Annotated in this window: 102 protein-coding genes, 1 tRNA gene and 3 pseudogenes (1 of these 106 running past the window's edge); 41 read left to right on the top strand and 65 right to left on the bottom strand. The window is 58.7% G+C overall.

All coding sequences use genetic code 11. The features are described from left to right. Both QP990_RS05570 and gatB read right to left on the bottom strand, forming a co-directional pair. Positions 1–262 carry the 5' end (the start) of an NAD(P)-dependent alcohol dehydrogenase gene (locus QP990_RS05570; RefSeq protein WP_284798674.1) on the bottom strand. It extends 791 nt beyond the left edge of the window, so only the first 262 of its 1,053 coding nucleotides appear in the window; its start codon is at positions 260–262; its stop codon lies off the left edge, out of view. A 136-nt stretch (positions 263–398) separates the two neighbouring features. Continuing rightward, positions 399–1,904, bottom strand: coding sequence for an Asp-tRNA(Asn)/Glu-tRNA(Gln) amidotransferase subunit GatB (gene gatB, locus QP990_RS05565; protein ID WP_234288100.1), 1,506 nt, complete (start codon positions 1,902–1,904; stop codon positions 399–401). A gap of 57 nt (positions 1,905–1,961) precedes the next feature. Here gatB and QP990_RS05560 point away from each other — a divergent pair, with 57 nt between their 5' ends. Continuing rightward, positions 1,962–2,747: a DUF4261 domain-containing protein gene (locus tag QP990_RS05560; protein ID WP_239208887.1), complete on the top strand. Its 786-nt coding sequence runs from the start codon at positions 1,962–1,964 to the stop codon at positions 2,745–2,747. On the opposite strand, the gene QP990_RS05555 is transcribed toward QP990_RS05560, so the two are convergent. The 3 genes from QP990_RS05555 to QP990_RS05545 form a co-directional block, all read right to left on the bottom strand. After that, positions 2,744–3,727: a bile acid:sodium symporter family protein gene (locus QP990_RS05555; RefSeq protein ID WP_396127277.1), complete on the bottom strand. Its 984-nt coding sequence runs from the start codon at positions 3,725–3,727 to the stop codon at positions 2,744–2,746. The two genes, QP990_RS05560 and QP990_RS05555, sit on opposite strands and share 4 nt — an antisense overlap. 79 nt (positions 3,728–3,806) lie before the next feature. Beyond that, positions 3,807–4,838, bottom strand: a complete 1,032-nt coding sequence (locus QP990_RS05550) for an ATP-dependent 6-phosphofructokinase (RefSeq protein WP_023021719.1) — start codon at positions 4,836–4,838, stop codon at positions 3,807–3,809. A 24-nt stretch (positions 4,839–4,862) separates the two neighbouring features. Beyond that, positions 4,863–6,239: an MFS transporter gene (locus tag QP990_RS05545; protein ID WP_239208883.1), complete on the bottom strand. Its 1,377-nt coding sequence runs from the start codon at positions 6,237–6,239 to the stop codon at positions 4,863–4,865. 47 nt (positions 6,240–6,286) lie between these two features. On the opposite strand from QP990_RS05545, the gene QP990_RS05540 reads away from it, so the two are divergent. Next, positions 6,287–6,610 (top strand): hypothetical protein, encoded by a 324-nt coding sequence (locus QP990_RS05540; protein WP_005323344.1) that lies wholly within the window; start codon positions 6,287–6,289, stop codon positions 6,608–6,610. Between the two features lie 76 nt (positions 6,611–6,686). Here the strand turns inward: QP990_RS05540 and QP990_RS05535 are convergent, their stop codons facing one another. The 3 genes from QP990_RS05535 to gatC form a co-directional block, all read right to left on the bottom strand. Further along, a complete protein-coding gene (locus QP990_RS05535) occupies positions 6,687–7,181 on the bottom strand; it encodes an META domain-containing protein (RefSeq protein ID WP_239208881.1) in 495 nt (164 codons plus the stop codon). Between the two features lie 87 nt (positions 7,182–7,268). Continuing rightward, complete coding sequence (gene gatA / locus QP990_RS05530; protein WP_239208879.1) at positions 7,269–8,756, bottom strand: Asp-tRNA(Asn)/Glu-tRNA(Gln) amidotransferase subunit GatA; 1,488 nt, start codon at positions 8,754–8,756, stop codon at positions 7,269–7,271. Continuing rightward, positions 8,757–9,053: an Asp-tRNA(Asn)/Glu-tRNA(Gln) amidotransferase subunit GatC gene (gatC, locus tag QP990_RS05525; RefSeq protein ID WP_034656449.1), complete on the bottom strand. Its 297-nt coding sequence runs from the start codon at positions 9,051–9,053 to the stop codon at positions 8,757–8,759. A 204-nt stretch (positions 9,054–9,257) separates the two neighbouring features. On the opposite strand from gatC, the gene QP990_RS05520 reads away from it, so the two are divergent. Further along, a complete protein-coding gene (locus tag QP990_RS05520; RefSeq protein ID WP_239208877.1) occupies positions 9,258–9,917 on the top strand; it encodes an amino acid-binding ACT domain protein in 660 nt (219 codons plus the stop codon). Between the two features lie 10 nt (positions 9,918–9,927). Here the strand turns inward: QP990_RS05520 and ligA are convergent, their stop codons facing one another. Then, positions 9,928–11,997 (bottom strand): NAD-dependent DNA ligase LigA, encoded by a 2,070-nt coding sequence (ligA, locus tag QP990_RS05515; protein WP_275434463.1) that lies wholly within the window; start codon positions 11,995–11,997, stop codon positions 9,928–9,930. Between the two features lie 45 nt (positions 11,998–12,042). On the opposite strand from ligA, the gene QP990_RS05510 reads away from it, so the two are divergent. Next, on the top strand, positions 12,043–12,714 hold the full coding sequence (locus QP990_RS05510) for a 3'-5' exonuclease (RefSeq protein ID WP_200287671.1): 672 nt from the start codon (positions 12,043–12,045) through the stop codon (positions 12,712–12,714). Positions 12,715–12,792: 78 nt separating this feature from the next. Continuing rightward, positions 12,793–13,908: an ATP-binding protein gene (locus QP990_RS05505; protein ID WP_284798667.1), complete on the top strand. Its 1,116-nt coding sequence runs from the start codon at positions 12,793–12,795 to the stop codon at positions 13,906–13,908. Here the strand turns inward: QP990_RS05505 and QP990_RS05500 are convergent. Both QP990_RS05500 and mnmA read right to left on the bottom strand, forming a co-directional pair. Continuing rightward, positions 13,905–14,798 (bottom strand): methionine synthase, encoded by an 894-nt coding sequence (locus QP990_RS05500; protein WP_396127274.1) that lies wholly within the window; start codon positions 14,796–14,798, stop codon positions 13,905–13,907. The two genes, QP990_RS05505 and QP990_RS05500, sit on opposite strands and share 4 nt — an antisense overlap. 24 nt (positions 14,799–14,822) lie before the next feature. Further along, the gene (mnmA, locus tag QP990_RS05495; RefSeq protein WP_023021730.1) at positions 14,823–15,908 is read right to left on the bottom strand and encodes a tRNA 2-thiouridine(34) synthase MnmA; all 1,086 of its coding nucleotides are present in this window, start codon (positions 15,906–15,908) and stop codon (positions 14,823–14,825) included. A 94-nt stretch (positions 15,909–16,002) separates the two neighbouring features. On the opposite strand from mnmA, the gene QP990_RS05490 reads away from it, so the two are divergent. After that, on the top strand, positions 16,003–16,839 hold the full coding sequence (locus QP990_RS05490) for a spermidine synthase (RefSeq protein WP_239205686.1): 837 nt from the start codon (positions 16,003–16,005) through the stop codon (positions 16,837–16,839). On the opposite strand, the gene QP990_RS05485 is transcribed toward QP990_RS05490, so the two are convergent. Then, entirely contained in the window at positions 16,820–17,980 is a 1,161-nt protein-coding gene (locus tag QP990_RS05485; RefSeq protein ID WP_023021732.1) for a glycoside hydrolase family 25 protein, read from the bottom strand. The two genes, QP990_RS05490 and QP990_RS05485, sit on opposite strands and share 20 nt — an antisense overlap. Positions 17,981–18,409: 429 nt before the next feature. On the opposite strand from QP990_RS05485, the gene QP990_RS05480 reads away from it, so the two are divergent. Further along, entirely contained in the window at positions 18,410–19,357 is a 948-nt protein-coding gene (locus QP990_RS05480; RefSeq protein ID WP_234288103.1) for an HNH endonuclease signature motif containing protein, read from the top strand. Here QP990_RS05480 and QP990_RS05475 read toward each other — a convergent pair. Genes QP990_RS05475 through QP990_RS05450 form a run of 6 tightly spaced genes read right to left on the bottom strand, consistent with a single transcriptional unit; the run spans position 19,354 to position 25,001 of the window. Then, the gene (locus QP990_RS05475; RefSeq protein ID WP_200287680.1) at positions 19,354–20,469 is read right to left on the bottom strand and encodes a cysteine desulfurase family protein; all 1,116 of its coding nucleotides are present in this window, start codon (positions 20,467–20,469) and stop codon (positions 19,354–19,356) included. The two genes, QP990_RS05480 and QP990_RS05475, sit on opposite strands and share 4 nt — an antisense overlap. Then, positions 20,469–21,410, bottom strand: a complete 942-nt coding sequence (locus QP990_RS05470; RefSeq protein WP_239208308.1) for an electron transfer flavoprotein subunit alpha/FixB family protein — start codon at positions 21,408–21,410, stop codon at positions 20,469–20,471. The genes QP990_RS05475 and QP990_RS05470 overlap by 1 nt, the downstream gene beginning before the upstream one ends. An 8-nt stretch (positions 21,411–21,418) precedes the next feature. After that, positions 21,419–22,201, bottom strand: a complete 783-nt coding sequence (locus tag QP990_RS05465; protein WP_023021736.1) for an electron transfer flavoprotein subunit beta/FixA family protein — start codon at positions 22,199–22,201, stop codon at positions 21,419–21,421. 24 nt (positions 22,202–22,225) lie between these two features. Continuing rightward, positions 22,226–23,359 (bottom strand): THUMP-like domain-containing protein, encoded by a 1,134-nt coding sequence (locus QP990_RS05460; RefSeq protein WP_284798661.1) that lies wholly within the window; start codon positions 23,357–23,359, stop codon positions 22,226–22,228. Beyond that, entirely contained in the window at positions 23,356–24,183 is an 828-nt protein-coding gene (locus QP990_RS05455) for an NUDIX domain-containing protein (RefSeq protein ID WP_049361369.1), read from the bottom strand. Before QP990_RS05455 ends, QP990_RS05460 begins: the two co-directional genes overlap by 4 nt. Continuing rightward, positions 24,180–25,001 (bottom strand): ABC transporter ATP-binding protein, encoded by an 822-nt coding sequence (locus tag QP990_RS05450; protein ID WP_049361370.1) that lies wholly within the window; start codon positions 24,999–25,001, stop codon positions 24,180–24,182. Before QP990_RS05450 ends, QP990_RS05455 begins: the two co-directional genes overlap by 4 nt. 58 nt (positions 25,002–25,059) lie before the next feature. Here QP990_RS05450 and QP990_RS05445 point away from each other — a divergent pair, with 58 nt between their 5' ends. Next, positions 25,060–27,069 carry a maltotransferase domain-containing protein gene (locus tag QP990_RS05445; protein WP_284798658.1) on the top strand — a complete coding sequence of 670 codons (2,010 nt, stop codon included), beginning with the start codon at positions 25,060–25,062 and terminating at the stop codon, positions 27,067–27,069. Between the two features lie 44 nt (positions 27,070–27,113). After that, positions 27,114–29,231, top strand: a complete 2,118-nt coding sequence (gene glgB, locus QP990_RS05440; protein ID WP_239205702.1) for a 1,4-alpha-glucan branching protein GlgB — start codon at positions 27,114–27,116, stop codon at positions 29,229–29,231. A gap of 5 nt (positions 29,232–29,236) precedes the next feature. On the opposite strand, the gene QP990_RS05435 is transcribed toward glgB, so the two are convergent. From QP990_RS05435 to rho, 20 genes are all read right to left on the bottom strand, one after another. Then, on the bottom strand, positions 29,237–29,629 hold the full coding sequence (locus QP990_RS05435) for a low molecular weight phosphatase family protein (protein ID WP_259824359.1): 393 nt from the start codon (positions 29,627–29,629) through the stop codon (positions 29,237–29,239). 20 nt (positions 29,630–29,649) lie between these two features. Beyond that, complete coding sequence (locus tag QP990_RS05430; protein ID WP_239208306.1) at positions 29,650–30,576, bottom strand: tetratricopeptide repeat protein; 927 nt, start codon at positions 30,574–30,576, stop codon at positions 29,650–29,652. Beyond that, the gene (locus QP990_RS05425; protein ID WP_034656448.1) at positions 30,577–30,885 is read right to left on the bottom strand and encodes a thiamine-binding protein; all 309 of its coding nucleotides are present in this window, start codon (positions 30,883–30,885) and stop codon (positions 30,577–30,579) included. It lies immediately after the preceding gene. A gap of 10 nt (positions 30,886–30,895) precedes the next feature. Then, a complete protein-coding gene (locus tag QP990_RS05420; RefSeq protein ID WP_080971253.1) occupies positions 30,896–31,180 on the bottom strand; it encodes a hypothetical protein in 285 nt (94 codons plus the stop codon). Continuing rightward, positions 31,180–31,872 (bottom strand): endonuclease NucS, encoded by a 693-nt coding sequence (nucS, locus tag QP990_RS05415; RefSeq protein ID WP_023021745.1) that lies wholly within the window; start codon positions 31,870–31,872, stop codon positions 31,180–31,182. Before nucS ends, QP990_RS05420 begins: the two co-directional genes overlap by 1 nt. Positions 31,873–31,895: 23 nt before the next feature. Beyond that, the gene (locus QP990_RS05410; protein ID WP_023021746.1) at positions 31,896–32,372 is read right to left on the bottom strand and encodes a DUF2550 domain-containing protein; all 477 of its coding nucleotides are present in this window, start codon (positions 32,370–32,372) and stop codon (positions 31,896–31,898) included. A gap of 181 nt (positions 32,373–32,553) precedes the next feature. Continuing rightward, positions 32,554–32,922, bottom strand: a complete 369-nt coding sequence (locus QP990_RS05405) for a F0F1 ATP synthase subunit epsilon (RefSeq protein WP_086588747.1) — start codon at positions 32,920–32,922, stop codon at positions 32,554–32,556. Positions 32,923–32,932: 10 nt separating this feature from the next. Continuing rightward, positions 32,933–34,378: a F0F1 ATP synthase subunit beta gene (gene atpD / locus QP990_RS05400; protein WP_049361377.1), complete on the bottom strand. Its 1,446-nt coding sequence runs from the start codon at positions 34,376–34,378 to the stop codon at positions 32,933–32,935. Positions 34,379–34,381: 3 nt separating this feature from the next. After that, entirely contained in the window at positions 34,382–35,371 is a 990-nt protein-coding gene (locus tag QP990_RS05395) for a F0F1 ATP synthase subunit gamma (protein WP_023021749.1), read from the bottom strand. A 50-nt stretch (positions 35,372–35,421) separates the two neighbouring features. After that, positions 35,422–37,062 carry a F0F1 ATP synthase subunit alpha gene (gene atpA / locus QP990_RS05390; protein WP_023021750.1) on the bottom strand — a complete coding sequence of 547 codons (1,641 nt, stop codon included), beginning with the start codon at positions 37,060–37,062 and terminating at the stop codon, positions 35,422–35,424. Between the two features lie 60 nt (positions 37,063–37,122). Further along, on the bottom strand, positions 37,123–37,938 hold the full coding sequence (locus tag QP990_RS05385) for a F0F1 ATP synthase subunit delta (protein WP_239205708.1): 816 nt from the start codon (positions 37,936–37,938) through the stop codon (positions 37,123–37,125). Between the two features lie 6 nt (positions 37,939–37,944). Continuing rightward, positions 37,945–38,514 carry a F0F1 ATP synthase subunit B gene (locus tag QP990_RS05380; protein WP_023021752.1) on the bottom strand — a complete coding sequence of 190 codons (570 nt, stop codon included), beginning with the start codon at positions 38,512–38,514 and terminating at the stop codon, positions 37,945–37,947. A 42-nt stretch (positions 38,515–38,556) separates the two neighbouring features. Further along, positions 38,557–38,796: an ATP synthase F0 subunit C gene (locus tag QP990_RS05375; RefSeq protein ID WP_023021753.1), complete on the bottom strand. Its 240-nt coding sequence runs from the start codon at positions 38,794–38,796 to the stop codon at positions 38,557–38,559. Positions 38,797–38,898: 102 nt separating this feature from the next. Then, entirely contained in the window at positions 38,899–39,699 is an 801-nt protein-coding gene (atpB, locus tag QP990_RS05370) for a F0F1 ATP synthase subunit A (protein WP_284798649.1), read from the bottom strand. A 455-nt stretch (positions 39,700–40,154) separates the two neighbouring features. Beyond that, positions 40,155–40,580: a hypothetical protein gene (locus QP990_RS05365; RefSeq protein ID WP_284798648.1), complete on the bottom strand. Its 426-nt coding sequence runs from the start codon at positions 40,578–40,580 to the stop codon at positions 40,155–40,157. 16 nt (positions 40,581–40,596) lie between these two features. Further along, on the bottom strand, positions 40,597–41,772 hold the full coding sequence (locus tag QP990_RS05360; protein ID WP_086588743.1) for a glycosyltransferase family 4 protein: 1,176 nt from the start codon (positions 41,770–41,772) through the stop codon (positions 40,597–40,599). Positions 41,773–41,784: 12 nt separating this feature from the next. Next, on the bottom strand, positions 41,785–42,453 hold the full coding sequence (locus QP990_RS05355) for an L-threonylcarbamoyladenylate synthase (RefSeq protein WP_284798646.1): 669 nt from the start codon (positions 42,451–42,453) through the stop codon (positions 41,785–41,787). 31 nt (positions 42,454–42,484) lie between these two features. Then, positions 42,485–43,321, bottom strand: a complete 837-nt coding sequence (gene prmC / locus QP990_RS05350; protein WP_284798644.1) for a peptide chain release factor N(5)-glutamine methyltransferase — start codon at positions 43,319–43,321, stop codon at positions 42,485–42,487. Positions 43,322–43,327: 6 nt separating this feature from the next. Beyond that, positions 43,328–44,404 carry a peptide chain release factor 1 gene (gene prfA / locus QP990_RS05345; RefSeq protein WP_023021759.1) on the bottom strand — a complete coding sequence of 359 codons (1,077 nt, stop codon included), beginning with the start codon at positions 44,402–44,404 and terminating at the stop codon, positions 43,328–43,330. Next, positions 44,397–46,244 (bottom strand): transcription termination factor Rho, encoded by a 1,848-nt coding sequence (rho, locus tag QP990_RS05340; RefSeq protein ID WP_023021760.1) that lies wholly within the window; start codon positions 46,242–46,244, stop codon positions 44,397–44,399. The genes prfA and rho overlap by 8 nt, the downstream gene beginning before the upstream one ends. Before the next feature lie 351 nt (positions 46,245–46,595). Between rho and QP990_RS05335 the strand changes: the two genes are divergently transcribed. From QP990_RS05335 to QP990_RS05315, 5 genes are all read left to right on the top strand, one after another. Continuing rightward, positions 46,596–48,377 carry a long-chain fatty-acid--CoA ligase gene (locus QP990_RS05335; RefSeq protein ID WP_023021761.1) on the top strand — a complete coding sequence of 594 codons (1,782 nt, stop codon included), beginning with the start codon at positions 46,596–46,598 and terminating at the stop codon, positions 48,375–48,377. A gap of 66 nt (positions 48,378–48,443) precedes the next feature. Next, on the top strand, positions 48,444–49,556 hold the full coding sequence (gene moaA, locus QP990_RS05330; RefSeq protein WP_284798642.1) for a GTP 3',8-cyclase MoaA: 1,113 nt from the start codon (positions 48,444–48,446) through the stop codon (positions 49,554–49,556). Between the two features lie 10 nt (positions 49,557–49,566). Further along, positions 49,567–50,766 carry a molybdopterin molybdotransferase MoeA gene (locus QP990_RS05325; protein ID WP_284798640.1) on the top strand — a complete coding sequence of 400 codons (1,200 nt, stop codon included), beginning with the start codon at positions 49,567–49,569 and terminating at the stop codon, positions 50,764–50,766. 9 nt (positions 50,767–50,775) lie between these two features. Then, on the top strand, positions 50,776–51,255 hold the full coding sequence (gene moaC / locus QP990_RS05320; protein ID WP_248098924.1) for a cyclic pyranopterin monophosphate synthase MoaC: 480 nt from the start codon (positions 50,776–50,778) through the stop codon (positions 51,253–51,255). After that, positions 51,255–51,836 (top strand): molybdenum cofactor guanylyltransferase, encoded by a 582-nt coding sequence (locus QP990_RS05315; protein ID WP_284798638.1) that lies wholly within the window; start codon positions 51,255–51,257, stop codon positions 51,834–51,836. Before moaC ends, QP990_RS05315 begins: the two co-directional genes overlap by 1 nt. A 146-nt stretch (positions 51,837–51,982) precedes the next feature. Here the strand turns inward: QP990_RS05315 and QP990_RS05310 are convergent, their stop codons facing one another. From QP990_RS05310 to QP990_RS05300, 3 genes are read right to left on the bottom strand one after another with little or no spacing between them, the layout of a single operon-like run. Continuing rightward, on the bottom strand, positions 51,983–53,350 hold the full coding sequence (locus tag QP990_RS05310) for a multicopper oxidase domain-containing protein (protein ID WP_284798637.1): 1,368 nt from the start codon (positions 53,348–53,350) through the stop codon (positions 51,983–51,985). After that, a complete protein-coding gene (locus QP990_RS05305; protein WP_259824367.1) occupies positions 53,351–54,529 on the bottom strand; it encodes a beta-carotene 15,15'-monooxygenase in 1,179 nt (392 codons plus the stop codon). It abuts the gene before it with no gap. 48 nt (positions 54,530–54,577) lie between these two features. Then, complete coding sequence (locus QP990_RS05300) at positions 54,578–55,594, bottom strand: hypothetical protein (protein ID WP_284798634.1); 1,017 nt, start codon at positions 55,592–55,594, stop codon at positions 54,578–54,580. A gap of 66 nt (positions 55,595–55,660) precedes the next feature. Here QP990_RS05300 and QP990_RS05295 point away from each other — a divergent pair, with 66 nt between their 5' ends. The 6 genes and pseudogenes from QP990_RS05295 (at position 55,661) to QP990_RS05280 (ending at position 59,295) form a co-directional block, all read left to right on the top strand. Further along, positions 55,661–55,921, top strand: coding sequence for a DUF2249 domain-containing protein (locus QP990_RS05295; RefSeq protein WP_284798633.1), 261 nt, complete (start codon positions 55,661–55,663; stop codon positions 55,919–55,921). Between the two features lie 75 nt (positions 55,922–55,996). Then, positions 55,997–56,761 (top strand): molybdate ABC transporter substrate-binding protein, encoded by a 765-nt coding sequence (gene modA, locus QP990_RS05290; RefSeq protein WP_023021770.1) that lies wholly within the window; start codon positions 55,997–55,999, stop codon positions 56,759–56,761. 3 nt (positions 56,762–56,764) lie between these two features. Next, positions 56,765–57,520, top strand: a pseudogene (locus tag QP990_RS12335) (ABC transporter permease); the annotation flags it as partial. Positions 57,521–57,595: 75 nt separating this feature from the next. After that, a pseudogene (locus tag QP990_RS12330) lies at positions 57,596–58,012 on the top strand (ATP-binding cassette domain-containing protein); the annotation flags it as partial. A 129-nt stretch (positions 58,013–58,141) separates the two neighbouring features. Continuing rightward, on the top strand, positions 58,142–58,597 hold the full coding sequence (locus QP990_RS12325) for a TOBE domain-containing protein (RefSeq protein ID WP_396127276.1): 456 nt from the start codon (positions 58,142–58,144) through the stop codon (positions 58,595–58,597). Positions 58,598–58,635: 38 nt separating this feature from the next. After that, entirely contained in the window at positions 58,636–59,295 is a 660-nt protein-coding gene (locus tag QP990_RS05280) for a metalloregulator ArsR/SmtB family transcription factor (protein WP_284798629.1), read from the top strand. Here QP990_RS05280 and thrB read toward each other — a convergent pair. From thrB to argS, 4 genes are all read right to left on the bottom strand, one after another. Further along, entirely contained in the window at positions 59,282–60,211 is a 930-nt protein-coding gene (gene thrB, locus QP990_RS05275) for a homoserine kinase (protein WP_284798627.1), read from the bottom strand. The genes QP990_RS05280 and thrB overlap by 14 nt on opposite strands. Positions 60,212–60,235: 24 nt before the next feature. Then, on the bottom strand, positions 60,236–61,579 hold the full coding sequence (locus QP990_RS05270; RefSeq protein WP_284798625.1) for a homoserine dehydrogenase: 1,344 nt from the start codon (positions 61,577–61,579) through the stop codon (positions 60,236–60,238). A 173-nt stretch (positions 61,580–61,752) separates the two neighbouring features. Beyond that, on the bottom strand, positions 61,753–63,090 hold the full coding sequence (lysA, locus tag QP990_RS05265; protein WP_284798623.1) for a diaminopimelate decarboxylase: 1,338 nt from the start codon (positions 63,088–63,090) through the stop codon (positions 61,753–61,755). Continuing rightward, positions 63,091–64,743 carry an arginine--tRNA ligase gene (gene argS / locus QP990_RS05260; protein ID WP_284798622.1) on the bottom strand — a complete coding sequence of 551 codons (1,653 nt, stop codon included), beginning with the start codon at positions 64,741–64,743 and terminating at the stop codon, positions 63,091–63,093. A 210-nt stretch (positions 64,744–64,953) separates the two neighbouring features. Here argS and QP990_RS05255 point away from each other — a divergent pair, with 210 nt between their 5' ends. The 5 genes from QP990_RS05255 to QP990_RS05235 all read left to right on the top strand — a co-directional run bounded on the left by QP990_RS05255 (position 64,954) and on the right by QP990_RS05235 (position 69,698). Then, positions 64,954–65,739: a (Fe-S)-binding protein gene (locus tag QP990_RS05255; RefSeq protein WP_049361528.1), complete on the top strand. Its 786-nt coding sequence runs from the start codon at positions 64,954–64,956 to the stop codon at positions 65,737–65,739. Further along, positions 65,739–67,244 carry a lactate utilization protein B gene (locus QP990_RS05250; protein WP_049361405.1) on the top strand — a complete coding sequence of 502 codons (1,506 nt, stop codon included), beginning with the start codon at positions 65,739–65,741 and terminating at the stop codon, positions 67,242–67,244. The genes QP990_RS05255 and QP990_RS05250 overlap by 1 nt, the downstream gene beginning before the upstream one ends. After that, a complete protein-coding gene (locus QP990_RS05245) occupies positions 67,241–67,861 on the top strand; it encodes an LUD domain-containing protein (protein ID WP_284798620.1) in 621 nt (206 codons plus the stop codon). The genes QP990_RS05250 and QP990_RS05245 overlap by 4 nt, the downstream gene beginning before the upstream one ends. Positions 67,862–67,984: 123 nt before the next feature. After that, positions 67,985–69,571, top strand: coding sequence for an alpha/beta hydrolase (locus QP990_RS05240; RefSeq protein ID WP_284798618.1), 1,587 nt, complete (start codon positions 67,985–67,987; stop codon positions 69,569–69,571). A gap of 53 nt (positions 69,572–69,624) precedes the next feature. Then, positions 69,625–69,698 (top strand) — tRNA-Arg (locus QP990_RS05235). Between the two features lie 64 nt (positions 69,699–69,762). Here the strand turns inward: QP990_RS05235 and QP990_RS05230 are convergent. Then, positions 69,763–70,560, bottom strand: coding sequence for a MerR family transcriptional regulator (locus QP990_RS05230; protein WP_284798617.1), 798 nt, complete (start codon positions 70,558–70,560; stop codon positions 69,763–69,765). 97 nt (positions 70,561–70,657) lie between these two features. On the opposite strand from QP990_RS05230, the gene QP990_RS05225 reads away from it, so the two are divergent. From QP990_RS05225 to QP990_RS05215, 3 genes are read left to right on the top strand one after another with little or no spacing between them, the layout of a single operon-like run. Then, complete coding sequence (locus QP990_RS05225; RefSeq protein WP_284798616.1) at positions 70,658–71,164, top strand: hypothetical protein; 507 nt, start codon at positions 70,658–70,660, stop codon at positions 71,162–71,164. Between the two features lie 2 nt (positions 71,165–71,166). Next, a complete protein-coding gene (locus tag QP990_RS05220) occupies positions 71,167–72,066 on the top strand; it encodes an ABC transporter ATP-binding protein (protein ID WP_284798614.1) in 900 nt (299 codons plus the stop codon). 3 nt (positions 72,067–72,069) lie between these two features. After that, positions 72,070–73,236 (top strand): ABC transporter permease, encoded by a 1,167-nt coding sequence (locus QP990_RS05215; protein ID WP_284798612.1) that lies wholly within the window; start codon positions 72,070–72,072, stop codon positions 73,234–73,236. A 55-nt stretch (positions 73,237–73,291) separates the two neighbouring features. Here the strand turns inward: QP990_RS05215 and QP990_RS05210 are convergent, their stop codons facing one another. The 7 genes from QP990_RS05210 to QP990_RS05180 all read right to left on the bottom strand — a co-directional run bounded on the left by QP990_RS05210 (position 73,292) and on the right by QP990_RS05180 (position 81,983). Continuing rightward, a complete protein-coding gene (locus QP990_RS05210; protein WP_023021787.1) occupies positions 73,292–73,495 on the bottom strand; it encodes a hypothetical protein in 204 nt (67 codons plus the stop codon). 108 nt (positions 73,496–73,603) lie between these two features. Further along, a complete protein-coding gene (locus tag QP990_RS05205; RefSeq protein ID WP_284798609.1) occupies positions 73,604–73,903 on the bottom strand; it encodes a molecular chaperone GrpE in 300 nt (99 codons plus the stop codon). Positions 73,904–73,908: 5 nt separating this feature from the next. After that, a complete protein-coding gene (locus QP990_RS05200) occupies positions 73,909–74,415 on the bottom strand; it encodes a MarR family winged helix-turn-helix transcriptional regulator (RefSeq protein ID WP_284798607.1) in 507 nt (168 codons plus the stop codon). 4 nt (positions 74,416–74,419) lie between these two features. Further along, entirely contained in the window at positions 74,420–77,005 is a 2,586-nt protein-coding gene (locus tag QP990_RS05195; RefSeq protein WP_284798606.1) for an AAA family ATPase, read from the bottom strand. Beyond that, the gene (locus QP990_RS05190) at positions 77,005–78,123 is read right to left on the bottom strand and encodes an exonuclease SbcCD subunit D (protein ID WP_023027841.1); all 1,119 of its coding nucleotides are present in this window, start codon (positions 78,121–78,123) and stop codon (positions 77,005–77,007) included. The genes QP990_RS05195 and QP990_RS05190 overlap by 1 nt, the downstream gene beginning before the upstream one ends. Further along, positions 78,123–78,944: an SWIM zinc finger family protein gene (locus tag QP990_RS05185; protein WP_023021792.1), complete on the bottom strand. Its 822-nt coding sequence runs from the start codon at positions 78,942–78,944 to the stop codon at positions 78,123–78,125. The genes QP990_RS05190 and QP990_RS05185 overlap by 1 nt, the downstream gene beginning before the upstream one ends. A gap of 3 nt (positions 78,945–78,947) precedes the next feature. Then, positions 78,948–81,983, bottom strand: a complete 3,036-nt coding sequence (locus QP990_RS05180; protein WP_200287725.1) for a DEAD/DEAH box helicase — start codon at positions 81,981–81,983, stop codon at positions 78,948–78,950. Positions 81,984–82,150: 167 nt separating this feature from the next. On the opposite strand from QP990_RS05180, the gene putP reads away from it, so the two are divergent. The 3 genes from putP to QP990_RS05165 are packed head-to-tail and all read left to right on the top strand — an operon-like array spanning position 82,151 to position 84,826. Further along, positions 82,151–83,716, top strand: coding sequence for a sodium/proline symporter PutP (gene putP / locus QP990_RS05175; RefSeq protein ID WP_023021794.1), 1,566 nt, complete (start codon positions 82,151–82,153; stop codon positions 83,714–83,716). 37 nt (positions 83,717–83,753) lie between these two features. Next, on the top strand, positions 83,754–84,332 hold the full coding sequence (locus tag QP990_RS05170; RefSeq protein WP_023021795.1) for an HNH endonuclease family protein: 579 nt from the start codon (positions 83,754–83,756) through the stop codon (positions 84,330–84,332). A gap of 44 nt (positions 84,333–84,376) precedes the next feature. Continuing rightward, the gene (locus QP990_RS05165; RefSeq protein ID WP_023021796.1) at positions 84,377–84,826 is read left to right on the top strand and encodes a hypothetical protein; all 450 of its coding nucleotides are present in this window, start codon (positions 84,377–84,379) and stop codon (positions 84,824–84,826) included. A 20-nt stretch (positions 84,827–84,846) separates the two neighbouring features. On the opposite strand, the gene QP990_RS05160 is transcribed toward QP990_RS05165, so the two are convergent. Continuing rightward, the gene (locus QP990_RS05160; protein WP_284798603.1) at positions 84,847–85,662 is read right to left on the bottom strand and encodes an HNH endonuclease signature motif containing protein; all 816 of its coding nucleotides are present in this window, start codon (positions 85,660–85,662) and stop codon (positions 84,847–84,849) included. 552 nt (positions 85,663–86,214) lie between these two features. After that, positions 86,215–88,074 (bottom strand): DEAD/DEAH box helicase, encoded by a 1,860-nt coding sequence (locus tag QP990_RS05155; protein ID WP_200287727.1) that lies wholly within the window; start codon positions 88,072–88,074, stop codon positions 86,215–86,217. Between the two features lie 373 nt (positions 88,075–88,447). Between QP990_RS05155 and QP990_RS05150 the strand changes: the two genes are divergently transcribed. Then, entirely contained in the window at positions 88,448–89,062 is a 615-nt protein-coding gene (locus QP990_RS05150) for a hypothetical protein (protein ID WP_200287728.1), read from the top strand. On the opposite strand, the gene hutI is transcribed toward QP990_RS05150, so the two are convergent. Both hutI and QP990_RS05140 read right to left on the bottom strand, forming a co-directional pair. Then, positions 89,059–90,228 (bottom strand): imidazolonepropionase, encoded by a 1,170-nt coding sequence (gene hutI, locus QP990_RS05145; RefSeq protein WP_023021800.1) that lies wholly within the window; start codon positions 90,226–90,228, stop codon positions 89,059–89,061. The genes QP990_RS05150 and hutI overlap by 4 nt on opposite strands. After that, complete coding sequence (locus tag QP990_RS05140) at positions 90,229–91,905, bottom strand: urocanate hydratase (protein ID WP_086588060.1); 1,677 nt, start codon at positions 91,903–91,905, stop codon at positions 90,229–90,231. 188 nt (positions 91,906–92,093) lie between these two features. Between QP990_RS05140 and QP990_RS05135 the strand changes: the two genes are divergently transcribed. Further along, positions 92,094–92,879 (top strand): SGNH/GDSL hydrolase family protein, encoded by a 786-nt coding sequence (locus tag QP990_RS05135; RefSeq protein WP_284798597.1) that lies wholly within the window; start codon positions 92,094–92,096, stop codon positions 92,877–92,879. Here the strand turns inward: QP990_RS05135 and QP990_RS05130 are convergent. The 3 genes from QP990_RS05130 to QP990_RS05120 form a co-directional block, all read right to left on the bottom strand. Further along, positions 92,862–93,452 (bottom strand): flavin reductase family protein, encoded by a 591-nt coding sequence (locus QP990_RS05130; protein ID WP_284798595.1) that lies wholly within the window; start codon positions 93,450–93,452, stop codon positions 92,862–92,864. The two genes, QP990_RS05135 and QP990_RS05130, sit on opposite strands and share 18 nt — an antisense overlap. A gap of 73 nt (positions 93,453–93,525) precedes the next feature. Continuing rightward, a complete protein-coding gene (gene hutH / locus QP990_RS05125; protein WP_284798593.1) occupies positions 93,526–95,079 on the bottom strand; it encodes a histidine ammonia-lyase in 1,554 nt (517 codons plus the stop codon). Between the two features lie 78 nt (positions 95,080–95,157). Beyond that, positions 95,158–95,865: an IclR family transcriptional regulator gene (locus QP990_RS05120; protein WP_284798708.1), complete on the bottom strand. Its 708-nt coding sequence runs from the start codon at positions 95,863–95,865 to the stop codon at positions 95,158–95,160. Between the two features lie 186 nt (positions 95,866–96,051). On the opposite strand from QP990_RS05120, the gene QP990_RS05115 reads away from it, so the two are divergent. Further along, the gene (locus QP990_RS05115) at positions 96,052–97,437 is read left to right on the top strand and encodes an amino acid permease (protein ID WP_284798591.1); all 1,386 of its coding nucleotides are present in this window, start codon (positions 96,052–96,054) and stop codon (positions 97,435–97,437) included. A gap of 11 nt (positions 97,438–97,448) precedes the next feature. Further along, on the top strand, positions 97,449–98,381 hold the full coding sequence (gene hutG, locus QP990_RS05110) for a formimidoylglutamase (RefSeq protein WP_248098968.1): 933 nt from the start codon (positions 97,449–97,451) through the stop codon (positions 98,379–98,381). A gap of 8 nt (positions 98,382–98,389) precedes the next feature. Here the strand turns inward: hutG and QP990_RS05105 are convergent, their stop codons facing one another. Then, positions 98,390–99,736 (bottom strand): YjiH family protein, encoded by a 1,347-nt coding sequence (locus QP990_RS05105; RefSeq protein WP_284798590.1) that lies wholly within the window; start codon positions 99,734–99,736, stop codon positions 98,390–98,392. Between the two features lie 133 nt (positions 99,737–99,869). Here QP990_RS05105 and QP990_RS05100 point away from each other — a divergent pair, with 133 nt between their 5' ends. The 3 genes and pseudogenes from QP990_RS05100 to QP990_RS05090 all read left to right on the top strand — a co-directional run bounded on the left by QP990_RS05100 (position 99,870) and on the right by QP990_RS05090 (position 104,920). Next, positions 99,870–100,265: a (deoxy)nucleoside triphosphate pyrophosphohydrolase gene (locus tag QP990_RS05100; protein WP_248098971.1), complete on the top strand. Its 396-nt coding sequence runs from the start codon at positions 99,870–99,872 to the stop codon at positions 100,263–100,265. Positions 100,266–100,412: 147 nt separating this feature from the next. Next, positions 100,413–103,534 (top strand): annotated as a pseudogene (locus QP990_RS05095) (DUF3427 domain-containing protein). Between the two features lie 93 nt (positions 103,535–103,627). After that, positions 103,628–104,920, top strand: a complete 1,293-nt coding sequence (locus tag QP990_RS05090; protein ID WP_284798586.1) for an Nramp family divalent metal transporter — start codon at positions 103,628–103,630, stop codon at positions 104,918–104,920. A 15-nt stretch (positions 104,921–104,935) separates the two neighbouring features. On the opposite strand, the gene QP990_RS05085 is transcribed toward QP990_RS05090, so the two are convergent. Continuing rightward, the gene (locus QP990_RS05085; protein WP_284798585.1) at positions 104,936–106,177 is read right to left on the bottom strand and encodes an MFS transporter; all 1,242 of its coding nucleotides are present in this window, start codon (positions 106,175–106,177) and stop codon (positions 104,936–104,938) included. A gap of 106 nt (positions 106,178–106,283) precedes the next feature. Here QP990_RS05085 and QP990_RS05080 point away from each other — a divergent pair, with 106 nt between their 5' ends. Continuing rightward, complete coding sequence (locus tag QP990_RS05080; protein WP_275434376.1) at positions 106,284–106,808, top strand: hypothetical protein; 525 nt, start codon at positions 106,284–106,286, stop codon at positions 106,806–106,808. Here the strand turns inward: QP990_RS05080 and QP990_RS05075 are convergent. The 3 genes from QP990_RS05075 to QP990_RS05065 form a co-directional block, all read right to left on the bottom strand. Further along, a complete protein-coding gene (locus QP990_RS05075) occupies positions 106,805–107,647 on the bottom strand; it encodes a hypothetical protein (RefSeq protein WP_284798582.1) in 843 nt (280 codons plus the stop codon). The two genes, QP990_RS05080 and QP990_RS05075, sit on opposite strands and share 4 nt — an antisense overlap. A 204-nt stretch (positions 107,648–107,851) precedes the next feature. Further along, complete coding sequence (locus QP990_RS05070) at positions 107,852–108,700, bottom strand: DNA primase (RefSeq protein ID WP_284798581.1); 849 nt, start codon at positions 108,698–108,700, stop codon at positions 107,852–107,854. An 81-nt stretch (positions 108,701–108,781) separates the two neighbouring features. Next, the gene (locus QP990_RS05065) at positions 108,782–110,485 is read right to left on the bottom strand and encodes a carboxylesterase/lipase family protein (RefSeq protein ID WP_284798579.1); all 1,704 of its coding nucleotides are present in this window, start codon (positions 110,483–110,485) and stop codon (positions 108,782–108,784) included. A gap of 116 nt (positions 110,486–110,601) precedes the next feature. Here QP990_RS05065 and QP990_RS05060 point away from each other — a divergent pair, with 116 nt between their 5' ends. Both QP990_RS05060 and QP990_RS05055 read left to right on the top strand, forming a co-directional pair. Next, positions 110,602–111,330, top strand: a complete 729-nt coding sequence (locus QP990_RS05060) for a hypothetical protein (RefSeq protein ID WP_023021824.1) — start codon at positions 110,602–110,604, stop codon at positions 111,328–111,330. Between the two features lie 165 nt (positions 111,331–111,495). Continuing rightward, positions 111,496–115,233 (top strand): multifunctional oxoglutarate decarboxylase/oxoglutarate dehydrogenase thiamine pyrophosphate-binding subunit/dihydrolipoyllysine-residue succinyltransferase subunit, encoded by a 3,738-nt coding sequence (locus QP990_RS05055; protein ID WP_284798577.1) that lies wholly within the window; start codon positions 111,496–111,498, stop codon positions 115,231–115,233. Positions 115,234–115,343 lie beyond the last annotated feature (110 nt).

The raw sequence follows: 115,343 nt of genomic DNA, 5'->3' as shown, positions 1-115,343 counted from the left end.
CGCCAACGCGGTCGCCGACCTTGAATTTAGTGACCTTATCGCCCACGGCTTCTACAACACCGGCGATCTCATGGCCCACCGTCAGTGGGAAGTGGGCTTCGCCCCACTCGTTTTGAATGGTGTGGATATCGGAGTGGCAAATGCCCGCAGCTTTGATATCAATGACCACGTCATCCTCGCGCGGATCGCGGCGCTCGATTTCTACGACCTTAAAGGGAGCTTCAGGACTTTCCTTTTGCAATACTTTGCTCTTAATTGACATGCCCACAACCCTACGCCCACCCCTACTGACCTCGCCTAACGAAAATAATCACCAATTTTGACAGGAAATGAGGGCACAAAAGCCAGCCACGCGTCCTGTTCGAGGAAGTGCGAGCGCGGCTGGCTTAACGTGGTGCTTAGTTAAGCTTTTCTGCGATGAGCTTATTGACCTGACCAGGATCGGCCTTACCCTGGGTGGCCTTCATGACCGCACCCACAATGGCACCGGTTACCTTCTTATTGCCGGCACGGTACTTCTCCACGATGTCCGGGTTAGCTGCCAGCGCATCATCCACGGCCTTTTCAATGGCTCCATCGTCGCGCACGACCTCCAAGCCGCGCTTTTCGACGACCTCATCGACGTCGCCTTCGCCCGCCAACACGCCATCTACCGCCTTACGCGCCAGCTTGGTAGTCAGCTTCCCTTCATTGACGAGCGCGATAACGCGCGCCACCTGCTGCGGGGTAATGGACAAACCTGCAAGGTCGGTTTCCTTCTCGTTGGCCTTGCCTGCTAGATAGGAAACCCACCAAGAGCGCGCCTCGTCCGGCTTCGCGCCGGCCTCAACGGTATCCACGATGAGGTCGAGTGCGCCGGCGTTGACCAAGTCGCGCATCTCTTCATCCTTGATGCCCCACTCTTCCTGAATGCGCGCACGGCGAACCCATGGCAGCTCCGGAAGGGTCTGGCGCAGTTCTTCTACCCACTCGCGTGGGGCGATGACCGGTGGAAGATCCGGGTCATTGAAGTAACGGTAATCCTCCGCGGTCTCCTTCGGACGCCCCTTGGAGGTAGTGCCGTCGGTCTCTTGGTAGTGGCGGGTTTCCTGATCGATGGTGCCGCCATCTTCAAGTACCTGTGCCTGGCGCTGCATCTCGAAGCGAACCGCCTGTTCCACAGAACGCAGGGAGTTGATGTTCTTGGTCTCGGTACGGGTGCCGAATTCTTCCTGCCCCACTGGGCGCAGAGACAGGTTGGAGTCCACACGCATCGAGCCCTGATCCATACGGGCATCGGAAACGCCTAGGGCTGCCACAAGCTCACGCAGAGCGGAAACATAGGCCTTAGCCACCTCCGGTGCACGCTCGCCGGCGCCGACGATCGGCTTGGTGACAATTTCAATGAGAGGAATGCCCGCACGGTTGCAATCCACCAAGGAAGCCGTAGCACCGTGAATACGGCCGTCCACGCCGCCCAAGTGGGTCAGCTTGCCGGTGTCTTCCTCCATGTGCGCGCGCTCAATTTCCACCCGCCACTCGGTGCCGTCCTCCAGAACTACGTCCAAGTAGCCGTCGTAGGCAATCGGCTCGTCATACTGGGAAATCTGGTAGTTCTTTGGCTGGTCCGGGTAAAAATAATTCTTGCGGGCAAAGCGAGAGGACTCGGCAATGGAGCAATTAAGCGCCAAGCCAATCTTGATGGCGCCCTCCACGCCCTTGGAATTTACTACCGGCAGCGCACCGGGCAGACCCAGTGAGACCGGGTCAACGTTGGAGTTAGGCGCTGCGTTGAAGTTCGTAGGAGAGGTAGAAAACATCTTGGTTTCCGTATCCAGCTCTACGTGGACTTCCATGCCCATTACCGGCTCGAACTTTTCTAGGACCTCATCAAAGTCCATCAGGTCATACATCGCAGCAGTCATGCGTGCCATCTTAATACGTCCATGCACCCGCGCGCTCACGCCCCTAAGCTGAATATTATGACTACACCACATAGCGTTGATGCTCAGCTTATCGATGCCCCTTTGATCAACATCGCAGTCTTTCGCACTGCCCCCACGCCCGAGGAGGTAAGCGAGCGTTTGACCACCACTTTTGCCGATCGCTTGGGAGACATCACTCCGGGCAAGAATCCCGGTAGCCTCATGGCCGAGCTCGATGATTCATTCTTATTGCACTACCAAGCCATCGATACCCCTCCCACCCGCGATAGTTATGGTCTCCACCCCATTTTGAGCGCGGACGCACGCGGTCTCGATTCTGCCACCGCACAAATCCTCGTCTCCGTACTTCCCCGGGATGCAGAAGACAACCGTGCCAAGCAGTTTCGTGAGGCTCGCCGCGAGCACCTAGAGCTGCTCTCTAAAGCCACCGCTGTGGTAGCCGAACACCCAGAATGCCTCATCGTCCACAACCCCAGAGGCAACGTATCTATCGCTCCGAATACGTTCCTCGAGGCCGTTCGGGACAACCTTGCCCCGATGCACATTGCGCCAGTGTGGCTCACCCAAAAGGGAAACAAGATTCTGGGTTATACCGTGGGGCTAGTCCAAGCAGGTCACCCCGAAGTCCAGGCGGCCACCGAATCGATGGATCCCACCGATCTCTATTACAAGCTGGCTAATATCGCAGACCACGTTCTCCAAGGCGCCACCGTCAAGGACGGCGACACCTTAAGCTTCGAAGAAGGTCAGCCGCCCCTGACCGCACAGGAAGAACCCTGGTTTGTAGACGAGTCTCTTCCAGCGGTCACGATTGGTTTCTAGCTAGTTCTCTCCTTCCTACGGGAATCCACATAGCGGCAGATGGCAGCCAACACCGCACCGGAAAGGTTGTGCCACACGGAAAAGACGGCTCCTGGCAGAGCAGCCAATGGGTTCATATACGTCGATGCCAAGGAGGTGGCCAAGCCGGAGTTTTGCATGCCCACCTCGACGGCCATCGTGCGCCGAGCAGCGACTGGCTGCTTGGTTATCAATCCGGCTAGGTAGCCCAGACCGTAGCCACACCCGTTGTGGATAATCACGGCGGCAAAGACCAGCGCACCGGCGCTGGCGATGGTGTCGTGCGCTCCGCCCACCACGATGCACACGATGGCGGAAATCGCCGCAACCGAAATCCAAGGCAATGCCGAGTTAATCCTTGCCACCACCCGCGGCGCCAGCATGCCTATGAGGATGCCGGCGACGACAGGAATGAGCACCACCTTCACAATGGACCATGCCATAGACGAAGCGGAAACCGGCATATACTCCCCTGCCAGCCACAAGGTCAGCAACGGGGTAAACACCGGTGCCAATAGGGTGGAAATCGAGGTCATGGTCACCGACAGGGCTACATCGCCACGCGCTAAATAGGACACCACATTAGAGCTCGTTCCACCGGGAGCGCAGCCTACAAGAATGACCCCGGCCGCTACCGCTTCTGGGAGGTCCATGATTGCTACCACCGCCAATGCCACCATCGGCATGATGACAAACTGCGCAACTACTCCGATGAGCACGGGAAGCGGCCGGCGGGCCACCAAGGCAAAGTCCACCGGCTTGAGGGTAAGGCCCATACCAAACATGACAATGCCCAGCAGCGGGGTGACCTGCGGGGCAAAGGATGCCGCGGTATTCGGTGCAAAGTATCCAATCACGCCGCCGATAATCACGAGCACCGGAAAGCCTAGCGCTGCGATAAATGCTTGGCGGTCTTGAGCTGCGGAGGGCACAGTAGCCGCCGCCATCCGATTATCTGTCATGCTATCGATACTCATAGACAAAAGAGTACGCTCCCACCCAGTGGGAGCGCTATCCTAATATTCGAAATGTGCGTGGTCTCTACCCAAAGAGCGCTTGTGCATTGCGGTAACGCGATTCCGGCACTGTCTTAAGGGTTCCCACGGCCTCCTCCAACGGAACTAGATCAATATCCTCGCCATGGAGAGCTACACACATACCTGACTTGCCTTCATGGGTAGCACGGGCTGCGTGCACGCCGTATCGAGTTGCCAGAACGCGGTCATAGGCAGTCGGTGTACCGCCGCGCTGGATGTGTCCCAGCACCGTCGTTCGCACGTCATATCCAGTGCGCGCCTTGATCTCATCGCCAATAACCTGGCCAATACCGTTGAAAGTCTGGTGTCCGAATTGATCCACGCCGCCGGCTTCGAAGTCCATCGTCCCCTCCTTGGGGAGGGCGCCTTCTGCAACGCAAATAATGCCGTATTTTTCACCCATTTGGAAGCGGCGCTCCATCGCCTTGGTGATTTCTGCGATATCGAAGGGCTCCTCGGGCACCACCGTGTAATGCGCGCCACCAGCCATGCCCGCGTGCAAGGCAATCCACCCCACATGGCGGCCCATTACCTCCACAATCAGAATACGGTTATGAGATTCCGCGGTGGTATGTAAGCGGTCAATAGCATCGGTAGCTACAGATACTGCGGTATCAAAACCAAAGGTGTAGTCGGTGGCATTGACGTCGTTGTCAATGGTCTTTGGAACACCTACTACCGGCACCCCATTATCGGATAGCCACTTTGCCCCCTTGAGGGTGCCCTCGCCTCCGATGGCAATGAGGGCATCCACTTCGGCATCGGCCATATTGGATTTAATCTGATCAAGACCCGCCTTAAACTTATCCGGATGCAGGCGGCCAGTGCCTAGGATGGTGCCACCGCGCAACAAAATGCGGTCGATTTCTGCATCATCATAGAGGTCGCGGCGGCGGTCCTCCATCAGGCCCACCCAACCGTCTTCATAACCTACGACGGTATCTCCAAATTCATTGGATGCGGTACGCACAACCGCACGAATTACAGCATTGAGGCCGGGGCAATCGCCACCGGACGTTAAAACACCTAGACGCATACCTACCAATCTAGCGCGCTATTTTTAGCCCTGCAGAGTGTCCCGAAAGCAGAGAGCAGAAACCAAGCCCACCACCAGCGCAACCACGATGACAAGGAGCGAATTAATAAGTGCCACTGCTGGGTCACCTGTTTGCATAACGGCAGACACTAAGGCGACGCCCACTACGGAACCCACTTGGCGGGAGGTGTTATACACGCCAGAAGCAGCACCCATGAGGACCGGCGGCACATCGCGCAGGGTGGTCGCTGCGTTGGACCCCCAGATGAAAGACTGCCCCACACCAAGGCCTGCAAGGGGCAGCCCGAGCACCCACGGCAGGGCGTCTACATGCATCACCCACCATGCCGCAAGCAGCGAAAGAATAAGGATGGAAAATCCCACCACCCCAAGAATTCGAGGATTCACATAATCCGCCATAATTCCCGCGAGCGGAGATATCAGTAGAGAAACCAGAGCCATTGGCGCCACGATAATGCCAGCCTCGCCTGCTGGAATGCCCTGCATGGTCTGCAGCCACAACATGATGGGTAGCATCACTGCAGCCGCCATAAACCCCATGGCAATAATGCCCACCGAGCCGGCAAGGTAATTGCGGTCGCGAAAGAGCGTCAGCGGCACCAGCGGGCTCGCCCCGCGGGCATCGGCGGTAGCCTGCAATCGAATAAAACCTGCGCTAGCGATTGCTCCGGCGAGCAGAATAAGCCAAATGGTCCAGCCCCACCCCAGTACTGGTCCCTGTTGGATGCCAAAGACAATCGCCGCCAACGCGATCAGAGAAACAACGGCCGATGGCGCATCGATAGACTGCGCGGTAGTAGGCAACTCGGGCACCCACCACAGCGCCAGCACGATGGCCAGCACCACGAAAGGAATGTGTACCCAAAAGGCGGCCTGCCAACCGAAGTTTCCCACTAAGAAGCCTCCGGCGAGTGGACCGACAAGTGCTGCAATCGAGCCGATTACACCCCACACGCCCAACGCACGTCCACGGCGCTCGCGTGCGAAGATTCGGTTGATGACGGACATACTTTGCGGCATCTGGAGAGATGCCCCAACGCCTTGCACGGCACGCGCGGCAATGAGTACTTCTACTTGGGGAGCTATGGCACAAACCATCGCACCGACCCCGAAGATAGCCACGCCCAGACAAAACATCCGGCGTTGGCTCAAAACGTCGCCCAGACGGCCGGCGAAGAGCAACGGCACCACTGCAGCCAATAAATAGGACGCGGATACCCACATGGCCTGGTTTACACCCGCGTCTAGATCACGTTGCAGGTTCGGCAGCGCGACCGCCACCATGGATTGGTCCAGAAGAGACACAAAGAATCCCAGGGACAGTGCAAACATGGCGCGCCATGCTTGGCGCTCAGGCGGCAAGTGCGTCTCCACAGTCATAGCCATAAAGTCTAGCGGGGCCAGAAGTATCGGCCTAGACTGGCCGCATGTCCATGATTGATATCAAAAAGCCCCAAGACGTATCTACCGCCACTACTGTCACCCTCGGTCTTATCGGCGGGTGGGTGACCGCCCGCGAGACCGGAATCCGCCCGCTCGGCGGCGTTATCCTCGCCGCCGCTGGCGTGTGGGCAGGCCGCTCTTGGGCAAAGAAAACCACTCCGGCTACCACTGCTGGCCTGTGTGCACTCTACGTGGGCGCATTCGGCGCCTCCCACCCGTTGGCGAAGAAGATTGGCGCCTGGCCAGCCGTCCTTAGCGTGACCGCGGCCTCGGCGGGCGCAGCCTATGCGCTTTCCGACGCCAAGTAATCCCCCCACACACACAAAATGCGCACCATGCCCGAAGACATGGTGCGCATCTTTAGTTTTAGTGTGCTGCGAGTTTTTACTTGGCAACACTAAACTCGGCCGCAGCTTCCTCGCTGCCCAAGGCGACGGTGCCGCCAGGGAGGTTAAAGAAGGAAGGCTTGGACTCAAGGAGGCCGAGCAGGGCGTCGGAAAGCTGCTGCGTATGCTCATCGCACGCCGCGCGGGTGGAGTTAAACTCGCCGACGCTGATGGTGCCATCCGCAGCCACCTTGTAGGTGGTGGTGTAAGTATTGCAGCCATCATTCATCACCAAGGAGTGGTCCTTGGCAAATTCGACGCTAAACTTTCCTTCTTCCTTAATGGAGTGGAGAGTTCCAGTGATGGTCTGCCCCTCGATGTGAGGCTCCAGCTTCTCCGCGCCCTTCGGCAGCGGGGCAATAAGCCCAGAGTTGGTCGGCGCGGTCATGCTGAACCCCGGATCGATGGAGGGCACCTGCGCGGCATTGGCAACGCCCACGCCCATGAGTGCAGCGGCGGACAGCGAAAAAATTGCGGTCTTCTTGAAATGCATACCCGATAATTTTACCCCCGCCGAATACAAATTCAACGGGGGCAGATAAACCTTTATGGAATTGCCAGGGACCCCACAGGAAGTCGCTTATTTATTGCGGCCAGCTTCATAGGCAGCGCCGACCTTGTACAGGCGGTCATCTTGGAAGGCTGGCGCCATGATCTGCAGACCGGTGGGCAAATTGGTATCGCTTGCCATACCGGATGGCACAGACATGCCGCACAGGCCAGCCAGGTTCAGCGGCAGAGTGCACAGGTCAAAGTTGTACATTGCCATCGGATCCTCGGCCTTCTCCCCCAGCTTAAACGCGGTAGTCGGGGTGGTCGGGGAAACAATTACGTCAACCTGCTCGAAGGCGCGAGCAAAGTCCTGGGCAATGAGCGTACGCACGCGCTGCGCCTGCAGATAGTAGGCATCGTAGTAGCCCACGGACAGTGCATAAGTACCCAGCATGATGCGGCGCTTGACCTCTGGGCCAAAGCCTTCTGCACGAGACTGGGACATGACCTGCTCGGCAGAGTGGGAGCCGTCATCTCCCGCACGCAGGCCGTAGCGCATGCCATCGAAACGCGCCAGGTTAGAGGACACCTCGCACGGCATGATCAGGTAGTACGCTGCCAGGGCGTCGTCAAAGTGCGGGCAATCTACCTCGACAATCTCCGCACCCTGCTCGCGCAACTGCTCAACGGCGGCATGGTAGTTCTCCATCACGCCTTCCTGCCAGCCATCGCGCTCAAATTGCTTAATCAGGCCGACCTTGACTCCAGAGAGGTCCCCCGTAGCACCCTCGCGTGCAGCGGCGACAACCGGCGCTACCGGCTTATCAACGGAAGTAGCATCGAAAGCATCGTGGCCAGCGATGACCTCGTGCAGGAGCGCGGTATCGAGGACAGTGCGGCCGCACGGGCCCGCTTGGTCGAGGGACGAGGCAGCAGCGATAAGACCGTAGCGGGACACGGTGCCGTAGGTCGGCTTTACGCCAACGGTGTTGGTCAGTGCAGCTGGCTGGCGGATGGAACCACCGGTATCGGTACCGATGCCAAGCGGCGCCTGACCGGATGCAAGCGCAGCAGCGGTACCACCGCCGGAGCCGCCTGGGGTGCGCTCCGTGTCATAAGGGTTATGCGCTGGGCCAAAAGCAGAGTTCTCATTGGAAGAACCCATAGCAAACTCATCCAGGTTGGTCTTGCCCAGGATGGGGATTCCAGCCTCGCGCAGGCGCTTGGTCACGGTGGCGTCATAGGGAGAAACGTAGCCCTCCAGCATCTTGGAAGCGGCGGTTGTCGGCGCATCGGTGGTAACCAGCAGGTCCTTAAGCGCCAGCGGCACGCCGGCCAGACCAGAAGCAGGCTCTTCGCCGGCATCGAGTGCCTTATCCACGGCGTCGGCAGCCGCGAGGGCTTCTTCCGCACCCACATGCAGGAAGGAGTTGAGCTCCTCGTTGGTCTCTGCAATGCGGTCTAGGAATGCCTGGGTTACCTCGCGGGAAGTAATTTCACGGGCGTGAATCTTCTCCGCCAGCTCGGCAGCAGTCAGGGAGGTCAGGCCCTCCGCGGGAACGGTCAGGTTAGACATTTATTCTCCTCCCAGGATCTGTGGCACAACGAAGCGCTCTTCTTCTACGGCCGGTGCTTGGTCCAAGGCCTGTTCTGCAGTAAGGGTGCGCACAATAACGTCCTCGCGCATCGGGGCGTCCACGGAGTGCGGGTGGCTCATCGGCTCCACGCCCTCGGTATCAACGTTTCCCACCGCGGAAACCGAATCAACAATTTCATCAATCTGCGTTGCGAACTGGGCTAGCTCTTCCTCACTGAGGGCCAGGCGGGAAAGCTTGGCGAGGTGGGCTACCTCATCACGCGAAATCTCAGACACGCGAACTCCATCCTTTTTCTGCATAATTGACACGCGGGTGAAAAATATTCACCGTCAGCATGTACTATGTGAATTGCTAACGACCCATGGTACTGCACCGACCACGACGGTTGCCGCGTCACCCCAAATTTGCGTTGCTTGAAGCCCGCATTGTGACGCACGTATCATGTCTGGGACTACAAACTACCGAAAGCGTGCAAGACCATGTCCTTTTTGATCCGCGTACTGCTCCCCGATGCTCCTGGCAGCTTGGGCCAGCTTGCCGACGCCTTTGGACTCGTCGATGGCAATATCCAATCGGTCGATATCGTAGAAAACTTTCCCGATGGAACAGTCATGGATGACATTGTCATTGAGTTGCCGCAAGGCACCATGGCCGATGTCCTCATTACCGCCGCCTCCTCTGTCGAGGGCGTGGAGGTCGACTCCATCCGCCCATTCAGCGGCCGCGTAGACCGCCGCGGGCAAATCGAGCTCCTTGCACGAGTTGCCCATGCCACGAATGTCACTGCCGCTATGGAAGAGGTAGTAGCCGCGATCCCAAGGGCTCTAACCTCCACGTGGTGCATCGTCATCGACAATAACGAGCCCATCCACCGCGTAGCTTCTTCCAATGCCGCCCCCGAAGATGACGGCACCGTTCCTCACGATATCGAGGTGGAAAGCGCCCGCGTGCTCAGCCCCGAGCGTGATGAATGGATCCCGGAAAGTTGGTCCCTTCTCGATTCCGCCCTAGCCGCCGCCCCGCTCGGCGATACCGGCCTAGTTATAGCCATGGGCCGCACCGGCGGCCCTGACTACCTAGCTTCCGAGGTGGAGCACCTAGGTCACATCGGCACTATCTTGGGCAGCTTCCTCAAGTAGCCGGACCGATTTAGGCTTCACCTGTTTCTAGTAGCTGCTGGAATTCCGCTTCATTGAGAATCGGGATTTCCAGCTCACGGGCTTTATCCTCCTTCGAACCGGCGTTTTCGCCAGCCACGAGATAGGAGGTCTTCTTCGAGACCGAACCGGTAGCCTTTCCGCCACGAGAAACAATAGCTTCTTTCGCGGAATCACGGGTGAAGTTCTCCAAGCTGCCGGTCACCACGATGGTCAGACCCTCTAGAGTCTGCTCCTTGTGGTCTTCCACCGCTACCTCCATAGCCACCCCTGCGGCAGCCCATTTGTCCACGATAGTGCGGTGCCAGTCCACTTCGAACCAATCATGGAAAGATTGTGCGATGGTCATACCCACGCCATCGACTTCTGCCAGCTCCTCCGTTTTGGCTGCGCGTAGCTTTTCCATGGCTCCATAGCGGGAGGCCAGCGCCCGAGCGGCAATTGGCCCCACGTGACGAATAGACAGCGCGACCAGGACGCGCCAGAAGTCACGGCCTTTGACCTCATCCAGATTCTTTAACAAGTTCTGTCCGGCCGTATTGACCTTGACATTTCCTTCTTTTTTGGTGCGCTTGTCCTTTGTATCCTTCTTCGCCGTGTAGACGTCCGAGGCCAGGAGCTTTTCCTCGGTGAGCTCGAAAAGCTCTGATTCGTCGACGAGAATACCATTTTCAATTAAGTCCATTGCCCCCTTCTCGCCCAGGGCCTCAATGTCCAGTGCCTTGCGCGAGGCCAAATACTCCAAGCGCGCGGAAAGCTGTGCTGGGCACGATTGGGTATTGGGGCACCGCCAATCCGCGTCGCCGTCTTTTTGTGGGGCCAACTTCGTGCCGCATGCCGGGCAGTTCTCCGGGAATGCCCACTCATACTCGCTACCATCGCGCTGCTCGCGCACTGGTCCGAGCACCTCCGGGATAATCTCGCCCGCCTTGCGAATGATGACGGTATCCCCGATAAGCACACCCTTGCGCTTTACCTCGGACTGATTATGCAAGGTAGCCATGGACACTGTGGAACCGGAGACAAAGACCGGCTCCATAATGGCAAACGGGGTCACTCGCCCGGTACGCCCAACACCCACCTCAATGCCCTTAAGCTTTGTAGTCACCTCTTCCGGTGGATACTTATAGGCAATGGCCCAGCGCGGGGCGCGGGAAGTCGCACCCAGTGCGCGCTGCGAGCCCAAATCATCTACCTTGACGACGAGTCCATCCATCTCAAAGATGGCATCGTGGCGGTGTTCTGCCCAATGTGCCACCTCGTCCTGGACCTGCTCAGCCGAGTAAACCTGCTTGGTATATGGGGAAACGGGCAGCCCCCAAGCCGCAATTGCCTTATAAGCATCATGTTGGGAAGTGGGTGAAAATCCCTCGCGCGCGCCTAGCCCGTGACACACCATTTTCAGGCGGCGCTTTTTCACCTCGGCGCGATCCTTCATGCGCAGTCCACCTGCCGCGGCATTGCGCGGATTAGCAAACTTTTCCTTGCCATCGGCCGCGCGCTCCTCATTGATCTCTTCAAAATCCTCGGGGCGCATATAGACTTCGCCGCGAATCTCGATCAGCTCTGGGACCGGGTATTCATCTGTCCCCTTGAGCTCATGCGGAATGTCTTCAATCACGCGTGCATTAGCAGTGATGTCTTCGCCCACTGTGCCATCGCCACGGGTCGCGGCGGTAGTCAGGCGCCCATTGCGATAGACCAAATCGATAGACAAGCCATCAATCTTGAGCTCAGTCAGATAAGTCTTTGCTGGGGTTCTATCGAGCCAATCCTGCATCTCGCCAGCGCTAAAGACATTGTCCAAGCTCATCATGCGCTCAAGGTGTTCAATATCCTCACCGGCGCTCGGTGCAGCACCCACCTGCTGGGTAGGTGAATCAGGCACGGCAAGCTCAGGATGTTCTTCTTCGAGTGCAAGAAGGCGTTGGAAGAGGGCATCAAAGTCGGCGTCGGGAATAGCCGGCTCACCGTTGTAGTACAGGTTGCGGTGGCGGCGCACTTCCTGCGCAAGGTCATTCCATTCACGGTGCAGATCAACTGGATTAGTCACGCTGCTCAAGTGTAGCTATCCCTCGTGTCGGGGCTAGCTACTAAGGTATTGATCATGACTTTCGACGCCTCCCGCATGCTCGCCTTCGACCTTGAGACCACCTCGGCCAATCCCAAAGAAGCCCGCATCGTCACCTCTGCCTTAGTCCGCATTGATGGCCGCGATGTACAAAAGGTGGAGCACCTCGCCGATCCCGGAATCGAGATCCCGGAGGAAGCGACCAACGTGCATGGCATCACTACCGAAAAAGCCCGCGCCGAGGGCCGACCGCACGAAGAGGTTCTGAAAGATACGGTCGCGGCCATCAAGGCCGCCTGGGAGGATGGTCTAACGCTCATTGTCTACAACGCTGCTTTTGATCTCACCGTGCTGCGGAGCCTCACCGGCGATTTCACGGTCACTGGCCCGGTCTATGACCCCTATGTAATCGACCGCGTCAGCGATAAATGGCGCAAGGGCAAGCGCACCCTTGGCGCAGTGTGCGAGCACTACGGCGTCGAGTTGGGCAACGCCCACGAAGCTACTGCCGACGCCCTCGCAGCCGCCCGCGTCGCTTGGAAACAGGTACGCCAGCACTACCCCAACTTGGCGCAGATGGATGAAAACGAGCTCATGGAATTCCAGGCGGTCAAGTGGTACGAGGATCGGACTGCATTTAAGAAATACCTAGAGGGCAAGGGCCGCGATGCCTCGGATGTCTCGACTGCATGGCCCCTCATCGGATAAAGTCTCCCAAATCTCCTAGATCTCCAAGTACGGCTAAAAGTCTCCCAAATCTCCGACAACAAGGGTTACACTAGCGTTATGGAAAATCCGTTCCGCCCTACATTCGGCGCTCCTCCCCTGTTCTGGGTCGGGCGCGGTATCGTGCTCGATAGCTTCCGAACTGCGCTCGATGGCTCGGCAGGCAATGCTTCCCGCTCCATGGTGCTCAGCGGTGCAAGGGGCATCGGCAAGACTGTTCTCATCAACGAGTTGGAGGACATCGCCGAGGCCCGAGGGTGGGTAACGCTACGCGCCTCAGGGCGCTCCACCATGGTCGAGGAACTGGTCAATACCACCATCCCCAGGCTGCTTGAACAACTCTCGCCGAGCGACAAGAAGAAGGTCAGCCGCATCGGCGGCGTGGGATCAATCGGCTTCGACCATCAAAAGGAAGATCGCTTCACCCCCACGCTGAATACTCGCCTGCGTGAGCTTTCCACAGAGCTAAAAGGCACCGGAATCCGGCTTACCATCGACGAGGTGCAAGACGCCGATGTCGATGAACTCACCACCATCGCCGTGGCCTACCAAGACCTGGTGCGCGATGAAATTGATATCGCTTTGGTAGCCGCCGGCCTTCCCCAAGGGGTCAACCACCTATTGGATTTGCCCGGGGTGACGTTTCTGCGCCGGGCCCAGAAGTTCGTCTTAGGACCGCTGTCTCCGGCCAATTCGCAGCAGGCTCTAGAGCACACAGCGTCTGGCTCGGGGTTAGAGTTTAGCCCCGAGGCGACTAGGGACGCCGCAGCGCTTACGCGCGGCTACCCGTACCTCGTGCAATTGGTTGGCTCGCTGGCATGGGAGCGCAGTCGCCAGAACCAAGAAAGTGGCATTTCTCAGGAGACGATTGCCTCGATAGCTCCAGATGCGATTTCAATTATGGGCGCGCAGGTACACCAGCCTGCGACGTTGACCTTGCCACCGGCACAGCGGGAGTTTTTGGAAGCAATGGCCGCAGTGGAGCTAGACGGCGTGGCCACCATCGCCGACATAGCAGGACACATGGACCGCACTGTACGATCCTTGTCCGCCACTCGCCAGCGGCTTATCGACGCCGACCTGATCGAACCCACCGCACACGGCAAACTGCGCTACGTCATCCCTTATATGGGCGAATACTTCACCGCCACGGATAGCCGCGGGCGTGTCGATTAAAGATCGCCGGCGTCCCGGACGAGGATGTCGGCGGTCTCAGTGACAGAACGAAGCGAACTAGCCGAAGCCGCACTGGGAAAAACATCGAAGTGGTCGACCAATAGCTCGCGCGGCATACCTATGCGATCAAGGTGGGAAGCTAGGGCGATTGCTTCCTCCCTCGCATCTTTGCCGAGAATGCCCAAGCCGATGCGGTAGCCCGCACTGAGGTGCTCGCCCAATCCGTCATAGTGCTGTGGGGTGGAAAGCTGCTGGCGAAAGCGCGAATCAACCAAAAAAGTCTTCGCTGCGCGCGCCACCGACCAAATAGGCGCAGCATGCACATAGTCGACCTCAAACGCTAAAAGGCTTTCTAGGACGACTTCCTCTGGGACCGCTGGTATCGAGTCAAAATCAGTAGTCCCGGGAATCCGGCCAGCAATGATATCTGCCAGTAGCGGTTCATCGAGTTGTACGTGCACCTCGCCGTGGAAACGGCTTGCCACATCGTGGGCATGGGTGTGGAGGCCGTGTAAGAGGGCATCGGAAAGCTCTGCGAAAGCGCTAGAGTCAGTGAACACGCGGTGGCCATCGGAGAGCTCGATGCTCGCCGCCAAAGACCAGGGCCCCAAGGCTTGCACCTTAATGTGGGAAACCGTCTCGCCCCAGACCCCCTGAACCTCATCGAGGTCGCGTTCTAAGCGATCCCAGGTCCGCCGCGTCAAAAGCTGCGGACGCGCAGTCATGCGCCACGACCGCGGACCACGATCGATATTGATGGCTTCGAGCATGCTGGCCGTACGCCCAACCGCATCGGAGCCGAGTCCCCTATCAGGAAGCTGCGGGATAGCGGGAAGGTCAGTCTCACTGATTATGATGTCCGCCGCCTCCGCTACGGAAGTGCCGGGCATGGGGCCAAGTGCAAAGCCGGCCATCTAGGCCGTCCCGCAAATGGTGCCGGACCCGATAACGATATCGCCAAGCTCGTCTGGCGACGGCAAATACAGCACCGCCGCCTGGCCACGAGCCACGCCGGAAAGCGGTTCCTTAAGCTCAAGGCGCATCTCATCCGCATCGCGGTCGACGTGCGCGACACAAGGCACCACGGAACCATGCGCACGCACCTGAACCTCGCACTCGAAGTCCCCATCCATGGCTGGGTGAAGGTACTTCAGGCGGTCAGCTTGAATTGAGGTCACGGCCAAGTCCTCGCGGGCACCGACGGTCACCGTGCCCGTAGAAGCATCGATGTCGGTGACGTAGCGGGGACGGCCGTCGGCAGCCGGCGCCTTGATGTCTAGGCCCTTTCGCTGACCGATGGTGTAGTTCCATGCACCATCGTGCTCTTTAAGCTCCGTGCCCTCCTGATCCACGATCAGGCCAGGGCGAAGCCCGATGCGAGCGCCCAAAAATGCCTGAGTGTTGCCGTCGGGAATGAAGCAAATATCATAGGAATCCGGCTTCTTCGCGGTGGAAAAGCCATGCGCCGCGGCCTCTTCACGGATCTGCGGCTTAGGAGTATCGCCAATGGGGAAAAAGCAGTGCTCCAGCTCTTCGGCCGAGATGACGCCCAAGACATAAGACTGGTCCTTATTCTCATCCAAAGAACGGCGCATGTAGCCGTTTTCGTCAATGGTGGCATAGTGACCCGTCGCCACAGCATCGAAGCCGAGCGCCATGCCCTTTTGTAGCAGTGCCCGGAACTTAATCTTCTCGTTGCAGCGCAAGCAAGGATTAGGTGTCTCGCCGCGAGCATAGGAATCCACGAAGTCCGTGATGACTTCTTCTCTAAATTCCTCCGAAAAATCCCACACATAGAAGGGGATGCCCAACTTATCGCAGATGCGGCGAGCATCGGCTGAATCCTCCAGCGAGCAGCAACCGCGCGCTTTCTCTCTGGTTTGCTGCGCGTCCTTGTGCAGGGCGAGGTGAACGCCAATCACCTCATGGCCAGCTTCTACCGCCCGGGCGGCGGCAACAGATGAGTCCACGCCGCCGGACATGGCAACCAATACTCGCATCTCGCTCCCCAATTCACCTTGACTACAGGCCCGAAAGTCTACTCCCTAGCCCCAACGCGGTTTAAATCGAATCCATTCCCTAAGCTTGTGTCACATGGGAAGAAAGCGAGCCTCCACCGAACAAGGAATCACCGGCACCTACGAAATCTCGACCGGAACAGCCGAGGTTGTGGCGGATGAGTTCCGCGATGGAGCCTATATCCTCAACGTTAACGGCGTGCCGAGTAGCCACATCGTGCTGGGCGAGCCAGAAGAATTGGAGTTCGAATACATGCGCTGGATTGCAGCGGCCGTCGAACACCTCAATACTCGGCCAGCGAATAAGCTGCGTGTCACCCACCTAGGTGGCGCAGGCTGCTCCCTTCCACGCTATTTTGCCAGCAAGCTCCCGGGTAGCCGCCACACGGTGGTCGAACTCGACGCCAAACTGGGGGAATTGGTGCGTACGCTTTTCGACGTCCCCCGTTCCCCTACCGTGAAGATCCGCGCCGGCGAAGCACGCAAAGAAACCGAGGGGTTCCTGCCCGCCAGCCGTGACATCATCATCCGTGATGTATTTGCTGGCGATAAGACTCCGGCTAGCCTCACCACCGTGGAGTTCTTCCAGGCTGCAAAGCAGGCACTAGAGCCAGGTGGACTCTATATTGCCAATTGCGGAGACCATTCTGATCTGCAGCTAGCAAAAAGCGAACTGGCCGGACTAAGCAAGGTTTTTGACCACCTCGCGGTCATCGCGGACCCACCAATGCTTAAAGGCCGGCGCTACGGAAACATCATCCTTATAGCCTCGGATACAGAAATGCCAGCCGAGGGCTCCATTGAAGCCGCTCAGCTGGCTAAGGCACTCCTTGGCGGGGCGGTGCCTGCCCACTACAAGGACGAGGCGTGGACCCGCGCGTTTTTCGCTGGTGCTACTGCAGCACGCGATTAAGTAGCGTGGCTACTTGGCCCGCATCGAAATCGGGAACATCAGCGCCAGCCTTCTTGGCCGCGTTCTTAGCCTCCGAAACTTCGGACTCGGAGACATTGCCAGACTTAACGTTGTTCACGTGACCGGCATTGTCCAACAGGATTGCTAGGTCACTGACAGAGAAGTTCCCCTTTGCCATATCACCCAGATCTTCTACTGGGAGGGCATCCTTGTCCTGCAAGGTCTTCACGAAGCCTGCTAGGCCTTGCGCTGCTTGGGGGTCAAGGCCGGACTTTTCGGCGGCGTCGACAAGCTGTGGTATCGCAATCAGTCCTGCTGCGAGGGCTAGGATAGCGCCGATAAGCGGCGTGCTGTCCGAGCTTAGGTCAACGCCATCGCCCACCACGAGCTGTTCGAGCGCGCCGCCGACATCCACATAATTTCCATCGCTAAAGGACTGCAGCTGCTGCTTGGAACCATTAAAAAGGTTCATATCAACGTCGGTAGGAATTCCTGCCACTTTGCCGGAGCCAGAACGCTGCCAGAAGGATAGCTTCTTCCAGCCACCCACGGCCTCGGGCGCCTGATCCTGATAGGCCGCAAGCCACAACGGCATATCCGAGAACTTCTGGGAGTTATTCATCTGCCCCATCCAGAAGTACTTGTAGGTGTAGATCATGGGAGTGCGGCCGGTAAGGCGCTTGAGCTCACTGGTAAATTCTTCGATCCACTGCTCCAACTGGGCCGCGGATTTACCTTCATCCACCTCGATATCGAGTGCGGGAGGCAATGTCTGATCTGGCGCCAGCGCAATCTGCGCGGCAAAGTTCGCCGCTTGCGTTTTGGCGTCAGTCGATGGACGAGCGTAGTGATATGCGCCTGTCTTAAGGCCGGCAGCGTGGGCGGCCTGAACATCTTCGACGTAGTGCGGATTTACCCAATCCCCACCCTCAGTTGCTTTTACAAATGCAAAAGACTGACCGTCAGTACGTACCTTAGACCAATCGATGGGCGTGCCGCCCGGGTGCTGGTGTGCCGCAACGTCCACGCCCTTAGGGGCGCCAAAGCTCACCGCCTGGGCAACAGCGGTACCACTAATAGCTAGTGCAGCCACGGTAACTACCGCAGTAATACTCTTTCGGAGTGCCTTCTTTGAAGTCATGCGCGTGAGTCTAACAATGGTTTCACTCTATCAGCATCTTTAACACGCACCACTTGAGATAATTTTCTTTTCTTCTATTTCTGTCACCGTAGGCAATTTCACCATTTAGAACATATTTTTGCCCCCTCTTGTGGCGGGCGCACCCACAGCGTAAGATAGACACCGTGAAGATTAGTTCAGCAGTTCTAATATTCGGGGGAAATAATTTTGGAAGCCTATTACATAGTCAATGATCCTAAAGATCCATTAGCAGTTAAAGCTACCGAAATCAGAAAGCAAGATTACCTTTTCTGGAAAGATGCCAAACCAGACTTAGAAGACGATTTCGACATTTCTTGCCATACCCTTGCCACCCGTACGGGATTGAGTGAGCGGCGCACGCGCGATATAACCATGGCGCTCTACCGGCTGGCTGAGTTACCTCTAACAATGACCCTGCAGGAAACCTACTACTTCCTGGATTTCTCTCGCCTCATTACTATCGACGCCGTACTTAGCAAGCTCGGTGATGTCCCTGCGGAAACCCTCGAGAGGATAGACCAAGAACTATCTCGTTATTTGACCCCCTCGAAGCCGGGACAGGTACTGCCCTCCAACACGAATTTACGGCGAAAACTCAATGGCCTCATTGCTATTGAAAACCCATCCACCGAAGAAAATAAAGAGGCTCCCACGAAGAATAACTCCTATTTCACCTACTCCAGCTTCGGTGGCAAAGCCGGGCTAGCAGTTGAATTTGACGAAACTACCCTTATAGCTATCGACGAACACATCAGCAAAGCCGCCGAGGAACATGGCCTTTCCAAGGCAGAAGCACTGGCCAAATTGATTCTGGGTGAAATTGAGTCTCGGACTAAGGTAGTTCTGCATATGTATCGCGCCCATGATCAGGAGTCTGCACCCGCGTTTATCCGGGGATTCGGATGGGTAAGCCCAGAGACCGCGGATAACCTGCGCCCCGCTCAGACGCGAGACATGGACTTAGCCAAAGAAATGGAAAGCGAAAGCTACGTTACTCCCCCGCTCATAGGCGCCTATGTGGAAGGCCGCGATGGGGTGTGCCGCTGGCCGGGGTGCTACCGCCCTGCGGAAAGCTGCCAGAAAGACCACCGCATTGACCATGCTCGGGGAGGGAAAACTGCAGGGAGCAATTTGGCTTCACTATGCCAGCACCACCATAACGTCAAGACTGACGGCGGTGCTTTTTATATCATGGATCCGCACACTGGGGACATTGTGTGGCTGTTTGATGATGGGCGCTGGGAATATGACGAGCCCCAAGGACCGCTAGCACCCAAGAACAAGAACTGGGCGCTAACGGTGGGCCAAGCTATCGCCGCCCGACGGGCAGCGGCGAAGGAAAGGAATGAAAGCTAGACGGATCGGGCTCGGGAGATTACCTCGGGAAGATGAGCCAACACGTAATCGACATCTTCTTCCGAAGTAAGCCGGCCTAGCGTAAAGCGCAAGGAACCGATTCCTTCAGCCTCGCTTACTCCCATCGCTTCCAGAACGTGAGACATGCGGTTTACACCTGCGCTACAGGCGCTGCCGGTTGAGGCCTCAATCTGCAGGGAATCTAGCAGCATGATGAGGCTATCGCCATCTGCACCAGGGAAAGAGACGTGCAAGTGAGAAGGCAAACACGGTTCAGTGGAATTGATGACTGCATTGTCAATGGTGGCGAGAATTCCATCGCGGAGCTTATTGCGAAGCGCGGAAATCCGCTCACCTTGAGTAGAAATTTCCGCGACGGATTCCTCCAAAGCCGCAGCTAGACCGGAAGCACCAGCGACGTCGACAGTTCCAGGACGAATTCCGCGCTCCTGCCCACCGCCATAGGCAATGGGTTGGGGTGAGGGACTCCGCTTGGCTAGAAGTAGGCCAATGCCGCGGGGACCGCCGAACTTGTGGGCGCTAGCTGCAAGGCTGGTGATCCCTAGGTGGGAAAAGTCGATGGGAACCTTTCCTACCGCTTGCACGGCATCAACGTGTACCGGTGTACCCACTGCGCTGGCTCGGGCGGCAATATCTTCGATGGGTTGAATGGCGCCGGTTTCGTTATTGGCCCACATGCAGGTAGCGACGTCGGCAAGCGTGTCTAGAGCCGACAGGTCTGCTATGTGTCCGGAGCGATCGACAGGAAGAATCTCGACGGCAGCACCCGAATTGTGCAGCTTAGCCACGGTATCGCGCACGGCGGGATGCTCAATATCGGTGGAAACTATGCGGTTTGTTTTACCGGCCGCATAAAGTCCCTGAATGGCGATATTGTCTGCCTCTGTGCCAGAAGAAGTGAAAATCACCTCGATTGGCTCGCAGCCGAGGAGTGAAGCAACCTTCTCGCGGGCATCATCGAGCACAGACCGAGCCTTGCGGCCGGAACCATACTGCGCGCCGGAGTTCAGGGAGCCAGCCGCAGCTACCCACGCGTCAATCGCGCTCTGGCGCATCGGCTGGGTAGCAGCGTAGTCAAAATAATGCGGCATTATTTGCGTGCCTTCAGTTCCTCGGTCAAGGCCGGGGCGATTTCATGGAGGTCACCCACAACGCCAAGGTCAGCGATCTGGAAAAATGGCTCATCCTGGTCCTGGTTGACCACCACAATAGTGCCAGAGGTCTGCATGCCGGAGGTGTGTTGGATAGCGCCGGAGATGCCCAAACCGATATAGAGTTCAGGCGAAACGGTAACGCCAGTCTGGCCGATCTGATAGGCAGCGTCATAGAAGCCTTCGTCTACCGCATCGCGGGTAGCGCCGACTGCGGCGCCGAGGGCGTCGGCAAGCGGCTCGATAACATCACCAAATTCATCACCCACGCCCCGGCCGCCAGCGACGACCACCTTGGCTTCGGTAATTTCCGGACGTGCAGATTTCTGGGCAGGGGTAAAGGAAGTTACCTTGACATCTTTGCCAGTAGCGGCCGGCAACGGCATCGGGGCTGGTTGCGCTTCCACCTGCTGTGGTGCGGCCTCTACCGCGCCTGGGCGCAGCGTATAGATCGGGCACTGGCCGGTAGCGGTAGAGGTAGTCTCATAGGAGCCACCAAAAATGGTCATCTGGGCGGAACCATCAGCGGCGATGCCGCTGACATTGACCAGTGCGCCGGAAGCGAGGCGGGCAGCTAGGCGGCCGGCAATCTCGTTATTGGCGGGAGTTGCGGCCAGCACGATAGGTGCGGGGTTCGCGGCGCCGAGAGCATGCAAGGCATCGACTTCTGGAATCAGGAGGCGCTGGTCATAGTCTTCGGCCGTTGCTTGGACCACCTGCGCGGCGCCAAGGGCGGCAAGGTCAGCATCGAACTTATCTGCCTGCTTGCCGACGACCACTGCAGACACCGTACCCAATTCGCGCGCGGCCGTAATCAGTTCTCCGGTAACGGGAAGGACTTTTTCCGCATCGTGCTCAACTAATACGTAAACGTGAGACATATCGACTCCTAAATCAAGTTCTTTGCGGCTAGGAAGTCAGCGATCTTCTTCGCTGCGTCTTGCGGGTTGGGCTCAGAAATAACCTCGCCAGCGGTGCGCGGTGGGCGCTTTTCGGCGGCCGAAACGGAGGTAGTGGGCGCAATTGCCTCAATTCCCAAATCAGCTAAGGAGAAAGTAGTGATTTCCGCCTTCTTAGCAGCCATCAATCCCTTGAAGTTAGGGAAGCGCGGCTTGTCGCTCTTATCGTTCACAGAAACAATTGCAGGCAGCGGCGCTTCTAGTTCCCAGGTGCCACGCGCATCATCTCGCGTGCCACGCAGCGTGCCGCCCGCCAGCTCTACCTTGTGCAGCCCGGTAAGGGCAGGCAGCTGGCGGTATTCGGCGAGCAATCCAGTAAGTAGGCCGGTCGAGGCATCGGAGGCCTCGGTGCCAGCGGTGATCAATTGGACGTCGTCAAGCTTGTTCAGCGCAGCGTTAAGAGTCCATGCGGTCGACAGCGCATCCGCTCCCGCCAGCGAATCATCGGAGACAAGCACCGCGTCATCGGCACCCATAGCCAGTGCCTTGCGCAATGCTTCGTCTGCCTGGGCCGGCCCCATGGTCAGCGCTACTACCTTATAACCCGCATCCGGGTTGTCGTCGCGCAGGCGCAGGGCTTGTTCCACGGAATACTCATTAACCTCATCAATGACGTTATCCACGGAGGTGCGATCCAGGGTGTGGTCATCTTCCAAAGACTTGGTAGACCACGTATCCGGCACGTGTTTGACCAGAGCCACGATAGTTGGCATTGGGCACTCACCTTTCCGATATATTTATGTTGCGTAATTATCCTCGGACGATGATACTCGGGGTTTGCACAGCAAGGCGATTCCTTGTGCGCCAATTCGCGTAATGATTACCGCAAAAGGCTTCTTCCCCTTGAGCTTCATCTTCTTCCGCAGCTGGTCAGGGTCCACTTCTACCCCGCGCACGAGGATTTCCAAGCTCCCCGCGTCATAGGATTTAAGTACGGATTTTAATCTCTTTAGGGGTACTTTTTCTATGAATGGAAATCCCGAGGCTCCCTGCGGAATCCTCTCCCCTGTCAGGTACGCGATGCGCTCATCGATTTGGTGCAGCCCTTCCCGTGCCGCGTAATGCCGCACCAAGCCGGAGCGCACAATGGCACCGTCCGGGTCAATGAGGTAGCTACCAATGTCTCCGGCCTCGGGCAGGTTTGTTTCTTGATCATCGAGGACGTCTAGCTTGTGTCCACGAATCATTACTGCCCTTCGGCCGGTTCCTAGGCCTGGGGTATAAAGGCAGGCTTCTTTTACTCCGCCGTCGACGCTTGCGACGGTAACAAGGCCGTTCCATTCGCTGAAATCAAGGCCGGGTGCACACTTAATGGCCAATTCCTTGTCTCGATGCTTGTCGACGACCTCTGGAAGCGGTGGCACGAGATCCTCCGGCCGGGTGATTCTTCTACCTCCGGCGCGACGGGCGGGATCTGCAAGGAGGACATCGGCAGTCGTTGTAGTGGTGAGCGCATCAGCGCGAAAGATCTTGGTCGAAGAAAGATTGTGCCTCGCCATTCTCACGCGCGACTCGTCCAAGTCTGAGCCAAAGTAGTCGAGCGGAGAATTTAGACCTTCCGTACCGATGGAGCAGGTGATGTCGTGGACGCTGCCCACCCCCTGCTCTGCAAGAAATGCCGCCCGGTATGCCGCAACCTCGACGGGGGTTGCTTGTTGGGCTGAGTCGGCGTCCATCAGCCAATCACTGGGAAGCTTGCCCGAACTACGTGCGGTCACCAGCTCCATGACTGCGCGGCCATAGTCGCCGAACTTCTCTTTCAAGACTTCGGTGTCTTTAAGCCGAGAAGCCTTGGTCAAGGTGAGATCGAGGTGAGCAATTTCCTCGTGGTGCTCAATCAAGAAGCTGACTTCTGCGGGGGTATAACTCATATGCGGTCTAAAGGGGTGGTGGAAAAGAATTCGCGGTAACGAGGGTCCTCGCGCGGATCCCCGATAACAGGGCGCAGGTCAGAAAAGGACGCATCATCGAGGACTTCTTGAACCGAGGAGTATCTGCTCAGCCTCTGCATCTGCGCCCAAGTAGGAATGACTAGGCGCACCAGCCCGGCGCGCCAGCCGTCCAGGATGAGCTGGGGAGAAAACCATCCGGCATCGTCCGCCTCGTCGGTATCCCCATCGGGTTCTTGGCCAGAGGGCAGCACCCCGACGAAAAAGAAGGTGTCGAACCAGTGGCTTTTTCCCTTTCCTACCCACCGTGCCCAGGGAAGGAGCATATCGGCGTCGACACGCATGCCGTTATTGCTGAGGAATTCGGTAAAGGAAATGGTGTGGCTCTCGAGTAGTTTTCGCTCCTTGTGATACCGCCGTGCATTGGAGACAATTCCGTCTTCGCGGATGGCAAAGAGGGTGCCGGCTTCCTCAAAGAGCTCCCGGGCAGCGGCGAATACTAGCGCGTGGGCTTTGTACTTTGTTACGCCCATCCGTCGGGCCATGGAGATGACGGATTTTCCGGCCCATAGTTCGCCCGAGTCCCAGGAACGCGGCGGAAAGTCGCGTGGGTCTACGCCGCCGCCGGGAAAGACCGAATGCCCCGGGTAATTGTGCATGGTGTGCACGCGCTCTTGTACCCATACTTCAAGACCGTCGGTGCCGTCCCGTAGAAGCAGGACGGTTGCCGCCAAGCGCCCACCGTTAAAGCCGGTGGTATCGCTGGCGTCAACGGCATCGATACGGTCATGAAAAGGGTTGGTCATAGAGAAGCTCGGCGGGCGAAGTATCGCTGTCCAATGCGGTCTACCTGAATGGGCTGGTGGAAGGCGCGAGTCAGGTTTTCTGAGGTGAGGACTGAATTAATCAGACCTTTTGCCACTACCTTACCCTCATCCAGCAGCATGGCGTGGGTAAATCCGTATGGGATCTCCTCCACGTGGTGGGTGATCATGACGATGGCTGGGGCATCTGGATCCATGGCTAGATCGCCGAGGTATCCCACCAGGTCTTCGCGGCCTCCCAGGTCCATTCCGGCGGAAGGCTCGTCTAGGATGAGCAGCTCTGGGTTAGTCATGAGTGCGCGGGCGAGGACGACGCGCTTCTTTTCGCCCTCTGACAATGTTCCCCAGGTGCGCTCCTTCAGGTGGGTTGCACCTACCTGGGCCAAAATCTCATCAGCGCGGGAGAAGTCCATGTCCTGATATTCCTCCCGCCAGCGGCCCAGCACTGCATAGCCTGCGGAGACGACGAGATCGTCCACGCGCTCATTTTCGGGGATTCGCGATTGCACTGCAGCGGAGGAGATGCCGATGAGCGCGCGCAGATCGCGCATATCAGTTTTGCCGATCTGCTCCCCCATCAAAAAGGCGGTGCCCTTCGACGGGAATTCTTCGGCCGCGGCCATGCGCACTAGCGAGGTCTTACCCGCGCCATTGGGGCCAATAATGACCCAGCGCTCATCGAGCTCCACTTGCCAGTCCACAGGACCAACGAGGGTCTTGCCGCCGCGGCGCAACTCGACGCCGCGAAAATCTACGAGCCAATCTTGATCTGTAGGAGTTACGTCGTTCACGCCCTCCATTGTGACTGATTTATTCTTTGCCCGGTGAAATTGACACAGCTGCATTAGTCTTATGGGCATGACTACTCGCCTTGGTATTGACGATGTCCGCCCGCTTATCTCCGCCGGTTCTGTAGCTTCTAAAGCCGTTGTGGGCGAGGTAATTCCTGTCACCGCACTGGTCTGGCGCGAAGGCCACGACGCGGTCTCAGCCACTTTGTCTGCCTGGGCGGCGCGGTCCACGGCTACGTCCTCTGTCACCATGCAGGTAGACCCCAAAGACCAAGATCGAGTGCACGGCGTCTTTACCCCAGGCACCCAAGGCACCTGGTACTTCCGCGTCGATGCCTGGTCCGATCCCATTGCTACGTGGAAGAACGCGGTTACTAAAAAGATGGCGGCTGGGCAATCCGCTGCCGAGTTGGCCAATGACTTCCAGCATGGTGCGGATCTATTTTCTCGGGCGGCTCTCCAGACCCCCTCGGATATTGTGGCGCCCCTCTTTGCTGCTGCACGGGACTTGGAGGATGAGTCCTTGGACGTCGATAAGCGCGTGCAGGTAGCGCTCTCGGACGAGGTCACAGACATCCTGCACTCCCATCCCCTGCGCGATCTCCTAGTAGAAGGCGCCATTCACGAGGTCTACGTGGAGCGCCCGGCCGCGCTTTATAACTCGTGGTATGAGCTCTTCCCCCGTTCCACGGGTGGCTGGGACAAAGAGGGAAATCCTGTGCACGGCACCTTCGACACTACTGCCCAAGCACTAGAGCGCGTGGCCGATATGGGCTTCGATACGGTGTATTTTCCACCCATTCATCCCATTGGCAAGGTGCACCGCAAGGGAAAAAATAACTCGGTCGTTGCTGAGCCCGGTGATGTGGGAAGCCCGTGGGCCATCCAGGACCACTCCACCACCCACCCCGAATTGGGCACAATAGAAGACTTCAAGAAGCTGGTCTCTCGCGCCGAGGAGCTTGGCCTGGAAGTAGCGCTTGATTTCGCGCTGCAGGCATCGCCCGACCACCCGTGGGCCACCAGCCACCCAGAATTTTTCACGGTCCTTCCTGATGGCACCATCGCCTACGCTGAGAACCCACCGAAGAAGTATCAGGATATCTATCCACTCAACTTCGATAACGCACCTGATGCCATCTACCACGAAATCTATGAAACGCTCATGATTTGGGTCGAAGCCGGAGTGAGCACTTTCCGCGTAGATAACCCACACACCAAGCCCGCCAACTTCTGGGATTGGCTGATTACCCGCGTACACGCCACCCACCCAGACGTCATCTTCTTGGCAGAGGCCTTTACCCGCGCCCCTCGCCTTTTCGGGCTAGCAAAAGCAGGCTTTTCCCAGTCCTATACCTACTTCACTTGGCAGACCACGAAGCATGAGCTCACCCAATTTGGCCAGATGCACGTAGAGCAGGCGGATATTTGCCGGCCTAATCTTTTTGTCAATACCCCGGATATCCTGCATGAATCTTTACAAACCGGGGGGCGCGCCATGTTCGCCATACGCGCTGTCCTCGCTGCCACCATGTCTCCACTATGGGGCGTGTACTCCGGTTTTGAGCTCTATGAGCACACCCCGGTAGCCCCAGGGTCCGAGGAATACCTCGATTCGGAGAAGTACGAATTGCGGCCGCGCGACTTTGCTGCTGCGGTTGCGTCAGGAGACTCTTTAGAGTCCTATATCCGGCTGCTCAATCAGATTCGCCGCGATAACCCCGCATTGCAACAACTGCGTACCCTCCGCTTCCATGACACCGACAATGACGCCATCATTGCCTATTCCAAGGCTGATCCAGCCACTGGCAATGTGGTCCTCGTCGTGGTCAACCTGGATCCGCGCAATGCGCAAGAAGCGACCGTTACGGTAGATATGCGCGCTATCGGCCGCCATCCCGGCGAGTCCTATACCGTCCAAGACACGATTACCGGCTCTGCCTATCACTGGTCCGAGCGCAATTTTGTGCGCTTAGAGCCGCTTCGCGACGTCGCCCATGTCTTCGTCCTTCCCCCTGCCGACCACGCCCTGCAGGAGCAGCTCACCTGGCGCGAGGTCACCGACTATCGCCCGTAAACATTTGTCCACCGGAACGCGCCCAATCTAGGTACCCTGATTATATGAACATCCCGGCCGCTGACCTCGCTCGCCTCAATGACTGCCGCCACCATGACCCACACGGATTCTACGGCTGGCATGAAGGTACCGTCCGTACCCGCCAGCCTGGTGCCACCGCGGTACAACTTCATACCCCCACACAATCCTTGTCTATGAATTTGGTGGGCGACGATATCTGGGAAGCGGAAGTAGGCGAGAACTGCGACTACCGCCTCGAAATCTCCTACCCCGGCGCCCCTACCCGCACCGTGGCAGACGGATATCATTTCCTGCCCACCATCGGCTCTCTAGATCTGCACCTTATCGGCGAAGGTCGCCACGAGCGCCTTTGGGATGTCCTCGGCGCCAACCTACGCTCTTATGACACAGAGATGGGCCCCGTAAGCGGTGTGTCCTTTGCCGTATGGGCCCCCAATGCCCAAGGTGTTGCCGTCGTGGGCGATTTCTGCGGCTGGAATCCTACCCAGTACCCCATGCGTTCGCTCGGTTCTACCGGCGTATGGGAGGTCTTTGTCCCAGGCATCGGTGCTGGCGAACACTATAAGTTCGCCATCTTTAGCCAGGAAGGCCGCCAAGACAAGGCCGACCCATTGGCCAAGCGCACCACCTGTCCGCCGGAAACGGACTCGATCGTGGATTCCACCAGCTTCGGCTGGTCTGATTCCGCGTGGATGGACAAGCGCACCGGCAACCTCGATGTCCCGATGAGCATCTATGAGGTCCACGTTGGCTCGTGGAAGGTCGGGGCGAATTATAACCGACTTCGCGAGGAGCTCATCCCTTATCTCAAGGAGCATGGTTTTACCCACGTCGAGCTCTTGCCCGTGGCCGAGCACCCCTTCGGCGGCTCTTGGGGCTACCAAGTCTCTGGCTATTACTCGCCTTCAGCGCGGTGGGGCTCGCCGGATGAGTTCCGCGCATTAGTCAATGCACTGCACGAAAACGGCATCGGGGTCATCGTGGACTGGGTGCCAGCCCACTTCCCCAAAGATGACTGGGCCTTAGGCCGCTTCGATGGTCAAGCGCTTTATGAGCACCCCGATCCCCGCCGCGGCGAGCAAGCCGACTGGGGTACCTATGTTTTTGACTTTGGCCGCAATGAGGTGCGCAATTTCCTCGTAGCCAACGCCCTGTATTGGGCTGAAGAATTCCACATTGACGGCCTGCGCGTAGACGCCGTCGCTTCCATGCTTTACCTGGACTACTCCCGCGATGAATGGCTACCCAATCAGTTTGGCGGGCGCGAGAATTTAGAAGCCGTCCAATTCCTGCAGGAAACCAACGCCACCCTCAACCGCACCCATCCTGGCGTACTCACCATCGCCGAGGAATCCACCTCCTGGCCGGGCGTTACCGCTCCTACTTCCGAGAACGGGCTGGGCTTTTCCCTGAAGTGGAATATGGGATGGATGAATGACACCCTGGAGTACTTCAAGCACGAGCCCATCCACCGCTCCTATCACCATGGCGAGCTCACCTTCTCCATGGTGTATGCCTATTCTGAGCGCTACGTGTTGCCGTTTAGCCACGACGAAGTAGTCCACGGCAAGGGTTCACTGTGGCAGCGCATGCCTGGCGACGACTGGAATAAGGCCGCCGGATTGCGCGCTTTGTATGGCTACATGTTCTCCCACCCTGGCAAGAATCTGCTCTTCATGGGCCAGGAATTTGGACAAACCACCGAGTGGTCCGAGGAGCATTCCGTGGATTGGGGCAACCTCGATGGTTGGGGCAATGAGTGGCACCGGGGCATTAAGCGCCTCGTGCGCGATATCAACCTCATTTACCGCGACACCCCAGCTTTGTGGAGCCAGGATTTTAGCCAAGACGGCTTCCAATGGGTCAAGGCCGATGACTCGAACAATAACGTGCTGGGTTACGTCCGCTATGGCGCGGACGGGTCTGCCTTGCTCGCTGTGTGCAACCTGTCGGGTTCTTCCATTCCCAACTACGGCCTCTGGGTTCCACGTGATGGTGCTTGGAAAATGGTACTTAACACCGATGATGCCGTTTATGAGGGCGCTGGGAACCCGCTTCCTCAGCATATTCACGTGGCGGATAATTCCGCCACGCTTCACCTACCGGCCAACTCGGTGCAGTGGTACGTACTGGAGCAATAAAACGCCTATCGCTGCGTGCGTAGGAACTCCACCACGCGCGCTTCGATATCATCGCGAAGCGCATCCATGCGCTCTTCACCTTCCAGACCACGCAACGAGGGATCCTCGATGGCCCACCTCTGCGCTGGCCCGTCATATTCCGCATCACCTACCACGATGACGTGGTCGACAGCGGCAGCAAGGTGGGGATCCACTAGAGCAGGAGTACCAGTCATTTCTGCCCCCACCTTCGCGAGGGAAGCTTTGGCCTCTTGATTGATGCCCTGCTGGATATGTTCCGGGGAAGTTTGCACCCCAGCCGAGTAAATATCCCACTCAGGCGCATGCTTGGCGGCAAGCGCCGCAGCCATCTGCGACTTGCCGCGATTTGTATTGCACAGGAAAAGCACTGAAGTCATGCTTTCCCATCCTACCCAAGCTAGTACAGGGCACTCGCCAGCTTGGTGCGAGCTTCCATCACGCGCGGGTCATTGCCCTCAAAGAGCCCGAAGAGCTCCAGCAAGCGCTCGCGCACGCGAGCTTTCTCATCACCGGCCGTTGCCTTCATCGTCTCGATGAGGCGATCAAAGGCCTTTTCTGGGGCGCCGGCAACCACTTCGGCGTCGGCAGCACGCATCTGCTTATCGACGTCCCCCTTGTCCCCTTCCGCAGCCGCAATCGGATCCTCGGTCTGGTTGGCAGGATCAAGGCGCTTGAGCAGTACGGTTGTATCGCGGGCCTGCTTAATCTGCACGTTTTCGGGCTCAGCCTCCAAGATGGAGTTATAGACCTTAAGAGCACCATCAAAATCGCCAGCATTTAAGAAGCCCTCTGCTTCTTGGAGGCGCGGATCCTCTTCTTCCTCTTGGGTCTGGGGCTCTCCCGCATCGCTCTGTAGGCCCTTCAACTGTGGGCCAACATTCTGCACCAAGGCATCTACCCATTGTTTTAGCGCATCTAGTGGTTGTGCACCCTCGAAATTCGTCAGCGGCTGCCCAGCGCCCAGGGCCACCACAGTGGGGAGGTTCTTCACGCCAAAGGCCTGCGCAACCTGTGGGGTAGTATCTGCATCCACGTAGGCAACTAGGAAACTGCGGTTTCCTTGCGCGGCCAACCCCTGTAGGTCGGTCTTTAGCTGCTCCGACTGCGTGGAACGGGCGGTGCCAATGAGAACAATCACCGGAACTTCCGTAGAACGGCGCACCACGTCCTGGTCGAAGTTAGCTTCCGTCACAGTGAAGAAGGGTTGGATCCCGCCAGCAGTGGTCTGCGGAGATTCCTGTGCCTTCTGCCGTGCCTCGGCCCGCGCCTTTACTTGGCTGAGGTCGAGCGCGCCTCCTACATAAGCATTATTTGCTGAAGTCATCTAGTCCTCCTTTGCAAGGCGGCGGTTAACCGCATCTACCTTGTCAGTCAGTTGATTGGTTACGCCCTCGCGAATATCAGCCTTGACCACCAAAGATGTGCGCGGGGATACCGCACGCACCGCGTCAGTGGCCTTCTTAATAGTTCCAAAGACCTCGTCCCACTCGCCTTCAAGCAGGGTGAACATGGCATTGGTCTCGTTAGGAAGGCCGGATTCGCGGACTACGCGCACGGCCTCAGCGACGGCGTCAGCCATTTCTTGGGAATCATTATTAACTACTGCAGGGGCTACAGAGAATGCAACAATCATGCCCGCTAGTCTACCTACGCTCCCAGCAGTGGCGGTGCCAGTGCCGACGATCATCGCCCTGGCGGCCCACGTCGCGCGGCCACGCCACGATATGAGCCACCCCGGGAGGAATATTTTGATTACACCCTGGGCACACATAGTACTTTTGGGCACGCGCAGAACCGATATGCCGCATAACATAGGGTTCACCGTGCGTCCAGCTAGGCCCCTCGACCGTCTGCGAGCCGAGAAAAGTCGACCCATCTTTAGGCAAGGATCGAAGCTCGAGCGGTTTGCGTCTATTCCGCCGTGGCATTAGAACAATCGCAATTCGTTCGACTCAAGTCCGCGGAGTTCCTGATAGTCCAGTACGACGCACCGAATGCCTCGGTCCTCTGCTAGCGTGCGGGCCTGCGGTTTGATTTCCTGGGCCGCGAATACACCAGATACTGGGGCCAGAAGCTCATCACGGTTAAGCAACTCCAGATACCTCGTCAGCTGCTCCACGCCATCAATCCCACCACGGCGCTTCACCTCGATGGCAACATTTTTGTTGTTTTCATCTTTCGCCATAATGTCTACCGGGCCTATCGCCGTTGGGTATTCGCGGCGTACCAGCGTATAGCTATCGCCCAAGGTATCGATCTGGTCTGCCAAAAGCTCTTGCAAGTGAGCCTCCACGCCGTCTTTGACTAGGCCTGGGTCTTCACCCATGTCATAGGAGATTTCCTCATGGATCTCAGCAATTGTAATGCGCAACTGCTCGCCTTTAGGATTTTCCACCAGCCACAAAACCTCGCCGGTATCGTCACCGTCTAGGTCCTCAATGGCGGATTCTTTTAACGTGCACGGAGGGGTCATCCAATTAAGCGGCTTATACGCGCGGTCATCAGCATGCACGGATACAGAGCCGTCAGCCTTGACGATGAGTAGACGGTCTGCCATGGGAAGGTGGGCATCCAAACGGCCCACGTAATCTACGGAGCATCGGGCGATTACTAAACGCATGCCCTCTACCCTAGCGGGTAACCTTATCGCTTGGATTGACGGGTAGCGCGCTGGCGAAGTTGCCGGAAGTCGAAGCGCTGCTGACGTTTGGATGGTGCGGCCTCTACCCACGCCCCGAAGGCCATAATGCCGTGGGCATCAGATGCCAACTCATATTCCCGGCCCTTGACCCGAAAGCGCACAACCTCGGTGGCGGCAGACATAAAAGAAGCCTCGGCATCATCGAGCGAGCGGGTGCTTACTACTTCGATGTCGAGGCGGTTGATACGCAGATCGCAGCGCGGAGAAACGGAGCGGAGCTTGAAATACTCCACAAATTCGCCTTCATAACGCAGCGAACCATGGCGCCAAGAAAGGGAATTTCTAGCGGGTACTCGGCGTAGCAAGACGGCAGTGCCGCGGGCACGCACGGTAAAAAAGCGAAGCGCAGCCAGAAAAATAACCAGCAATAGGGCCACGCCAAGGGCCCACAGAAGCACTGTAACCACCGTTGAATTCATGGGCCTTCACGCCATCCTCGCTTTGTGGAGAAACTGATTCTTGAATTGTAGCGCTTGGCAGGACCTATACGCCAATAAGAAAAGGCAAAGAAAACGCAAAAAGGCGCCCCGGTTTAAACCGGGGCGCCTTTAGAGAGCAGGAAGGGCGGCTATTGCTGCCCTCTCCTATCAATCCAAGGTACTAAGCCTTGGCGCGGCGGACAGCACGCTGTGCGGCCTCGCCACGGGACTTGGCGAGCTCGTGCTCAGAAGCAAAGTCCTTCTGAGCCTTCTCCTCATCCACCTCATCGGACCAGATGGCCCAATCAGCGAGGACGGTGATCTTGTCCTGGGTAACGGAGAGGAAACCACCCTGCACGGCGGCGACGCGGCGCTCGCCGTCCACTGGGTGGATGGTCACCACGCCATTATCGATCAACTGACCGATCATTGGCTCGTGACCGGGAAGCACGCCGATCTCACCCTCGGTGGTCTCAGCCGTGACCATGGAGGCCTGTCCAGACCACAGCAGGCGCTCGACGGAAACCAATTCGGCGGTGATGTCAGCCATGTGCCTCTCCCTACTTCTCGTTCAACTTCTTGTATGCAGCCTCGACGTCGTCAAGGCCGCCCAAGCCGTTGAAAGCCTGCTCTGGGTAGTGGTCAAACTCGCCATCGCAGATGCGCTCGAAGGCGTCGATGGTCTCGGACAGCGGTACGTAGGAGCCCGGCAGGCCGGTGAACTTCTGCGCAACGAAGAAGTTCTGGCCCAAGAAGCGCTCGATACGACGGGCACGCTGAACGGTGACCTTGTCTTCCTCAGACAGCTCGTCCATACCAAGGATGGCGATGATGTCCTGGAGTTCCTTGTTCTTCTGCAGAATACCGATGACGCGCTGTGCAACCTCGTAGTGCTTCTCGCCGACGATACCTGGCTCGAGAATACGAGAGGTAGAAGTCAGCGGGTTCACTGCCGGGTAAATACCCTTGGAGGCAATAGCACGGTCCAGCTCGGTGGTGGCGTCCAAGTGAGCGAACGTCGTAGCCGGAGCCGGGTCGGTGTAGTCATCGGCAGGAACGTAAACGGCCTGCAGGGACGTAATGGAACGGCCCTTGGTCGAGGTAATGCGCTCCTGCAAAACACCCATCTCATCAGCCAAGGTCGGCTGGTAGCCCACGGCGGAAGGCATACGACCCAGCAGGGTCGAAACCTCAGAGCCGGCCTGGGTGAAACGGAAGATGTTGTCAATGAACAGCAGCACGTCCTGGTTCTGCACATCGCGGAAGTACTCCGCCATGGTCAGGCCGGACAGAGCCACACGCATACGGACTCCTGGCGGCTCATCCATCTGGCCGAAGACAAGGGCGGTATCTTGCAGCACGCCCATTTCTTCCATTTCCAGGAAGAGGTCGGTGCCCTCACGGGTACGCTCGCCGACGCCGGCGAAGACGGAGGTACCGGAGAACTCGCGGGCGATACGGGTAATCATCTCCTGAATCAGAACGGTCTTACCCACACCTGCACCGCCGAACAGGCCGATCTTGCCGCCCTTGACGTACGGGGTCAGCAGGTCGATGACCTTAATGCCGGTCTCCAGAATCTCGGTCTTACCCTCGAGCTGGTCGAACGCTGGCGGCTCGCGGTGGATTCCCCACTGCTCGCCATCGCGGCCGAGACCCGGCTCATCGAGGCAATCACCGAGGGCGTTGAAGACGTGGCCCTTGACGACGTCGCCGACCGGCACGGAAATTGGCTTTCCGGAGTCGATGACCTCGGCACCGCGGACGAGGCCGTCGGTCGGTGCCATAGACACGGTACGGACAAGGTTGTCACCGAGGTGCTGAGCGACCTCGAGGGTGACGGTCTTTGCAACAGCTTCGAGCTTGATGTCGACGTGCAGTGCGTTGTACAGGGCCGGCAGTGCCTCACGTGGGAACTCCACGTCCACAACCGGACCGATGACGCGCACGACACGACCGGCGACTGCCGAAGACTGTGCATTCTGCTCTTGCAGAGCTGTAGTCATAATCTAGTCACTTTCTGCGCTGTCAGATAGCGCGCCAGCGCCACCGACGATCTCTGAAATTTCCTGGGTAATCTGTGCCTGACGGGCCTGGTTAGCCACGCGGGAGAGGTCTTCGACCATCTCGGTTGCGTTGTCAGTAGCAGACTTCATAGCTGTACGGCGTGCAGCGGACTCGGAGGCAGAAGCCTCCAAGAACATAGCAAACAGGATACGCGAGACGTACTGCGGAAGCAGAGCTTCCATCAGCGTATCTGCGTCCGGCTCGAATTCGAATCCGGCGGCAACATCCTCCGCAGATTCGGCGTCGGACAGAGCGGAGTCACCGAGGTGGTACTCCTCATCCTGAATAACCGGCTCAACTGGCAACAGCTGCTGTGCGCGCGCAGTCTGGGTCAACATGGACTCAAACTCGGTGTAGACAACGTGTACCTGGTCAAAGCCACGTACACCTACGCCCTCACCCTGCGCATGCAGGCCGTCGCGGCCCTTGGTAGTGCCGTTGGAACCAGCAATAAAGCCATCAATCAGGTGACGGCGCACATCGTGGGTGGCCTCCCAGGTTGGGTCCTGAGAGAAACCGCCCCAGCTGCCAACTACCTCGTCCTCGCGGAACTTGTAGTGGCCGATGCCCTTGTTGCCGGTAACGTACCGAACTACCTCGTAGCCCTTGCTTTCCAGGAGAGCTTGCAGCTGTGCGGCCTTCTTGAAGACGTTGTTGTTGTAGCCGCCACACATACCGCGGTCAGAAGTGACCACGAGAATGGCTGCGACGTTTCCGTCTTCGCGCTCACGCAGCATGTCATGCTCCAACGTAGAGGCGGAAGCCAGCTTATTCATGATGCTGGTCATCTCAGTCGCATAAGGCTGAGATGCTTCTACCCTGGCCTGCGCCTTGGTAATGCGCGAGGTAGCAATAAGCTCCTGGGCCTTGGTGATCTTCTTAGTCGAATTAACGGACCGGATGCGGTCACGTAGTTCGCGAAGATTAGCCATCGTTTCTCCTCCCTTCTTTAATCTAGACGGTTAGTTATGAGTTCTGAACTCTACTTAGCCGTCTTGCGGGAGACGTTGAGCTCGGTGTTCTTTACGTCGCTTTCATCCAAAGGCTCTACCGGTGCCTCAGAGCCCAAGTTATGGCCTTCGGAGGTGCGGAAGGTCGGCTGGAAATCCTTAGCTGCCGCAACCAATGCGTCCTTGGACTCATCGGTTAGCGGCTTGCCGCCGGAAATCTGCTCAAAGACCTCTGGGGTGTTGGCGTTGAGGTATTCGTGTACCTCGTCCTCGAAGCGGCGGACGTCTTCAACGGGAACGACGTCGAAGATGCCAGCCTCGGCGAGGTAGATGGATACCATCTGGTACTCCACCGGCTGCGGGGAGGACTCGGACTGCTTCAGCAGCTCAACCAGACGGGAACCGCGCTCCAGCTGAGCCTTGGAGGCAGCATCCAGGTCAGATGCGAATGCCGCGAAGGCCTGCAGATCACGGTAGGAGGCTAGGTCCAGACGCAGGTTACCGGCAACCTTCTTCATGCCCTTGGTCTGTGCAGCGCCACCGACACGGGAGACGGAAACACCGACGTTAATAGCCGGACGAACACCCTGGTTGAACAGGTCGGACTCCAGGAAGACCTGGCCGTCAGTAATAGAAATGACGTTGGTCGGAATGAAGGCGCCGACGTCGTTTGCCTTGGTCTCGATGATCGGCAGTGCGGTCATGGAGCCAGCACCCATGTCGTCGGAAAGCTTGGCAGCACGCTCCAGCAGGCGGGAGTGCAGGTAGAACACATCGCCCGGGTATGCCTCGCGTCCCGGGGGACGGCGCAGCAGCAAGGAAATGGCACGGTAGGCCTCAGCCTGCTTGGTCAGATCATCGTAGATAACCAGGACGTGGTTGCCCTGGTACATCCAGTGCTGGCCCAGCGCTGCACCGGAGAACGGTGCCAACCACTTGAAGCCGGCGGAATCGGAAGCCGGTGCGGCCACGATGGTGGTGTAATCGAGTGCGCCGTGCTCCTCAAGGGTGCGGCGCACACCAGCGATGGTCGAGCCCTTCTGGCCAATTGCGACGTAGATGCAGCGTACCTGCTTATCCTTGTCGCCGGACTCCCAGTTAGCCTTCTGGTTCAAAATGGTATCGATGCACACCGCGGTCTTACCGGTCTTACGGTCACCGATGACCAGCTGACGCTGGCCACGGCCGATCGGGGTCATTGCGTCGATAGCCTTGATGCCGGTCTGCATTGGCTCTTCAACCGGCTGGCGCTGCAGCACGGACGGTGCCTGCAGCTCGAGGACGCGCTCCTCTTCAGCGTTGATTGGGCCCATGCCGTCAATCGGCTGACCCAAAGGGTTAATTACGCGGCCGAGGAATTCCTCGCCCACTGGGATGGAGAGAACCTCGCCGGTCCTCTTAACCTCGTCGCCCTCCTTGAGGGACTCGAAGTTGCCCAGGACCACGACACCGATGGAGTTAGTGTCAAGGTTCTGTGCGACGCCAATCACGCCGCCTGGGAACTCGAGCAGCTCATTCGCCATAACGGACGGCAGGCCAGAAACCTGCGCAATACCGTCAGCTGCCGAAATGACCACGCCGACCTCCTCACGGGAGGCCTCCGCGGAGTAGCTCGAGGTGTAGTTCGCAATCGCACTACGGATCTCGTCGGAGGAGATCGTCAGCTCCGCCATGTTCTTCCTGCTCTCGGTAGTATCTTCCAGCACTTACTTAAATCGTTTCTGTCGTTTCGGCTACGCCATCTGGGCACGCAGGCGAGCAATCTTGCCTGCCGTAGAACCGTCAATGACTTCATCGCCGACGCGGATGCGCATGCCACCGAGGAGGCTGGTGTCAACCTCAGAGTGAATGGACATCGCACGACCATAAATTTTGCCCAGCTTCTCAGCGAGTACTGCTTGCTGGCCTTCGTTTAGTTCACCCGCTGCGGTAACACGCGCAATGGTGCGGTCCTGCAGGTCTGCTGCAGAATCAGCCAAAGCGGCCACATCATCGATCGGGTTCTGCTCTGGGCGGGAGATGGCCTGAAGCACCAGTGCCTCAGTAAACATCGTGACCTTGCCATAGAGCACGTTTGCCAGCAATCCGCGCTTGCGGGCGGAATCAGCAGTTCGGTCGGAAAGCAGCTGGGTGAGCTCGCCCTCGCGGTCAAGGATCTGGGAAAGGCGGAAGAGTTCGTCTTCTACCTGGCCCAGCTGGCCCTGCGCCTCAGCGCCACGCAGCAGTGCGCGGCGGCCCAAGGAAACCAATCCCTTGACAAAGTCCTTCGGAGTGGACCACTGTACGGCCGCAGCTTCCTGAATGATGCGCAGCGCACCACCAGAAATCTTGGAGCCAAAAAGGTTCTCCGCTAGGGACTTACGTGCCTCGCTCGGGGCGGCGATATCGGTGAATGCAACGCGCAGTTCGCGGTCATCATCCAAGACATCGACAACCTCAAAGATGTCCAAGCCCGCCTGTGCGGCGGTGGCGACGTTATTCTCGCCAGCAAGGATTTCATCCAAGCGAGATTGCGAGGTTGCGAGTGCTTCGCGGCTAGCTGCCTTCATAGTTGCCTACTTTCCGGCCGGTGCCACAGAGTCGAGCTCGGACAAGAAGCCATCAATGGTGGAGGACTTCTTAGAGGCGTCGGAAAGCTCGCCGCCCAGAATCTTCTCCGCCAGGTTGATGGAGTTCTGGCCCATTTCGGAACGCAGCTCAGTAACAACCTGCGAACGGGAAGCCTCCAGCTGCTTCTCGCCGTTGGCGACGATGCGGCGGGACTCTTCTTCCGCGTTGGTCTTGGCCTCGGCCTCGATCTGCTTGCCGCGCTCGCGCGCCTGCTCGCGAATCTCGGCTGCCTCTGCACGGGCATCAGCCAGCTGAGCATTGTACTTTTCCAGAGCAGCCTTGGCCTCGGCCTGCTGAGCCTTGGCACGCTTCAAGCCGCCCTCGATCCGGTCTTCACGCTCTGCCAACATCTTGCTGTACATAGGAATTACAAACTTCCAGAACAGCAACAGAATTACGATGAAGCACAGCAAAGACCAGAAAATGTCATAGTTCTTGGGCAGAAGAACAGAGAAACTACCCGAACCTGGGTTATCTCCGCCCTCTGCTGCAAGCAAGTAAACGACGTTATTCATTGGTCTCCCGTCTTAAAAGATTCGGTGTGAAAACTCGAGCTCTTAGAACAGGAAGCCGGCAACGAGGCCGATAAGTGCCAAGGCCTCAGTAAAGGCGATACCCAGGAACATGGTGGTACGCAGCTGGCCAGCCATTTCTGGCTGACGGGCCATAGCTTCAACGGTCTTGCCGGCAACGATACCGATACCGATGCCTGGACCGATAGCCGCCAGGCCATAACCAATGGTGCCCAGTCCTTCAAACTTCGAAGCGGCATCCGCTGCCAGAATGATTTCGTTCATGGTGAAAGTCGTTCCCTTTCGTAGAATTTCAGTCTGTCTCAAGACTGAATGTCGATGGTTTAAATTAGGTGGTTTACTCGGTCGCGCTCGTCGACCTCGTCCTTAGTGCGAATCAGCGTGCAAGGACAGCTCAATGTACACCGCCGTCAAAAGAGCGAAGATGTACGCCTGTAGGAAGATAACCAGAATCTCGAACAGGCTCATAGCCAAGCCCAGAATAATGGTTAATCCAGACAGTGCGGTCCAACCATTCAGCTGCCAGAAGAAGAAGTTCGTAGCAGAGAAGAGAAGAACCAGAATGATGTGTCCAGCAAGGAAGTTCGCCATGAGACGAATAGCAAGGGTAACCGGCCGCAAGATGAACGTAGAGAAAAACTCAATCGGTACCACCAAAAGATGCAATAGCGGTGGCAAGTTCGGAATCACTACCGAGGAGCGAATGAACTTACCAAGGCCATACCTCTTGGCACCCGCGTAAATCATCACAATGTACGAAACCGCGGCCAAGACAATTGGCATACCAATACGTCCGTTCGGCGAGACATTAAGCCCCGGAATAACGGTCGCAACGTTCATGAATAGAACCGCGAAGAAGATGCTAGCGATAATTGGCAGAAATCGCTTTCCCTCCTTCTTACCCAAAATGTCCTCAGCGATATGAATACGGACAAAGTCGACCGCATTCTCGCCCACATTCTGAATGCCAGAAGGAACCAACTTAGGGTTCTTAAAGGCGGCCCAGAAAAGGATCACCACAACTAGCGTCATCAAGATTCGAATCAGCATCAGGCGATCAAGCGCGAACCATCCGCCGGCGAAGTCACCGAAAAAAAGATGGTCGGCATCAATTTGCCCCGGGAAGAATTCTTCACCTAGATCGGGCGTGTGGAAGTGCCCTTTCATAGCCAATGTTGTAACGCTCAGCGTTCTCTCCCGTGTTCGGGCCACACAGCTTGTAAAAGCTTTTGTGGTGCGATGGACGTCTCAAACTTTCTGTCCTGTTCACGGACTCCGTCGCACATCAGCATGAACAAGACAGGGATTTACCAATACCGGAAGAGAGCACGTGCCTACTTCCACGGTAACCCGAAGTGAATCGTATCAGCTGGATCCTGAGTTTTTGCACGTGGGGGCCCCATAGAAGCTACTCTTCAATTCCAAAGTAAGTAATTAAGCTATAAACCTGCGATTTGCTGGCCAAACTCATAAGCGTGGAATTCATCACACCACATCTCACCCGCCCCTCGTCGGGGGTATAAATCTCTCATAACCGCAAGTAACAGATGAAATAGAGCTGCTCGGTATCCCCCATGATGCTGAGCTGCCCCAAGCTTTTGGCAGCATTCTTTGAACGCCGATTAAGCCACGTACGTCACTTTAGAAGTAACTATCCCCCAGACTTCGGTTCCGAGGGTTACAACAAGAGCTGCAACTACGCTAAGAAACAAGGCCCACGTGTCATAGAAATCCATTTCCCTAATTACTGCCAAAACCCCCAAGAGCAAAACTAGCTTAAGCAGCCACCCACCGAGCACCACTGCAATTGTTGTCGAGGGGTTTGACTTGGCTGTAAATAGGACTGAAAGAGCCGTACACAATACGAATCCTCCGCCTAGGGCTGCACCAATTAAGACGCCCCAAATTCCGGGAAGGCCTTTCAATCCCCCCCAAATGGCAAGTGATACCAGCATAATGACAAGCAACGCTTTGACACCTAGCTGCACGGCGCGTTTGAGGGGCAGACGCGGATCATCAAAATCAGAGTTTACTTTAGGATCATTCACGGAGACCGAGCCTACCTCACGAGGGCTCGGTTTCCGCCACCACGACGGTCTCTCGGGCAGCAGGGCCAATCTTTCCTTGCCGCAAGGGCACGAGAGTAGCTGCAAACGCGAGAAGCAGGGCCACAATAGTCACGCCAATGGCCACCGGCGCGGGAACGATGGAAAAGGACACCGCACCAAATGCCACTGCGGAAACCCACAAGTAGAGCACTAGCACGGTACGCCTATGAGTATGCCCAAGCTTGAGGAGGCGGTGATGAATGTGCGCCTTATCCGCAGAAAACGGTGAACGGCCGTGCGATAGGCGGCGAATAACAGCCCAGACAAGGTCGAGGACTGGAATAAATACCGCCGCGGCGACCACGATAATGGGTGACATTAACGCGACAATATCCACCGTGCCATACAGAGACATGTTGATCTTGCCGGACGCAGAAGTTGAGGCCGCAGCGAGCAAGAGGCCGATAAGCATGGAGCCGGAGTCGCCCATAAAAATGCGGGAAGGTTCGAAGTTATGGGGTAAGAAGCCGGCGCACATTCCCACCAGTGCGGCACTAATAATGGCTGGCGGATAGGCCGATACCGCACCGCCCTGGTCATGGAGGACGGTCAAGGAAAAGACTAAAATTGCCCCTCCTGCAATCATTCCAAGGCCTGCTGCCAGGCCATCAAGCCCGTCTACAAAGTTGATGGCATTGATAAGCAAGACGGTAAAGAATGCGGTGAGCAGGGTGCTTTGCAATTGGTCCAGCACAACGGTGGTGCCGCCGCCAAACGGAATGAAAAGTAGTGTCCAGGTAAGGCCCAACCCACTCATGAGCGTGGCAGCGAAAAGCTGGCCAAAAAGCTTCACGACGGCACTGAGTTCTACTAGGTCATCGACCACGCCAACAAGCACCAGCGCCAAGGCCGCCCATAGCACCGCATTCATTTCCGGAGTGACGGGCATAAAGCCGCGAGTCAAGGCTGGAAGCTGGGCTGCGAGGAATATTGCCGCCGCAAAGCCGGTAAACATGGCCACGCCGCCCATACGGGGTGTGGGCTGCGTGTGGGCGTCGCGCAGGCGAATTTCCGCCACCCGGCCGGTGCGCACTAAAAAGGAGCGCACCACACCGGTGGTCAGATACGTAAACGCTGCTGCGACGAGGATGACAAGGGCCAACTCGCGCAGCGGGACACCACTGCCGCTCACGCGAATACCTCCTTAAGCCTGGGGACGAGTGCGCAGGGCTTGGGCATCGAGGCCGATAACCTTGCCGATTTCCTCGGCCGAGAGCGCGCCTTCACGGAGTAGATACGGGCGCTCACCGGAGAGATCGATGATGGTGGAAGGCTTACCGACGGCCGTCTCTCCCCCATCCAAGTAAACCGTTACGGCTTTACCCAGCTGTTGTTTAGCCATAAGCGCGGTGGTTGGTGGCTGGTGGCCAGAAATATTGGCGGAAGACACAGCCATCGGACCAACCTCGCGCAAAAGCTCAATTGCAATGGGGTGCAGCGGCATGCGCAGCATTACCGTGCCGCGGGTATCACCGAGGTTCCACGGCAAGGATGGCGCCTGAGGAACAACGATAGACAGGCCACCCGGCCAAAAGGCCTCGACCAAATCACGCGCAGTATCGGTATAGGAAGCCACGAGACCGCGAACGGTATCCCAGGAACCAACCAAAACCGGTACCGGCATATCCGGACCGCGCTGCTTGGTAGCCAAGAGATTGGCTACGGCATCATTATCAAAGGCATCGCAGCCAAGGCCATACAGCGTATCGGTGGGCATGACCACGAGGCGACCGGATTGTGCAGCCTTGACCGCAATGTTCAGGCCCTCTTCGCGCTCGGCCTCATCGGCACAGTTAAAAATCTTTCCTTGCATAGTCTTTCCCCTTCTTGCCCTAAGTGGTGTCTTAGTCTACCGCGCGCACCGCAGTGACAAAGCGGGGCGTTCCCGTCATGTCCTGCAGCGCCGAAATTCTTTCAAAGCCGCCGTAGCGGGCCATTGCGGCTTGTACGGCTTCGCTCGTGGAGTCATCGTGCTCGATGGCCACCTTGCCGTCCGGGCGCAAAAGGCGGGCGAACGTCGGGATGAGGCCGGTGATGACGCCCATCCCATCCTCACCGGCAAAGACCGCGTCGTGTGGATCATGGTAGACCTCCGGATCGAGGTCCGGCGTCTCCGGTACATACGGCGGGTTGGTCACGATAAGGTCCACGGTCCCGTTCCACTCCGCCAAGGTAGTGGCATCCGTAGCATCGGCCTGAATAACCTCTACCCCGCTGCCGCGGGTATTGGCAGTGGTGTAGGCCAAGGCGGCGTCGGCAAGCTCAACTGCCCGCACCTGCGCCTCAGGTAAGTAGTGGTGCAGATATAGTGCCAATGCCCCTGTGCCAGTGCACAAGTCCACCAGCCGCGGGCCGTCCGCATTGCGCACCGCCCAGTCCGCCAACACCTCGGTTTCCGGCCGCGGGATAAATACGCCAGGGCCCACCTTGAGCTCCAGCGGACCGAACCAGGCGCTGCCTAGCACGTACTGTAGGGGCTCGCGGGACTCGCGGCGACGTAGCAGCGCATCATAGGCCATATCGAAACCGGGCATAGGAGCTTGGTCCAGCGGGATATCCATGTGGCCGCAATGAATAAGGTGCGTGGCAATGATGCGCGCATCCCACTCGGGGCTTGGTACCCCGGCAGCACGAAGGCGCTGCACCCCACGGCGCAGCGCCTGTCCATACGTGTTATCCACGCCCGTTTAGCCCTCAGCCTCGAGGCGCTCGGCACGCTCCTGGTCCTGCAGGGCCTTAATAAGGTCATGCATATCGCCGTTCAAAACAGAGTCCAGGTTATTAGCCTTGTAGCCAATGCGGTGATCCGTGATGCGGTTCTCCGGCCAGTTATAGGTGCGGATGCGCTCCGAACGGTCCATGGTGCGCACCTGGGAGGCGCGCTGCTCGCCGGCCTCAGCCTCGCGAGCTTCACGCTCCATCTGGTCCAAGCGGGCCTGCAAGACCTGCAGTGCACGCGCCTTGTTCTGAATCTGGGAACGTTCCTTCTGACAGGTAACGATAAGCCCAGTTGGCAGGTGGGTAATGCGCACCGCGGAGTCGGTGGTATTCACGCCCTGGCCGCCCTTACCCGAAGAACGGTAAACGTCGACGCGAATATCCTTGTCATCAATATTGACGGACTCCACCTCTTCTGGCTCTGGGTACACCAGCACACCCGCGGCAGAGGTCTGAATACGGCCCTGGGACTCGGTGACCGGGACACGTTGCACGCGGTGCACACCGCCCTCGAACTTGAAGACGGACCACGCACCATCGCGCGAGGGGGACTTGGAGCGGAAGGAAATGGTCATATCCTTCACACCTCCCAGATCCGACTCGTTGAGGCCCAGGACCTCCCAGTTAAAGCCGGTCTTATCCGCGTAGCGCTCGTACATCCGGGCCAAGTCACCGGCGAAGAGGGCCGCCTCCTCGCCTCCCGCGCCGGCCTTGATTTCCATAATGATGTCCTCGGAGTCCTGCTCATCGCGCGGCGCGAGCAGATCAGCGAGCTTTTCTTCCAAGCTCTCCACGGACTTTTCGAGGCGGTCCGCTTCTTCTTGGAAGTCATGGTCCTCGTAGGCCATCTCCTTGGCGTCCGCGAGATCCTCGCGGGCCTGGGTTAATTCATCATTAACCATGATGATGGGGCGCAGTTCCGCATAGCGCTTGGAGAGCTTGCGGAATTGCTTCTGGTCGCCGGCCACCTCCGGATCGCCCATCTGCATCTCAATGCCCTGGTATTCGGACACAATGTCATCAACGAGGGAAACCTGATTAGACATAATCTTCTTCATCCTTATCCGCAGCCATCGGGGCCGAGGAGGCCACCTGCATCAAGAACTCGCCATTGGAGCGGGTCTTCTTTAGCTGCTTAATGAGCAGGTCAATGGCCTGGTGGGAATCCAGGGCAGAAAGGATGCGACGCAGCTTGGTCATGATGCGCGCCTCCTCTGGTACGAGCAGCAATTCATCCTTACGGGTGCCGGACGGGTTAACGTCCACGGCCGGGAATACACGGCGCTCGGAAATGCCACGGTCCAATTTCAGCTCGGCATTTCCGGTGCCCTTGAATTCCTCGAAGATGACGGTATCGCCGGTAGAACCGGTCTCCACCATGGCGGTGGCGATGATTGTCAGCGAGCCGCCCTCTTCGATATTGCGGGCGGCGCCGAGGAAGCGCTTTGGCGGGTAGAGCGCGTTGGAGTCCACACCGCCAGAGAGGATGCGGCCGGATGCCGGGGAGGAATTATTGTAGGCGCGGCCCAGGCGGGTAATGGAGTCGAGCAAAACAACGACGTCCTTGCCCTGCTCCACAAGGCGCTTGGCACGCTCGATAGCCAGCTCGGCTACGGAGGTGTGCTCTGATGGCGGGCGATCAAAGGTGGAAGCAATAACCTCACCGTTGACGGAACGCTGCATATCCGTAACTTCCTCAGGGCGCTCATCTACGAGGACAACCATGAGGTAGCACTCCGGGTTATTGGTAGAAATCGCATTGGCGATATTCTGCAAAATCGTCGTCTTACCGGCCTTTGGCGGGGAGACGATAAGCGCGCGCTGGCCCTTACCAATGGGCATGATGAGGTCAATCACGCGGGTGGTGAGGATCTTCGGGTCCGTTTCCAAACGCAGGCGCTTATTCGGATACAGCGGGGTCAGCTTATTAAAGTGTGGACGCTGCTTTGCGTTTTCCGGATCGATGCCATTGACGGTATCGACCTGAACCAGCTGGTTGTACTTGCGGCGGTTACGACCGTTGCCATGCGTATGCGTCGGGCCGGAGACCTTAACCTGGCCGGTAATGGCGTCGCCGGAGCGCAGGCCCAGGCGGCGGACAATGCCGTTGTTGACAAAGACGTCGGAAGCCGCGGCGCGGTAACCGGTGGTGCGCAGGAAGGCGACGTTATTGTCTACCACGTCCAAAATGCCACCGACGGCCTGCAGCTCATCGCCCTCGCGGACCTGCAAATCGTTGCCGCCGTTATTGTCATTATTGTTTCCGCGGCCACGGCGGTTGCGGCGATTGCGGCGCCCACGACGGTTGCCGCGCTCGTGATTATTGTTGTCATCGTGGCGATTGCCGCGCTGCTTATTATCGCCGCGGTCATTCTTATCGCCCTGATTATCGGAGCCATCCTGGGAGTTATTCTCGCGGTTGTCTTTATTGCCGCCCTGCTCCTCGTTGTGGCTGCGTTCCTCGCGCTCTTGACGTTCCTGCCGCTCCTGGCGTTCTTGCCGGCGGGCGCGGTTGCGGCGAGCGCGGCGTGCCTGAGAACGCGACTCATAGCGCTGCTCGTCGCCAGAGTTCTGCTGGCGGTTATCCTGCTTCTCGCCGGATTCTTCCTGCTTTTCCGCCTTCTGCGGCGCATCGTCCTGCGCCTGCGCGCGTGGCTTTTCTGGTTTATCAGATTTCTCTGCCTTTTCCGCCTTTTCTACCCGAGCGGCCTTTTCCACCTTGGCCTTGGCCTTTGGCGGAACTTGACCAGTCTTGATGGCGGTGATGAGATCCCCCTTGCGCAGGGCAGAGACACCACGTAGGCCGCGCTCTGCGGCCATTTTGCGCAATTCCGGCAGCTTCAGGGATGCAAGATCCTGTGCTGCGGTGTTGTCCGTTTCGCTCACGGATATCCTTTCGTTGCTTGACCAGGTCCGATGATGCGGGAGCCGCCGTAGCCTAGGCTCACGGCGTTGCACTGGAAGCCAATGTGTATTTTTCTAGGACTTCTCGCCCTCGTGCCAAGGCGCATGCGCGTCCTGCCGGGCAATAAGTATGAGGCCTCTTCCATGTTCTCAAGGAGAATTCGCACAGCGGGTGCACGAACCGGAAGAAATCAAGAAACGACTGCGGGCAAAACTTCTCTGGGCCCGAATCCATAGGAAAGGGGAGCTAAAAATTCCGGTTTCCTACCAGTCGCGAACAAGTATAACGCATAGACCGCAACGCCCGCACCATGACACCGCTACAGTAGAGGCATGCTTTCCACGATGATGGATATCCCCCTCTCCCTGACCCGCATTTTGGAATACGGCGCCTCGGTGCACGGCAGCACCACGGTGACAACCTGGCACGGTGAGGGCACCGGCTCTGAATTTGATCCGGCCGAAGAAGTTACCTTCCGCGATATCGCCGCTCGCGCAGCCGCCTTCGCCCACGCTATTCATGATGATTTGGGTATTACCGGCGATGAGCGGGTGGGCAGTTTTATGTGGAACTGCGCCGAACACCTCGAGGTCATGTTTGGCACTGCTTGCAAGGGCGCGATTTTTGCGCCGCTGAATAAGCAGCTGATGAATGACCAGATTCGCCATATTATTAATCACGCGGAAATATCTGCCATCGTGTGCGATCCCCGGCTGGCGCAGCAACTAGGCAAGGTGCTTGTGGGTACCGACTCCGTGAAAAGCGTCATCATTACCGGCGCACAGCCTGCGCAGCAGTTTGCCCATCTCTTCCCCCGTGGGATTGAAGTGTATTCCTATGAAGCTTTAATTGATGGCCGCTCCACCGTCTATGACTGGCCGGAACTAGATGAGCGCACGGCCGCGGCACTGTGCTATTCCACAGGCACCACGGGTGCCCCCAAGGGCGTACTGTATTCGCACCGTTCGCTGTATCTGGAGGCCATGCAGCTGCGCTCCTCGGACTCGCTGTGCATCACCCACGGCGAGACTTTCCTGTGCTGCATCCCCATCTGTCACGTGCTGAGCTGGGGCGTTCCCTTTACCTGCTTCATGACGGGCACCCCGCTCGTGCTTCCCGACGCCGACGTATCCGCCCCCACCCTTGCCAAGGCCATTGCCGCTACTTCTCCGCGCGTGGCCCACGGCGTTCCCACCATCTGGATCCAACTCTTTGTGCACTACATGCACCACCCGCCGGAGCGCATGACCCTCACGGAGATCTATGCCGGCGGCTCCCCTGTTCCCCCAACTCTTATCAAGATGTGGGAGGAACGCTACGGTGTCGACGTTGTTCACGTGTGGGGCATGGTAGAAACCTCCACCGTCGGCAGCGTCGCCCGCCCTCCTCAGGGCGCTTCGGGCGATACCCGGTGGGCCTACCGCATTTCTCAAGGTCGCATCCCCGCCTCGCTGGAATACCGCGTGGTCAATGACGGCCAAGTTGTGGCCCGAACCGACCGCAACGCGGGCGAGCTGCAGGTACGCGGCAACCTGGTCACCGGTTCTTACTACCACTCGCCTACCGCTGAGCCGGGCGAAATCGCCTCCGAATTTCGCGGCAAGCAGGTCGAGGCTGCAGAGGGCAAGTTCACCGCGGATGGCTGGCTGCGCACTGGCGATGTCGGCTCGGTCACCAAGGACGGCTTCCTTACCGTAGAGGACCGCGCCCGAGACGTCATCCGCTCCGGCGGCGAGTGGATCTATTCCGTCCAGCTCGAAAACCTCATCATGTCTGACCCACTCGTCGTCGAAGCCGCCGTTATCGGCTATCCCGATAAGCAATGGGTCGAGCGCCCACTGGCCGTTACCGTCTTGGCAGAAGGTGCTTCTCCCACCATCGAAACCGCAGAGCGCCTGCGCGCCAGCATGCGCAAGGAGCTGCCGAGTTGGATGCTGCCGGAGTACTGGACCTTTGTAAAGTCCATCGATAAAACTTCCGTGGGCAAATTCGATAAGAAGGATTTGCGTACCCACCTGGCAGAAGGCGAGTACAACATCATCCGGCTCAAGGGTCCAGGCGAATCGCAGCGCCTCGCTGCCACCGAAGCCACCGATTTAAGCCGGGAAAACTAGGAATAATATCCTTCTCTAAGCCGTTGCAGCTTGGTGTACCTCATCCCCTCTCTTAGACTGGCACCGATGACCTCTTCCACGCAGCGACCCGTAGTTTCCCTGCCCCTGCCCACCGTGGTCCGGGCGCAGTCGCCAGCGGATCTGCCCGCCCCGGCTGCTGATGGCACGCGCGCACTGCTGGATCGCTATGGCCGCCAAGCCCGCGACCTGCGCGTCTCCCTCACGGATCGCTGCAACTTGCGCTGCACCTATTGCATGCCGGCCGAAGGCTTAGAGTGGATGCCCACAGAGAAGACCTTGAGCGATGAGGAAACCATCCGACTGATTCGAATTGGCGTCGGCAAGCTGGGCATCCGCCAAGTGCGTTTTACCGGCGGCGAACCCTTGCTGCGTAAGTCGCTGGAAAAGATTATTGCCGCCACTAAAGAGCTGCGCACCGACCAGGGGAGATCCCCGTCCACCGCGCTAACCACCAACGGGCTTGGCCTAGAAAAGCGCGCCGGCGCCCTCGCCGCAGCCGGACTCGATCGCATCAATATCTCGCTCGATACCATCGACCGCGAGCGCTACGCCGCGCTCACCCGCCGCGACCGCCTTGATCACGTGCTCCAGGCCATCGCCGCTGCGGATGCCGCAGGCCTCCACCCCATCAAAATCAACGCCGTGGTCATGCCCGGGGTCAACGAAGAAGACATCGTCCCGCTAGCGGACTATGCCGTCCGCCACGGTGCTCAGCTGCGCTTCATCGAACAGATGCCGCTTGGGCCCCGCGAGCAATGGCGCCGCGAGGACATGGTAACGGCCGAAGATATCCTTGGCCGCCTGCGCACCCACTTCTCCATGGAGCCCGCCCACGAACCGCGGGGATCTGCCCCCGCCGCCCTGTGGGAGGCCACTGCTCCGGATGGAACGCGCGGAACACTGGGCATCATTGCCTCGGTCACCCACCCCTTCTGCGGCGACTGCGATCGTACGCGGCTGACTACCGACGGCGTCGTGCGCAACTGCCTCTTTGGCAATTCCGAAACCCCGCTGCGGGAACTATTGCGCTCTGGGGCCAGCGATGAGGAGATCATGGAGGCCTGGGCTGAGGAAATGTGGAGCAAAAAGCCTGGCCATGGCATCGATGACGAAGGCTTTCTGCAACCGGACCGTCCGATGTCTGCCATCGGCGGCTAACCTTATTTTTATGTCCACGCCCCGCAGCATCTCCGCGCACCTCGATGCCGTCCTCACCCTGGCATCCCCCCTGCCGGCCGAGTCAGCCGCCGTCGATGCCTCCCTCATCGGCCGCGTCCTCGCCGCCGATGCCACCGCGCGCTTTCCCGTGCCGCCCCACGCCAACTCGGCGATGGATGGCTTCCTCGTCCACGCCGCGGATCTTCCCTCCCCCGGCCCATGGACCCTCCCCGTCGCCGGCGATGTACCAGCCGGTGCCGCCCCTACCGAGGTCCCCGCGGGACACGCGGTGCGCATCATGACCGGCGCACCGGTAGCTGATACCGCAGGAATGCTTGTCGTGCCCGTGGAAAATACCACCACCCCGGCCGGCCCCGTAGCGCTTCCAGACGAGGTGACCATCACCGATGCTCCCACCAAGTCACATATCCGCGCCGCCGGGGAGGATATCCAGTCCGGCGCGCCAGTGGCCACAGCAGGCACGCTTGTCGACGCCGCCGTAATCGCCGCTCTCACCTCCGCTGGCGTTTATTCCGTCTCGGTCCACCGCCGCCCGCGCATAGCGATCATTTCTTCTGGCGAAGAACTCGTCTCTTCCCCAACAGAACTCGCTCCCGGCCAGCTGCCGGATTCCAACGGCCCCATGCTCGCCGCGCTCGCGGGCGCACACACGCGCCTCCATGTTGGCGATTCCCCCGCAGACTTGGCCTCTGCACTGGATGAGCTTGCCTCCTCCCACGACCTCATCATCACCTCCGGTGGCGTGTCAGCCGGCGCCTTCGATGTGGTCCACACTGTGCTGGGGCGCACGGATTCCGCGTGGTTCGGGCACGTCGACCAGCGCCCGGGCGCCCCACAGGGCTACTCCAATTGGAAAGGCACCCCGGTACTATGCTTGCCTGGCAACCCCGTGGCTGCCTTCGTGGATTTCCAGCTTTATGCTCGTCCCCTCATCGCCGCACTTTCCGGGCACCCTGCGCCACGGGAGCGGGTCAACCTGCGCGCCCGTGTAGACTCGCCTCTTCCTGCCTCCCGCGGCCGGCCGACCATTGTCCCCGTGACCGTAGACTTTCGGCCGGAGCCCGCCATTACTTCGCACCTGCCCCACGGCAGCCATCGCGTTGTATCGCTCGCCGGTACCAATGGCTTTTGTCTCATCTACTCCGAACCGCCCGCCGTGGGCGAGGACATCACCGTTTATCTGTATTAAGGAGCAGCCATGAAATTTACCCACCTTGACTCTGACGGCGCCGCCTACATGGTCGATGTCACCGAGAAGCAACCGACCGTGCGCTCCGCCACGGCCGAGGGCGAAGTCGCTTGCTCTCCCGAGGTCATGACCGCTTTGCGCGACGGCACGGTGCCCAAGGGCGATGTCCTAGCTGTAGCCCGCATCGCCGGCATTTCCGCTGCCAAGAAGGTCCCCGAGCTGCTTCCACTAGCGCATACCATCGGCGTGCACGGCTGCGCTGTGGAGCTCACGCTTGCCGACGACCACGTATTCATCTCCGCCACCGTCCGCACCGCCGACCGCACTGGCGTGGAGATGGAAGCGCTTACGGCCGTGAATGTTTCCGCGCTCGCCATCATCGACATGGTCAAGGGCGTGGACCGCTCCGCCTATATCCGCCGTTGCGGCATCGTGGCGAAATCCGGCGGCCGCTCCGGAGACTGGTCCCGCACCCTGCCGGAGGCCTAATGCTCGGCGCGATAATCCTCGCCGGTGGCCACGGCCGACGCATGGGTGGCACAGATAAAGCCTCTCTTTCCGCCCACGGAACACGTTTTATAGACCGCCTGCTCGCCCAGCTCCCCTACGGCACCCCGGCCGTGGCCGTCTCACCGCATTATCTCGGCCTACCCCAGGTGTGCGAGTCCCCGCTCTACGGTGGTCCCGTCGCTGGCATCGCGGCCGGCGCACAAGCGTTATCCCACTGCACCGAACTTGCCCTCTTCGCCGTGGATGCCCCCGATTCGCCGCTACTGCTTCCCCGTCTGCGCTCGACCCTCGCCTCCTCCACAGCCGATGCCGTACTCACCCGCGCCGCCGACGGCTACCTCCAGCCGCTGTGTTCCCTCTGGCACGCCCCCGCGCTCCACACTCAGCTCGAATCCCTTCCTACGGCTAGGAACGTCTCCGTCCGCCGCCTCATCCGCGGTGTGAATTTTGTCGAGGTCCCTGGCACCGGCGCCGAACGCGACTACGACACACACGCGGAATTGCGCGAGCTCCCCCTGCTCCGCTTCCCGGACCCTGCCCTCCCCCTTCGCGCTCACTAGCAGCCGCGGGTAGCACGAAATCACCGTCCCGGTGAGCGCGAAGGGGAAGCTGCAGAACTACCCCGCTCTTCGCGATCACCGTGAAGCCGCGGATTTATGAAACTTGTTTCATGGTGAGCGCGAAGGGTGTATCGAGCGAGGCTGGCCTACTCCGTGACGATGAACTTGCCGTGCTGCCCCTTCTCGGCGTTAGTCATGATGTGATTGACAAAGGAATAAGTACCGGGCTCGTTGAAGGTCATCTCGACGAATCCGCCTTGCGCCGGGAGGAGGTCCAGGGCTTGCGAGCCGGTCGAGTCCTCATTCTTGATGAGGTAAGCGCCTTCTTTGTAGGCGGTATCGAATTGTTCGCCCACAACGTGGAAGCTCAGCGGCTGGTCGGGGCCTAGATTAGTCAGCCACAGGCGAACGGTATCGCCCACCTTGGCCTTGATGGGTTCTGCGTCGTACTGGCCGGGATAATAGTTAAAGGCCATGAGGTCGAAGCGGCCGTCGGCTACGCGCTGGGCATCGGCACCAGTGTTTTCCTCACCGAGGAACACGTCGGTCGCCATGAAGTTGTATTCCGCGTCCACGGGCTTCAGGTTCGGCGGATCGATGATGACGTTGCCGGCCATGCCATTAGCGATGTGGAGGGACATGGGCATCGTAGAGCAGTGATACATCCAAATGCCGGAGCGATGCGCGGTGAATTTATAGGTCAATTCCTCACCCGGTTGGATGGATTTCATGGTCTCATCAGGGTTGACCTCGCCGGCGTGGAAGTCGATGGAGTGGGCCATGGAGCCCTCGTTTTTGATGGTGATTTCGAATTTATCGCCCACTTTTCCGCGCAGGGTCGGGCCTGGGGCTTGGCCGTTGAAGAGCCAACGCATTTGCTTGATGCCGGGGGCGACCTCTACGACTTTTTCGGTCATCGTCCAGGTCTCTTTGTGGGTCTTCGTTTCGGCGGCAGGTTGCACAGAGGCGTCGAAGGCAGAAAAGCCATCGCGCTGGGTGCCGAGTTCGGCGGCGGTGGGCACGTCTACGTGGGGGTTGCTTGCAGAAGCCACCGTGTGATCATGCCCTGCGGCGGCGCCATCTCCGACGTTGACCTTAAAAGTCATGCCCTGCATCTTGTGGCCGGCGATGGTGCAATAGCCTTCCTCGGAGGAGTCGATGACTCCGGCATCAAGTTGGACGGTCTCGCCGGGATCGACGCGGCCGGTTTCGGCATCACCTATCTTCAGGTCATGGACTTGGTCACCCGAGTTGGTGAAGTTGACCACCAGATGGGTTCCAGGGTCGATATCGATAGACGAGGGCGTAAAGGCCATGCCATCCACACCAACGTCAATGGTCTGCGTTTCACCAGAGGCTACAGGCGTAGCGGACTGAGAGCTCTTGCCAGTGGAATTGACCACCGCGAGTGCGATAACTGCCGCTAACGCGATACCGATGAGTAGCCACGAAGCCCAAGATGAGTCCTTGGAGGCGGGCTTGTCCGCGGGTTGCGAGGAAGAAACGCTCAGCATTTAGTTCTCCAGTCTTTTCTGTAAGTAGAGGGCGCGGCCGACGGCGAAGATATTGGCGGCAATCCCTATCCCCATCATGATAAGCCCGGCCGCAGTAGCGTCGAGCAAGCTAAGTAGTCCGCCTACGTTGATAAGCAGCAGGCGGGCGTAACCGGTGCGCTCGGCGGTATTGGGGCGCGCCCCGGTGAGTATGGGCAGCAGGTGGTGTAGGACACCGGTCACCAGCTGCAAGAGGCCAGCACCGAGGAAGGCGGGAAGCACAACCAAGGTGATGGTGCGCGGGTAGGCTCCGACGGCTGCGGAGATGGCATCACCGGCGCACAACGCCAGCATCCACAGCAGGCCGGCGATGACGGCAACGGTGGCGGTGGTCAGCCGTGGTGAGCGCCCCATGACGGTAGCGAGTACCGGCTGGATGATGAGCAGGGCTGCCAAGACCACGAGCAGCTGGGCCACGCCTGCAGCTCGGGTGAGGCCTACCGCGTATAGTGCCATCGCACATCCCAGCCCCACGCAATGCACGATGAGCGCACGGGTACATCTTGCACGGGCGGTGGAGGAAATCGCAGTGGCAGACAACGTGGGAAGCAGCGTGACCACCGTGCCGATGACGGTCAGCCAGGCAAATCCCCAGACCATACCGCGCGAGTGCGCGCCGATGAGGAGGGAGTACTCGCCTACCCTGTTGCCGCTGAGGATGACGAGTACTACGGAGACAATCATGAACACGCTAGCGGCGATATAAAAGGGCACGGTCACGGCAAAAGAACCAGACAATGAGCCGCGTAGGCGCCGCGCGACGAACCACAGATGCCAGGCGAGGGCGGCGATGATGAGGGTTGAGGCGACGTCGGCAAGCGGGCCCCAGTCATACCCCGCCCTATCGATGAGCAACAAGATAAGCCCGATCTGGACTAGTGCCACGCGACTGCCGACGCCCCGGTAGTCCCCACCCGCAGTCCTAGTCAAGGCCTCGGTGAAGTGGGTGGAAAAGACGATGATCGCCGTGGTCAGCGCGCCAATTGTGAAGGGGTGGATGATATCCCACCACACCACGGGTGCGCCCAAGGAGCTAGCGATGAGCAGGCCGAGGCCGACAAGGATCCACCCGGCGATAATGGCAGCGCTAAGGGTATGCCAACGGCCGCGTGCGGCCAGGGAAATGTCATGAATGCGCACGTCGCGCCTCCTTGCTGGTCAAGGTAATGCCGCAGGCAAGAAAGCCTATTACCGCAATAATGGTAACCACCCCGCCGCTTTGGAGCGCTGTGGTGTGCTGGGCACAATCTGCAAGGACTCGCAGCGCAAGGCCACCATGCAAGAGCCCCACAGGTACGTAGAGCACTTTGTGGTATGGCAGGCGGCGGCGAATAACAGAGGTGAAGAGATGGGCGCGTGCGCGAAAATCATGGACATGACAAAGCCCAGGAAAATGGTGTGCACCGAGGCATCATAGACAAAGCCGGTGGCCTCGCCATAGATCAGCCACAAGTACCCGCCGAACGCGAGCCAGGCGTAGCCGGCCAGCATGCATGCCGCCGAAAAGCGCGGCAATCCTTGTGAGCGCACCAAGTTCTTGGCCACATCCACCCGCGCGGTCGCCACGGCGATGGCGATCAACATCAGCCCCATAGCGCGATAGCCCACCGCCGGGGAAAGCATATAGATAACGCTTACTGCCGCCAGCCCCAGCACTAAGAGGGTGAGCTGATTTTCGGCGCGCGTTCCGGCCATGGTTATGCGCGCTAATTCCATGCGCTCGCCGATGATGGTGGCCACGGCATAAAGTGCGCACAGCGGCATCGCTGTAGCAAACCCCGGCCCCATGGCCCAGAGGGCAGCGGCGGCTACTCCCCCAATGACGCCGACTGCCTGCACCAGAATCGCGAGGCTAGCCTGACGGCGGTAGATAGTGGCATAGATGCAGCCAAGGACAAGGAAGCCGGCGGCAAAGAACATGGCTGCGACCCCACGCGGTAGGCCGGCGAGAATGCTGAGCACGCCAGCGACGTGGCATACAGGCCCCACCCAGGCCCACGTGGTGCGCACGGCGACGGCGCGTTCGAGGCCTATGGCTCCGCCTACGAAACCAAAGATCATTAGCGGCCCGTGGTCGGCGGCAAAGGATGCTCCCGGGGTGGCGTTCAAACCCAGGAGGGAGGCGCCCGCACCCAGCCCAACCAGCAGGGATAGACCCGCACAGGCAAGAATGACAAGGCGAAGCGCCACGCTATTATTTTGCACGAGTTTTATCGTACTAATATTGGGGTCAGAGCGAAACTCGCACCCCAGTAGAAAGGACTACTTGCCATGCAGCTGCCCATTTCCGACGCCAATAAGCCGCATTCCATCCCCACCCTCAACGCCTCCGAAATTCCGCACGCCGTTCGCCACGGTGCCATCCATGGCGCGCTGGGCACCCTTAATGTAGGCGAATCAATGATTCTTATCGCCCCACACAACCCCGTCCCACTGCTCAAAGAGGTCGAGTCCCGCGAGGAGAACTTCGAGCTTGACTACCTCCAGGAGGAAGAAAACGACTTCCACATCAAGTTCACCCGCGTGAGCTAAACCTTTGTTCGGTGGAGGGCTATTCTAGGTAGGTCATACTCACCGCCAAAGAAGCCGAAAAGGAGCTCTCCGCAGATGCACAGACGCGTCACCGCACTCCTCGTTGCCTTGGGAATCGCTCTTTCAGGCTGCGCTCCACACACGTCAGTAACGTCGTCACAGGATACGGCGGATACCACGCTCACTGTACTGGCGGCCTCATCCACCCGCGTTATCAATGATGAACTTACCGAACGCGCCGGCCAGCTCGAATCTCCGGTGAATTTGAGCTTTGAAAATGGCGGCTCTTCCGATCTGGTGAGCAAGCTGCGCGAGGGCGCTCCGGCCGATCTTCTCCTCACGGCTTCCAAAAAGACCATGGATAAGGCGGTCCAGGATGGAACCGTGACCGCCCCCGAGGTGCTCGCCACGAATGTCATGGTCATGGTGGTACCTAAAGGAAACCCGGCGGGAATCCATTCCGTGCAAGATCTATCCCACTCCCATCACTTCGTACTCTGCGATCCGCAAGTACCCTGCGGCGATATTTCCTCCCAGATCATCGATGACCAGCATTTGGACGTGCACCCCTCCTCCCAGGAGCGCCAGGTAGCGGATGTTTTAGGAAAGGTGGCCTCGGGTGAAGCCGATGCTGGATGGGTCTACTCCACAGATGCCGCCGCGGCCGGCAATGATGTTGAGGTGATTGATATTCCTGGGGCGGAGAAATTCTCTAATCAGATCCTGGGCGCCGTTGCCACGGACGCCTCTCATCCCGACCAGGCCCGCGCGGTGCTCAATTTGTTGGCCAGCGACTTTGATTCCACCTGGCACCACCTTGGCTTCAGCCCAGCGAAGTAGTCTATGTCCGCCCCTCAGCCTGTCCGCCCCAAGGCCCCGCTGCTTATCGGCCTCATTGGTCTCATTGCGGTAGCTACCATCATTGTTCCCGTGGCAGCTCTCGGGCTGCGGGTGCCGTGGGCGCGCATCAGCGATTACCTTGGCCGCGAAGAGATTCGAGACATGCTGCTCATCTCCGTGGCGGCGGCTTTCCAATCCATGCTGCTCGCGCTCGTAATGGGCTTGGGCCTGGCATTATGGGTCCAGCAGCTCGGTCGCGGCAGCACCATTATCCGTCTTTTGGTCTACCTTCCTCTGGCTATGCCACCGGTGGTCGGCGGTTTGGCCCTTACCGCAGCCTTAGGGCGCAAGGGCTACCTCTCCCCGCTTCTCGACGCCCTGGGCATCCACCTCGCCTTCGCCTTCCCAGGAGTCGTGGTGGCGCAAACCTTCGTGGCACTGCCCTTTGTGGTGGTAGCGGTCGATTCGGCGCTGCGCCAACTAGACCAGGAAATCCTCGCTTCGGCGCGGGGCGTGGGCTTGGGGCGTTGGGAGATACTCGGCAAGATCACCCTTCCTTCGATCGCGCCGGCTGTAACTACTGGCGCGGCGTTGGCCTTCGCGCGCTCATTGGGCGAATTTGGCACGACACTGACCTTTGCCGGCTCTCAGCCAGGGGTTACCCGCACGATGCCGCTGGGCATCTACTTAGAGCGCGAGGTCGACGCGGACGGCGCCTACGTGCTCTCCGCCCTGCTTATCGGGCTGGCCTTGGTCTGCCTGGCGCTTGCGGGCTTGCCGGCCCTGCGCAGGCGGCGCTACCAGCCGCGGGCAAGGCAGCTGCATTCACTGGACGTGGACAAGCTCCGCGAGCTCACCCAGCCCACGAATGCGCAGGCGGTATCCGTGACGGTCGATGGCGTGCGCACGGCTTTGTCTCCGCGAGCCATTACGGCCGTGGTGGGCCCGAACGGCTCCGGCAAGACCACTTTTATGGGACGCATTGCTGGGCGCCTGAGCGGCGGTGAGGTTTCTCCAGACGCAACCGGCATCGTCTTACTCACCCAGCGGCCGGGCTTGCCGCCGCGCTCGACAGCCCAGCAAGCGGTCGCCATGGTTACCCACGATAAGACCCGTGCGCAGGAGCTTCTCGCGGCAGCAGGATTGCACGAGCTTGCCGACGTCCCAGTAACAGCCCTCTCCGGCGGCCAGGCCGCCCACGTGGCCCTGGTGCGCGCGTTAGCTGCACGACCAGCCGTTATCATATTGGACGAGCCACTTGCCGCAGTCGACGTGAAATCGGCTGAGAGGTGGCGCCACTTTCTGCACGCGGCACGCGAGGATCGGACTACCCTGCTCGTTACCCATAACGCGCTCGACATTGCGAAACTGGCGCAGGACATGCTGGTCATGGAAGCCGGACAGGTGCGAGCGCACGGCGCTACCGCGCGGCTCCTTGATGCCCCGCCGACTGGCTTCGTTGCGGCACTCGCGGGGCTTAACCGCATTGAAGGAACGGTGACCGCCACAGATGCCTCCACTGTGGAGGTCGCCTGCGGGGAGATTACTATTTTGGCAACGACGGAATACGCGCCTGTTCAGCCCGGGCAGGAGGTGGCGGTGACATTCGATCCGCATGCGGCCATCATCGGCGCCGTGCCGGAAGCCTGTAACCAGTGGGCAGTGCGAGTCCTAGCGGTCGAGGCCACCAGCCTCGCAGCCGCTCAGCTGCGCGTAGACCTAGGCGGTTACGAGGCCACCGTACCGGTAGACCGCGAGTCTGCTTTAGGTTTTGCGGTGGGTAGCACCGTATCCTTGGCAATATCTACAGCAAACGTTTTTGTCCACTCCAAATAGAATCTCTGTTATGCAGATCCCAAGGCGGATTTCCTACCATGCCTGACTCACTACCCCAGCCCACCACCGAACTCTTCCCCGAGGCCCTCAATCTCTCGCCAAAGCAGCGCGAGGTACTCGCAGCCTTACAACGCCACCCCAATGGCGCCAAAGCTGGCACCGTGGCCGAGGAGCTTGGCATGCACGTCAACACCGCCCGCGGCCACATCGATGAGCTGGTCAACGCCGGAGCCATAAACGTGCTATCCGCGCCGAGTAAGGGCCGGGGACGCCCTTCCCTGATTTTCCAAGTCCGCGTCCCCGATAATAAGACGGTGGCCGAGGAATACATCACCCTGGTAGAAGTGCTGACCACCATGCTGACGAGCAAGGAAGAGCTTGACGACGCCGCGTCTGCCAAGGCCATCGAGATCGGGCGCCGCTGGGCACGCGCCGCAGGCGCGGAGGGCTCCGATCGCGCACTCGATACGCTCTTTTCCACGCTGCGCGATATGGGCTTTGACCCCGCCATGCAGCCGGACTCTACCGACATGGAGCTCCGTGCCTGCCCGTTTGTGTCTTCGGGACTCCAGCCTTCACCATTCCTCTGCGCGGTACACGCTGGCTTCCTGCAAGAAACTACCGATGAAGGCACCACCATTAACCTAGTGCCGCGCCAGCCTCACAACGTATGCAGGCTGGAAATTAAGCCTGCGTAAGCTCCACGCTGACAGGGCCGGCGATGGCGAGGTCGAGGACGCGGAGGTTTTGCTCGCGGGCGTCGGCAAGAATGCTCTCATCGATGTCCTCGGTGTGCAGCACCATTACGGTCGGACCGGCACCGGAGAGGTAAGCTGCGTATCCTCGGTTGCGCAGACGGTTGACCCACTCCGCGGTCACAGGAAGCACATCCGCTCGGTACGGCTGGTGCAGGCGATCGCGGGTGCCTTCCCACAAAAGGTCCGGATAGTTTTGCAATGCAGCCACCTGCACCGCGGTGCGCGAGACGTTAAACGCCGCATCCGAATGAGTCACGTGCGACGGCAAAACGCGACGCACCGCCTGGGTAGACGCGTGGAAATCCGGCACGAGCGCGGTGGCACGAATATCTTTATGCACCTTGATGGAAGCAGCGCGATAGTCCGGCAAGGAGTGACCATCGACGGGGACATTGGTCCACGACACCACGGCATCACCCAGCACGGAGGCGGCCGCATTATCGGGGTGTCCTTCAAAAGCGGAAGAAAGCTGCACCACCTGGTCTTGGGTGAGGGGGCTTCCCGCCAGCGCATTGCCAGCGGCCACGCCCGCCACAGCGGCGGAGGCGGAAGAGCCTAAGCCACGCGACTGCGGAATATTATTATGCGAAACCACCCGCAGGCCCGGCACGGTAGCATCGGCTGTCGAAAGCGCGGAGCGAATCGCCTTAACCACTAGGTGGGAGCCATCGCGCGGCAGGTCTTCTGCGCCCTCACCAAAAATCTCTACCTCCAGCCCAGAGGTGGTGACCTCTACCTCGACGGTGTCATAAAGGCTTAGCGCCATGCCCAAGGTGTCATAACCCGGGCCAAGATTCGCCGTAGAAGCGGGAACGGTCACGATTGCTTTGGTGCCGACTTCAACTTCGATACTCATAGCTATTCAGTCTATTGCGTCGGGCTAGCTGCCGAGGCGGATTACGGAATGGACGGCCTTGACCTCATCTAGCTCATCCAAGTCAGCCACGATCTTGTCCAGGGTGGCTTCCTTGGCAGCATGGGTGACCACGATGAGGCGGGCGGTATCTTCACCGTCCTCTTGGCGTACCGTGCGCAGGGATACGCCATTATTGGCAAAGGCCGTAGAGATGGCCGCGAGCACACCGGTGCGGTCTTGGACCTCCATATCGATGTGATAGCGGGTTTCCACCTCACCAAAGTCAGCGATAGGTAGATTGGCGTAGGTATTTTCACCCGGTGCGCGGCCGCCGTGGACGATATTGCGGGCTGCACCGACGACGTCGCCAAGCACTGCAGAAGCCGTAGGATTACCACCCGCGCCATTGCCGTAGAACATCAGGGAACCGGCAGCCTCGGCCTCGACGAAGATGGCGTTATAGGACTCGCTGACAGAGGCCAACGGGTGCTCCTTGGGCACCAAAGTGGGGTGTACGCGGGCGTTGACGGCTTCGGATCCGTCCTCCGGCTGAAGGCGTTCGCAGATGGCCAACAGCTTGATGGAATAGCCGGCATCATTGGCCGCCGCGATATCCGCGGCCGTGACCTTGGTAATGCCCTCGCAGTGCACGTCTTCAAACTTCACGCGGGTGTGAAAGCCCAAAGATGCCATAATGGCGGCCTTGGAGGCGGCGTCGTGACCCTCAACATCCGCGGTGGGATCAGCCTCGGCGTAGCCTAGGCGGGTAGCCTCGGCCAGCGCCTCATCATAAGAGGCACCCGTGGACTCCATGGCATCCAAAATAAAGTTGGTGGTGCCATTGACGATGCCGGAGATGCGCTCTACCTGATCGCCGGCCAGAGAGCGGCGCAGCATACCTACCACTGGGATGGCGGCGGCCACGGCAGCCTCAAAGTAAAGGTCCACTCCGGCGCGGTCGGCGGCTTCTGCCAACTCATCCGCATGCGCGGCTACCAACGCCTTATTAGCGGTAACCACGGACTTGCCGGAATTGAGAGCGGCGAGGACCAGCTCGCGCGGAAAATCAATGCCGCCGATAACCTCGACTACAAGGTCGATATCGTCGCGGGCGACAAGTGCCTTGGCATCATCGGTCAATAGCTCCTGGGGTACCCCTGGGCGCAGCTTATTCTTATTCTGGATGGCGATGCCGCGAATCTCGGCTGGGCCGCCAATGCGGTGAGCAAAGGCATCAGCATTCTCTCCCAGCAAGCGGAAGACCTCAGCACCAACGGTGCCAAAGCCCAGCAGCGCGATACCAACGGTCTCACCCTCGCCCTTGCCGGAATGCTTTTGTGCCTGAAGCTCGCTAGTCGATGCAGCCATAGTCCGTCTCCATATTGAAGTTGGGGTTAACGTGTCGTTCCCGCTCAGTGCGGATATAGGACACTATACAGAACAAGCTGTCTACTTTCGCCCTAAATAGACCCATAGATAGAAAAAGCCCCGCCACAAGGCCTGAATTAAATTAGGTTTTGTGGCGGGACTGCGGGCACCAGCTAGTCGACCTCGAGGGAGAGAAGATCCTCGATGGTCTCGCGCCGCAGCATTGGCTTGGTATGTCCCACGCGCGTGGCGACGACCGCGGGGCGCACCGCACCGTTATAGCGCGAAGACATCATGTACTGGTAGCCGCCAGTAGCCGCAAAGGCAATCAAGTCTCCCGGCTGGATATCATTGGGTAGCTCGCCATCCTCAAGGAGGATATCTCCGGATTCGCAGTGGAAACCCACCACGCGCGAGGGCACCTCTTCCCCATCGCTAAAGCGGTTGACCACGCGCACGTCATACGCCGAACCGTAGAGCGCTGGGCGAATATTGTCCGACATTCCGCCATCGACAGAGATATAGCGGCGCAGGGGCAGATCGGACTTGCCGGTTTCTACATCCTTGACGGTACCCACTCGGTAGACGGTCACCGCAGAGCCGGCGACCAAGGAACGGCCAGGCTCGACTAGGAGGAAGGGCGCCTCGATGCCCAACTCCTCTGCGGTGTGCTTGACCGCACCGAGCATATCGCTGGCCACGCGCTCGATATCCAGTGCCTCCTCATAGGGCATATAGGGAATGCCGAAGCCACCGCCCAAATCAAGCTCTGCCAGAGTTACGCCCAGCTCGGTATAAATCTGGCGGTACAGGCCCATGACGCGCTCGGCGGCAAGCTTGAAGCCTTCCGCGTTGAATACCTGGGAGCCCACATGGCAGTGCAGGCCGCTCAAGTGCAGGTTCTCTGCTTCCAAGCAGCGCTTAGCTGCGGCGAAAGCCGCACCGGTGGCTAGCGAAATGCCGAACTTTTGATCCTCATGCGCTGTAGCGATGAATTCATGCGTATGCGCATCCACGCCCGGCTTGACGCGGATCATGACCGGCTGCACCTTGCCCGCTTCCCCAGCGATGCGATTGAGTTCTTCGAGTTCGTGCTCATTATCGATGACGACGTGACCCACGCCGGCATCTACACACAGCCGCAGATACTCTTCGTCCTTATTATTGCCATGCGTAGTAATGCGGCCGGCTGGGAACTCTGCAGCCAGTGCAATCTTGAGCTCGTTAAGGGAGGCCGCATCCAAGCACAGGCCTTCCTCATTGACCCAATTGACAATCTTCTTGGAAATGAATGCCTTGGAGGCATAGTGCACATGCTCCGGGCCGCCAAAGGCACGCGCCATGTCCTGGCAGCGGGACCGGAAGTCATCTTCATCGAAAACGTAGAGCGGGGTGTGGAATTCCTCCGCCAAGTCCGGCAACGGAACGCCGGCGATGGTAACTACGCCGTCTTCCTCGCGCTGCGCATTGCGCGGCCAGACATGGGCGGGCAACTCATTAAAATCCGCCATTTACATCTTCTCCGGGGTGCTTACGCCCACCATGGTCAAGGCATTAGCCAGGACCACGCGGGCTGCCTGCGCCAATGCCAGGCGGGCGCCATGGATAGGAGCCTTTTCCTCGCCGGCCTTGGGCAGGACCTGGCAAGAGTCATAGAAACGGTGGAATACCGCAGCGAGGTCCTCGGCGTAGCGGGCAATGCGGTGCGGTTCGCGCAACTGCGCTGCCTCTTCCACTACGGCCGGGAATTCACCCAGCGTACGAATGAGATCTCCCTCGCGTTCGTGTGTAAGCAGGGAAAGGTCCGCACCTTCGGCATCGACCCCCAGCTCGGCTGCCTTGCGGCCGATAGAGCACAGGCGGGCGTGGCCGTACTGCACGTAGTAGACGGGGTTATCGGAAGACTGGGATTCCCACAGGCCGAGATCGATATCGATGCTCTGGTCCACAGAGGAACGCACCAGGGAGTAACGGGAAGCGTCCACGCCGATGGCGGCCACGAGGTCCTCCATGGTGATAACCGTGCCCGCACGCTTGGACATGCGCACTGGCTTGCCATCGCGCAAAAGGTTGACCAGCTGGCCAATCAGTACCTCGACAGCATCGGCATCGTAGCCCAGGGCGGCTGCCGCCGCCTTCAATCGCGGCACATAGCCGTGGTGGTCCGCACCCAACATGTAGATATTCAAATCATGGCCGCGGTCGAATTTATCAGCTACATAGGCAATATCACCCGCAATATAGGCTGCATTGCCATCGGACTTAACCACCACCCGGTCCTTGGAATCGCCGTAGTCGGTGGATTTGAGCCACCACGCATTCTCGGCCTCATACATATTGCCTTCAGCCTTGAGCTTGTCCAGCGCAGCGTCGACCGCACCGGACTCAAAGAGGGAGTTCTCGTGGAAGTAGACATCAAAGTCCACGCCAAACTCATGCAGAGATTGCTTAATCTGCGCAAACATCATCTCTACACCGTCTGCACGGAAGGCTTCCTGCACTTCTTCATCGCTGCCCTCCAAGGCGGATGGATTCTTCTCTACCACGGCCGCAGCGATGTCTTGGATATAGGCTCCGCCATAGCCATCCTCCGGAGTTGGCTCACCCTTCGCGGCCGCCACGAGGGAGCGGGAGAAACGGTCAATCTGGCCGCCATGGTCATTGAAGTAATACTCGCGGGTAACCTCCGCGCCGGATGCCTCCAGCACGCGACCCAAGGAATCTCCTACTGCGGCCCAACGAGTACCGCCGAGGTGGATCGGACCGGTGGGGTTAGCGGAGACGAATTCTAGATTGACCTTCTTGCCTGCAAAGGAATCATTAGAGCCATACTCCTTGCCGGCGCGGAGAATCTGCGCGACGATCTCCCCCTGGGCATCGGCAGCAAGGCGAATATTAAGGAAACCAGGACCGGCAATGTCGGCCTCCGCAATGGCGTCATTTTCCGCCAGGGACTCTGCCAACCAGCCTCCTAGCTCGCGCGGGTTAGCTCCGGCCTTTTTGGCCACCTGCAGTGCCACATTGGTGGCATAATCGCCGTGTTCAGGATTGCGAGGGCGTTCGACGGTTACCGTTTCGGGCAAGACGGAGGGATCAAGCTCATGGCTTTCCATGACCTTGGTGGCAGTTTCTTTAATCAGTGTGGCCAAATCAGCTGGTGTCATGTCGCACGATTCTAGTGGACTGAAAAGTCAAGTGTGAAAAGGGCCGTGCCCTAAAAGTCCCCTTTACTGCACAAACGGCTGATAGAGACTTTCTGCAACACTAATATTGCAAAATAATCGCTGGTCAACGAGGAGACGCATTACGCACGTACTGCTTAAAGGGAGTAAGGTTGTGGCTACCCCATGTCAAAAATCAACGAGGAGCACCGTATGCGCATTGCGCTATTTTCCACTTGCATTGGTGACGCCCTTTTCCCGGACGTACAAAAGGCAACGGCACTGGTTCTCTCCCGCTTGGGCCACGAGGTGGTCTTCCCGGAAGAACAGACCTGCTGCGGCCAGATGCACATCAATACCGGCTACCAAAAGGAAACGTTGGGCATGATCCGCTCTTATGCGGATGCCTTCGCAGATCCCTCTATTGACTACGTAGTTGCGGCCTCCGGTTCATGCGTGGGCGCCGTTCGTGAACAGCACGAGCGCATCGCCGACCGTTTCGGCAACTCCGCCGACGTCGACGGCGCCCGCAAGACCACCCAAAAGACCCTGGATCTACCCGAATTCTTGGTCGACGTTGCCGGCGTGACCAATGTGGGCGCATTCTTCCCGCACCGCGTGACCTACCACCCCTCCTGCCACGGCTTGCGCTTCCTGAAACTGGGCGACCGCCCGCTGCAGCTGCTCCAAGAAGTAGAGGGCATCGACCTGGTCACCCTTCCTAATAAGGAAGAATGCTGTGGCTTCGGCGGTACCTTCGCAATCAAGAATGCGGAAGTATCCCGCGCGATGGTCACGGATAAGACCCGCCACGTTAAGGAGACCGAAGCAGAATTCGTCACCGGCGGTGACTCCTCCTGCCTGATGAACATCGGTGGTGCCCTGAGCCGCCAGCGTTCCGGTGTCCGCGCCGTTCACATGGCTGAGATCTTGGCTTCCACCAAGGAGCACCCATGGACTCCTACCTCCGCCGCCTACTCCAAGGAGACGATGCTCTAATGACCTCTTTCCTCGATACCACCCCACCGCGTGCGCCGGAAGGCTACGGTAACCTGCGCGGCAGCAAGGCCTTTGTTCCCCTCGCACACGTTGGCCTAAACAACGCCACCCAGCGCCACAACCTGCAGCATGCCACTACCTCCATTCGTGAGAAGCGCTCTGGCGCTGTAGAAGAGCTGGATGATTGGCAGGAGCTGCGCGCCGCTGGTTCCGCAATTAAGGAAGATGTCGCCGCCCGCATGCCAGAACTGCTCGAGCAGTTCGAAGAGGCAGTTAAGGCGCGCGGTGGCACTGTCCACTGGGCACGCGATGCCAAGGAAGCTAACCAGATCATCGAGGGTCTGATTCGCGCCACCGGCGAGACCGATGTGGTCAAGGTTAAGTCCATGGCCACGCAGGAAATCGGCATGAACGAGCACCTAGAGGCGGCCGGCATCAACGCTCGCGAGACCGACCTCGCGGAGCTCATCGTGCAGCTGGGTGAAGATAAGCCATCCCACATTCTGGTTCCGGCTATCCACCGCAACCGCGCGGAGATTCGCGATATCTTCGTCAACAAGATGCCGAACACCGATGACTCCCTGCAGGCAGAGCCGGCCGAGCTGGCAGAGGCATCCCGCCAGTTCCTGCGCGAGCAGTTCATGAAGGCCAAGGTTGCCATCTCTGGCGCCAACTTCGGCGTAGCAGAAACCGGCACCATCAACATCGTGGAATCCGAGGGCAATGGCCGCATGTGCCTGACCCTGCCGGAGACCCTCATTACCGTCATGGGCATTGAAAAGCTGGTTCCTACCTTCCAGGACCTGGAAGTCTTCCTCCAGCTGCTGCCGCGTTCTTCCACCGCGGAGCGTATGAACCCATACACCTCCATGTGGTCCGGCGTTACTGAAGGCGATGGCCCGCAGAACTTCCACTTGGTGCTGCTGGATAACGGCCGTACCGCGGCCCTGTCTTCTCCGATTGGCCACCAGGCCCTCAAGTGCATCCGTTGCTCGGCCTGCCTGAATGTTTGCCCGGTCTACGAGCGCGCCGGCGGCCACGCCTACGGCTCGGTCTACCCTGGCCCAATTGGTATTTCCCTGACGCCGCAGCTCACCGGCATGAAGGACCACAACGATCCTTCCGCCAGCCTGCCTTATGCTTGCTCGCTGTGTGGCCGCTGCGACGAGGTTTGCCCGGTTAAGATTCCGCTTTCTGACGTCATTTTGGAAAACCGTCACCAGAAGGTCACCCACGCCACCCCACCAATCGAGCCGAAGCTCTTCAAGACCATCCAGCTGCTGTGGAGCAACCCGAAGCTGTGGAACAAGGCAACACACATGGTCGCCTTGGGCCGCATTTTGGGTGGCACCAACAAGACCATCGAATCCCTGCCACTGTTTATGTCCGGTTGGTCTGAGGGCCGCGATACCGCGGTTCCGCCGAAGAAGTCCTTCCGCCAGTGGTTTGAATCCGAAGAAGGCAAGGAACTTCTTGCCGAGGCCCGTGAGGAGTCCAAAAAGTGAACGCAAAGCAGGAAATCCTAAGCCGCATCCGCTCCGCCCAAAAGCAGGCTGGTCTCCCCAACCACGTTGATGCCCCGCGCGACTACCAGCGCGAAGGCACCCTGAACGCGGACGAACTGCGCGATATGCTCATTGACCGACTCGAGGACTACAAGGCCGAGGTGCACGTCACCGAGGAAGGCGAGCTCAAGCAGGCCATCGCCAAGATCCTCAAGGACCGCAAGTGCAACGACATCCGCTATGCCGAGGGCATGGATGCCAGCCTATTCGAAGGCTTCGACGCGAAGCCGGACGATAAGAGTGTCGATCCGCGCACCCTCAATGAGACCGACGCCGTTGTCACCTTGTCTCACGTCACCTCCGCCCAGACCGGCACCATCGTGCTCGAGTCTGACGAGCGCTGCGGCCGTCGCGCTCTCACCCTGGTCCCGGATCGCCACCTGTGCATCGTCCACCAGGATGAGATCGTCTACGGCATCCCCGAGGTCATCTCCCGCATGAACCCGGAGAAGCCAGCGACGTGGATCTCTGGCCCGTCCGCTACCTCTGATATCGAGCTCACTCGTGTCGAGGGCGTACACGGCCCGCGTGATCTCATCGTCCTCATCGTCAAGTAGATTGCATAGCCCCTCATCCGTCCCGGCCGGTGAGGGCACCCACCTACTGTGAATATGATGCTAAAAGCATCAAAAAAGCATAGGCTAGGTCTACCAATAATTTTTATTCTGGAGACCTAACCTATGCTTTCTTTTTCTTCTAAGCTTGCGGCCACGCTCGGTGCTGCTGCGGTCACCATTGGTGTTACTGCACCGATTGCTACGGCCGCACCTGCACCTGCACCGCAGGACACCAAGCCCGCTATTTCCTGGGAAGACTGCCCCGAGCAGGTAGATATTGACTCGGCCGAATGCGGACGCATCGAAGTCCCTACCTACTATGACAACCCGAAGGCCGGCAACATTAGCGTCGGCTTCGTGCGGGTGCCCGCCGCCAAGCCAAGCGCCCGCCGTGGCGCGCTGTTCACAAACCCTGGTGGCCCAAGCGGCGATGCTTATGGCTGGGCCGGCAATAGCGCTATTCCGTGGCCACAGGCCGTGCGCGACGAGTGGGACACTATCGGCGTACAGCCACGCGGCCTTCCAGGCTCCACTCCAGTTAAGTGCGATGCTTTGGCTGCTAGTGACCCACTCCGAGATAGCCTGCAGTTTGGAAAACTCACTCGCGATGCCTGTGAGAAGAATACCCCGGGCTATACCAATTCTTTGACCACCGCCAATACCCTGGAGGATTGGGAGATGGTGCGCCGCGCCTTGGGCGAGGACAAGATTGATATCGCCGGTACTTCTTATGGCACTTACCTCGGTTCCGCTTACGCCACCAAATATCCGGAGCACACCGGCAAGGTCTTGTTGGATTCCGGAATGAGCCCCAAGCTGGCGTGGAATGGCATCTTTGCTTCGCAACAACGCGGCTATGAAAAGGCACTGCACGATCTCTTCGGGTTCATCGCCAAAAATGATGCCAAGTACCACCTCGGCACCACCCCGCTGCAGGTCTATGAAAAGTGGTCTCAAAAGGTAGCTCGTGAGGCAGGTGTACGCCCTACCGTCTTGCCACCGAACGCCAAGATTGGTGACCTACCTCCAGGCCTCGAATTTGCCGGTCAGCCCGGTGCGGACATTATGACCGCCACCGGCCCATTGCGCGTGCAGGCGGAGTTCCTCAGCCAGAAGATTCAAAACCCCAACGCCCTGCAAGTAGCCTCCCCGTTACTGAACATGACGCGCCTCCTTGTTGTACCGACCCCTTCGCAATGGGATGCCTTTGCCAAGCACCTCAACGGTAGCGAACCTATGGATGCGGAGCAGGCCGACCCGGAGGCCCTGCGCAAACAGCAAGAGTCCCTCGCTCAGGCGTCGAATATGCAGAACCTCATTGTCTGTAATGAAAATACCGTGCCTGGAAATCCGCTGCTATACCCGAGCTACCTGTGGTCCAACTTCGTCAGCGCTGATCCCTTCACCCAATTCAACTCTCTCTACGGCTCCGGCGCAGGCTGTGGTGGACGTGCGCCGGTCACGGGCCAGGCGCCTCTCGACGGCTCCAAGCTCGCCACCAAGCCCCTCCAGATTCAAGCAACCGGCGACCCACAAACGCCGTACCAATACCACACGAGCCTCTCCAAGCCGATGCAGTCGCGTGTAGTCACCGTCCACGGCCCTGGCCATGGGCACTTTGCCTCTATGAATAAGGTTGTCGATGACATCGGCGTGCACTACTTGCGCACCGGTGAAGTCACTGCCACCGACGCTCCAGGGTTGATTTAGTCCCCCACTACCCCATGCGCTAAAATCACATCGTTGGGAATTTTCCCAGCGATGTCTCCGTAGCTCAGCGGATTAGAGCATCGGTTTCCGGTACCGAAGGTCGCAGGTTCGATCCCTGTCGGGGACACAGTTACCGCTGGCCACCAGTACTTTCTGGTGGCCAGCGGTTTATTTATCTTCCGGCCCGCTAACTATTTCCACTCCGGATTGGCGGTATCCACCCCTTGTACCTTAGCCGCATTCTCAATCGCGTCCGCCAACCACTGGGCCAACCCTACCTGCTGCGCCTCATAGTGAGCACGGAAGCGCTCATCGGCAACGTAGCCGCGGGAAATTAAGAAGTGCTTTGCCGGCGTTACAGGAAAAAAGGCGCTGAGTGCTGCGCGGTGCTTTTCGACGAGCCCCTGGGCCTCCTCCGAGTCCGGTGCCACTCCACTGGCTACAGCCTGGGCCAGCTCTTTCTCCACCTCAGCAACTGCCGCTTGGGCATCGCTCCAGTTCTGCTTCGACCAGTCGGCAGTGCGTTGCTGGTACATTGCCCAGTCCCCGCTCGATCCATAGGCCTCTTCAGCCTCTTGCTGATATGCAGCGAAATTTCCATCACCGACAATTTCTCCGATTTCTTCCACAGTGAGCTTTCGTTTATTCATTGCATCCTCCATCAAGGTGTCAATCGCTGCCAGCATTTCACTGAGGTTGTCGCGCTGGGCAAGCAAGCTTTCCCTCTGCCTCTGCAAATGTTCTATATCGGAGGCAGCGCCATCTAGCAGCTGTTTAATATCGGTCAATTTCATACCAGTGGCGCGGTAGATGAGAATCTTCTGCACCCGGGCACAGTCTTCCTCGGTATATAGCCGGTAGTTGGACCAGCTGCGCCACGTGGGTGACAGCAAACCTTGCGCCTCCCAGTGATGCAGCGTGCGCACCGTAATACGGAAGAGCGCTGCTACCTCGCCAACGGTATAGAGAACTTCATCGATGTCGTCCATGACTTCATTGTCGCGCCTTACGCCACGTCAGGGTCAACCCAGAGAAAATCTGCAGAATCTCTTGCCAGAGTGTTGGGTTTATGCAACACTTGGGTACATGACAGCAAACGACAACCCTGTTTCTACAAAGGTCCGTGCCGAGCGGTTCCGCCGACCAGGCCCCACCCGTGGATTAATCGCGTCTATGTATCTGTGCGTAGCCATTTCCGCGATTTCCCTCATCTGCGCACTAGCGTTTTCCTCCTACTGGTCTCTCTTGGCCATGTCTGTAGCAATGGTCCTCTCGTGCGTCCCGTGGACCATTCTGCGCATAACCATCGATTCCAAGGACAGCAAGCCGCTGTCTTTTCTCGATGAATATGAAGCCCAGGTCCTGGATGAGTGGCGCCGCAGAGCCTTCAAGCTGTCTACTTCCCTGCTATTTGTCGGCGGTTTCGCCACGCTCCTCGTGGGAAATTGGTTCCTCGGAGGAGGGAATACCGGCACTATTGGTACCAAATACTTACTTGGGGCCGGCTATTTTCTGCTTTTTAGCTTCTTCATCTCTACCACCCTGCCCGCCGTCGGCTACGCACTAACCTTCAATCAGAACTCGGAGAACTAAACATGCCCACCTTGACCATTGACCACCTCAATAAGTCCTTCGGGGAGACACAAGCCCTGCGGGATATGACCTTTAGCGTTGGCGAGGGCGAAATCTTCGGGTTCGTCGGCTCCAACGGCGCCGGAAAGTCCACCACCATGCGCATTGCACTAGGTGTGCTGGCGAAAGACTCCGGCGAAGTCTACTTTGATGACGCCCCGATTAATGACGATAACCGCCGCCGCATTGGTTATATGCCAGAAGAGCGCGGCCTCTACGGGAAAGAACCGCTGCTCAGCCAGTTGGTCTTCCTTGGCACGCTGCACGGTATGGACAAGTCTGCCGCCAAGCGCGCCGGCGCTGAGCTCCTTGAGCAGCTAGGCCTGGGCGAGCGCATGGACGATAAGCTCGATGACCTCTCCTTGGGCAACCAGCAGCGAGTACAGCTCGCGGCCTCCCTGATTCACGAACCAGACATGCTGATTCTGGACGAGCCCTTTTCCGGTCTGGACCCAGTAGCAGTCAACGTGATGTCAGATATGCTGCGCGAGCGCGCCAACCGTGGCGTTCCCGTCATTTTCTCCTCGCACCAGTTGGACTTGGTGCAGCGCTTATGTGACCGCGTGGGCATTGTGACGAAGGGGCACATGGTGGCCGAAGGGGGCGTCGATAAGCTGCGCAGCCAGGGCCCGCCGCGCTTTGAGGTCGCTACCCCAGCACGCGGCTGGTACCCGGAGGGCACGGAGCTGGTGGCCGAAACTCCCGACGCCGTGGTAATCCAAGCAGATCCCAGCGTTGATGACCAGACGATCCTGCAGGCTGCCCTAGCCGCTGGCCCAGTGCATTCCTTCGGTCGCAAGATCCCAGACCTGACCGAGCTTTTCCAGGACGTCGTCACTAGCAACCAGAATGAGGAGGCCTAAGCCATGCAGTATTCCGCAATGAAGACCATCGGCGTCGTAGCCAAGCGTGAAATGGCAGTCGCGCTGAAGTCGAAGATGGTAGTGGGCACTATGCTGCTCCTCATCCTCGGCGCCATTATCGCCCCAATTGCTATCAGCTTCTTCAGCGGCGATGAAGAACCTGATTCCGTAGCCGTCGTGGGGATGGAAGCGTCCGCCTTCAAAGATTCCGGCATCGATGCCACAGCAGCGAAAGACCGCCCGGAAGCCCAGCAATTGGTGGAAAATGACGAGGCCGATGCCGCCCTCGTGCCGGCAGAAAACGACGGCTGGGATCTCTTGAGCAAGGGCGATACGCCTGCTGCGGTGACTACCACCGTCAACCAAATCGTTTCTTCTCAAGCACAAGCAACGGCGTTGGAAAAGCTCAATATTGACCCGCAAGAGTTAGAAAAGGCTACCCCTTCGACCGCCGTAAATCAGGTGAACTTAGAAGAAGAGGATGGCACTGAACAAAAGATGGCCGGTGTAGCCACGGTCCTCATTGGCGCAATGGCGGTGGTCTTTTCTGTCATGACCTTCGCAGGCCTGATTGGCGGCCGCGTCACGGAGGAAAAGTCCTCCCGCGTAGTGGAAATCATCTTGTCCTCCGTGCGCCCAGTAGACTTCTTGGCCGGCAAGATTTTGGGCAATACCATCGTCGGTTTCTTGGCCACCCTCCTCATCCTGGGCGGTGGCGCGATTTCGATTGCTGCGTCCGGCCTGGCTAGTGACCTCGAGCTGGACTATGGCTTGGTAGCCGTCCTCCTTGTAGGCGAGATTTTAGGATTGCTTTTCTTTGGCAGCCTCTACGCTGCAGCCGGCTCCATGGTGCAGCGCACCGAGGATCTCCAGTCCACGCAGGCACCGATTCTGTTCCTTGTCTTTGCCACCATGTATGTACCGATGTTCGGCTGGATGCATCTGGATGCCACGTGGATGCAGGTCATGACTTGGTTGCCGCCGGTTTCCATGCTGGTCGCTCCGATGCAGGTGGCCGGGGGCAACCTCAGCTGGCTGGGATTGCTGGCTAGCTATGTGCTCATGGCTGTGGTGACCGCACTGATTATCGTGCTAGTCGGTCGAATCTACCGCCGCGCCATTTTGAATAATGGACGCAAGATGACCTGGCGCCAGGCGGTGGGCAAATAAAATAATCCGGCTCCCCGCCATGTGCAGGGGAGCCGGATTCTTCTATGTGCCGAAGCTACTGAGTAATGAACTCGTTGGTGATCGGCTGGGTGATGTCCAAGGTGCCGTGCTCGATGTAGTACATACCGAAGAACATGGCTGCCAGCATCACTACGGCTAGCAGCATGGAAGGAATCCACTGAAGGAATACGGGAACCCAGCCCTTGCCCTTATCGCGAGCTGCTGCTTCGCGCTGTTCCTGAGCCTCACGCTCGTTCATAATGATAAAACCTTTCGATCCACCGAGGATTAACTACGGATATCTTAACAGTTAAGTCCCCCGAAGGCCGCATTCCTCGCACTTTTGATTGACGCCGAAATTTCGCCCTTAGATTCCGGGGTCCTCGTTATTGAGTAGTGCCTCTACGAAAGACTCGCGGTCCGCGAGCATGCGCTCGATGTCCTCTTCCGCGCCGACAATCCATAGCTCGGTGTCTTGGTCATAAGTCAACGCGTAGTCCGGGTAGGCCTCTAGGGCCTCCTCCATGGCGGCAACTTGGCCCTCACTAGCGGCATCATCCAAGTGCGCTTCGGGGTCACCGATGCGCGGGCTAAGCTCCTCCAACGCGGTGATTCCGTAGGTCTTATATTGCTTCTTTGGGTGCTCGAAGAGCTCTTGTCCCATCATGGAGCTTAATCCCTTCCGTGTAGTAGCGAATCTGGCACATATCCCTCATAGCCGGGGAGGTTTTTGGCCTGCAAAACGCCGTTGAAAAAGCGCCGCAGCGCAGGCACGTCCTCGGGCTGCAGGTGGTCAAAGACCATGCGGCGGACTGATTCCACATGTTCGGGGGCAGCGCGCCGCAGGTGTTCTAGGCCCACGTGAGTAACGCACACATTAATCCCCCGGGCATCTTCCGCATCTGGTTCTTTATAAAGCAAGCCGCGCTTTTCCATGCGGGTTACTTGGTGGGAGGCGCGGGAGCGGTCCCACTCTAGCTGCGTGCACAACTCGTGCAGGCGCAGGCGCTGCTCTGGCGCCTCAGACAAGGCAACGAGGACAGCAAACTCGGAGGCAGATACCTCGCCGCCGGCCTTGAGCGTTTCATCCATTCCCCTATTAATCTTGCGCACAGCGCCAAGGAGCAGGCGCCATAGCTCCTGCTCCTCGTCGTCTAACCAGCGAGTTTGAGAAGGCATGGCACTAGATTACCCCTTTGAGGGAAGCGATGTCGCGCTCGCTGCGACTCGGCACGCGAGAGTAGCGCTCCGGCATGCAGGTAAAGACCAGCACCTGATTATCTCGTCCCACGTGGGAAAAGAGCGTAGCCATAAGCTGTAGGCGGTGCGCGTCGGTAGAGCCCAGCGCATCGTCTACGATGACCGGCACCGACTCTGCCCCTACCAATTGCGCAATGGCAAAGCGGGTGAGGATGGCCAGCTGCTCGCGCGCACCGCCGGACAAACTGGCCAGGTTCACCGTCTCTCTATCCTGGGTACGGGCGGTCACGCGGAGATCTTCATCGAGTTCGAAGGTGATATCGCCACCATAAACGGTGCGAGCCAGCTGTGAGAGTGCGTCCACGAAGGGCGCGGCGTAGCGCTGGCGGGCGGCATCGCGGTGCTTGAGTAAAAGTTCGCGCAGATAGCGGGCTGCTTGCGCGCGCTTGTCTACGCTCTCGTACACCGCGCGAGCCATCTCTACCGCTGCGGTGGCCTGCTGGGCGCGCTCTGCGGCACCAGAGTGGAAGTTGATTTCGCTCGATAGTCTGCCGAGGTCCACCTCACAACGCTGGATGCATCCGGTGAGGTATTCCAGGTGGGACTGCGCGCCTTCTACCAGCGAATTGGCGGTATCAAGATCAACCGCTTCCATCTGCTCCAGCTGCCCGCGCAGCTGTGCCACGACGGTCTCCAAACGGGTGACCTCGGCATGGAGCGCCTCGTCGGCGGCATGCTCGCGCGCGGAGGCGAGCTCCCTGGTCACGCGCTGTGCATTCTCGCGGGCGGCGGTCAGCTCGGCGTTTAAGCGCACTACCTCGTGGGCAAGACGGCTTTCGCGATACGGCACAAGCTCGCGGTCGAGCGCATTGACTTTTTCGCTGGCTGCTTCTTCCGCGGCTTCGGCGGCAGCGAGATCGACCTCACCCGCATCTTTAAGGTCCGCCACCTTCTCGGACAAAGCGGAATGCTGGGCGCGGAGGTCGGCTAAATCATCCGGCCCCAGTTCCGCGGCGAGAGCCCGGGTGGCGGCATCCAGAGTGTCGTTGAGCGCGCGGTGCTCCTCATGGGTCTTTTCGGCCGCTTCGACAGAATCCACGCCAAGGGTATCGAGCAGATCCTGCAGTCGCGTGCGGGCCTGTTCCACATCGCGCAGGGTAGCTTCGGCCGAGTAGGCCCCAGCGGAAAAGCGGGCGGTGATTTCACCAATGGTGATAACTCGGGCATCGACCAGCTCGATGGCGGTGTCCTCGCCTATCTCGACGTCCTCCCCATCAACACGGATCCTAGAACCATCCGGACCCGAAAAGTGCACCTTGGCGGCCGCAGCCTCGTGCAGGCGCGTGGCTACAGACAGCGCCGAGTCCGCCTTATGCAGGCCGCTGATATCGGCCGCGGTGATCTCGCGTCCGCGCTGGGCAATGGCCGCACGGGCTTGGTCTACCTCGGCGGCGAGGGCGTCGAGTGATTCCAACCGGGCGCTTAACTGTTCAAATCTCTGCCTATCTTGCAGGCGGCGAGCCTGTTTGAGAGTGCTGCGGGCCGCGGCATAGTCCTCGTTTGCCTCTGCCAGGCGCTTGTCCAGTGACTCTTTTTCCGCAGCTTCTTCTTGAGCTTTTTCTTGCGCGCCGGTGAGCTTCTTCTCGGCGTCCTTGGCAGCCGTGGCAGATTCATCGGCTGCGGCGACGAGCCCGGCGCGCTCGGTAACCGCTGCCTGGGCGCGGGCGAGGTCCTCGATGGCGCGCTCGAGCGTGGCTTTGTGGGAATCCAGCGTGGCCTGCGCGGTTGCGGCTTCCTCCGCCTGGGTCTGCTTTTCAGTGAGATCGGCCCGGGCGGCGGGAAGCTCGGCTTCGGCGGCGGATAGGTCGCGCTGGAGTTGCTCGTAGCGCTCAACCACGGAGTCCAGCTCCCGCAGTACGCGGGTGGCCTCGGTGTATTCTTCTTCGGCCTGCGTGAGCGCTTCGGCGGACTCCTTATATTCACCGGCTGGGTTGCCCTTCGCGGCGGTGAAGTAGCGCTGGTATTCCTTATCCACGCGGGCAAGGAGCGCGGAATCATCGCCGGAGACCTCTTCTTCGGCCAGGCCAGATTCGCGCTCCAAGGCGCGGGTGAGGCTAGGAATGCCGACGGCCGAGATGGCCTCGCCGGTGTCGTCTTGGCGCATAAAGAGGGCGTCGACAAGCGAGCGGTCCAAGTGCTCCGAGAGGATGCGCTCCAACTCATCATCGGCCTGACTGCCGGTAAATTGCGCCGGCCGCGGGGAAGAAATGTGTAGCTCGCAGGATTTCTTGGAAAGCCAGCGCTTGGCAATGCTAAAGCGGTAGTCGCCTACGCTAAGTTCAGCCGTGATTTCCGGGGCCACGTCTTTGCCCACCGGTTGCAAGGCACGAATGCGTTTGGACCGGCCGCTGTGCTTTTCGGTAAGCACCACGTCGAGCGCCTCCACGATGGTGGACTTACCGGCCTCGTTCTCACCATGGATGACCACGACGCCGGTTTCTGGCAACTCATCCAGGACCAGGTGCTCAATGCCGCGGACGTTATTAAGTTCTAGGCGGTGAATGCGCATTAGGACTGTCCCTCCAGGCGGAATAGCAAGTTGGCAGCGTCGCGGGCGACGGGATCCTCGCGGTTATCCAGAAGCTCCTGCAGGGCCTCGGCCGCGTAGCCGGAAATATCAAGGCTAGCTAGTTCTTCATCGCTGGGCTCAAGGTAGAGATCCATGGTGCGCTCGCGCGGGCGCAGGGAGGCAAATACGGCCTCGTACTCATCTAGTCCGCGCTGCAGGCGGGCGTGGGCCTCGATGCCGAGCGTGCCGCGCAGGCTATATTTCACGGCCGTGCGCACCTTGTCCGGATACTCGCCCAAGCGTGCCAAGAACAGGTCCACGTCTTCGGCGGAATCCACGGCGGCATCGACGGCCTCAAAAGTCCAGCGGCCGATGCGCCGCTTCTCGACGTCCACCTCATCCCCCACGCGCACCACCAGCGCATTGCCAGAATCCGACTCGCCGCCGCCGGTGCTCGTTTCCTTAAAATCCGTGGTTTCTGGACTGCCGGAGAACCACACTCGGCCGGTGGTGCCGAGGCTTTCGGTGGAGTGGGTATCGCCGAGCGCCAGGTAATCAATCACCCCGCGATCCAGGCAGTCTTCAACGAAGGCTAGATCGATGGTATCGGCGTCATCCTCGCCAGAGCGGGAATCCACCTGCCCGTGACCAACGGCGATGCGAATGCCCTCGGCCGGCTCCAGCGGCTCGAGAGCGTGGCGGACTAAGTCGTGGTTCGCGCGCTTGGACAGATAAGGCGCGCCAACCAGCTCCACGCCGGGGGCCACCTCAATCGGCTGGGAGTCCGCAATAACGTGAACATTATCGGCGCTGGTCTTATAAAAGACCGAGTCCGCCACCAGCGGGTCATGATTGCCGGGCAGGACGTAGACCGGTACAGGTAGGCGCTTAAACATTTCCGTGGCGCGGGCGAGGATTTCGCGGGAGAGGGAATTGTGCTCAAAGACATCGCCGGCTACGACGATGAAATCCGCCCCGGTGTCCTCGGCCAGCTCGCCCAGCCGCATGATCGCGGCCTCGCGGTCATCATTAAATCGACCCTGGGCCTCGCCCTTCAAGAACCAGCGGGTCATGCCCAGCTGAAAATCGGAGGTATGGATAAACGTGGTAGCAGTCATTAGTGCGTGAGGTGGTAGTAGAGGTCTTCAATATCGGATACCGCGCGCAAGAGATCCAGGTTGGTATGAGAAACCGAACGCATGGCCTTGCGCAAGAGGTCCGGATCGGAGTCATCGATGGCCGGGGCGACCTTGGGCTGCGGCAGCTTCGGCAGCTCGCGGCCGTTCCAGAAGATCTCATTCTTTTCTTCCTCGGACAGCCCGCTTGGGGTAAAGCTTTCGCGGCTGACTGTCTTAGCCTGTTCGAGGACCATGCGCTCCAGGCGGGCAAAGTCCAAGCCACGCATATTAAAAATGACAGCCGGGTCCGCATCCGCCCGGGTGGCGAGCTTATCGCCCACCGCCACGATGTGCTTGCACACGTACTCGCCGTCCGGGCAGTCACAGGTCAGGCGCAGGTCTTCGGCCTCGGGGGCGAAAAGGGTGTCTAGGGCGGCGTCGGCAAGCAGGCCTTTGCGTGCATTGGCAATGGAGTTGGGGGTGCGGGCGAATTCGGTGGCCAGCTGGGCAATATCGTCATTATTGCGGTAGGGCAACTGGATGAGCACCGCGAAGGGCTCATTCTGGGAGCCGGCCACGCGGCCGTGGATGGCGCCGTTGCGCACCTCCAGTCCCACGACGTGGCCGCCCTCGGCATACTGGCGGCCGCGGGTAATCCGGCCGCGATCCGCACCGTGGGAGGTAAAGGCCGCGATACGCGAGGCCGTCGTGGACAGGATGCGCCCGCTGCGGTCGACGTGATTGACCTCAGCCGGGGTGCTTACCCGCTTGCGGGTACCAAAATTGGCATAGATAACGTTGTCATCGCCTTTAACAGCCATGGATTACTCCCTCCCCCGGTAGCTCATGAGTGCGGCCAGCTGATCTGGGTCCAGCTCGGTGAGCCAACCCTCGCCCTCGCCCACGACGGCGCCGGCCAGCTGCGTCTTACCATCCAAAATGTCCTGGATAGATTCCTCCAGCGTACCCGCGGTGATCATCTTATATACCTGCACATTGCGGCGCTGGCCAATGCGGAAGGCGCGGTCCGTCGCCTGGTTTTCCACCGCCGGGTTCCACCAGCGGTCCATGTGGACGACGATGGAAGCAGCCGTCAGGTTCAGGCCGGTACCGCCGGCCTTGAGCGAAAGGATCATCGCCGGCGGACCATCCTCGGACTGGAAGTCTTCCACCATCTGGTCGCGCTTATTTTTGCTCACCCCGCCGTGGAGGAAGGGGATCTCCCGGCCGAGCTGATCGCTAAGGTATGGCTGCAGGATATCGCCAAAGGCCTTGTATTGGGTAAAGACCAAGAGGCGCTCGCCGGATTCAGTGGCCTCGTCCACGATGCGCATGAGTTCTTTAACCTTGCCGGAGCGATGCTTGCCCTTGAGCGTCACCGGCGAGCTATCGCCCAGGTAATGCGCGGGGTGATTACAAATCTGCTTGATACGGGTGAGCGAGGACAACACCAGCCCACGCTTATTCATTCCCGTAGCTTCCTGCAGGTCTTTTTTCACCTGGTTGACCAGTGCTTTATACAGGGCGGCCTGCTCGGTGGTCATGGACACGGTAAGGATTTGCTCGGACTTTTCAGGCAGATCGTCGATAATATTCGGATCCGTCTTCACACGGCGAAGGATAAACGGCGCGGTGAGCTGGCGCAGGCGTTCAGACATCTCTTCGTCATCATTGCGCTCGATGGCCTTAGCAAAGTGATTGCGGAAGAACGAGGCGGAGCCCAATACTCCGGGATTACAAAAGTCCAGGATGGAGCGCATCTCCGAGAGGCGATTTTCCACCGGGGTACCGGTCAGCGCCACGCGGTGCTCCGAGGGCAGCGAGCGCACGGCCTTGGATGATCGCGTCGCGGAGTTCTTGATGGCCTGGGCCTCATCTAGAACAACGCGCTGCCAGCCTACCTCGCCCATGTCCTTAAAATCGCGGCCCACGGTGCCATATGTGGTGATAACCAGGTCGCACTCAGTAGCGGCTTGAGCGAAGTCTTCGCCCCGCGGGCGGCTTGGACCATGTTGCACCATAACCTTGAAATCCGGGACGAAGCGCTGCGCCTCGCGCGCCCAGTTTCCTACCACGGAGGTTGGCGCCACGACGAGCGTGGGGCCAGTCTGCTCACCGCGCTCCTTTTCCACCGCGAGAAGGGACAGTAGTTGGAGGGTTTTGCCGAGCCCCATGTCGTCGGCAAGCACGGCGCCTATGCCATTGCGAGACATCCAATACAGCCAGTCGACGCCGCGACGCTGGTACTCGCGCAGCTCCGCATGGACAGTTTTGGGAATGTCCACGCGCTCTGGGGCGACCTTGTCCACCCCGCCGAGCAGGGCCGTATGCCAGGTACTGCCAGTGAACTCGATGGGTTCTTGGGTCATGGACTCGAGCGCCAGCTCGCGCAGCTCAGCCACGGTAACCTGCTCGTGTTCTTCGCCACCCTCGTTGAACTCTTGGCGGCGCTGCTCCACGTCCGCCATTAAGGCTTCCCAACCGGGTTCGCCGAGCTGCTTGGCTATCTCCGCGGTAGCGGCCAGCTGCTCAAGTTCCTTCTTCTTGCGCGCCAGGGACTTCTCCCGCAGCGCATCCATGTATCCGGAGACCTGGGAGACAACCTGCTTATCGGCCATGACCCACTTGCCGCGTAACTGGATAAGTCCGGACTTGGAATTGACCAAGTCCTCCATTTCTTCCTCGGTCAACTCCACATCGCCCACGGACATGCGCCAGTTATAGTCCACCAGCTTATTCATGCCAATGTGCTTTTTAGTGGCGGCCTCGGCCGGATCGCGGGCCTCGTGGGTTTCCAGCTTGGCCTTCGTTTCCATCTGCGCCCAGGCCTTGGGCAGCATGACAGTCACGCCACTGGCCTTGAGCTTGTCCACCTCGTGCGTAACAAAATGGGTAAGTTGGTGGGTTTCTAGGTAGACATCCCAGTCGCCGTCGCCGGGCTGCGGCAGCTGTGCGGTCTCCCCCAGCGTGGGCGCGATGCGCACAGCCTTGCGGTGGGCTTCCCGCAGCTTTTCGACGCTCGCCCTATCCAGACTCTGCGCTGACACCGGCCGCGGAGCATCCGTGCCCGAGCGCACCCGCACGCGCACCGGCCACTTGGCCGCATCCGGGTCATCTTCTGCCGGTTCTTCCACGATGTAGACCAATTGGAGTTCCACCTCGTAGATGGAATTCTTCCACTCATTGAGCCCGCGCAAAAGCTGCGCGCGCCCACGCCGGATCGGCCGCGTATCGAGCAGGGCGCGGGCGAACTCGTGCCACGGCATCGGCCGCGGTGCTTCCGCCACGGGCCGCAGCTCTCGAAACGCGATCCAGTGCGTGAGCTCATCGGCCATGTCATCCGACAGTGCCCGATTATTAACATGCAAGATGCCGGGCGCGGCTGCCATCATCTCTGCAAGCCACCCGCGCTCCCCCAAGCCGGAGGCCAGCTGCCACATGGGGAACCACTCATTGGCCTGGTAGGCCAGCCGGAACGTCACGCGCCCGGCGCGCACGAATTTGCATAGGCCACTGTAGGCATGGAGCAGCCACTGGAGGTCAGGGGCGATGGTGGCAGGCGGCTTGTGATTCAGGTGTTCCATCTGAGTAAGCGCCGCGACGGCCTCTTCTGGGCCGAACATTGCCATCGGCACCATCAAGGACACGTCCTTGCCCTTGGGCGTGCGCAGCGAGACCCGCGCCCGGTTGCGGAAAGATTTCTTCCCCAGGATGGACTCTACCGCCGGCGGGAAGGTGCCTTCAGGAACGGCATTGGGCATGACAATCTTGTGCCCTTCTACCTGTTCAATCCACAGACCAAGCCCCGTAACGGGGAGCCACAGTCCATGCACGAGGTAAGAAGCCATAACCGCCAGCATAGCAGCCCTTCCAAGTTTGTTACACGCTCGTTATATTTCCCTCTTTCCCCAGTTGAACGATAGAAAATCCAAACGGAGACATGCGTCACACCTGTATTTTCGCTTGGGTTAACCTTGTGACCCCGTTAACGTGAATATGTCCTACATATCACTACAAGGAGTAAAACGTGCAAGATTCAACTTGGTACGTCATTGCGATGATCGTGTATCTCCTCGCAATGGCAGCCATTGGCTACTGGAGCTACAAACAAACCGACCAATATGACGATTATGTTTTGGGCGGCCGTGGCCTGCACCCATTCGTAGCGGCTCTTTCCGCTGGCGCATCCGATATGTCCGGCTGGCTACTCATGGGCCTGCCCGGAGCTCTATTCCTTTCCGGCATGTCCGAGCTGTGGATGGCCATCGGCCTGCTCGTCGGCTGCTGGGCTAACTGGAAGTGGGTCGCACCGCGCCTGCGTTCTTACTCGGAAATCGCGGCCAACTCCATTACCGTGCCGTCCTTCTTTGAAAACCGCCTGCACGATAAGTCCCGCCTGCTGCGCATCATCTCCGCAGCCATCATTATTTTCTTCTTTACCTTCTACGTCTCCTCCGGCATGGTTTCCGGTGGCCGCTACTTCGAGTCCACCTTCGGTGGCGACTACCTCACCGGCATGCTCGTCATCGCTGCGGTGACCATCTTCTACACTTTCGTCGGCGGCTTTTTGGCGGTGTCTTACACGGACGTCGTCCAGGGCGTTCTTATGTTCGTCGCCCTGATGATCGTGCCGATCATGGCCATTGTCTCTCTCAGCGATCCATCCTCGATCTTCTCGTTTGCCGCCAATAATCCCTATGGCACCGATGGCGTAGTAGAAAATGACAGCTACTTCTCCATGTTCGCAGGCGTATCCGCCGGCGTTATCATCGGCAACCTGGCCTGGGGCTTGGGCTACTTTGGCCAGCCGCACATCGTTGTCCGTTTCATGGCGCTGCGTAAGCCTTCCGACGCCAGCCAAGGCCGCTTCTACGGCGTGACTTGGATGGGCCTGTCCGTCATCGGCGCAATCTTCGTCGCGCTCTCTGGCACCGTTTACTTCACCCAAACCGGCCACAGCATCACCGACCAGGACAATTTCGAAACCATCTTCCTGGACATGGCACAGGCCATGATGCACCCGTTGCCCGCAGGCTTCGTCCTGACCGCGGTTCTAGCCGCCATCATGTCCACCATGTCTTCCCAGATGCTCGTCGTCTCTACTTCCCTCATCGAGGACCTCTTCCTCATCTTTGCCAAGAAGAAGCCAGGCGAACAGGTCCTCATCAACCTCTCCCGCACCGCAATCGTTGCCATCGCGGTCATTGCCGCCCTCTTGGCGATCAACCCGTCTGACTCCATCCTTGGCCTTGTGGGCTTTGCGTGGGCAGGCTTCGGTTCCGCTTTCGGCCCAATCATCTTGCTGTCCCTGTACTGGAAGCGTTTCAACGCCACCGGCGCGATTGCCGGCATGCTCACCGGCGCCATCGTAGCCATCGGCTGGGGCATGTCTCCGCTTTCCGATACCCTCTACGAGATGGTTCCTGGCTTCTTCCTGGCCCTCATTGTGGCGGTCATCGTCACCAAGCTCACCAAGGAGCCAGCACCGGAAGTTGTTAGCGAGTTTGAAGAGGCCACCAAGCTGGCCAAGCTCGTGGAAAATGACTCCAGCCTCGACTTCGAGGAGGCCGCGGAAAAGGTCACCGATAAATAATCGGAACCATCACGGACTCCACGCAGTCCAATAGGACATGAAGTCCTATTATCTGGCCGCGCTATCATGCGTCACCGTCCTTATCGGCGCATGGTATGCGTGGCCTTTTCCACGTTTTGAGGTCGATACCGTAGCTGCACGCCCTAACGCCGCTGGTTACAATCGCGATGATTTCGGCATCTGGCAGCCCCACGGTGCCTGTAGCACCCGCGAGGCCATTCTGGAAAGCCAGGCCAGCGATCCCCTCCACGATTGCCATGCCCGCAGTGGGACCGTCTATGACCCTTATAGTGGCACCACCATTCCTGCCACTTCACCCATAGAGATCGACCACATCTTTCCGCTCTCCGCGGCCTATGACATGGGCGCTTCCGAGTGGGACCGCGAGACCAAAGTGCGCTTTGGCAACGATCCGCTCAATCTCGTAGCCACCAGCCGCAAGCTCAACCAAGAAAAGTCAGATGCTCTTCCTGCCGAATGGCTTCCGCCGACCAACCGCTGCGAATATTCTCGCCGCCTCGCAGACATCGCCCGCAAGTACTCGCTTCCGCTCCCTTCCGCGGACGTGCGCGCCATGCAAAGGCAATGTCGGATAGCCCTACTCACCGGAAATTGATTAGGGTAAATGTGGCAACTTTCCGCGATTGAAGGGTTCTTTCAATGACTACTTTCCTTGTATTCCTCCACGTGGCTGCAGCTATTCTCTTAATCGGTCCAGTCTGCGTATCTACCTCCAGCTTCCAGACGCAGATGGCAAAGGCAGCACAAGGTGAGCACGCAGCACTAGGCTCCGCCCGCGTTCTGCATAACATAACCAATACCTATGGCTACATTTCCGCTATTGTGCCTATCCTCGGGCTCGGCGTATTTCTCTCCGATATCAGCGCCTACAAGTCCGAGGTAAACTTCCACATCGCCATCTTGGTTGCCATCGTCGCGTGGTGCTTGCTCTTCTTCGTCATCATCCCTAAGCAGAAGAAGGCAATGGCCTCCCTCGAGTCAAACGAAACCTTTGACTACGCGGCGGCAAAGAAGCCACTGTCCGCGTTCGGTGGCGTATTTAACCTCCTATGGATCATCTGCCTAATCCTGATGTACGTCCACTTCTAATTGGTCTTCTAGAAGGCCATCTACTCTTCCGGGACAGTTTCTTCGCTGTCCCGTTTCTCGTTTTCCAGCTCTTCTTTCAATCTCTGTGCATCCTCGTGCGCATTGTGCCGACGCCGCTGTGTCGCCTGCGCCACCGTCTGCGCCCACCTCCGATTTTTCGCTGCGAGTGGCCCGCTAGCTTCGTCATAGACCCACGTGGAATCCTCAAAAAGCCAGACTATGTCCCCACTAATCGGATCCTTTATATAAAAGGCCCGCCCATCAGTCTTGATGTTGTGGTGATGTTGGCATAGGCACGCAAGATTGGCCGCCGCCGTAGGCCCTCCTTCGGCAAAGTCGTGTCGATGGTCCATCTGGGAAGCCATTGCTGGCCGCGTGCAGCCGGGCCATCGGCAGGTTCCGTCGAGTCCTTCCACAAAGGCACGGATATGGGGCGGCGTTACGTAGTTTCCACTTTCGTCCTGTGCTGCCTTTTCCATATCGCGGACGGTTGTCGCCCGCTTTTGCATGTCGTCGGCAACCTCTGGCGAGACCCAACCCAAACTTTGAACGAAGGCTGGCGCATCAGGAAGATCGCAGCGGTACATATTGAGCACCACCTTCGCCTTGGCTTCAGCCTTGCCGGTGAGCAGAGCAACTGCCGCTTGGGCCAAGGAAATGTCCTTCTCCGTAGCCACGCTGCGGATATTTCGGTCAATGATTTCGGCGGTTTCTAGGCCCACGTCGAGGCATACTGCGGCCCACTCCCCTCCCGTGGGCTCGAGATTATAGGACTCCTTCCGACGTGGATCGCGCGCGGCGATAGTGGGATCGAGGCGGACAATAAGCTCCCGCAACTTACGCCGCAGGTTGCGATGGGACGGCAATTTTTGGTTGGGGCGCTTGGGGGTGAGGTAGGTGGTTAATTCGGCGTCGATAAGCAGCCGTTTATCGGCGTCAATCTCCCCTAGCTTGGAAAGTGTCTGGTCGATAGTAGGTCTAAATCTAGGTGGTAGAGCTCTTCCTGCCGCGCTTGAAGGTGTGGTAGCTCCTTTAAGCGCTCAAAGGCGAAGATAATATTTCTAATTCGAGACTGCCGCGTACCAGTAAGGTCCGACAACGATTGGCTGATGATTTCGATATCCTCATCCGGATCTGGATGCAGGCGCCTCCATAACAAGTATTCGGCCTTGCGTATGGTTGTAGCTGCTCGTGAGGTTGAATTTTGTGAATTGGTATTGGCAAAGTAGGGCGCATTCATAGACTTCCCCCGCAGAAGTTTCCCTAGAACATGTTTGCGCTTTTAGTATATAAAATCGCTCCGACACGCTACCCCCGTTTATAGTAAAACTGCTGGTCACAGGGCACGAAAAAATGGGCCTCCGAAGAGGCCCATTGAGTCGAAAAATTTAGTCGCGCCAGCGTCCGCCGCGCTTGCGTCCACCGCCGTGATCACGGCGTGGTGGTCGGCCGGTGTCCTTTTGAATATTGATGAGCTGGCCGGAAATGCGCGTATCTTTTAGGCGCTTGAGCACATCTGGATCCAAATTCTTCGGCAGGTCCACCAAGGTGTGGCCTACCGCGATGGTGATGCGGCCGAAGTCCTTAGCGGACAAGCCACCTTCGTTGGCAATGGCGCCAACGATAGCGCCAGGCCGCACATTCTGCCGCTTGCCGACGTCCAACCGGTACGTCTCAAAATCCCCATCGGGTCGTTTCGGTCCACGGCCCTTGCCGCCGCCCTTGAAATCACGGTCGCGCTTACGATCGTCCCGGCGATCACGCTTGGGCTTTGGTAGCGGCTTATCCTCCATGAGGAAGTTCTTGCCGCCTTGCAGCATGACAGCGAGGGCTGCGGCGATGTCGTCCATGGCCGCGTTGTTGTCCTCGGAGTACTTGCGCACCAAGGAGCGGAAGAAGTCCGCCTGCTTATTGTCCATGGAGTTGCTAATGGACTGCGCGAACTTTTCCTTGCGCTTTTCATTGACCTCGTCGACAGACGGCAGATCCATCTCTTCCAATCGGGCGTTAGTAACGCGCTCAATGGATCGCAGCATGCGCCGCTCGCGAGGAGTGACGAATAGGATCGCCTCGCCGGACCTGCCAGCACGGCCGGTGCGGCCGATGCGGTGCACGTAGGACTCGGTGTCGTTAGGAATGTCGAAGTTAACCACGTGGGTGATGCGATCGACGTCGAGGCCACGAGCGGCAACATCGGTAGCCACGAGGATGTCCAGACGGCCATCCTTGAGCTGATCGACGGTACGCTCGCGCTGCGCCTGCGCAATATCACCGTTGATGGCGGCGGCGCTAAAACCGCGGTCCCGCAAGGTCTGGGCTACCTCTTCGGTCTCGTGCTTCGTGCGGCAAAAGACGATGATGGCATCATAATTAATGACCTCAAGGATGCGGGTGAAGGCATCCATCTTCGCGCGATGCGGGATAAGAAGGAAGCGCTGCGTGATGTTGTCATTGGTGCGGCGCTCGGACTTCACCGTGACCTCGGCAGGGTTGTCGAGGTAGCGCTTAGACAGGCGACGGATAGCGTTCGGCATGGTGGCCGAGAAAAGCGCCACCTGCTTGCGGTCCGGGGTATCCTCCAAGATGCGCTCAACGTCTTCCTGGAAGCCCATGTTCAGCATCTCATCGGCCTCATCAAGGACAAGGAACTGCAGCTGAGACAGGTCCAGCGAGCCCTTCTCCAAGTGGTCGATGACGCGGCCTGGGGTACCCACGATGACCTGCGCACCGCGACGCAGCCCGGACAGCTGAATGCCGTAGGCCTGGCCGCCGTAGATAGGCAGTACCTCGACGCCCTTGAGAGATTCGGCGAAGGACTGGAAGGAGTCTGCCACCTGCAGGGCCAGCTCACGGGTTGGCGCGAGCACAAGTGCCTGCGGGTGACGGGCCTTGGCATCAATTTGCGACAGAACCGGCAGCGCGAAGGCCGCGGTTTTGCCGGTACCGGTCTGGGCAAGGCCGACTACGTCGCGGCCTTCCATCAAGATCGGGATGGTTTCTTCTTGAATGGGGGACGGCTTGGTAAAGCCTACTTTCGCAACGGCTTCCAGAATCTTCTCTGGCAGGCCAAGATGCGCGAACCCCTGGGAATTGTCGTTGGCCGAGTCTTGAGACTCAGCGCCGGTGTCCTCAGAAGTATTCGCAGCCCTGGTGTCCTTGGTGACACCTTGCGAGTTGTCCTGAGATTCCGACTTTTTAAAATCTTCCGGCTCGTTGACGCCGCCGGTGGCGTTATCGGTAATGCTCATTGCTTCACCAACCCTACGCGATTGCGGCTATAAACTCCATTGCGCAGCTCCTAGATTTTCCTAGCCCAGATTTCCTGCCCTGTTCGAAGCAGTTCGAAAACACCGAAGTGTGGTGTCGGGGCGGTCTTCTACTGTGCAGCCTATGAGTCATCCACGCCCACGATTCCTTGACGACCAAGCACGTATCCGTGCCAAGCTAAGTTCTTATCCAGGGTTCAGCACGGAACTGGACCCGCCGGTAGACCTTTATCTGTCCTCGCTGTCTACGGGCCTGATCTATCCCACTAGGCGCAGCCCTCGGCCACAGAGCGGAGGGTATGTACACATTACAGACCGGCGTTTTCATCTAAACCCCGTCTTTCGCATAACCGGGGTGGAGGATAATTTTGAATTTTATGTGGTGGAGCTAGATCCAGTGCGCTTTCACCGCACGGAATACGCCGCACGCCCAAAGCTTCTTAGCCTCGGCAGCGTGGTGGACAACGAGAACACAACCTACTTTCCGGTGGAGTTTGATTTCGCACCCCGTGGCAAGTTTGTGACCTTTAGTGCCGTCGATAAGCCTAAGATAGGCCACCTATACTCCTGCTTTACTTCACGGCCTCGGCACCCTTTATGCCTGCGCATAGAATCCACGGAGGACAAAAATGGGCTGGTGCGTGCCCAAGTGAGCGAGGTCTATAGCGATTTTGAACGCGGAGAAAGAAAAGGACCGCGAAAGGACTATGGGCCCGACAACCTCCCCTACCGGCCACCGGCTATCACCCGCAGGGACGTAGAGATAGAGCTAGGGCGCTTTCGTCGCCTCTACGACCCAGAGTCGTGGACTGTCCACGGTGCACAAGACGAAGAAACCCTCTTTATGGTGGAAGATCCGGATGGATCGCGCGCAGTCTTTATCGGCAAGAAGGATGCGTGGCTACATATGACAAAAGAAAAAGGCCGCCGGCTATATCAGATAGCGGCGACCTTTCTAGAAGAGCGCTAGGCTCCGGCGATAAAGGTGCGATAGCTCAGCGGCATGCCTGGGCGGTAGGCCAAATGCACGGCGCTGGGGGCGTCGAGCACGTGCAGGTCGGCGGCGGCGCCTTCCACGATGGTGCCCTTAGCGGGTCGGCCCTGCGGGTCGAGACCATTGCCCACGTTGTGGCGACGCAGGGCGGTAGCCCCACCGGTGGTCGCCGCGTGGATGGCCTCATCAACGGACAGGTACTGCTGGAGGACCGCGGTGGTCACGCAGTAGTTCATCGAGGAGGTATAGGACGTGCCGGGGTTGAGGTTGGAGGCGATGGCGAGGGTTGCGCCGGCGTCGAGAAGCTTGCGGCCTGGGGCTAGCGGCTCGCGAGTGGACAGATCGCAAGCCGGCAGCATGGTGGCCACTGTATCGGAATTAGCCAGCAGTTCTACGTCCTCGTCGCTCAAGTGATTGACGTGGTCTACCGAGGCCGCACCCAACTCCACGGCTAGGGCCACGCCTGGGCCTTCGCCCAGCTGGTTGCCATGCACACGCAGGCCAAGGCCTAGCTTCTTACCGGCTTCCAGTACGCGCCGGGATTGTTCCTCGTTGAAGGCTCCGCGCTCGCAGAAGACGTCGATCCACTGCACATAGGGAGCGACGCCCTCGAGCATCGGGCCAACGACTTCGTCGAGGTAGTCTTCCGCGTCTGCCCCTGGCGGCACCAAGTGGGCGCCAAGGAACGTCACGTCATCTACGTGGCGGGACGCGACCTTTGCGGCCTCTACCTCGGACTCGGTGTTGAGGCCGTAGCCCGTCTTGGTCTCGAAGGTGGTGGTGCCGCCGCGACGGCCAGCGGCCACGCGATCTGCCACCAGCTTGTCCAGGCGGTCGGTACCGGCCTGGCGGGTGGCGTCCATGGTTACGGCAATGCCGCCAGCCTCATAGGAGCCGCCGGAGATGCGGGCCTCAAACTCAGCGGAGCGGTCACCGTCGAAGACCATGTGGGTGTGCGAATCGACCCAGCCGGGCAGGACGGCGCGGCCACCCAGGTCCACCTTCTCATCGGCGGCCGGCGCTTCGGATGCCGGGCCAATCCAGGAGATGGTGCCGGATTCGGCTACCAGGGCGGCGTCGTTAAGCGTGCCACGCTCGCTGACCGTACGGAGTTCTGAAATGCCGGTAAAAAGTGTGCTCATCTAGTCCCTTGCCTTGAATTCCATCGGAATGCGGACGCCGCGCTCATCGGCGACTTCCTTTGCGCGAGTGTAGCCGGAATCGACGTGGCGGATAACGCCCATGCCCGGGTCATTGGTGAGCACCGCGCGCAACTTGGCTGCGGCGAGCTCGGTGCCGTCTGCAACGGTAACCTGACCGGCGTGGATGGAACGGCCCATGCCCACGCCGCCGCCGTGGTGCAAAGATACCCAGGTAGCACCGGAAGAAACTGCAGTCATGGCGTTGAGCAGCGGCCAGTCGGCCACGGCATCGGTGCCATCGAGCATGGCTTCGGTCTCACGGTACGGGGAGGCCACGGATCCGGAGTCTAGGTGGTCGCGGCCGATGACAATAGGAGCCTTGATCTTGCCCTCGCGCACCAGGTCATTGAAGAGCAGGCCGGCCTTGTGGCGCTCGTTATAGCCGAGCCAGCAAATGCGTGCCGGCAGGCCCTCGAATTCGACGTACTCCTCAGCGGCATCGAGCCAGTTGTGCAGGTGCTCGTTATCCGGGAAGAGCTCCTTGAGCGCTTGGTCGGTGACCTTGATGTCCTCTGGGTCACCGGACAGGGCGGCCCAGCGGAACGGGCCTAGGCCCTCGCAGAAGAGTGGGCGGATATAAGCCGGGACGAAGCCGGGGAATTCGAAAGCGCGCTGGTAGCCGGCCTTGCGAGCCTCATCGCGAATGGAGTTGCCATAGTCAAAGACCTCGGCACCCTCATCCTGGAATTCGACCATGGCCTGGACCTGGGCCGCCATGGACTCACGTGCCTTCTTGGTAAAGGTGGTCGGGTCTGCCTTGGCCTCGTTATGCCAGTCCTCCATGGTGATTTCAGAGGGCAGGTAAGACAATGGATCGTGGGCCGAGGTCTGGTCGGTGACGATGTCGACGGTAAATTCCCCGGCGCGCTGGCGGCGCAGGACCTCTGGGAATACCTCGGCGGCGTTGCCTACCAGGCCTACGGAGAGCGGCTTCTTGTTTTCCTTAGCATCAAGAACCAGCTTGAGTGCTTCATCTAGGTCGGTGACAACCTCATCGAGGTAGCGCTTATGCTGGCGGCGCTTCAGGCGGGTTTCATCAACGTCGACAATGAGGCAGGCGCCACCGTTAAGGGTGACGGACAGCGGCTGTGCGCCGCCCATGCCGCCGCAGCCGCCGGTCAGGGTGAAGGTGCCGGCCAGGGTGCCGTTGAAGCGCTTCTTGGCCACGGCTGCGAAGGTCTCGAAGGTACCCTGCAGGATGCCCTGGGTAGCGATGTAGATCCAGGAGCCGGCCGTCATCTGGCCGTACATCATCAGGCCTTCATCCTCGAGCTTGCGGAAGTGCTCCCAGTTAGCCCAGTCTCCCACCAGGTTGGAGTTAGCAATAAGCACGCGCGGTGCCCACTCATTGGTCTTCCAGATGCCCACCGGCTTGCCGGACTGCACCAGCAGGGTTTCATCGGATTCGAGGTCCTTGAGGGATTCTACGATGGCGTCAAAGGCTTCCCAGCTGCGCGCTGCACGACCGGTGCCGCCGTAGACCACGAGGTCCTCGGGGCGCTCGGCAACCTCGGGGTCGAGGTTATTCATGAGCATGCGCAAGGGCGCTTCGGTCTGCCAAGACTTGGCGGACAGTTCGGTTCCGCGCGGCGCGCGTACTTCGCGTGGTTGAGACATGGCTTCCTTTCTTCGTGCTTTTTCGACGCCCTCCCAAGTCCCCTAGGCCGGTGTCCCGGGGCTGTCCCCGAGGACTTGTTCAGCGTCACATGTCATAAAGTACTGTGACCTAGCTCTGTGTACCATGCCACATGAACCCTAACTGTCTCGTATATGAGACAGCTGCGGGATGATCTACGATGGCCTGCATGCGCCGGTTCATCCCCTTCCTTTCCGTGGCCCTCCTCGCCGCTTGTTCCACCCCCGCCGAGGAGCCACAGCCACCCCACTATGTCGCGCTGGGGGATTCCTACGCGGCCATGGGATCCACTACGCTGCCGCTCGATCCGCCCAATACCTGCGTGCGTGCGCAGGATTCCTACCCCGAGCTTGCAGCCAAGGAAATGGACGCGGAGCTCACCAACGTAGCCTGCCAGGGCGCTAGCACCCTCGATGTGCTTTCCTCGGCCGGCGAACACCCCGCCCAGGTCGACGCCCTGCGGGAAGACACCGACCTAGTGAGCCTGTCCATCGGCGGCAATGACGCCAGCTTCGTACGCCTTACCCAATGCGCCACGGATGATATCTGCCAGACGGAATCCGGCCCGCAGATAGACCTGGAAATCCGCGATCTACCCCGCCGGCTAGACAAGGTCTACGAGGAGATCCACCGCCGCTCCCCTGACGCGAAAGTCCTGGCTACTGGTTATCTTCCGCTAATTAAGCGCGGCGAGACCTGCCCCTACATAGAAAAAATCCCGGCCAGTGACCGGGAATGGTTGGCACGCTCCATCGAGCGCATCAACCAGGCGGTGCGCGAGGCCGCCCAGCGCAATGGGGCTATATACGTGCTTGCCGACGCCGCCTTAGACCACACCGCCTGCTCCCCTTCACCGTGGGTGGATTTCACGGGCCAGGAGACTAATTCCTTTCCCATGCACCCCACCCACGCGGGTCAGCGGGCTATGGCCGATGCACTACGCGCTGCCCTCTAGCCCGGCGCGTGCGGCGTCGTCGGAGCCGGGCACGCGCATCTCGAACTTTTCTGTGACCACGGTGTAGTCAAAGTAGCCCATGCGTGCGATGGGCTTGATCTTGAGGATGTCGAGCTTGCCTTCCTCATCGATGACAGATTCATCGATATGGATGGTTTTCACGTCCGCCACCACGAGGTCGATGCTGCCCACCTTGGAATTACCGGGCACGCGCAGCGTGGTTTTGTACTGGCACTCGAACTTCACCGGCGATTCTTTCACCATGGGAATGCGGTGATTGTCCGCATACTCCTTAGTAACGGAAAGGCGATCCCACTCGCTGACGCCATAGTCAAGCACCTGAGCGGATTTATTGACTTCCTCGCGCAGATCATAGGTGGCCATATTCCACACGAACCAGCCGGTTTCCTCCGCGTTAAGCACCGTGTCCTTGCGGCGACCTTCCGGGTATTGGTTGGCCGAAAACATCACCATGGGTGGATCGAAAGTGAGGTTTTGCCACTGACTATAGGGCGCGATGTTTTCGCGGCCCTCACCATCCACGCTGGAAAGCCAGCCAATGGGGCGCGGCACTGTGCTGGCTTTAAAAGGGGAAAACGGCAAGGGGTTGGGCTCAGATTGTGGGTGCCAAGAAATGGTCGCCATATTAATCACGCAGCTTTCCAGTAGCATTCTCAACGGCTTCAACAAGCGCGCCCTCCTTAACCAGGCGCACGGTCTCCTCGATTTCCGGCGACAGGTAGCGGTCCACACCTGGACCCTTGACGGTCTCGCGCAGCTTGGCGATGACCGCGCCGGTTCCCTTGGCTGGGGTGCCCTCGCGCATGTCGATAGCGCGGGCGGCGGTGAGGATTTCTACGGCAAGCACGCGCTGCAGGCCATCGACGGCCTTGCGTAGCTTGCGGGCGGCGGACCATCCCATGGACACATGGTCTTCCTGCATGGCCGAAGAAGGAATGGAATCGGCCGAAGATGGGTTGGCAAGGCGCTTCATTTCGCTCACGATGCCGGCTTGGGCGTACTGGGCGATCATGTGGCCGGAGTCAACACCGGGGTCGTCCGCAAGAAAGGCATTCAGCCCCCGGTTGCGCGCCGGGTCCAGGAAGCGGTCGGTGCGACGCTCAGAAATGGAGGCCAAGTCCGCGGTGACAATTGCCAGGAAGTCAAGCGCATAGGCCACCGGCGCGCCGTGGAAGTTGCCGTTAGAGACCACGCGGCCATCCTTGGTCACCACCGGGTTGTCCACCGCGGCAGCCAGCTCGCGCTCGGCCACCTGGGCGGTGTGGGTCAACGTATCGCGGAATCCGCCAGCTACCTGAGGGGCGCAGCGCACGGAGTAGGCATCCTGCACTTGGTTCTTCTTAAACTCCTCCAGCGCGGCCTCCAAGATCTCAGAGCCTTCGGCCACCTGGAGGATATTAGCCGCAGCATCGGCCTGGCCCGGATGCGGCCGCAGCTGCTGCAGGTCATCCGCGAAGACCACGAGGGTACCCAGCAGGCCTTCCACGGTCATGGCGGTGGCAATATCGGCGGTCTTTGCGGCCGCGCGCAGGTCAGTGATGGCCAAGCAGAGCTGTCCCAGCATGCCATCGGTGCCGTTGATAAGCGCTAGGCCTTCCTTCTCGCGCAGCTGCAGCGGCTCGATGCCAGCTGCGGCCAAGGCTTCGCCCGCATCCTGCAGCTTGCCGTTCACGCGCACCTCACCTTCGCCCAACAGGGCCAGCGCACAGTGAGCAAGCGGCGCCAAATCGCCGGAGCAGCCCAGCGAGCCATACTCGCGCACCACCGGCACAATGCCGGCGTTAAGGGCCTTGGCATACGTTTCCACCACTACGGGGCGCACGCCGGTGCGGCCAGTGCACAAGGTGGACAGGCGCAGCAGCATCAGTGCGCGGATGACTTCTTCTTCCACTTCCGGGCCGGTACCCGCAGCGTGCGAACGCACCAGGGAAAGCTGCAGCTGGGCGCGCATCTCCTCTGGGATATGGCGGCGAGCAAGCGCGCCAAAGCCGGTGGAAATGCCATAGACCGGGGTGGGATCTTGTGCTAGTTCTTCCACGCGCTCGCGGGTAGCAGCCACCTCTTCTAGGGCTGCAGGCGCAATCTCCACCTGCGCGCCATAGCGGGCAACGGCAACAACATCCTCGATGCTCAGCGCGCCGACGTTTACGGTCACGGTGGTTGGGTAGGCGTTAGGCATGGCAAATACTCCTCTAAATAAGGGATCAACAATTGTGATGTGTCGCGCGACAGCCTAACGCGATGAATGTATGCTACCTCACTTTTTGCGATTGCGGTACATTTTGGCCGCGACCTTGTCCGATACCTCTAGCAAGGCCCGAATGGCGGCGTCCACCTTCACATCCGGCGTCCCTACCGGATACGTCACCGCCACCGCCGCCGCAGGGCGGTCCAAGTGGTCCAGGATGGGCGCCGCTACAGAGGCCTGACCGCGAGTAATCTCTTCGATCTCTTGATCCCACCCGCGTGCAGCCACCAAACTCAAGCGCTTTTTCAATGCAGCAAAGCCGCTACCTCCTGCGGTATCAAAGGCGGCGCGCACCTCCGCTTCAGGCAAATGCGCCAGCATCACGCGCCCAGACGCCGTCTTATGTGCCTGCAGGCGCACACCCACCTCAGTGACCAAGGAGGTAGCACCCGCCGCACGCACCTCTTGCAAATACAAGATTTCCGAGCCGGCCATACGTGACAGGTGCCCCGATCCACCCACCAGCGCCGCACACTGTTCCAAATCCCGAGTGGCCATGCGCACCAAGGGCTGCTGCGTTACATAGGCCGAAGCCATGGAATACGCCGCCAGGCCCAGTCCATACGTCTTGTGCTCCGGCAAATGGGCTACAAAACCAGCATCAACCATCTCCGCCAGCAGGTGGTATGTAGACGAGCGTGGCAGGTTGAGCTCACCTTGGATGCGGGCGGCGGATATAGGGACGTCGATGGTGGACAAAAGCCTGAGGATCTCCATCGCATGACGCGCCGCTGGGACTCTGTTGGTGCTCACGGAGGGCAATTTTAAGCACCACTGTGGCGCTTATCAGTGCAGCACACGGCACCAAGTCTGAAATTCCAGACAAATAAATATGTTCCACGACACACCTGGGACAAATAGAGACTTAGACTACATAAAACTTTTCATACGCTAGGAGATGCCATGTCCCAACACGGCCTTAAACACAGGCACCTGCACTTCATCGCCCTCGGATCCGCGATCGGCACCGGACTGTTTTATGGTTCAGCCGGTGCCATCCAAGCCGCTGGCCCCTCTGTCCTCGTCGTCTATCTCCTCGCCGGCGCGGTGGTGTATTTCATGCTCCGCGCCCTAGGTGAAATGGCCGTGCGCCACCCCATCACCGGCTCCTTCGCCGGCTACGCCCGCATGTTCATGGGCGGATGGGCGGGCTACATCACCGGCTGGATGTTCGCCTTTGAGATGGTCATCGTAGCGCTTGCGGACCTCACCGCCATCGGCGTTTATATGCGCTTTTGGTTCCCAGACGTCTCGCAGTGGGTTTGGGTTGCAGCCACCTTGCTCATCGTGGGCGGCGCAAACCTCGCCACTGTCAAGGCCTTCGGTGAACTAGAATTTGCCTTTACCATCATCAAGGTCGGCGCCGTACTCGCCATGATTGCCGGCGGCCTTGCGGTATTAGCCTTTGGGCTTTCTGATGCCCACACCACCGGCCCCGTCAACCTCGTCAACGACGGTGGCTTCTTCCCCAACGGCCCCACGGGCATGATCGCTTCTTTCATCCTCGTTCTCTTTGCCTTTGGCGGCACCGAAATCATCGGTGTGGCCGGCAGCGCCGCCCAGCACCCAGAAAAATCCGTACCCAAAGCAATCAATACGGTGCCCATGCGCATCCTGCTTTTCTATGTGCTTGCCATCGCCGTCATTCTCATGATCACCCCATGGCGCGACATCACCGGCGAGCAGTCCCCCTTCGTCCAAATCTTTAATACCCTCGGCGTTTCCTGGGCTGCAGGTTTGCTCAACTTCGTGGTCATCACCGCCGCTTTATCGGCCATCAACGCCGACCTCTTCGGTGCAGGACGCGTTATCACCGGCCTTGCCCACCAAAAGCACGCCCCTAAGTTCATGTCCAAGGTAGTGCGTGGCGTACCCGTAATGACCACCATCATCCTCATCGCCACCATGATCATTGGCACTATCCTCAATGCCCTCCTGCCGGAAAATATCTTCGAGGTCATCGCCTCGCTAGCTACCTTTGCCACCGTGTTTGTCTGGCTCATGATTCTGCTGGCTCACCTATACTCCCGACGCGGAATGAGCACACAAGACGTAGCGAACCTCAAATACAAAGTTCCCTTCTGGCCCTATGGTCAGTACCTGTCCATCGCATTTATCCTCATGACCTTCGGCATCATGGTCTGGCAAGAGGAATACCGCATTTCCCTCGTTGTGGGTGTGGCCTTCATCGCCATTATGACGGCGGTTTATTTCCTCACCAACCGGCACGAGGTAACACATGAGAATGAACCCACCGAAGAGCCAGAAGAACTCGTCGTTTCCGCCTAACATCGAAAACCATGAACACTGAAAAAGCTGAACTTTTCACCCCCGCCCCCGAATGGTCCGGCCGCTCCGATGGCCCTGGCCCAGAGCATGCCCGTTGGCATAGCGTTATCAATCAGTCCACCGAATCCCCCGCCCCAGTAACCCTCCTGGGGTTTGCCTCCGATGAGGGCGTGCTGCGCAACGGCGGCCGCCAGGGTGCAGCCGCAGGCCCGGCCGCGCTGCGAGCTGCCCTAGGTTCCTTGGCAGTCCACCATGAGCATGCGCTTGCCGACGCCGGCACGATCACCACCCAGTCCGACGACCTCGACGGCGCCCACGATGCTCTTTCCGATAAAGTGCAGGAACTCGTCGAGGCCGGCACCCTCCCCATCATCCTGGGCGGCGGACACGAAACCGCCTTCGGCTCCCACCGCGGCCTCTACCGCGCGGTAGGCGCCACCAAGATCATCAACCTGGATGCTCACTTCGATCTGCGCCGCGCGAACCAAGCCACCTCCGGCACCCCGTTCAAACAGATTTCGGAGCTTTCCGACGACTTCGACTACACCGTGTTGGGAATCTCCCGCCCCAATAACACCGCTGTGCTTTTCGACGAGGCAGAGAGCCTGAACGTCGCCATCACCCTGGACGAGGAACTAGTCAATCTCACCCCAGCCGAGTGCGCTGAGCTAGCCGCCAAGGCTACCGAGGGCAAGGACAAGGTCCACTTGTCCATCGACCTCGATGTCCTACCGGCTTCTACCGCGCCGGGCGTATCTGCCCCAGCTTCCCTGGGTGTGAGCTATGAGCGCATCCGCGCCATGGCCGTAGCAATCGCGCGGACGGGCAAGCTGGCCCTGGTGGACGTCGTCGAGCTCAATCCCACCTTTGACATAGATAACCGCACCGCCAAAGCGGCGGCGCGGCTTATCGATGACATCGTCACGGCCCACCTCGGGGCCTAGCTCTTAAATCAAAACAGCAGGTGAGCAATCGGCGTGGCGATAAGAATGGTCAGCGCCACGCGCTCGAACCAAATGATGACCAGGTGACTCAGCTTCACCGGAATCTTGGTAGCCAGGATGCAGGGCACCAGCGCGGAGAAGAAGATAATGGCAGAGACTGCCACCACGCCGATGACGAACTTGAGCACCATGCTGTCGCTGCCTGCCACTGCGGTGGCGGGCAGGAACATCTCCGCAATTCCCATGGCCGCACCCTTGCCGGCTTGTACCGGCTCCGGCAGCCGCACTACCCAAGCGAATGGGTAGAACAGGTAACCAATCCACTCAAAGATGGGCGTAAAACGCGCCAGCAGCAGGCCAATGAGACCCACCGACATAATGGAAGGCACAATGGCCGCCGCCATGCGGACACCATCGCGCAGGTTCTCCCAGATGGATTCCCACAACGACGGCGCGCGCTGTAGCGCCAGCATGGCCTCGCGCCACGCGTTTTTGATGCGCGAGCCTTCTACCGGCTTTTCCGGATCTGGGTGCGCATCCGCAAAATACTCGTCCGGAATGGTCCGCAGCGGCGGAATCCGCACGGTAATGGCGGTAACCACGAAGGTCACAATGAGCGTGACAATGAAGTAGGTACCCCAGACCTTCATCAGGTCAAGCTGCTTAGCCACGATGACCATGAAGGCCGCAGAGACCGTCGAAAAGCCGGTGGCAATAATCGCTGCCTCGCGCCCGGTATAGCCGCCTTTTTGATACACGCGGTCCGTGACCAAAATTCCGAGCGAATACGAGCCTACAAACGAGGCCACCGCGTCAATTGCTGAGCGCCCCGGCGTCTTCCACAGCGGCCGCATGATGGGCTGCATGAGCACGCCGACAAATTCCAGCAAACCAAAGCCAATGAGAAACGCGAGGAACGCACCGCCAATCGGCACGATAAGCCCAACCGGAGTGGCAATGGAGTTCCACAAGAATGGCACCAGGTCCTCGTCACCGAGCACCCACGGCAGTGCGTCGATGACCATCAGGAACGAAACCACCGCACCCACAATATTGAGCACCGCAAAGACTGCCTGCAGCACGCTTTCTTTAAACGCGCCGGTAGTAAAACTGCGCACCGTCCCGTACACGGCCAAGGCAAAGATAATCCACGGCACCGCCGCAGGAATCCCCTCACGCACCATCGTGACCATGTGGTCCAAAGGAATGGAGCGCTTATCCTGATACGTCACCGGCAGGAAGAATACGAACGCGCCAATCGCGCTATATAAAAAGAGTTTCCACCGTCCCCCAGGCTGCGGGATTTCCCCGTCATGGCTCTGGATGGAGGAGTAAACCGATTCGGTAGAAGTCACAGTAAAACCGTCCCCTCAAGCTTGCCTACAAAAATCAAGCCCGCGTGACAGCCTTACGCGAACATTGGGGACATGTTATCTAAGTAACAGCTCACTGTCTAGACGTTTTCGAGATCCAAGGCACAATAGAGTCATGTCTAAACCCATTCGCGTCGTCGGCGCCGTTTTCCATGACGGCCAGCGCTTCCTCGCCTGCCGAAAGAAACCGGGCAAGCCATTAGAAGGCCACTGGGAATTTCCAGGTGGAAAGATTGAGCCTGGTGAAACGCCTCAGCAGGCTCTAGCTCGGGAGATACACGAAGAGCTTAACCTCAAAGCCGAGGTGGGAGCGAAGCTCGCGACAACAACTTACGAGTACGAATTCGCGACCATTGAGCTAACGACTTTCTATTGCACGCTTGTCGACGGCGACCTCCGCCTGACCGACCACGACGAAACGAAGTGGGTTACCCCCGCAGAGGCCGCCAGTTTGAACTGGGCTCCCGCTGATATTCCAGCGGTAGAAGCATTAGCTTCTAATCACATCTAAGGAACGAAAGTTCCTTTCTTTCATAGTGTCCTTTCGCCAGCATTCGGCGGATATCCTCCGCTAAACGCAACACCAGCGGGAGAACATTTAGTCAATAATGCTCTCTTATGCCAATTTAGGATGCCCAGCCTTTAGAATTTGGTCATTATGAGCATCAGTCCCGACTCTTCCCTACCTTTCGGTGTATACGAAACCCCCATTACGACCCGTATTCGCGAACGAATGGAGGAAACGTTAAACCAACATCCTGCTGCAGGATTCGGTATCGGGCGAAGCTCCGATCAGGAAGCTCAGGGCCGCTATACTTCGGCGGTTTCTCAACACATCGGCTCACTCTTAGAACACCGTCTCCGTAGTTTGAAGTCGCCCGAGGACCGCGTTGCCCTCATCAACACCATTGCGCTTCTGCTGGGCGATGATGAAGGAATCGATTCCGAGGAGCTCCTCTATGCTGTGTACAACTCCGGATTAGCGGATCCTCCCCTCCTTCCTGACGTTTCACTCACCAAGAGCGCACTATTTACCAATGCCCGGGGAGAATCTAGTTTAACCAGCGAGATCGAAAGAGAAATTAAAACGGCCGATTCGGTAGACCTGCTGTGCGCTTTCATCAAGAATTCGGCATTAGCGTCCTCGATAGACAGCTGGAGTATCTTCGCGATAACAAAATCCCATTCCGTCTTCTTACTTCTACGTACTGCGGTGCGTCTGACGCAGCCGCGCTCAAGCGATTGGTCGAGAAGTATCAGGCAGACGTGAAAATTTGCTATGAACACAAATCCACTCGCCTTCATGCCAAAGCTTGGCTGTTCCGACGAAAATCCGGTTTCGACACTGCATTTATTGGTAGTTCTAACCTGTCAAGGTCCGCTCTTGTCGATGGTTGGGAATGGAATGTCCGCGGCTCTAACACCGCAACACCGGAAGTGATTGATAAGTTCATCAAGACTTTCGATAGTTACTGGCACGACAGCCACTTTAAAACCTTCGTCCCAAATAGTGACATGGAGCGTCTCGAGCGGTCTCTACGCATAGCCAAAGGCGGTGAATCGTCCGGAGCACTTCGCCAATTGGAGCTTTCTGGCCTAGAGGTAACGCCTTACCCATACCAAGAAGAGATGCTCGAGGCTTTGCGGTCAGAGCGGGAGATAATGGATCGACATCGAAACCTTCTGGTAGCTGCGACAGGAACTGGAAAGACCGTAGTTGCTGCACTAGATTATCGAAATCTTTGCGAACAATGGAAGCGACGTCCCCGATTGCTCTTCGTGGCTCACCGGAAGGAAATTCTTCACCAAGCCCGACGGACATTCCGAGAAGTTCTCAAAGACGCAGACTTTGGCGAGCTGCTTGTCGACGGCGCCGAGCCGCACCGTTGGGATTTTGTCTTTGCCAGCGTGCAATCCCTACGTGCTTCCCGTCTAGAACAGCTAGATCCCAAACGCTTTGATGTCGTAATAATCGACGAGTTTCATCACGCACAAGCTCCCACCTATAACGCGCTTTTAGGCCACTTCCAACCACGAGAGCTCTTAGGCTTAACAGCTACGCCGGAACGTGGTGATGGCGAAAACGTTCAGAAGTACTTTGACTATCGCGTTGCCCATGAACTGCGATTGTGGGATGCTTTGCGTTTGCAGCTGTTAGTTCCCATGCATTACTACGGGATCGCTGATGGGACGGACCTTTCTTCGTTGACCTGGATCCGAGGCAAGAAAGACTATAACTCCAGAGAGCTCTCCGAGTTCTACATCAAAGCAGGAGAAAAGCGCACCCGCTTCATTATTAACGAGCTGAACCGGCGCATTTTCGATCTCTCAGAGATGAAAGCCATCGGTTTTTGCGTCACTATCGCTCACGCAAAATATATGGCAACGCAATTCCAACAATTTGGAATCCCAGCGCGCGCTGTAACGAACGAACTCTCCGCCGCCGAGCGGGCCCAGGCCATTAGAGATCTGGAGACGGGTGAGGTCAAAGTTCTGTTTTCTGTAGATATATTTAACGAGGGCGTAGACATTCCTGCTGTTAACACCCTACTTTTGCTCCGCCCGACGCAAAGCCCCGTGGTCTTTTTGCAACAACTGGGTCGCGGTCTCCGTCTATCTCCATGTAAAGACTCCTGTGTCATTTTCGATTTCATTGGCCAACAGCATGCGGATTTTGATTTCGAGCGCAAGTTCCATGCCCTAACTCGGAAACGGGGTAAGCGCTTGACCGAAGAAATTGAACAGGGATTTCCCACAACTCCGCCGGGATCACATATTCAGCTAGACCAAACGACAACCGAGCAGGTTCTTCGCAATGTCAAGAAGATCTCACGAAATTCACTACGCAAAGTACGTGCATTACTTTCTGAAATTGGAACTACAGATCTTAAAGAGTTCCTTGAGGAATCAAATCTCCAGCTAGAAGATATCTACCGCCCCTCAAAATATTCGTGGACGCGGCTTCTTCGTGAAGAAGGCCTTATTCAGCAGAACGCCAATGAGACTGAAACATTTCTGCTCAATCGGATTCGGGTTTTCCTGCACGTCAACGATCCGCACCGAGTCGACGCCTATCTGCGCATCCTTTCCACCCCAGATCTCCGCTACGCTGACATGGCTCAATCCGATCAAGCCTTCACCCGAATGCTCGTCCTCGGGTTCTGGGCGAACTCAAATTCTCCGCATCCCGGTTCCTATGACAAGGCTCTGTCAATTTTGCGCCAGCACCCGCAGGTCGCTTGGGAATTGCAACAGGTTATGCAACTGTGCAGTGACTCTTCTCGAATCATTCCGCAGCATAGCGAGACTTCTGTGTTGGAAACGCACGCGGATTATTCATTGGCCGAACTAATTGGTGCTTTGGAGACTGGGAGCCTTGAACAACTTGTAAACCTTCCCCGCGAGGGCGTGAAATACTTCCCGGATATCAATACGGACCTGTTCTTGGTGACGTTTCAAAAAGATGAACAGGTAAGTGCCTCTACGAATTACCGAGACTATCCAATTTCACCCGATCTATTGCACTGGGAATCTCAATCAACAACGACGCTGAAGTCGAAAGCGGCTAAACGCTACATCGGCCATCAGAATCGTGATGGCAAGATTCTCATAGCCTCGCGCTTTAATAAGAAGAACGAAGTCGGTACAGCGAGCGCTTATACCTATTTAGGCGCTGTGGATTATGTGTCACACCATGGGGAAAAGCCGATCCAATTCGAATGGAAGCTCCAGCGAGCAATGCCCAAGGCACTCTACGCTGCGGGAAGAACGGTGGCATAGACGGCCGATCGAAAATTGAAATCTGCGTTTTCCTGATAGAAAAGCACCACCCTCCCTATAGTGATTAGCAACATAACTAATTGAGAAGGCGCTATGAGTCATACCCACGAATCAAATTCTGCCCGTCCTGCAGGCAGCAGGCACGACGCCGCAACGACAGACCAAGCCAGAGTGAAATGGACTTTAGTCGGTCCAGGATTAGTGGCTGCAGCGACAGGCGTCGGTGCGGCCGACCTAGTGGCCACCATGATCGCCGGCCAACGCTATGGCTACGCGCTCCTTTGGGCGGTCATCATCGGCACGATTATGAAGATCGTACTGGTCGAAGGTGTCGGACGGTATAGCCTGGCCACTGGAAACACGATGTTCCATGGTTGGCGCGAGCTGGGGCGTTGGACCGCCTGGTACTTTGCCCCTTATATCGTTATCTGGGGACTCGTATACGGAGCCGCCGCGATGTCCGGCACTGGACTAGCCCTCAGCGCTCTTTTCCCGAACACCAGCCTCGAAATGTGGGCAATTATTACGGGCATTTCCTGTTTCATTCTGACTTGGCTTGGCCAGTATCAGCTTTTTGAAAAACTTTCAGCCATCTTGGTCGGGATCATGTTTGTCACCGTAGTGGGCATCGCCGCCATTACTGCACCTAACCTTCCCGAAATCATCGGGGGCTTAGTGCCACAGATTCCGGATGGTTCCTTCGTCTATGTACTATCCATCGCTGGCGGAGTAGGTGGCACTATTACGCTAGCTACCTACGGTTACTGGCTGCGGGAAAAGGAATGGTACACGCCGAAATGGATGAAGGTTATGCGTATGGACAATGCGGTAGCTTACGCAGTCACCGGAATCTTCGTTCTGGCTACACTCGTGCTGGGCGCCGAGCTTCTTTACAGCGCCAACGTCGCCGTATCCGATAACGATCAGGGCCTCGTTGATATGGCGGATGTACTCGAGGACCGCTACGGAACCTTAATCTCCAAAATGTTCATCATCGGATTTTTCTCTGCCGCATTCTCCTCTTGCCTTGGTGTTTGGAACGGCGTGTCCCTCATGGTCGCCGACTATATTGGCCACCTCAAAAAGATTCCGCAAGGCGATCCGAGGACAAGTACCGGTGGAAAGTATTACCGCGCTTATCTCATCTGGCTAACCTTTCCACCAATGTTGTTGCTTCTCCTTGGAAAGCCAACTGGGCTCATCATCGCTTATGGAGTCCTCGGCTCACTTTTCATGCCCTTTTTAGGCCTGACCCTCCTGGTATTGCTGAATACCAGACACACGCCAAAGAAATGGAGAAATGGTTGGTTCGTCAACACCTTGATGGCGATTATCTCCGTCGCCTTCGTTTATCTATGCGTCTCCCAATTGGCTGAACTTTTCTAGCCCAACTCCAAATGCTTAGTTCTCCTGCGGCACCCGCTTCGGCTTATTCCCTACCTCAGCGTGCGAATCGCGGCCGAATGCCCAGGCAATGATGCCAATGAAGGCGATAGCGCCGCAAACGGTGAAGGCGAGGGGGAAGCCGGAGGCGTCGGCAAGCAGGCCAATGAGCATGGGGCCTAAGATTTGGCCGAAGTCTCCGGCCATCTGGAAGGTGGATAGTACCTTGCCGCCGGAGCGGTCATTGCCCACGATGTCTCCCACCGCGGCCTGCTGGGAGGGGTTAATGAGCCCGGAAGATGCGCCGGCGAAGGCGGACACGAGCAGGAGGAACCAGACACTGGTAGCCATGCCCATGAGAACCATGAAAATGGCGGAACCGACCAGGCCGATGAGGATGAGTGGTTTGCGGCCGTGGATATCGGACCACCTGCCCGAAAATTGCAAGACGATGGCGTTCCCAGCGGCGAAGACTGCTAGCGCAAGGCCGGATGCCGCGGCGCCATTGTGGAAGATAGAGGCGGCAAAAAGAGGTAGGACGGACACACGCACGCCCATATTGATCCAGCCATGTGCAAAATTGGAAGTTAATACCGCGCGATAGGCGGTATCACCCCAGGCTTCCTGCAGGCGCATGGGCGGCAGTTTATCCTTATTGGCCTGCTTGTGGTTGACGCGGGGCATTTGCCACCAGACAACGAAGGCGGCGAGTGCGACGCCCACCCCGTAGATGAAAAATGGCCAACGAAAGCCCAGGAAGGACAGGCTGGCGCCTAGAACCGGGCCAGCAACGTTACCTAGCAGGAAGGCCGTGGCATAGGTGGCAGAACATTTGCCGCGAATCGACGGCGGGGACATGCGCACGATAAGGCCCATGGCCGAGACCGTGAACATGGTCGAGCCAATGCCGGCTAGGGCTCGCAGGGCCACGATGTGCCAGTAGCTTTGGGCAATGGAGACGAGTCCGGTGGTTACCGCGACGGTCATGAGGCCAATGAGGTAGACGCGGCGTGAGCCGACGCGATCCACCAATGAACCGGACATCGGCGCGAAAAGCAGGCGCGAGGCAGCGAAGATGGAAACCACCAGGCCCGCGGCGGCCATGGAGACATCGAAGCTCACCACAAACTGCGGCAAGAGCGGAGCGATGAGACCGTATCCCAGCGCGATGATGAATGCGGCGGTGACCATAACCCAGATCTCGCGTGGAATTTGCGGCTTTTGTTCTGGGCTTATTTCCCCACTTGGCGTATTCATCATATCGGCTGCAACTCTAATCCTTCAGTTACGGGAAAGCCATTTTCAATCTCTGTTCGTACAGGTGTTCTACTAGCGTGGGCGAGTGTCCGCGCAGGGTTCTAATGTGATGGCCATGTACAACGCAGAAAAGAACTTTCCCCAGTCCACCCCGATGTTCCTGCCACGTTCCGCCAGCGAGATTGCCGCAGACTTGCTCTACCACGAATACGACACCATCGAGTCCATTACCGCTATCCTGCACCACCCACGTTCCCTGGCCCGCCCTACTCCCACCTGGCGCCCACCACTCAAGCAGTTGCCGACGGCCGCGGGTGGACCGGGCGGAGACTACTGCATGAGCATTACCCGCCACCGCGTGGGTTCACGCGTAAAGGCCCGAGTGCGCGGCTTTGGGCAAGACCGCATTCCCGCATACCTCATCACCATCCGCATAACCGAGAACTTTGGCCAAACGGTGGAACCTGCCGTGGCCGAAGGCTGGGTACGCACGCTTGTGCCGGCGGAGATGGTTGATGCCGTCCACGAGGTCTCTCGCGGCCCCAATGCCACCTATGTATGGCTCGTGGATAGCTCTTTTCAACCCGTCCGCTCCCCCGAGTCGTTATTCGCCGGCTTAACCCAAGCCGCCTAAGCGGTCACGGGCTGTTTTGTCTGCTGCCCCGGCACATCCGGTGCTGCATGCGGGTCAGGCGCGTGCAGGATCTTTTTCAATACTTCGCGGTTAAAGGTCACCGTGTAGTGTCGAGCGATTGCCTTGGGCATAAAACGCAAAACCAAGCAGGCGATGAGAACGGTAAAGACCTTGTCCAAGATGTCAGAGGTAAGGCCTTGCAGGATGATGGCCAGGCGCTCATCTTGAAAGATCAGCTCATAGAACTTGGTAAGGTTTTGCGGTTCCTGGCGTGGACGCCCGCTGAACGAAAAGATCAGGACATATACGCTCATCACGCCGGAGCCGATGCCCATACCGAGGCCGGAAAAAATGATCGACGAGAGCCTATTAAATACCCCGCGGCGGGCCATCAAACCCACGGCGGCGCCGATAAAGATGCCCACAGGAGCAAAGGCGAGATCATAGGCAAAGTACACTCCTCCCAACACCGTGGTGGTCAAGCCCGTGGCCATGCCCAGCACAGGACCGGCGATGATTGCCACGATGGAGGTACCCACGGCATCGAAGAACAATGGGACCAGCGAGCGCACCGTCAACGAGCCCAACAGCAAATTTACCGAGGCACCGAAGATGGGATACAAGAGGATGCAATTGGGTACCAACCCGTACTGCGAGGTGTACAACAGCACCGCGGCCAGCAAGAGGAGCACCCAGACGCTGGCGGTCAGATAAGATTCAAAAGTCACGGTCACCGTGGAGTACACACCAAGGACGGTGCAAAACCACGCGGCGAGCGAGAGCGCTACGGCGACAACGACAAGGACGTATCGCCACGTAGTATCGCGGTTCAATGCCATGGTTTTCCACTCCTCACAAGGCTTGGCCTGGGGCGAAACTCCCACCACAGGCCGGGAACCTTCTAAAGCCTAGTTGGCGGCGCGCGAAAGTAGCAAGACAATAAGGAATATATAATCTATAGCCCTACCTGCAATGATGCTATGAGAATAAGAAAAGCCCAGCCCCGCCGCAAGAAGGCGGGGCTGGGCTATGGGTGGCAGTGATTACTTTTCTTCAGCTGCTTCACCCTCGGATTCATCGTCCACATCGGCATCATCGTTGTCGAAGTAGTCCGCGTCCTCGTCTCCATCATCCTCACCGAAGATGTCGTAGACGTCCGGTTCTTCATAGTCTTCGTCATCGAAGGATACGAGCTGCGCTTCCCAGTCCAAAGCTTGCTCAGAAACAAGCCCCAGGACGTCGAAGAGGCGATCGAAATCGGTGTAGGTACCAAGCTCGAGGGCCTCGGCAGGAACCTCCACGATGGGGACATCATCAAAGTCGGCGTTATCAAAGAGGGCGAGGCGGTCGGCCTCATCGAGATCCTCATCCTCTTCATCAACTTCCCAGGCGAGGGTGACGGCCTCATCTTCCATGTCATCTAGATCGTCTTCGTCGAAGTCGAAAGCGAGGAAGCGGACGATGGCAGAAGGGACACCGTCTATGGTTTCCACAAGCACGCGCAGCTCCGAGTCATTGGCTACTTCAGCCACGACAAGGTGTGGGTTGAGCTCATCTTGGGAAAATTCTAATTCCGCGATGCGTTCATCGGTGCCCTCCAGCAGGTCGCGCAGGACGGTGACCACCTGGTCGGTAGCGATGTGGCGAGAAACCGCCTCCACGGCGTCATCTACAGAGAAGGCGACGGAGACCAAGACTGCCTCAAATTCCTCATCGTCTTCATCAACGTCTGCCGCAGCGATATAGACATTTGCTGCAGGCAGGAGCGGATCGATTTCAATAAATTGAATTTCCAGATCAGAGGTGATTGGAACGAACATGACGTCATCATTGACGCGGGACTCGATGCCCTCGGCATCCAATGCAGAAGCAATATCTTCGAAAAAGCTCATGGTGGTTTAAAATCCATCCTTCGGAAGCAGAGGTCCCCACGGTAGGCAAGCCGCCGCCCGCGGTCACTGTGGAGTCTACCGCTATTCCCACCCGTATGGTTGGAAGCCCAAAGATTTCACCAGCTCTGGGCGCCCACTTCCCCACTCCAACATGTGGTATCCCTCCCACGCTTGTCGCTTGAGCTCGTGCGGGGCGTTTTCAATATAGGCTTCCGCATCAAAGATCATGGTGGCCCGCTGCTTGAGCCCGTAGCGCGGCCAGCTCATCTTCGGGTGGCCACCGTGGATAAAGGCGGACCAGTGCTGCTGCATGGTGGCGGTAAGTTCTTCCATCTCCGCGCGCGAGCCCCAATTAGTAAGGAAGGACGCGCGCGAAGAATGTGGGTCACCAAAGACGTTGCCCAGCTCCATCGAGTGCATGGCCCCTAGGCCCAACCACTTGAGTACGGCAGAGGCGAAGTCAAAGCGGTACATCCACGTCGGTGCCACCTGCGCGTGGGCGGCGGCGATGCGGGTGGAGGGTGCCCAAAAGAGGGCGTCGGCAAGCAGGTGCGCAAAGTCCTCGCGAGCCACTGCGCCGTCATATGCGGCAACCACCTCAGGGGCATGCTGGGGATCGAAGGAGGCCAATAGGCGCAAGGCAGCGCGCTCACGGGAGCTTTGGCGCTGGAAGAGGAATTTGCCAAAGCTAGCCTCGTCCGAGTTCGTGCCGATGAGCAGCGGAACTTGATGCTGGTGGCCGTTTTCAAAGGCGGCAATGGGGTGTTCTGGAATAAGCTCCTCATCCACCGTGGGCGCATAGCAAGAATTAAGGTGAATGAGCTCGCCAGCCCGCCACATCATGGACTGGCCGGAGCGCACCAAATCAGCAAAGTTTTCCTGCCGCAGATCCTCTACCGAGGTGCGGCGCGGCAAGGCCAACCGGTGAACCAGCTCGCGCGCCCACAAGGTGGATTGAGCCCGGGAGTGAATCATGGCGATCGGCGGGGACTGGGCGATGGCGCGATGGAATAGGCCCTCCGCGGGCGGGCTCGTCATCAGGGTCAATACCGCCGCACCGCCGGCAGACTCGCCCATGAGGGTGACAGAGTCAGGGTCACCGCCAAAGGCGGCGATATTATCGCGCACCCACTGCAATGCCAAGATCTGGTCAGCCACCGCCGGGTTGGCACTGCAGTCGCCGCCTAGGCTGCGCAGGTCCAAATAGCCCAAAGAGTTAAGGCGGAAATTGATGGATACGTAGACCACGTCCATGCGGGTGGCTAGCTCGAAACCACGTAGCATGAGCATATGAGACGAACCCATAATGAAGCTGCCGCCGTGTAAATAGACCACCACGGGAAGCTTCTTTTCGGTGCGCGGGCGCACAATATCTAGGTGCAGGCAATCCTCAGATCCAATAATTCGGTCGGTCCAGGAATACGTGGGCTGCGGGGCCGGCGGGCCGAATTGACTGCAATCGCGCACGCCCTCCCACGCCGGCGCGGGCTGCGGGGCGCGGAAGCGATTGTCCCCAGCGGTGGTTTCTCCAAACGGGATACCGCGCCACGTCAACACCGGCCCGGCGCTAATGGGGCGATCGGGGCGCAGGTCCTCTTCAATAACACCGCGCACCCAACCAGAGGTGGTGCGCACCGTAAGCTCATCTGCCAGGGCGTTTCGAGCTTCCTCGTAGGCGCGGCGGGCGCGTTCGTGCGCCTGCTCCGCCTTCAGCCGCGCCGCCGCGGAGGACTCCTCCGGGAAGACATCCCCGGAATCGCGGTAATTCTCGTGCGGCCTAACCATGTCCACTAGCTTAGGTGGCCTGCACGCCCAGGGCGATCTGATTGCGGCGCGGCGGCACATTAATACAGCCTTTACTATGCTGGGCACGGATAAGTTTTAGCGAAAGAGAAGGACACATGGGTTTATTCACTAAAGATAAGAAGGACAACTCCACCGAGGTGGATACCGTCGATACCTATGACATCGATCCGGAGGACAGCAACCGCTTTACCTCTGCCCTGCTCAACTCTTTGGACCGCGCGGTATCGATACAATCTGGCGTCATCATCAAGTATGTCGAGAGCCTGAAAAAGCGCAATAAGGGCGCAAGCCCACAGAAGCTGCAGGAGCTCATTGACAAGCACTTCCTTAATATCACCTCCGGTACCGGTGCGGCCGCAGGAGCGTCCGCCGCCATCCCGGGTGTTGGTTTGGTAACCGGCGCTGCCACCATCGCTGGCGAGTCCGTGGTTTTCTTAGAGGCCGCAGCTTGGTACATCTTGGCCTCTGCCTACCTGCGTGGCGATGACATTAAGTCCCCCGAGCGCCGCCGCGCCCTTGTACTCGTCGTACTCACCGGCTCGAAGGGGTCCGCTTTGGTCGATACCTTTGTCGGGGACCTCAATAGCGTTGCTGGTATGCGCTCGGCCGCTAGCCTGTCCCGATTCTCCGGCCCCACTCTATCTGGCATCAACGGGCGCCTGACCAAGCTTTTTACCAAGCAAGTCACCAAACGCCTCAAATGGGCGTGGGTAAGCAAACTGATGCCCATGGGCATTGGCGCGGTATTAGGCACCACCGCCAATCGCAAGCTGGCCAAGCAGGTCATCGAGCACGCCGGCGAGCAGCTTTCCCCCCTTACCTAAGGCTAGGGGTAGCCAGAAACCGGAAAGTGGGGCTATTGATACCCCTAACATAGTGAGTTTAGGGGTATGCCCCGTATCATGTAGGCAGACTCTTTGGCGGGTGACGTATGCGCTCGTACAAAGGCCGCACTAAAGTCGAATAAACGACCATTTTAAAGCAGAGAAATGAGGCGAATACCTGCCGTGAGCACATCGAATATCTTCGGCCCCAATGCGTGGCTGATAGACGAGCAGTTCCAGCAGTACTCCAAGGACCCGAGCTCCGTAGATAAGGAGTGGCGCGACTACTTCGAGGCAAACGGCGCGCCTAAGTCTAAGGCCCCAGCCAAGGAGGCCGCGAAGCCGTCTAAGCCAGCCGCGAAGAAGACTGAGGGTACTACTACCGCCCGCAAGCAGGAGGTCCGCGAAACCAACGTGGATAAGTCCGTGTCCAAGGCACAGGAGAAGTCCGCTAAGGCACAGCAGTCCGTAAAGAAGTCTGAGTCCCCGCTGGACCATATTGCGGACTACAAGGGCGGCGAAGAGCGCCAGCTCAAGGGCATGTTCAAGGCCATTGCTAAGAACATGGAAGAATCCCTGGAAATTCCTACCGCTACCACCGTGCGCGATATGCCGGTCAAGCTCATGTGGGAAAACCGTTCCATGATCAATGACCACCTCAAGCGCACCCGCGGTGGCAAGATCTCCTTTACCCACATCATCGGCTACGCCATGGTCAAGGCCGTGCAGCTGCACCCAGATATGAACGTGCGCTACGAGCTCAAGGATGGCAAGCCTTATGTCATCCAGCCCGAGCACATCAACCTGGGCCTAGCCATTGACCTCCCGCAGAAGGATGGCTCCCGCGCGCTGGTCGTTGCCGCCATCAAGGAGTGCGAGACCAAGTCCTTCTCCGAGTTTGTTGCGGCTTATGAGGATATTGTTACCCGTTCCCGCAAGAACAAGCTCACCATGGATGACTTCTCTGGTGTGACCATTAACCTCACCAACCCGGGCGGCATCGGCACCCGCCACTCCATCGCCCGCCTGACTAAGGGCGCAGGCTCCATCATCGGCGTGGGCTCTATGGATTATCCGGCCGAGTTCGCCGGTGCTTCCGCAGATCGCTTGGCTGACCTAGGTGTAGGCCGCCTGGTTACCTTGACCTCCACCTATGACCACCGCGTTATCCAGGGTGCAGAGTCCGGCGAATTTTTGCGCACCATTGGCCAGCTGCTTGTCGACGGCGCGTTCTGGGACGACCTCTTCTCCTCCATGGGCGTGCCTTATGAGCCATTCCGTTGGGCACAGGACGTGCCAAACTCCGGCGTGGACAAGAACACCCGCGTCATGCAGCTCATCGAGTCCTACCGCTCCCGCGGCCACCTGCTTGCCGATACCAACCCGCTGGGTTGGGTACAGCCGGGACTGCCTAACCCGGATCACCGCGACCTCGATATCGCGACCCACGGCCTGACCATTTGGGATCTGGACCGCACCTTCAACGTCGGTGGCTTTGGCGGCAAGGAGCAGATGACTCTGCGCGAGGTGCTGTCTCGCCTGCGCGCCGCCTATACCTTGAAGGTCGGCTCCGAGTACACCCACATCTTGGACCGCGATGAGCGCAGCTGGCTGCAGGACCGCCTCGAGGCTGGCATGCCGAAGCCCACCAACGCGGAGCAGAAGTACATCCTGCAGAAGGTTAATGCCGCCGAGGCATTCGAGAACTTCTTGCAGACCAAGTACGTGGGCCAGAAGCGCTTCTCCCTCGAGGGCGCTGAGACCCTCATTCCGTTGCTGGATTCCATCATCGATACTGCCGCTGGCCAGGATTTGGACGAGGTCGTCATCGGTATGCCGCACCGCGGCCGCCTGAACGTTCTCTTCAATATCGTGGGCAAGCCGCTGGCCGATATCTTCGGCGAGTTCGACGGCAACTACAAGGGCGGCCAGCTCGGCGGCTCCGGTGACGTTAAGTACCACTTGGGTTCTGAGGGCCACCACCTCCAGATGTTCGGCGATGGCGAAATCAAGGTCACCCTTGCTGCCAACCCGTCCCACCTCGAGGCCGTGGACCCAGTCATGGAAGGCATCGCGCGCGCTAAGCAGGACATTTTGGACAAGGGCCCAGAGGGCCACACCGTTGTTCCGGTCATGCTCCACGGCGATGCATCCTTCACCGGCCTGGGCATTGTCCAGGAGACCATCAACCTGTCCCAGCTGCGCGGTTATACCAACGGCGGCACCGTCCACATCGTGGTCAATAACCAGGTGGGCTTCACCACTACCCCGGATTCCGGCCGTTCCACCCACTACGCCACCGACTTGGCCAAGGGCTTCGACTGCCCGGTCTTCCACGTCAATGGCGACGACCCAGAAGCAGCTGTCTGGGTGGGCCAGATGGCTGCCGAGTACCGCCGCCAGTTTGGCAAGGATGTCTTCATCGACCTCATGGTCTACCGCCTGCGCGGTCACAACGAGGCCGATGACCCATCCATGACCCAGCCAGAGCTTTACTCTGTCATCGACGAGCACAAGGCAGTGCGCGAGCGCTACACCAACGACCTCATCGGCCGTGGTGACCTCTCCGCCGAAGACGCCGAAGCAGCCGCACGCGACTTCCATGATCAGATGGAGTCCGTCTTTGCTGAGCACAAGGAAGCTGGCAAGGCTCGCCCGAAGGAGCAGACTGGCATCACCTCCTCCCAGGAGCTCACCCGCGGCCTGGATACCTCCATCACCGCCGAGGAACTCGCCGAGCTGGGTGCCGCCTATGGCAACCCACCAGAGGACTTCGAGTACCACAAGCGCGTGGGCAAGGTAGCCAAGGATCGCGAGAAGTCTTCCCGCGAGGGCGGCATCGACTGGGGTTGGGGCGAACTCATCGCCTTCGGTTCCCTGGCCGGCGAGGGCAAGGTCGTCCGCCTGGCTGGTGAAGATTCCCGCCGCGGTACCTTCACCCAGCGCCACGCCGTTACATTCGACCCACGCAACGGCAATGAGTACAACCCGATGCACGCCATCGCCACCTCCAAGGGCAATGGCGGCAAGTTCATGGTCTACAACTCCGCGCTGACCGAGTACGCTGGCATGGGCTTCGAATACGGCTACACCGTGGGCAACCCAGACGCCCTCGTGGCGTGGGAGGCACAGTTCGGTGACTTCGCCAACGGCGCCCAGACCATTATCGATGAGTACATCTCCTCCGGTGAGGCCAAGTGGGGCCAGCTGTCCAGCCTGGTACTCCTCCTGCCGCACGGCTACGAGGGCCAGGGTCCGGACCACTCCTCCGCCCGCATCGAGCGCTACCTCCAGCTGTGCGCTGAGGGTTCCATGACCGTGGCTCAGCCTTCCACCCCGGCTAACCACTTCCACCTGCTGCGCCGCCAGGCTCTCGGTGAGATGAAGCGTCCATTGGTCGTCTTCACCCCGAAGTCCATGCTGCGCAACAAGGCGGCCACCTCCGCCGTGGAGGACTTCACCGAGGTCAAGCGCTTCCAGTCCGTTATCAACGATCCGAACTACGTTGACGTTGACGGCAAGAAGGTTGGCGATACCGACAAGGTCAAGACCATCATGCTGGTTTCCGGCAAGCTGTACTGGGATCTGGAGAAGAAGCGCGAGGCCGACGGCCGCGATGACATCGCCATCGTCCGCGTGGAGATGCTCCACCCGATTCCGTTCAACCGCCTGCGCGAGGCATTTGAGGCTTACCCGAATGCCACCCAGATTCGCTTCGTACAGGACGAGCCGGCCAACCAGGGTCCATGGCCGTTCTACAATGAGCACCTGCGCACCCTGATCCCAGATATGCCTGAAATGGTTCGCGTTTCCCGCCGTGCCCAGTCCTCGACTGCTACCGGCAATGCCAAGGTGCACCAGATTGAGCAGAAAAACCTGCTGGAAGAGGCTTTTGACATCTAAAGCTCTTCGAAATGTTTAAACCCCAGTGAGGACTGAACTAGCCCCCAAAAGTTGGACTGGTTTAATTCTAGGTGGTTAGGGGTTCAAGGGCCTGATTCCGATAGTGCATC

The organism is Corynebacterium sp. MSK071 (genome assembly GCF_030232125.1).
Lineage (GTDB): Bacteria > Actinomycetota > Actinomycetes > Mycobacteriales > Mycobacteriaceae > Corynebacterium > Corynebacterium kefirresidentii.
Note: the sequence above shows the minus strand (reverse complement) of the source record. Positions and strands in the feature narration are given on the sequence as shown.

What these genes read in the sequence shown, in the direction of transcription:
- gatB (WP_234288100.1), bottom strand. Translation starts at nt 1,904, where the DNA reads ATGACTGCTGCGATGTATGACCTGATGGACTTTGATGAGGTCCTAGAA.
- QP990_RS05560 (WP_239208887.1), top strand. Translation starts at nt 1,962, where the DNA reads ATGACTACACCACATAGCGTTGATGCTCAGCTTATCGATGCCCCTTTG.
- QP990_RS05555 (WP_396127277.1), bottom strand. Translation starts at nt 3,727, where the DNA reads ATGACAGATAATCGGATGGCGGCGGCTACTGTGCCCTCCGCAGCTCAA.
- QP990_RS05550 (WP_023021719.1), bottom strand. Translation starts at nt 4,838, where the DNA reads ATGCGTCTAGGTGTTTTAACGTCCGGTGGCGATTGCCCCGGCCTCAAT.
- QP990_RS05545 (WP_239208883.1), bottom strand. Translation starts at nt 6,239, where the DNA reads ATGACTGTGGAGACGCACTTGCCGCCTGAGCGCCAAGCATGGCGCGCC.
- QP990_RS05540 (WP_005323344.1), top strand. Translation starts at nt 6,287, where the DNA reads ATGTCCATGATTGATATCAAAAAGCCCCAAGACGTATCTACCGCCACT.
- QP990_RS05535 (WP_239208881.1), bottom strand. Translation starts at nt 7,181, where the DNA reads ATGCATTTCAAGAAGACCGCAATTTTTTCGCTGTCCGCCGCTGCACTC.
- gatA (WP_239208879.1), bottom strand. Translation starts at nt 8,756, where the DNA reads ATGTCTAACCTGACCGTTCCCGCGGAGGGCCTGACCTCCCTGACTGCT.
- QP990_RS05520 (WP_239208877.1), top strand. Translation starts at nt 9,258, where the DNA reads ATGTCCTTTTTGATCCGCGTACTGCTCCCCGATGCTCCTGGCAGCTTG.
- QP990_RS05510 (WP_200287671.1), top strand. Translation starts at nt 12,043, where the DNA reads ATGACTTTCGACGCCTCCCGCATGCTCGCCTTCGACCTTGAGACCACC.
- QP990_RS05505 (WP_284798667.1), top strand. Translation starts at nt 12,793, where the DNA reads ATGGAAAATCCGTTCCGCCCTACATTCGGCGCTCCTCCCCTGTTCTGG.
- QP990_RS05500 (WP_396127274.1), bottom strand. Translation starts at nt 14,798, where the DNA reads ATGCCCGGCACTTCCGTAGCGGAGGCGGCGGACATCATAATCAGTGAG.
- mnmA (WP_023021730.1), bottom strand. Translation starts at nt 15,908, where the DNA reads ATGCGAGTATTGGTTGCCATGTCCGGCGGCGTGGACTCATCTGTTGCC.
- QP990_RS05490 (WP_239205686.1), top strand. Translation starts at nt 16,003, where the DNA reads ATGGGAAGAAAGCGAGCCTCCACCGAACAAGGAATCACCGGCACCTAC.
- QP990_RS05485 (WP_023021732.1), bottom strand. Translation starts at nt 17,980, where the DNA reads ATGACTTCAAAGAAGGCACTCCGAAAGAGTATTACTGCGGTAGTTACC.
- QP990_RS05480 (WP_234288103.1), top strand. Translation starts at nt 18,410, where the DNA reads ATGACCCTGCAGGAAACCTACTACTTCCTGGATTTCTCTCGCCTCATT.
- QP990_RS05475 (WP_200287680.1), bottom strand. Translation starts at nt 20,469, where the DNA reads ATGCCGCATTATTTTGACTACGCTGCTACCCAGCCGATGCGCCAGAGC.
- QP990_RS05470 (WP_239208308.1), bottom strand. Translation starts at nt 21,410, where the DNA reads ATGTCTCACGTTTACGTATTAGTTGAGCACGATGCGGAAAAAGTCCTT.
- QP990_RS05465 (WP_023021736.1), bottom strand. Translation starts at nt 22,201, where the DNA reads ATGCCAACTATCGTGGCTCTGGTCAAACACGTGCCGGATACGTGGTCT.
- QP990_RS05460 (WP_284798661.1), bottom strand. Translation starts at nt 23,359, where the DNA reads ATGAGTTATACCCCCGCAGAAGTCAGCTTCTTGATTGAGCACCACGAG.
- QP990_RS05455 (WP_049361369.1), bottom strand. Translation starts at nt 24,183, where the DNA reads ATGACCAACCCTTTTCATGACCGTATCGATGCCGTTGACGCCAGCGAT.
- QP990_RS05450 (WP_049361370.1), bottom strand. Translation starts at nt 25,001, where the DNA reads ATGGAGGGCGTGAACGACGTAACTCCTACAGATCAAGATTGGCTCGTA.
- QP990_RS05445 (WP_284798658.1), top strand. Translation starts at nt 25,060, where the DNA reads ATGACTACTCGCCTTGGTATTGACGATGTCCGCCCGCTTATCTCCGCC.
- glgB (WP_239205702.1), top strand. Translation starts at nt 27,114, where the DNA reads ATGAACATCCCGGCCGCTGACCTCGCTCGCCTCAATGACTGCCGCCAC.
- QP990_RS05435 (WP_259824359.1), bottom strand. Translation starts at nt 29,629, where the DNA reads ATGACTTCAGTGCTTTTCCTGTGCAATACAAATCGCGGCAAGTCGCAG.
- QP990_RS05430 (WP_239208306.1), bottom strand. Translation starts at nt 30,576, where the DNA reads ATGACTTCAGCAAATAATGCTTATGTAGGAGGCGCGCTCGACCTCAGC.
- QP990_RS05425 (WP_034656448.1), bottom strand. Translation starts at nt 30,885, where the DNA reads ATGATTGTTGCATTCTCTGTAGCCCCTGCAGTAGTTAATAATGATTCC.
- QP990_RS05420 (WP_080971253.1), bottom strand. Translation starts at nt 31,180, where the DNA reads ATGCCACGGCGGAATAGACGCAAACCGCTCGAGCTTCGATCCTTGCCT.
- nucS (WP_023021745.1), bottom strand. Translation starts at nt 31,872, where the DNA reads ATGCGTTTAGTAATCGCCCGATGCTCCGTAGATTACGTGGGCCGTTTG.
- QP990_RS05410 (WP_023021746.1), bottom strand. Translation starts at nt 32,372, where the DNA reads ATGAATTCAACGGTGGTTACAGTGCTTCTGTGGGCCCTTGGCGTGGCC.
- QP990_RS05405 (WP_086588747.1), bottom strand. Translation starts at nt 32,922, where the DNA reads ATGGCTGACATCACCGCCGAATTGGTTTCCGTCGAGCGCCTGCTGTGG.
- atpD (WP_049361377.1), bottom strand. Translation starts at nt 34,378, where the DNA reads ATGACTACAGCTCTGCAAGAGCAGAATGCACAGTCTTCGGCAGTCGCC.
- QP990_RS05395 (WP_023021749.1), bottom strand. Translation starts at nt 35,371, where the DNA reads ATGGCTAATCTTCGCGAACTACGTGACCGCATCCGGTCCGTTAATTCG.
- atpA (WP_023021750.1), bottom strand. Translation starts at nt 37,062, where the DNA reads ATGGCGGAGCTGACGATCTCCTCCGACGAGATCCGTAGTGCGATTGCG.
- QP990_RS05385 (WP_239205708.1), bottom strand. Translation starts at nt 37,938, where the DNA reads ATGAAGGCAGCTAGCCGCGAAGCACTCGCAACCTCGCAATCTCGCTTG.
- QP990_RS05380 (WP_023021752.1), bottom strand. Translation starts at nt 38,514, where the DNA reads ATGAATAACGTCGTTTACTTGCTTGCAGCAGAGGGCGGAGATAACCCA.
- QP990_RS05375 (WP_023021753.1), bottom strand. Translation starts at nt 38,796, where the DNA reads ATGAACGAAATCATTCTGGCAGCGGATGCCGCTTCGAAGTTTGAAGGA.
- atpB (WP_284798649.1), bottom strand. Translation starts at nt 39,699, where the DNA reads ATGAAAGGGCACTTCCACACGCCCGATCTAGGTGAAGAATTCTTCCCG.
- QP990_RS05355 (WP_284798646.1), bottom strand. Translation starts at nt 42,453, where the DNA reads ATGCAAGGAAAGATTTTTAACTGTGCCGATGAGGCCGAGCGCGAAGAG.
- prfA (WP_023021759.1), bottom strand. Translation starts at nt 44,404, where the DNA reads ATGTCTAATCAGGTTTCCCTCGTTGATGACATTGTGTCCGAATACCAG.
- QP990_RS05335 (WP_023021761.1), top strand. Translation starts at nt 46,596, where the DNA reads ATGCTTTCCACGATGATGGATATCCCCCTCTCCCTGACCCGCATTTTG.
- moaA (WP_284798642.1), top strand. Translation starts at nt 48,444, where the DNA reads ATGACCTCTTCCACGCAGCGACCCGTAGTTTCCCTGCCCCTGCCCACC.
- QP990_RS05325 (WP_284798640.1), top strand. Translation starts at nt 49,567, where the DNA reads ATGTCCACGCCCCGCAGCATCTCCGCGCACCTCGATGCCGTCCTCACC.
- moaC (WP_248098924.1), top strand. Translation starts at nt 50,776, where the DNA reads ATGAAATTTACCCACCTTGACTCTGACGGCGCCGCCTACATGGTCGAT.
- QP990_RS05315 (WP_284798638.1), top strand. Translation starts at nt 51,255, where the DNA reads ATGCTCGGCGCGATAATCCTCGCCGGTGGCCACGGCCGACGCATGGGT.
- QP990_RS05310 (WP_284798637.1), bottom strand. Translation starts at nt 53,350, where the DNA reads ATGCTGAGCGTTTCTTCCTCGCAACCCGCGGACAAGCCCGCCTCCAAG.
- QP990_RS05295 (WP_284798633.1), top strand. Translation starts at nt 55,661, where the DNA reads ATGCAGCTGCCCATTTCCGACGCCAATAAGCCGCATTCCATCCCCACC.
- modA (WP_023021770.1), top strand. Translation starts at nt 55,997, where the DNA reads ATGCACAGACGCGTCACCGCACTCCTCGTTGCCTTGGGAATCGCTCTT.
- QP990_RS12325 (WP_396127276.1), top strand. Translation starts at nt 58,142, where the DNA reads ATGCTGGTCATGGAAGCCGGACAGGTGCGAGCGCACGGCGCTACCGCG.
- QP990_RS05280 (WP_284798629.1), top strand. Translation starts at nt 58,636, where the DNA reads ATGCCTGACTCACTACCCCAGCCCACCACCGAACTCTTCCCCGAGGCC.
- thrB (WP_284798627.1), bottom strand. Translation starts at nt 60,211, where the DNA reads ATGAGTATCGAAGTTGAAGTCGGCACCAAAGCAATCGTGACCGTTCCC.
- QP990_RS05270 (WP_284798625.1), bottom strand. Translation starts at nt 61,579, where the DNA reads ATGGCTGCATCGACTAGCGAGCTTCAGGCACAAAAGCATTCCGGCAAG.
- lysA (WP_284798623.1), bottom strand. Translation starts at nt 63,090, where the DNA reads ATGGCGGATTTTAATGAGTTGCCCGCCCATGTCTGGCCGCGCAATGCG.
- argS (WP_284798622.1), bottom strand. Translation starts at nt 64,743, where the DNA reads ATGACACCAGCTGATTTGGCCACACTGATTAAAGAAACTGCCACCAAG.
- QP990_RS05255 (WP_049361528.1), top strand. Translation starts at nt 64,954, where the DNA reads ATGCGCATTGCGCTATTTTCCACTTGCATTGGTGACGCCCTTTTCCCG.
- QP990_RS05250 (WP_049361405.1), top strand. Translation starts at nt 65,739, where the DNA reads ATGACCTCTTTCCTCGATACCACCCCACCGCGTGCGCCGGAAGGCTAC.
- QP990_RS05240 (WP_284798618.1), top strand. Translation starts at nt 67,985, where the DNA reads ATGCTTTCTTTTTCTTCTAAGCTTGCGGCCACGCTCGGTGCTGCTGCG.
- QP990_RS05230 (WP_284798617.1), bottom strand. Translation starts at nt 70,560, where the DNA reads ATGGACGACATCGATGAAGTTCTCTATACCGTTGGCGAGGTAGCAGCG.
- QP990_RS05225 (WP_284798616.1), top strand. Translation starts at nt 70,658, where the DNA reads ATGACAGCAAACGACAACCCTGTTTCTACAAAGGTCCGTGCCGAGCGG.
- QP990_RS05220 (WP_284798614.1), top strand. Translation starts at nt 71,167, where the DNA reads ATGCCCACCTTGACCATTGACCACCTCAATAAGTCCTTCGGGGAGACA.
- QP990_RS05215 (WP_284798612.1), top strand. Translation starts at nt 72,070, where the DNA reads ATGCAGTATTCCGCAATGAAGACCATCGGCGTCGTAGCCAAGCGTGAA.
- QP990_RS05210 (WP_023021787.1), bottom strand. Translation starts at nt 73,495, where the DNA reads ATGAACGAGCGTGAGGCTCAGGAACAGCGCGAAGCAGCAGCTCGCGAT.
- QP990_RS05205 (WP_284798609.1), bottom strand. Translation starts at nt 73,903, where the DNA reads ATGATGGGACAAGAGCTCTTCGAGCACCCAAAGAAGCAATATAAGACC.
- QP990_RS05200 (WP_284798607.1), bottom strand. Translation starts at nt 74,415, where the DNA reads ATGCCTTCTCAAACTCGCTGGTTAGACGACGAGGAGCAGGAGCTATGG.
- QP990_RS05195 (WP_284798606.1), bottom strand. Translation starts at nt 77,005, where the DNA reads ATGCGCATTCACCGCCTAGAACTTAATAACGTCCGCGGCATTGAGCAC.
- QP990_RS05190 (WP_023027841.1), bottom strand. Translation starts at nt 78,123, where the DNA reads ATGACTGCTACCACGTTTATCCATACCTCCGATTTTCAGCTGGGCATG.
- QP990_RS05185 (WP_023021792.1), bottom strand. Translation starts at nt 78,944, where the DNA reads ATGGCTGTTAAAGGCGATGACAACGTTATCTATGCCAATTTTGGTACC.
- QP990_RS05180 (WP_200287725.1), bottom strand. Translation starts at nt 81,983, where the DNA reads ATGCTGGCGGTTATGGCTTCTTACCTCGTGCATGGACTGTGGCTCCCC.
- QP990_RS05170 (WP_023021795.1), top strand. Translation starts at nt 83,754, where the DNA reads ATGAAGTCCTATTATCTGGCCGCGCTATCATGCGTCACCGTCCTTATC.
- QP990_RS05165 (WP_023021796.1), top strand. Translation starts at nt 84,377, where the DNA reads ATGACTACTTTCCTTGTATTCCTCCACGTGGCTGCAGCTATTCTCTTA.
- QP990_RS05155 (WP_200287727.1), bottom strand. Translation starts at nt 88,074, where the DNA reads ATGAGCATTACCGATAACGCCACCGGCGGCGTCAACGAGCCGGAAGAT.
- hutI (WP_023021800.1), bottom strand. Translation starts at nt 90,228, where the DNA reads ATGAGCACACTTTTTACCGGCATTTCAGAACTCCGTACGGTCAGCGAG.
- QP990_RS05140 (WP_086588060.1), bottom strand. Translation starts at nt 91,905, where the DNA reads ATGTCTCAACCACGCGAAGTACGCGCGCCGCGCGGAACCGAACTGTCC.
- QP990_RS05135 (WP_284798597.1), top strand. Translation starts at nt 92,094, where the DNA reads ATGCGCCGGTTCATCCCCTTCCTTTCCGTGGCCCTCCTCGCCGCTTGT.
- hutH (WP_284798593.1), bottom strand. Translation starts at nt 95,079, where the DNA reads ATGCCTAACGCCTACCCAACCACCGTGACCGTAAACGTCGGCGCGCTG.
- QP990_RS05120 (WP_284798708.1), bottom strand. Translation starts at nt 95,865, where the DNA reads ATGGAGATCCTCAGGCTTTTGTCCACCATCGACGTCCCTATATCCGCC.
- QP990_RS05115 (WP_284798591.1), top strand. Translation starts at nt 96,052, where the DNA reads ATGTCCCAACACGGCCTTAAACACAGGCACCTGCACTTCATCGCCCTC.
- hutG (WP_248098968.1), top strand. Translation starts at nt 97,449, where the DNA reads ATGAACACTGAAAAAGCTGAACTTTTCACCCCCGCCCCCGAATGGTCC.
- QP990_RS05100 (WP_248098971.1), top strand. Translation starts at nt 99,870, where the DNA reads ATGTCTAAACCCATTCGCGTCGTCGGCGCCGTTTTCCATGACGGCCAG.
- QP990_RS05090 (WP_284798586.1), top strand. Translation starts at nt 103,628, where the DNA reads ATGAGTCATACCCACGAATCAAATTCTGCCCGTCCTGCAGGCAGCAGG.
- QP990_RS05085 (WP_284798585.1), bottom strand. Translation starts at nt 106,177, where the DNA reads ATGATGAATACGCCAAGTGGGGAAATAAGCCCAGAACAAAAGCCGCAA.
- QP990_RS05080 (WP_275434376.1), top strand. Translation starts at nt 106,284, where the DNA reads ATGGCCATGTACAACGCAGAAAAGAACTTTCCCCAGTCCACCCCGATG.
- QP990_RS05075 (WP_284798582.1), bottom strand. Translation starts at nt 107,647, where the DNA reads ATGGCATTGAACCGCGATACTACGTGGCGATACGTCCTTGTCGTTGTC.
- QP990_RS05070 (WP_284798581.1), bottom strand. Translation starts at nt 108,700, where the DNA reads ATGAGCTTTTTCGAAGATATTGCTTCTGCATTGGATGCCGAGGGCATC.
- QP990_RS05065 (WP_284798579.1), bottom strand. Translation starts at nt 110,485, where the DNA reads ATGGTTAGGCCGCACGAGAATTACCGCGATTCCGGGGATGTCTTCCCG.
- QP990_RS05060 (WP_023021824.1), top strand. Translation starts at nt 110,602, where the DNA reads ATGGGTTTATTCACTAAAGATAAGAAGGACAACTCCACCGAGGTGGAT.
- QP990_RS05055 (WP_284798577.1), top strand. Translation starts at nt 111,496, where the DNA reads ATGAGGCGAATACCTGCCGTGAGCACATCGAATATCTTCGGCCCCAAT.